Source organism: Rhizobium sp. A22-96 (genome assembly GCF_053521805.1).
Genome location: NZ_JBNWDQ010000005.1, coordinates 387,975 through 499,979, shown reverse-complemented (window position 1 = coordinate 499,979; position 112,005 = coordinate 387,975). Strand labels below are relative to the sequence as shown.

At 60.7% G+C, this 112,005-nt stretch carries 107 protein-coding genes, 2 tRNA genes, 1 pseudogene and 1 riboswitch (2 of these 111 running past the window's edge); of the genes and pseudogenes, 40 read left to right on the top strand and 70 right to left on the bottom strand.

The features are described 5' to 3' along the window. Both flhB and ACQZ6F_RS23965 read left to right on the top strand, forming a co-directional pair. Positions 1–81, top strand: partial view of a flagellar biosynthesis protein FlhB gene (flhB, locus tag ACQZ6F_RS23970; RefSeq protein ID WP_068397215.1) — the 3' end only. It extends 999 nt beyond the left edge of the window; only the last 81 of its 1,080 coding nucleotides appear in the window; the start codon falls outside the window, past its left edge; its stop codon occupies positions 79–81. A gap of 5 nt (positions 82–86) precedes the next feature. Continuing rightward, positions 87–527: a hypothetical protein gene (locus tag ACQZ6F_RS23965; protein ID WP_068397223.1), complete on the top strand. Its 441-nt coding sequence runs from the start codon at positions 87–89 to the stop codon at positions 525–527. A 155-nt stretch (positions 528–682) separates the two neighbouring features. Here ACQZ6F_RS23965 and visR read toward each other — a convergent pair whose 3' ends face one another. The 13 genes from visR to ACQZ6F_RS23900 form a co-directional block, all read right to left on the bottom strand. Further along, positions 683–1,429 (bottom strand): transcriptional regulator VisR, encoded by a 747-nt coding sequence (visR, locus tag ACQZ6F_RS23960; RefSeq protein ID WP_068397226.1) that lies wholly within the window; start codon positions 1,427–1,429, stop codon positions 683–685. 11 nt (positions 1,430–1,440) lie between these two features. After that, entirely contained in the window at positions 1,441–2,178 is a 738-nt protein-coding gene (visN, locus tag ACQZ6F_RS23955) for a transcriptional regulator VisN (RefSeq protein ID WP_077468681.1), read from the bottom strand. Between the two features lie 517 nt (positions 2,179–2,695). Beyond that, the gene (gene fliF, locus ACQZ6F_RS23950) at positions 2,696–4,375 is read right to left on the bottom strand and encodes a flagellar basal-body MS-ring/collar protein FliF (RefSeq protein ID WP_077468680.1); all 1,680 of its coding nucleotides are present in this window, start codon (positions 4,373–4,375) and stop codon (positions 2,696–2,698) included. A gap of 165 nt (positions 4,376–4,540) precedes the next feature. After that, the gene (cheT, locus tag ACQZ6F_RS23945) at positions 4,541–4,930 is read right to left on the bottom strand and encodes a chemotaxis protein CheT (RefSeq protein WP_077468679.1); all 390 of its coding nucleotides are present in this window, start codon (positions 4,928–4,930) and stop codon (positions 4,541–4,543) included. Positions 4,931–4,946: 16 nt separating this feature from the next. Then, positions 4,947–5,501 carry a chemoreceptor glutamine deamidase CheD gene (gene cheD, locus ACQZ6F_RS23940; protein WP_068397236.1) on the bottom strand — a complete coding sequence of 185 codons (555 nt, stop codon included), beginning with the start codon at positions 5,499–5,501 and terminating at the stop codon, positions 4,947–4,949. After that, entirely contained in the window at positions 5,498–5,887 is a 390-nt protein-coding gene (locus ACQZ6F_RS23935; RefSeq protein ID WP_034488643.1) for a response regulator, read from the bottom strand. The genes cheD and ACQZ6F_RS23935 overlap by 4 nt, the downstream gene beginning before the upstream one ends. Next, entirely contained in the window at positions 5,887–6,930 is a 1,044-nt protein-coding gene (gene cheB / locus ACQZ6F_RS23930) for a protein-glutamate O-methylesterase CheB (protein ID WP_077468678.1), read from the bottom strand. The genes ACQZ6F_RS23935 and cheB overlap by 1 nt, the downstream gene beginning before the upstream one ends. Continuing rightward, complete coding sequence (locus tag ACQZ6F_RS23925) at positions 6,927–7,835, bottom strand: protein-glutamate O-methyltransferase (protein ID WP_449094336.1); 909 nt, start codon at positions 7,833–7,835, stop codon at positions 6,927–6,929. The genes cheB and ACQZ6F_RS23925 overlap by 4 nt, the downstream gene beginning before the upstream one ends. Next, entirely contained in the window at positions 7,832–8,299 is a 468-nt protein-coding gene (locus ACQZ6F_RS23920; RefSeq protein ID WP_077468677.1) for a chemotaxis protein CheW, read from the bottom strand. Before ACQZ6F_RS23920 ends, ACQZ6F_RS23925 begins: the two co-directional genes overlap by 4 nt. 3 nt (positions 8,300–8,302) lie before the next feature. Next, on the bottom strand, positions 8,303–10,591 hold the full coding sequence (locus tag ACQZ6F_RS23915; protein ID WP_449094335.1) for a chemotaxis protein CheA: 2,289 nt from the start codon (positions 10,589–10,591) through the stop codon (positions 8,303–8,305). 16 nt (positions 10,592–10,607) lie between these two features. Next, positions 10,608–10,973 carry a chemotaxis response regulator CheY1 gene (gene cheY1, locus ACQZ6F_RS23910; protein ID WP_004128526.1) on the bottom strand — a complete coding sequence of 122 codons (366 nt, stop codon included), beginning with the start codon at positions 10,971–10,973 and terminating at the stop codon, positions 10,608–10,610. Next, complete coding sequence (locus tag ACQZ6F_RS23905) at positions 10,970–11,266, bottom strand: STAS domain-containing protein (protein ID WP_068397249.1); 297 nt, start codon at positions 11,264–11,266, stop codon at positions 10,970–10,972. The genes cheY1 and ACQZ6F_RS23905 overlap by 4 nt, the downstream gene beginning before the upstream one ends. A gap of 62 nt (positions 11,267–11,328) precedes the next feature. Then, complete coding sequence (locus tag ACQZ6F_RS23900) at positions 11,329–12,975, bottom strand: globin-coupled sensor protein (protein WP_449094334.1); 1,647 nt, start codon at positions 12,973–12,975, stop codon at positions 11,329–11,331. Positions 12,976–13,680: 705 nt separating this feature from the next. On the opposite strand from ACQZ6F_RS23900, the gene ACQZ6F_RS23895 reads away from it, so the two are divergent. The 3 genes from ACQZ6F_RS23895 to secD all read left to right on the top strand — a co-directional run bounded on the left by ACQZ6F_RS23895 (position 13,681) and on the right by secD (position 18,411). Then, positions 13,681–15,177 (top strand): ArnT family glycosyltransferase, encoded by a 1,497-nt coding sequence (locus tag ACQZ6F_RS23895; protein WP_449094333.1) that lies wholly within the window; start codon positions 13,681–13,683, stop codon positions 15,175–15,177. A gap of 161 nt (positions 15,178–15,338) precedes the next feature. Then, entirely contained in the window at positions 15,339–15,758 is a 420-nt protein-coding gene (locus ACQZ6F_RS23890) for a hypothetical protein (RefSeq protein WP_449094332.1), read from the top strand. A gap of 94 nt (positions 15,759–15,852) precedes the next feature. Continuing rightward, positions 15,853–18,411, top strand: a complete 2,559-nt coding sequence (secD, locus tag ACQZ6F_RS23885) for a protein translocase subunit SecD (RefSeq protein ID WP_449094331.1) — start codon at positions 15,853–15,855, stop codon at positions 18,409–18,411. A gap of 74 nt (positions 18,412–18,485) precedes the next feature. Here secD and ACQZ6F_RS23880 read toward each other — a convergent pair whose 3' ends face one another. After that, on the bottom strand, positions 18,486–19,361 hold the full coding sequence (locus ACQZ6F_RS23880) for an SMP-30/gluconolactonase/LRE family protein (protein ID WP_449094330.1): 876 nt from the start codon (positions 19,359–19,361) through the stop codon (positions 18,486–18,488). A gap of 275 nt (positions 19,362–19,636) precedes the next feature. On the opposite strand from ACQZ6F_RS23880, the gene ACQZ6F_RS23875 reads away from it, so the two are divergent. After that, positions 19,637–21,706, top strand: coding sequence for an ATP-dependent helicase (locus ACQZ6F_RS23875; RefSeq protein WP_449094329.1), 2,070 nt, complete (start codon positions 19,637–19,639; stop codon positions 21,704–21,706). On the opposite strand, the gene mmsB is transcribed toward ACQZ6F_RS23875, so the two are convergent. The 8 genes from mmsB to ACQZ6F_RS23835 all read right to left on the bottom strand — a co-directional run bounded on the left by mmsB (position 21,703) and on the right by ACQZ6F_RS23835 (position 30,069). Next, entirely contained in the window at positions 21,703–22,590 is an 888-nt protein-coding gene (mmsB, locus tag ACQZ6F_RS23870) for a 3-hydroxyisobutyrate dehydrogenase (RefSeq protein ID WP_449094328.1), read from the bottom strand. The two genes, ACQZ6F_RS23875 and mmsB, sit on opposite strands and share 4 nt — an antisense overlap. Positions 22,591–22,612: 22 nt before the next feature. Beyond that, positions 22,613–23,671 (bottom strand): enoyl-CoA hydratase/isomerase family protein, encoded by a 1,059-nt coding sequence (locus ACQZ6F_RS23865; protein ID WP_449094327.1) that lies wholly within the window; start codon positions 23,669–23,671, stop codon positions 22,613–22,615. Positions 23,672–23,710: 39 nt separating this feature from the next. After that, positions 23,711–25,306: a GMC family oxidoreductase gene (locus ACQZ6F_RS23860; protein ID WP_449094326.1), complete on the bottom strand. Its 1,596-nt coding sequence runs from the start codon at positions 25,304–25,306 to the stop codon at positions 23,711–23,713. A gap of 176 nt (positions 25,307–25,482) precedes the next feature. After that, positions 25,483–26,466 (bottom strand): branched-chain amino acid ABC transporter permease, encoded by a 984-nt coding sequence (locus tag ACQZ6F_RS23855; protein ID WP_068397275.1) that lies wholly within the window; start codon positions 26,464–26,466, stop codon positions 25,483–25,485. Position 26,467: 1 nt separating this feature from the next. Next, positions 26,468–27,355 (bottom strand): branched-chain amino acid ABC transporter permease, encoded by an 888-nt coding sequence (locus ACQZ6F_RS23850; protein WP_068397277.1) that lies wholly within the window; start codon positions 27,353–27,355, stop codon positions 26,468–26,470. Between the two features lie 3 nt (positions 27,356–27,358). Next, positions 27,359–28,060: an ABC transporter ATP-binding protein gene (locus ACQZ6F_RS23845; protein WP_449094325.1), complete on the bottom strand. Its 702-nt coding sequence runs from the start codon at positions 28,058–28,060 to the stop codon at positions 27,359–27,361. A 2-nt stretch (positions 28,061–28,062) separates the two neighbouring features. Further along, positions 28,063–28,845, bottom strand: a complete 783-nt coding sequence (locus ACQZ6F_RS23840; RefSeq protein WP_449094324.1) for an ABC transporter ATP-binding protein — start codon at positions 28,843–28,845, stop codon at positions 28,063–28,065. Positions 28,846–28,860: 15 nt separating this feature from the next. Further along, positions 28,861–30,069 (bottom strand): ABC transporter substrate-binding protein, encoded by a 1,209-nt coding sequence (locus ACQZ6F_RS23835; protein WP_077468662.1) that lies wholly within the window; start codon positions 30,067–30,069, stop codon positions 28,861–28,863. A gap of 171 nt (positions 30,070–30,240) precedes the next feature. On the opposite strand from ACQZ6F_RS23835, the gene ACQZ6F_RS23830 reads away from it, so the two are divergent. Continuing rightward, on the top strand, positions 30,241–31,167 hold the full coding sequence (locus ACQZ6F_RS23830; protein ID WP_077468661.1) for a LysR family transcriptional regulator: 927 nt from the start codon (positions 30,241–30,243) through the stop codon (positions 31,165–31,167). A gap of 18 nt (positions 31,168–31,185) precedes the next feature. Here ACQZ6F_RS23830 and galE read toward each other — a convergent pair whose 3' ends face one another. The 4 genes from galE to ACQZ6F_RS23810 all read right to left on the bottom strand — a co-directional run bounded on the left by galE (position 31,186) and on the right by ACQZ6F_RS23810 (position 35,214). Further along, positions 31,186–32,220 carry a UDP-glucose 4-epimerase GalE gene (gene galE, locus ACQZ6F_RS23825; protein WP_077468660.1) on the bottom strand — a complete coding sequence of 345 codons (1,035 nt, stop codon included), beginning with the start codon at positions 32,218–32,220 and terminating at the stop codon, positions 31,186–31,188. A gap of 439 nt (positions 32,221–32,659) precedes the next feature. Then, positions 32,660–33,826, bottom strand: a complete 1,167-nt coding sequence (locus tag ACQZ6F_RS23820) for a pyridoxal phosphate-dependent aminotransferase (RefSeq protein ID WP_449094323.1) — start codon at positions 33,824–33,826, stop codon at positions 32,660–32,662. 144 nt (positions 33,827–33,970) lie between these two features. Continuing rightward, positions 33,971–34,396 carry a large conductance mechanosensitive channel protein MscL gene (mscL, locus tag ACQZ6F_RS23815; protein WP_068397306.1) on the bottom strand — a complete coding sequence of 142 codons (426 nt, stop codon included), beginning with the start codon at positions 34,394–34,396 and terminating at the stop codon, positions 33,971–33,973. Positions 34,397–34,647: 251 nt separating this feature from the next. Continuing rightward, positions 34,648–35,214: a TetR/AcrR family transcriptional regulator C-terminal ligand-binding domain-containing protein gene (locus tag ACQZ6F_RS23810; protein ID WP_449094322.1), complete on the bottom strand. Its 567-nt coding sequence runs from the start codon at positions 35,212–35,214 to the stop codon at positions 34,648–34,650. A 137-nt stretch (positions 35,215–35,351) separates the two neighbouring features. Between ACQZ6F_RS23810 and ACQZ6F_RS23805 the strand changes: the two genes are divergently transcribed. Then, positions 35,352–36,563: an MFS transporter gene (locus ACQZ6F_RS23805; RefSeq protein WP_449094321.1), complete on the top strand. Its 1,212-nt coding sequence runs from the start codon at positions 35,352–35,354 to the stop codon at positions 36,561–36,563. An 8-nt stretch (positions 36,564–36,571) separates the two neighbouring features. Here the strand turns inward: ACQZ6F_RS23805 and ACQZ6F_RS23800 are convergent, their stop codons facing one another. The 4 genes from ACQZ6F_RS23800 to ACQZ6F_RS23785 form a co-directional block, all read right to left on the bottom strand. Next, positions 36,572–37,015 carry a YybH family protein gene (locus ACQZ6F_RS23800; RefSeq protein WP_449094320.1) on the bottom strand — a complete coding sequence of 148 codons (444 nt, stop codon included), beginning with the start codon at positions 37,013–37,015 and terminating at the stop codon, positions 36,572–36,574. Positions 37,016–37,115: 100 nt separating this feature from the next. Next, positions 37,116–39,326, bottom strand: a complete 2,211-nt coding sequence (locus ACQZ6F_RS23795) for a 3-hydroxyacyl-CoA dehydrogenase NAD-binding domain-containing protein (RefSeq protein WP_449094319.1) — start codon at positions 39,324–39,326, stop codon at positions 37,116–37,118. Positions 39,327–39,338: 12 nt separating this feature from the next. After that, positions 39,339–40,547, bottom strand: a complete 1,209-nt coding sequence (locus ACQZ6F_RS23790) for an acetyl-CoA C-acetyltransferase (RefSeq protein ID WP_077468654.1) — start codon at positions 40,545–40,547, stop codon at positions 39,339–39,341. 35 nt (positions 40,548–40,582) lie between these two features. Beyond that, positions 40,583–42,379: an acyl-CoA dehydrogenase C-terminal domain-containing protein gene (locus ACQZ6F_RS23785; RefSeq protein ID WP_449094318.1), complete on the bottom strand. Its 1,797-nt coding sequence runs from the start codon at positions 42,377–42,379 to the stop codon at positions 40,583–40,585. 477 nt (positions 42,380–42,856) lie between these two features. On the opposite strand from ACQZ6F_RS23785, the gene ACQZ6F_RS23780 reads away from it, so the two are divergent. The 3 genes from ACQZ6F_RS23780 to ACQZ6F_RS23770 all read left to right on the top strand — a co-directional run bounded on the left by ACQZ6F_RS23780 (position 42,857) and on the right by ACQZ6F_RS23770 (position 48,534). After that, the gene (locus tag ACQZ6F_RS23780; protein ID WP_449094317.1) at positions 42,857–46,534 is read left to right on the top strand and encodes a peptidoglycan-binding protein; all 3,678 of its coding nucleotides are present in this window, start codon (positions 42,857–42,859) and stop codon (positions 46,532–46,534) included. 270 nt (positions 46,535–46,804) lie between these two features. Continuing rightward, a complete protein-coding gene (locus ACQZ6F_RS23775) occupies positions 46,805–47,728 on the top strand; it encodes a sulfite exporter TauE/SafE family protein (protein ID WP_449094316.1) in 924 nt (307 codons plus the stop codon). Continuing rightward, positions 47,725–48,534: a TIGR02186 family protein gene (locus ACQZ6F_RS23770; protein ID WP_449094315.1), complete on the top strand. Its 810-nt coding sequence runs from the start codon at positions 47,725–47,727 to the stop codon at positions 48,532–48,534. The genes ACQZ6F_RS23775 and ACQZ6F_RS23770 overlap by 4 nt, the downstream gene beginning before the upstream one ends. Here the strand turns inward: ACQZ6F_RS23770 and ACQZ6F_RS23765 are convergent, their stop codons facing one another. Further along, entirely contained in the window at positions 48,535–49,038 is a 504-nt protein-coding gene (locus ACQZ6F_RS23765; RefSeq protein ID WP_077468650.1) for a winged helix-turn-helix transcriptional regulator, read from the bottom strand. 112 nt (positions 49,039–49,150) lie between these two features. Here ACQZ6F_RS23765 and ACQZ6F_RS23760 point away from each other — a divergent pair, with 112 nt between their 5' ends. Beyond that, positions 49,151–49,711 carry a dihydrofolate reductase family protein gene (locus tag ACQZ6F_RS23760; RefSeq protein ID WP_449094314.1) on the top strand — a complete coding sequence of 187 codons (561 nt, stop codon included), beginning with the start codon at positions 49,151–49,153 and terminating at the stop codon, positions 49,709–49,711. 53 nt (positions 49,712–49,764) lie between these two features. Here ACQZ6F_RS23760 and pdeM read toward each other — a convergent pair whose 3' ends face one another. Both pdeM and ACQZ6F_RS23750 read right to left on the bottom strand, forming a co-directional pair. Then, positions 49,765–50,502 carry a ligase-associated DNA damage response endonuclease PdeM gene (pdeM, locus tag ACQZ6F_RS23755; RefSeq protein WP_449094313.1) on the bottom strand — a complete coding sequence of 246 codons (738 nt, stop codon included), beginning with the start codon at positions 50,500–50,502 and terminating at the stop codon, positions 49,765–49,767. A gap of 41 nt (positions 50,503–50,543) precedes the next feature. Then, a complete protein-coding gene (locus ACQZ6F_RS23750; protein WP_449094312.1) occupies positions 50,544–53,054 on the bottom strand; it encodes a ligase-associated DNA damage response DEXH box helicase in 2,511 nt (836 codons plus the stop codon). 393 nt (positions 53,055–53,447) lie between these two features. On the opposite strand from ACQZ6F_RS23750, the gene ACQZ6F_RS23745 reads away from it, so the two are divergent. After that, complete coding sequence (locus ACQZ6F_RS23745) at positions 53,448–53,951, top strand: RrF2 family transcriptional regulator (protein ID WP_449094311.1); 504 nt, start codon at positions 53,448–53,450, stop codon at positions 53,949–53,951. Between the two features lie 32 nt (positions 53,952–53,983). Then, positions 53,984–54,445: a carboxymuconolactone decarboxylase family protein gene (locus tag ACQZ6F_RS23740; protein ID WP_077468644.1), complete on the top strand. Its 462-nt coding sequence runs from the start codon at positions 53,984–53,986 to the stop codon at positions 54,443–54,445. A gap of 87 nt (positions 54,446–54,532) precedes the next feature. On the opposite strand, the gene ACQZ6F_RS23735 is transcribed toward ACQZ6F_RS23740, so the two are convergent. Then, the gene (locus tag ACQZ6F_RS23735) at positions 54,533–55,573 is read right to left on the bottom strand and encodes a glutamine synthetase beta-grasp domain-containing protein (RefSeq protein WP_068397343.1); all 1,041 of its coding nucleotides are present in this window, start codon (positions 55,571–55,573) and stop codon (positions 54,533–54,535) included. A 442-nt stretch (positions 55,574–56,015) separates the two neighbouring features. Here ACQZ6F_RS23735 and ACQZ6F_RS23730 point away from each other — a divergent pair, with 442 nt between their 5' ends. Next, positions 56,016–56,207 carry a DUF2735 domain-containing protein gene (locus tag ACQZ6F_RS23730; protein WP_068397346.1) on the top strand — a complete coding sequence of 64 codons (192 nt, stop codon included), beginning with the start codon at positions 56,016–56,018 and terminating at the stop codon, positions 56,205–56,207. A gap of 12 nt (positions 56,208–56,219) precedes the next feature. Here the strand turns inward: ACQZ6F_RS23730 and ACQZ6F_RS23725 are convergent, their stop codons facing one another. Together ACQZ6F_RS23725 and ACQZ6F_RS23720 are read right to left on the bottom strand one after the other, a co-directional pair. Continuing rightward, complete coding sequence (locus ACQZ6F_RS23725) at positions 56,220–56,855, bottom strand: YitT family protein (RefSeq protein WP_449094310.1); 636 nt, start codon at positions 56,853–56,855, stop codon at positions 56,220–56,222. A gap of 106 nt (positions 56,856–56,961) precedes the next feature. Then, positions 56,962–57,906 (bottom strand): methyltransferase, encoded by a 945-nt coding sequence (locus tag ACQZ6F_RS23720; RefSeq protein WP_449094309.1) that lies wholly within the window; start codon positions 57,904–57,906, stop codon positions 56,962–56,964. A 162-nt stretch (positions 57,907–58,068) separates the two neighbouring features. On the opposite strand from ACQZ6F_RS23720, the gene ACQZ6F_RS23715 reads away from it, so the two are divergent. Genes ACQZ6F_RS23715 through ACQZ6F_RS23705 form a run of 3 tightly spaced genes read left to right on the top strand, consistent with a single transcriptional unit; the run spans position 58,069 to position 60,207 of the window. Continuing rightward, positions 58,069–58,335, top strand: coding sequence for a DUF6460 domain-containing protein (locus tag ACQZ6F_RS23715; RefSeq protein WP_068397352.1), 267 nt, complete (start codon positions 58,069–58,071; stop codon positions 58,333–58,335). A gap of 1 nt (position 58,336) precedes the next feature. After that, positions 58,337–58,840: a CAP domain-containing protein gene (locus tag ACQZ6F_RS23710; protein ID WP_449094308.1), complete on the top strand. Its 504-nt coding sequence runs from the start codon at positions 58,337–58,339 to the stop codon at positions 58,838–58,840. A gap of 17 nt (positions 58,841–58,857) precedes the next feature. Next, complete coding sequence (locus ACQZ6F_RS23705) at positions 58,858–60,207, top strand: MATE family efflux transporter (RefSeq protein ID WP_449094307.1); 1,350 nt, start codon at positions 58,858–58,860, stop codon at positions 60,205–60,207. Here ACQZ6F_RS23705 and ACQZ6F_RS23700 read toward each other — a convergent pair. Both ACQZ6F_RS23700 and ACQZ6F_RS23695 read right to left on the bottom strand, forming a co-directional pair. After that, on the bottom strand, positions 60,183–61,271 hold the full coding sequence (locus ACQZ6F_RS23700) for a quinone-dependent dihydroorotate dehydrogenase (protein WP_449094306.1): 1,089 nt from the start codon (positions 61,269–61,271) through the stop codon (positions 60,183–60,185). The two genes, ACQZ6F_RS23705 and ACQZ6F_RS23700, sit on opposite strands and share 25 nt — an antisense overlap. Continuing rightward, positions 61,268–61,624 carry a DUF952 domain-containing protein gene (locus ACQZ6F_RS23695; RefSeq protein WP_449094305.1) on the bottom strand — a complete coding sequence of 119 codons (357 nt, stop codon included), beginning with the start codon at positions 61,622–61,624 and terminating at the stop codon, positions 61,268–61,270. Before ACQZ6F_RS23695 ends, ACQZ6F_RS23700 begins: the two co-directional genes overlap by 4 nt. Positions 61,625–61,730: 106 nt before the next feature. Here ACQZ6F_RS23695 and ACQZ6F_RS23690 point away from each other — a divergent pair, with 106 nt between their 5' ends. The 4 genes from ACQZ6F_RS23690 to ACQZ6F_RS23675 all read left to right on the top strand — a co-directional run bounded on the left by ACQZ6F_RS23690 (position 61,731) and on the right by ACQZ6F_RS23675 (position 64,896). Next, positions 61,731–62,159, top strand: coding sequence for a hypothetical protein (locus ACQZ6F_RS23690; protein ID WP_449094304.1), 429 nt, complete (start codon positions 61,731–61,733; stop codon positions 62,157–62,159). Between the two features lie 137 nt (positions 62,160–62,296). Continuing rightward, the gene (locus ACQZ6F_RS23685; protein ID WP_077468636.1) at positions 62,297–62,962 is read left to right on the top strand and encodes a S24 family peptidase; all 666 of its coding nucleotides are present in this window, start codon (positions 62,297–62,299) and stop codon (positions 62,960–62,962) included. 15 nt (positions 62,963–62,977) lie between these two features. Next, positions 62,978–64,300, top strand: coding sequence for a hypothetical protein (locus ACQZ6F_RS23680; RefSeq protein ID WP_449094303.1), 1,323 nt, complete (start codon positions 62,978–62,980; stop codon positions 64,298–64,300). A 182-nt stretch (positions 64,301–64,482) separates the two neighbouring features. Continuing rightward, positions 64,483–64,896, top strand: a complete 414-nt coding sequence (locus ACQZ6F_RS23675) for a tellurite resistance TerB family protein (RefSeq protein ID WP_068397371.1) — start codon at positions 64,483–64,485, stop codon at positions 64,894–64,896. Between the two features lie 24 nt (positions 64,897–64,920). Here the strand turns inward: ACQZ6F_RS23675 and ACQZ6F_RS23670 are convergent, their stop codons facing one another. The 3 genes from ACQZ6F_RS23670 to ACQZ6F_RS23660 form a co-directional block, all read right to left on the bottom strand. Beyond that, positions 64,921–65,796, bottom strand: coding sequence for a transporter substrate-binding domain-containing protein (locus ACQZ6F_RS23670; RefSeq protein ID WP_449094302.1), 876 nt, complete (start codon positions 65,794–65,796; stop codon positions 64,921–64,923). A gap of 134 nt (positions 65,797–65,930) precedes the next feature. After that, positions 65,931–66,518, bottom strand: coding sequence for an acyltransferase (locus ACQZ6F_RS23665; RefSeq protein WP_449094301.1), 588 nt, complete (start codon positions 66,516–66,518; stop codon positions 65,931–65,933). A 119-nt stretch (positions 66,519–66,637) separates the two neighbouring features. Further along, positions 66,638–67,864, bottom strand: coding sequence for an MFS transporter (locus ACQZ6F_RS23660; protein WP_077468633.1), 1,227 nt, complete (start codon positions 67,862–67,864; stop codon positions 66,638–66,640). 101 nt (positions 67,865–67,965) lie between these two features. Between ACQZ6F_RS23660 and ACQZ6F_RS23655 the strand changes: the two genes are divergently transcribed. Then, positions 67,966–68,868 (top strand): LysR family transcriptional regulator, encoded by a 903-nt coding sequence (locus ACQZ6F_RS23655; protein ID WP_449094300.1) that lies wholly within the window; start codon positions 67,966–67,968, stop codon positions 68,866–68,868. Between the two features lie 13 nt (positions 68,869–68,881). Here the strand turns inward: ACQZ6F_RS23655 and ACQZ6F_RS23650 are convergent, their stop codons facing one another. The 3 genes from ACQZ6F_RS23650 to ACQZ6F_RS23640 form a co-directional block, all read right to left on the bottom strand. Further along, entirely contained in the window at positions 68,882–69,259 is a 378-nt protein-coding gene (locus ACQZ6F_RS23650; protein WP_449094299.1) for a VOC family protein, read from the bottom strand. Between the two features lie 40 nt (positions 69,260–69,299). Further along, positions 69,300–69,373, bottom strand: a tRNA-Gly gene (locus ACQZ6F_RS23645). Between the two features lie 58 nt (positions 69,374–69,431). Continuing rightward, a complete protein-coding gene (locus ACQZ6F_RS23640; RefSeq protein WP_077468630.1) occupies positions 69,432–70,526 on the bottom strand; it encodes a 2'-deoxycytidine 5'-triphosphate deaminase in 1,095 nt (364 codons plus the stop codon). A 171-nt stretch (positions 70,527–70,697) separates the two neighbouring features. After that, positions 70,698–70,776, top strand: a riboswitch (SAM riboswitch). A gap of 43 nt (positions 70,777–70,819) precedes the next feature. On the opposite strand from ACQZ6F_RS23640, the gene ACQZ6F_RS23635 reads away from it, so the two are divergent. After that, entirely contained in the window at positions 70,820–72,007 is a 1,188-nt protein-coding gene (locus tag ACQZ6F_RS23635) for an O-succinylhomoserine sulfhydrylase (protein ID WP_174070179.1), read from the top strand. 73 nt (positions 72,008–72,080) lie between these two features. Here the strand turns inward: ACQZ6F_RS23635 and ACQZ6F_RS23630 are convergent, their stop codons facing one another. Beyond that, positions 72,081–72,794 carry a DNA helicase gene (locus ACQZ6F_RS23630; RefSeq protein WP_449094298.1) on the bottom strand — a complete coding sequence of 238 codons (714 nt, stop codon included), beginning with the start codon at positions 72,792–72,794 and terminating at the stop codon, positions 72,081–72,083. A gap of 615 nt (positions 72,795–73,409) precedes the next feature. Here ACQZ6F_RS23630 and apaG point away from each other — a divergent pair. Beyond that, complete coding sequence (gene apaG, locus ACQZ6F_RS23625; RefSeq protein ID WP_077468627.1) at positions 73,410–73,802, top strand: Co2+/Mg2+ efflux protein ApaG; 393 nt, start codon at positions 73,410–73,412, stop codon at positions 73,800–73,802. Positions 73,803–73,808: 6 nt separating this feature from the next. Here the strand turns inward: apaG and ACQZ6F_RS23620 are convergent, their stop codons facing one another. From ACQZ6F_RS23620 to ACQZ6F_RS23610, 3 genes are all read right to left on the bottom strand, one after another. Beyond that, the gene (locus ACQZ6F_RS23620; protein ID WP_068397403.1) at positions 73,809–74,798 is read right to left on the bottom strand and encodes an Hsp33 family molecular chaperone; all 990 of its coding nucleotides are present in this window, start codon (positions 74,796–74,798) and stop codon (positions 73,809–73,811) included. Positions 74,799–74,845: 47 nt separating this feature from the next. After that, a complete protein-coding gene (gene argF / locus ACQZ6F_RS23615) occupies positions 74,846–75,763 on the bottom strand; it encodes an ornithine carbamoyltransferase (protein ID WP_068397404.1) in 918 nt (305 codons plus the stop codon). A 73-nt stretch (positions 75,764–75,836) separates the two neighbouring features. Continuing rightward, on the bottom strand, positions 75,837–77,036 hold the full coding sequence (locus tag ACQZ6F_RS23610; RefSeq protein ID WP_077468626.1) for an aspartate aminotransferase family protein: 1,200 nt from the start codon (positions 77,034–77,036) through the stop codon (positions 75,837–75,839). Positions 77,037–77,462: 426 nt separating this feature from the next. Here ACQZ6F_RS23610 and ACQZ6F_RS23605 point away from each other — a divergent pair, with 426 nt between their 5' ends. Further along, positions 77,463–77,996: a GcrA family cell cycle regulator gene (locus ACQZ6F_RS23605; protein WP_449094297.1), complete on the top strand. Its 534-nt coding sequence runs from the start codon at positions 77,463–77,465 to the stop codon at positions 77,994–77,996. A gap of 194 nt (positions 77,997–78,190) precedes the next feature. On the opposite strand, the gene phoB is transcribed toward ACQZ6F_RS23605, so the two are convergent. From phoB to phoR, 7 genes are all read right to left on the bottom strand, one after another. Then, positions 78,191–78,874, bottom strand: coding sequence for a phosphate regulon transcriptional regulator PhoB (gene phoB, locus ACQZ6F_RS23600; protein WP_004128368.1), 684 nt, complete (start codon positions 78,872–78,874; stop codon positions 78,191–78,193). 31 nt (positions 78,875–78,905) lie between these two features. Next, a complete protein-coding gene (gene phoU, locus ACQZ6F_RS23595) occupies positions 78,906–79,619 on the bottom strand; it encodes a phosphate signaling complex protein PhoU (RefSeq protein WP_077468624.1) in 714 nt (237 codons plus the stop codon). Positions 79,620–79,670: 51 nt separating this feature from the next. Beyond that, the gene (pstB, locus tag ACQZ6F_RS23590; RefSeq protein WP_077468623.1) at positions 79,671–80,486 is read right to left on the bottom strand and encodes a phosphate ABC transporter ATP-binding protein PstB; all 816 of its coding nucleotides are present in this window, start codon (positions 80,484–80,486) and stop codon (positions 79,671–79,673) included. Positions 80,487–80,500: 14 nt separating this feature from the next. Then, the gene (pstA, locus tag ACQZ6F_RS23585) at positions 80,501–81,835 is read right to left on the bottom strand and encodes a phosphate ABC transporter permease PstA (RefSeq protein ID WP_449094296.1); all 1,335 of its coding nucleotides are present in this window, start codon (positions 81,833–81,835) and stop codon (positions 80,501–80,503) included. Next, complete coding sequence (gene pstC, locus ACQZ6F_RS23580) at positions 81,832–83,313, bottom strand: phosphate ABC transporter permease subunit PstC (protein WP_449094295.1); 1,482 nt, start codon at positions 83,311–83,313, stop codon at positions 81,832–81,834. Before pstC ends, pstA begins: the two co-directional genes overlap by 4 nt. Before the next feature lie 60 nt (positions 83,314–83,373). Next, positions 83,374–84,408, bottom strand: coding sequence for a substrate-binding domain-containing protein (locus ACQZ6F_RS23575; protein ID WP_077468620.1), 1,035 nt, complete (start codon positions 84,406–84,408; stop codon positions 83,374–83,376). Between the two features lie 185 nt (positions 84,409–84,593). Next, positions 84,594–85,820: a phosphate regulon sensor histidine kinase PhoR gene (gene phoR, locus ACQZ6F_RS23570; RefSeq protein WP_246662508.1), complete on the bottom strand. Its 1,227-nt coding sequence runs from the start codon at positions 85,818–85,820 to the stop codon at positions 84,594–84,596. A gap of 279 nt (positions 85,821–86,099) precedes the next feature. On the opposite strand from phoR, the gene ppk2 reads away from it, so the two are divergent. Further along, complete coding sequence (gene ppk2, locus ACQZ6F_RS23565; RefSeq protein WP_449094294.1) at positions 86,100–86,981, top strand: polyphosphate kinase 2; 882 nt, start codon at positions 86,100–86,102, stop codon at positions 86,979–86,981. A 16-nt stretch (positions 86,982–86,997) separates the two neighbouring features. Here ppk2 and ACQZ6F_RS23560 read toward each other — a convergent pair whose 3' ends face one another. Continuing rightward, positions 86,998–88,245 (bottom strand): hypothetical protein, encoded by a 1,248-nt coding sequence (locus tag ACQZ6F_RS23560; protein ID WP_449094293.1) that lies wholly within the window; start codon positions 88,243–88,245, stop codon positions 86,998–87,000. Positions 88,246–88,559: 314 nt separating this feature from the next. On the opposite strand from ACQZ6F_RS23560, the gene ACQZ6F_RS23555 reads away from it, so the two are divergent. The 3 genes from ACQZ6F_RS23555 to ACQZ6F_RS23545 all read left to right on the top strand — a co-directional run bounded on the left by ACQZ6F_RS23555 (position 88,560) and on the right by ACQZ6F_RS23545 (position 90,339). Next, positions 88,560–89,519, top strand: a complete 960-nt coding sequence (locus tag ACQZ6F_RS23555) for an NAD(P)H-dependent flavin oxidoreductase (protein WP_449094292.1) — start codon at positions 88,560–88,562, stop codon at positions 89,517–89,519. A 136-nt stretch (positions 89,520–89,655) separates the two neighbouring features. After that, positions 89,656–89,731 (top strand) — tRNA-Thr (locus ACQZ6F_RS23550). Between the two features lie 146 nt (positions 89,732–89,877). Next, entirely contained in the window at positions 89,878–90,339 is a 462-nt protein-coding gene (locus ACQZ6F_RS23545; protein ID WP_136686786.1) for a hypothetical protein, read from the top strand. A 37-nt stretch (positions 90,340–90,376) separates the two neighbouring features. Here the strand turns inward: ACQZ6F_RS23545 and ACQZ6F_RS23540 are convergent, their stop codons facing one another. Further along, complete coding sequence (locus ACQZ6F_RS23540; RefSeq protein WP_449094291.1) at positions 90,377–90,982, bottom strand: class I SAM-dependent methyltransferase; 606 nt, start codon at positions 90,980–90,982, stop codon at positions 90,377–90,379. Between the two features lie 265 nt (positions 90,983–91,247). Between ACQZ6F_RS23540 and ACQZ6F_RS23535 the strand changes: the two genes are divergently transcribed. After that, positions 91,248–91,547 carry a putative quinol monooxygenase gene (locus ACQZ6F_RS23535; RefSeq protein WP_068397432.1) on the top strand — a complete coding sequence of 100 codons (300 nt, stop codon included), beginning with the start codon at positions 91,248–91,250 and terminating at the stop codon, positions 91,545–91,547. A 75-nt stretch (positions 91,548–91,622) separates the two neighbouring features. Here ACQZ6F_RS23535 and ACQZ6F_RS23530 read toward each other — a convergent pair whose 3' ends face one another. The 3 genes from ACQZ6F_RS23530 to ACQZ6F_RS23520 form a co-directional block, all read right to left on the bottom strand. Next, entirely contained in the window at positions 91,623–92,009 is a 387-nt protein-coding gene (locus ACQZ6F_RS23530) for a hypothetical protein (RefSeq protein WP_449094290.1), read from the bottom strand. 267 nt (positions 92,010–92,276) lie between these two features. Beyond that, complete coding sequence (locus ACQZ6F_RS23525; RefSeq protein ID WP_077468614.1) at positions 92,277–92,492, bottom strand: hypothetical protein; 216 nt, start codon at positions 92,490–92,492, stop codon at positions 92,277–92,279. A gap of 104 nt (positions 92,493–92,596) precedes the next feature. Further along, positions 92,597–93,823 (bottom strand): LysR family transcriptional regulator, encoded by a 1,227-nt coding sequence (locus tag ACQZ6F_RS23520; RefSeq protein ID WP_449094289.1) that lies wholly within the window; start codon positions 93,821–93,823, stop codon positions 92,597–92,599. 509 nt (positions 93,824–94,332) lie between these two features. Between ACQZ6F_RS23520 and osmF the strand changes: the two are divergent. The 4 genes and pseudogenes from osmF to ACQZ6F_RS23500 all read left to right on the top strand — a co-directional run. Then, positions 94,333–95,178: pseudogene (gene osmF / locus ACQZ6F_RS23515) on the top strand (glycine betaine ABC transporter substrate-binding protein OsmF); the annotation flags it as partial. A 118-nt stretch (positions 95,179–95,296) separates the two neighbouring features. After that, positions 95,297–96,463, top strand: coding sequence for an ABC transporter permease (locus tag ACQZ6F_RS23510; protein WP_449094288.1), 1,167 nt, complete (start codon positions 95,297–95,299; stop codon positions 96,461–96,463). Between the two features lie 5 nt (positions 96,464–96,468). Continuing rightward, entirely contained in the window at positions 96,469–97,407 is a 939-nt protein-coding gene (locus tag ACQZ6F_RS23505; protein ID WP_449094415.1) for an ABC transporter ATP-binding protein, read from the top strand. Beyond that, positions 97,404–98,153 carry an ABC transporter permease gene (locus ACQZ6F_RS23500; RefSeq protein ID WP_449094287.1) on the top strand — a complete coding sequence of 250 codons (750 nt, stop codon included), beginning with the start codon at positions 97,404–97,406 and terminating at the stop codon, positions 98,151–98,153. Before ACQZ6F_RS23505 ends, ACQZ6F_RS23500 begins: the two co-directional genes overlap by 4 nt. A gap of 51 nt (positions 98,154–98,204) precedes the next feature. Here the strand turns inward: ACQZ6F_RS23500 and ACQZ6F_RS23495 are convergent, their stop codons facing one another. Next, positions 98,205–98,588: a YciI family protein gene (locus ACQZ6F_RS23495; RefSeq protein WP_077468609.1), complete on the bottom strand. Its 384-nt coding sequence runs from the start codon at positions 98,586–98,588 to the stop codon at positions 98,205–98,207. Positions 98,589–98,773: 185 nt separating this feature from the next. Here ACQZ6F_RS23495 and ACQZ6F_RS23490 point away from each other — a divergent pair, with 185 nt between their 5' ends. After that, the gene (locus tag ACQZ6F_RS23490; protein WP_449094286.1) at positions 98,774–99,169 is read left to right on the top strand and encodes a VOC family protein; all 396 of its coding nucleotides are present in this window, start codon (positions 98,774–98,776) and stop codon (positions 99,167–99,169) included. Positions 99,170–99,228: 59 nt separating this feature from the next. On the opposite strand, the gene ACQZ6F_RS23485 is transcribed toward ACQZ6F_RS23490, so the two are convergent. Beyond that, positions 99,229–99,621, bottom strand: a complete 393-nt coding sequence (locus tag ACQZ6F_RS23485; protein WP_449094285.1) for a PRC-barrel domain-containing protein — start codon at positions 99,619–99,621, stop codon at positions 99,229–99,231. Between the two features lie 349 nt (positions 99,622–99,970). On the opposite strand from ACQZ6F_RS23485, the gene ACQZ6F_RS23480 reads away from it, so the two are divergent. Next, positions 99,971–101,668 (top strand): long-chain-fatty-acid--CoA ligase, encoded by a 1,698-nt coding sequence (locus ACQZ6F_RS23480; protein ID WP_449094284.1) that lies wholly within the window; start codon positions 99,971–99,973, stop codon positions 101,666–101,668. 174 nt (positions 101,669–101,842) lie between these two features. Beyond that, positions 101,843–103,468 carry a glucose-6-phosphate isomerase gene (gene pgi, locus ACQZ6F_RS23475; protein ID WP_449094283.1) on the top strand — a complete coding sequence of 542 codons (1,626 nt, stop codon included), beginning with the start codon at positions 101,843–101,845 and terminating at the stop codon, positions 103,466–103,468. Between the two features lie 396 nt (positions 103,469–103,864). Here the strand turns inward: pgi and ACQZ6F_RS23470 are convergent, their stop codons facing one another. The 3 genes from ACQZ6F_RS23470 to ACQZ6F_RS23460 form a co-directional block, all read right to left on the bottom strand. Beyond that, a complete protein-coding gene (locus ACQZ6F_RS23470; protein WP_449094282.1) occupies positions 103,865–104,791 on the bottom strand; it encodes a carbohydrate kinase family protein in 927 nt (308 codons plus the stop codon). Between the two features lie 77 nt (positions 104,792–104,868). Continuing rightward, on the bottom strand, positions 104,869–105,567 hold the full coding sequence (locus ACQZ6F_RS23465) for an orotate phosphoribosyltransferase (RefSeq protein WP_068397458.1): 699 nt from the start codon (positions 105,565–105,567) through the stop codon (positions 104,869–104,871). A 133-nt stretch (positions 105,568–105,700) separates the two neighbouring features. Then, positions 105,701–106,351, bottom strand: a complete 651-nt coding sequence (locus tag ACQZ6F_RS23460) for a TetR/AcrR family transcriptional regulator (RefSeq protein WP_449094281.1) — start codon at positions 106,349–106,351, stop codon at positions 105,701–105,703. Between the two features lie 99 nt (positions 106,352–106,450). Here ACQZ6F_RS23460 and ACQZ6F_RS23455 point away from each other — a divergent pair, with 99 nt between their 5' ends. Together ACQZ6F_RS23455 and ACQZ6F_RS23450 are read left to right on the top strand one after the other, a co-directional pair. Further along, positions 106,451–107,275, top strand: coding sequence for an NmrA family NAD(P)-binding protein (locus ACQZ6F_RS23455; protein ID WP_449094280.1), 825 nt, complete (start codon positions 106,451–106,453; stop codon positions 107,273–107,275). Between the two features lie 2 nt (positions 107,276–107,277). Next, positions 107,278–107,757 (top strand): anthrone oxygenase family protein, encoded by a 480-nt coding sequence (locus ACQZ6F_RS23450; RefSeq protein ID WP_077468601.1) that lies wholly within the window; start codon positions 107,278–107,280, stop codon positions 107,755–107,757. A gap of 40 nt (positions 107,758–107,797) precedes the next feature. Here ACQZ6F_RS23450 and ACQZ6F_RS23445 read toward each other — a convergent pair whose 3' ends face one another. The 5 genes from ACQZ6F_RS23445 to ACQZ6F_RS23425 all read right to left on the bottom strand — a co-directional run. Beyond that, on the bottom strand, positions 107,798–108,949 hold the full coding sequence (locus tag ACQZ6F_RS23445; protein ID WP_174070251.1) for a GGDEF domain-containing protein: 1,152 nt from the start codon (positions 108,947–108,949) through the stop codon (positions 107,798–107,800). A gap of 197 nt (positions 108,950–109,146) precedes the next feature. Next, a complete protein-coding gene (pyrC, locus tag ACQZ6F_RS23440; protein ID WP_449094414.1) occupies positions 109,147–110,187 on the bottom strand; it encodes a dihydroorotase in 1,041 nt (346 codons plus the stop codon). Positions 110,188–110,331: 144 nt separating this feature from the next. Continuing rightward, a complete protein-coding gene (locus ACQZ6F_RS23435) occupies positions 110,332–110,964 on the bottom strand; it encodes a nucleoside triphosphate hydrolase (RefSeq protein ID WP_449094279.1) in 633 nt (210 codons plus the stop codon). Continuing rightward, entirely contained in the window at positions 110,961–111,749 is a 789-nt protein-coding gene (locus ACQZ6F_RS23430) for an ATP-binding cassette domain-containing protein (RefSeq protein WP_174070125.1), read from the bottom strand. The genes ACQZ6F_RS23435 and ACQZ6F_RS23430 overlap by 4 nt, the downstream gene beginning before the upstream one ends. Continuing rightward, positions 111,746–112,005, bottom strand: partial view of an ABC transporter permease gene (locus tag ACQZ6F_RS23425; protein ID WP_449094278.1) — the 3' portion only. It continues 805 nt past the right edge of the window; 260 of the gene's 1,065 nt are visible here — the last part of the coding sequence; its start codon lies beyond the right edge, outside the window — the gene reads right to left on this strand; its stop codon occupies positions 111,746–111,748. The genes ACQZ6F_RS23430 and ACQZ6F_RS23425 overlap by 4 nt, the downstream gene beginning before the upstream one ends.

Below are 112,005 nucleotides of genomic sequence, written 5' to 3'. Positions count from 1 at the left end.
CCGTCAGTATTTTACAAGGCCGTCGCCGAGCTCATCCATCGGATCTATGCCGCGCAGTCGAATAGAAAACGGGTACGATAAACCAAATGAAAAAATGCCCCTACTCTGCCGAACGTGAAAAAATCCTCGCGGAAGCCATCAGCCCCGTCGCGAGCGAGCTGCGCCTCCTCGACGCCGCCGATCTGATCTCGTTGCTCCGCTTCGAACGATACGGCAATCTCGCCGACCTCGTAGCCTCGGCAGCCGAACTCTATTTCCTGCCCGGTACTGTCAATTTCGGCCTCGGTGGCGATTACAAGCTCGATTGGGGCGGCCCGGCGGAAGTGACGATCGACCTGGAAATCAAGCCGCCGGGCGTGACCGTTTATGCCAAACTGGCGCTGGCGGAGCATTATGCCGGCATCGAGATCAACCATATCGCCTTCGACAAGGCGTCCACCGATCCCGATGAGAACACGGCGCTTTTCGCGCGTAGCCTGAGGGACGCGCGTTATGTGACGCGCGGCGAAACAGCACGGGTGTTCTGAGCCGTTCAAGACGTCAGAGCATTTCCAGGAAAAGTGCGTAGCGGTTTTCCGTCCGGAATGCGTCAAGAAACAAAAAGATAGAGCGTTTTCGCGATTCGAAGAAAAGCGGAAATGCTCTAGAGATTGACGAAAGCTATCCGCCGAGGCGCTGAAAATCAGCTTATGTAGCCGAAACGGATCGCTTTCGCGATCGCCTGGATGCGATTGACGCTATCGAGCTTGATGGTCGCAGAGCCGAGATAGGCGTTCACAGTGTGGACCGACAATCCCAGCTTCTCGGCGATTTCTTCGCTGATGCGCCCGTCGCCGGCAAGCTGCAGGCAGGCGATTTCACGCTCGCTGAGGGCTTCGGCGTCCTGGGAGCGGCGCTCGTCCAGCGACAACAGCGCCATCATGATCTGGCAGCTGCGACCATGCAGCTCGACGATCATATCGCTCGCCAGATCCATGAATTTTGCGGTGAAGACCACATAGCCGTTGCCAACCGCCCCCAGACGTACGGGAAAGGCGACGCCGGCAAAGGGCAGAAGATGCGGTTTCAGGCGCTGGGTAAAGGCGGCAAAGTCCGGTGTCTCGGCGGTGCTGTCGCTATCCCTGCCATTCCACATAAGCGGAAGCAGCGATTTGTCGATGTGCTCGATCATGGCTTCGCTGTAAGCCTCGACGAAAGCCTTGCCCATAACGGAATTGGCCGACCCCCAATTGTCGAGTTCGCTGACGAGACGCTGCTTGTGCGGCAAGCCGGAGCCATGGAGGCGATAAACCGCGAAATGCTGCGCATCGATCAGCTTCTGCATCGACACCAGCTTCGGGAAGAGATCGGAGCGGCCAGAAATCCGGCCCGAACGGGTTAGCCGCGGTTCCGCCGGCATATCCGTCGTCCTGTCTGGCTGATAGCGCATTCAGTGAGCCTTCAAACGAGATTGTTTCGCACGGCGAAGGCGATTGCCTCCGACCGGGTTTTGGTGGCGGTCTTGCGCATGACGCTGGTGATGTAGTTGTTGATGGTATTGCGCGAGATGCCGAGGATCATGGCAATCTCGTCGCTGGTCTTGCCTTCGGCGATCCAGAACAGGCATTCCAGCTCACGCTCGGTAAGATCGAAATCACGCTCGGACTTGCTTTCGAAGCAGCGGATCGAGCTGGCGAGATAGCCTGACAGCAGGCCGACATCGCGCAGCCGCTCCGGCGAGAGCGTCTCGGATTCGCGGACCAGCAGCAATAGAGAGAAGCGTGTACGGCCGACATTGAAGGTCAAGGCGTAATATCGGCGGCTGATGCCATCAGGCAGCTCGACGTCATCCGGCAAGGAGGCAAGGCTCGGCTGGAACAGCGACATGCATTTTTCCAGCTCGCCGATACGGCCATAGCCGCCCGTCAATTCCGATGCCAGCCGCCTCACGAGATCGAAAGGCCAGTCGGAGGACACGACGAAGTCCAGCCCGCTTTCCTGGATGAGATCGCAGCGCGCCAAGAGGTAGCCGTAGGCACCCGCATAGCTCGTCAGCGAGCGAAGGCCGGCTTGCAGATAGGCCGGGCCGGAAACGGTACCCAGCTGCAGAATGAGCTGCTCGCGCGACATGGCGCCCGTGGACGCGACTGACCGCGCATCCCAATCGCCTTTGCTCGTCTGCGATATCTGCATGTCCATTCTTGCATTTCCTGCCACTGTTGGACGATCATTCGTCAACGAGAGCACTATTCCGTTGAAACCCGGTGCATCACCCTGGAAGGCGGATATCGACCTTCCGCAGGGCATCAGAACCGAATCATTGTCTACCGCGATACAAACACATCCCGGTGAAAGCGGGTGGATGAAATACACCCATCATTGAATTTCATGTGGGCAACCGGATCGGCACAGGCGTTGCGGACACAATCAGCGAACCATGAACTGATTTTTCCCGCGCTCCGGACTCTGCAACACTTCGAACCGGCGATACGCTGAAATCGAAGGCCTGTTCGCGCGAACTGAACAACTGATACGCAAAGGCACTTTACCAGTAAGTCGATTCTTTATGCCCAGCAACGGAATTGCAAGCGAAATTCCATCTTACGAACACGTCAAACTATCCGGCAGCGGCTAACGGGTCACAGTTTTCTCAGTATTGAAGGCAGAAACCACCGGGATAAAACAAAAAGACCGGGATTTCTCCCGGTCCTGTTGATCAGGCTGCCTTGTCGACGGCCCATTTTCTGAGGATCTTTGCGGCGCGTTCCTCGCTGATTTCCACCATCCGCGACAGGCGACGCTCCGGTCCTTCCTTGACCCGACGGTTGAAGGTGCCGCTATCGTCGCCCATCGTCAGCAGATCGTCGGTGCTGTCGAAGCCGAAGTCGGAGCCGAAGCCGTCCATCAGCGCGGCGCCGGGGCCGCCGACGGCGGGAGCGAAGTCGGGCAGCTCTAGGCCGGCCGCCTCAGGCAATGCCGTGCCACCGGCTGCGCCGCCGCCTAGCGAGCGGATCAGCGGACGGAAGCCCATCCAGACGATGAGGAAGGCGACGGCAACGAAGGCCAGCGAGTTGATGATACCGGCCATGTTGCGGCTCAGCATATCGGTGATGCTGAAGCTGGAGGCGGTATCTTCGAGCAGCTGGTTGTCGAGGAAGTCCATCGCATTGACGGTGACGATGTCGCCGCGACCCTGGTCGACACCTGCAGCAGTCGCCACGATCTTCTGCATTTCGGCGATATAGGCATCGATCTTCGCCTGATCGGCACCTTGGCCGAGCATCTGTGCGACGCGGCCCTTGTTGACCACCACGGCGACGGAGAGCTTTTCGATCTTGTAGCTGTTGCGCGTCGTGGCCGTCGTCTTGCTGTTGATTTCGTAGTTGGTCTGCTCTTCGCGCTTGTCGGACTGATCGTTCGACGTCGGCGTATTGCCACCGGATTGCGGAGCGGCCTGCGGAATATTCTGTTCCACGGTCGCTGCGGTATCGGGCTGATTCTGCTGCGACTTCTGCGCTTCCTTCACTGTGCGGACCGAGCGTTCGACCTTCGAATCCGGGTCGTAGGTGGTTTCCTGCACCTGCTGGCTGTCGGTGTTGAGCTGCGCCGTTACGCTCGAGCGGAAATTGTCCATGCCGAGGAAGGGGGCGAGAGCCTTGTTGATGTTCGATTCGACTTCGCTCTGTACATTCTGGACGATGCCGAGATTGCGGGTGAGCACGCCATTGCTGGGGTCGTCACCCGATGCCAGCAGCTGGCCGGTCGAGTCGAGAATGGTAACGTCGTCGACCTCGAGCCCCGGAACGGCCGAGGCAACGAGGTGCCGGATCGCCGATGCCGATTTGCGGGCTGCCTCGGAACTGGCACGGATCATCACGGAAGCCGTCGGCTTCTGATCCGCCTTACGGAAATTGCCGGTATCCTGCATGACGATATGGACGCGCGCGGCGCTGATGCCTGCAATGGAGGTGATGGTACGGCCGATTTCGCCCTCAAGGGCGCGAACGCGGGTGACTTCCTGCATGAAGGAGGTGAGGCCGAGCGAACCGACATTGTCGAACAGCTCGTAACCGGCATTGCCGCTATTGGGCAGGCCACGCTCGGCAAGCAGTGCGCGAGCCTTGCCGGTCATGCCTGCCGGAACAGTCAGGCTGGTGCCATCCGTGCCGACCTGGAAATTGATCTTGGCTTCTGCAAGCGCGATGCTGATCTGGTTGAGATCCGTCGCATCCAGGCCGACATAGAGCGTCTCCTGGGAAGGCTTATTGACGTAAAGGGCTGCAAACAGGATCAGGACCATGGACACAGCGCCCACGCCACCCAGGATCAGCAGCCGCGTTCTCCCGAGATTCTGGATGTTCCGGAACAATGGAACTAATTGATTTAACAGATTCATTCTGTTCTCGCACGATTCGTCAAAGACCTGATGGCTTTGTGTCCTGCAGCGAAAATAGAAATCGAAACTTGTGCGAGCGTTTCGTCCGGCCAGGAAAAGGGGAAAAAGCCGGGGAGAAGTGGTTAAAATTATATAAGAAAAACAATATACATGTTGAGCGTTCGACTAGAAGAAGTCGAAATCGCCAGCGGCTTTCGCCATGGGCTGCGAGTGGGCATGCAAGGTGCCTCCGCCGAGTGCCTTTTGCATCTCCGTCAGCTTGACGAGGCTCAATGCGGTCGCAAGATCGACCGTCCATCCGTCCGGCATGGCGCCGGCAATGGTATCGATGAATTCGGCAATGCCGCGCGTCTTCTGGACGGCAAGGTCGATGCCCTGAATGACTTTCACCGCATCGGGCGATTCCAGCACATGCGCACCGCCGACATCGAGCAGCTGCGGCTCGATGCGCTCGATCAGATAGGCCACGTCATGCAGTTCGGAGACGATACGCAAAAGGATGGCCGGGAGGGTTTCCTCGATGGCGGTCATTTCGGCGCGCTGGAAGGCAGTCATGCAGTAGCCTCGCTGATCAGAAAAATTCGATCGTGTTGTCGACCGGCTTTGGAGCGACGACCGGACGCTGTTCCAGCGCCACGGTCTTCTGTGTCTCCGCGCCGGTGAGCGGATATTGCCTGGCGCGTCCGGAGATCGGCCAATATTCAATCTTGCGCCCATGTTCGCCGCCCGTGCTCGAGCTGACGACCGGGATGCCTTCATCCCTGAGGAACTGCATGGCGAAAGCGGCATTCTGCTCGCCGACATTGGAGAAGGTCGCAATCGTCTTGGCGCCGCCGAAGACCTTTGCCTCCAGCCGATCGCGCCGCGCACCCTTCTTCAAAAGGCCGTTGATCAGAAGCTCCATCAGGTGCACGCCGTAGCGCGTCGCATCACCACCGCTCATCGGCGAGCTTGCCATTCCCGGGAGGAGGAAATGGTTCATGCCACCGACGCCGGCGATCGGATCGCGCAGGCAGGCCGCCACGCAGGAGCCGAGAATGGTTGCCAGCACCACGTCCGGGTCGCTGACAACCTTGTACTCGCCCTGAATGATGTGCATGCGACGGGCTGCACCCTCGACAATCATTTCAGTGCTCCGAACACGGCCTCGATGGCTGCCTTCATCTTTTCCATGGTGAATGGCTTGGCCAGGACGTTGTTGGCGCCGAGCTGGGCCGCTTTCTGGACCAGGGCACGGTCGCCCTGTGCCGTCAGGATGATGAAGGCCGCCTTCTTGGTTGCCGGATTGGTGCGGACGGCCTGCAGCAGCCCGAGCCCATCCATCTTCGGCATGTTGAAATCCGAGATGACCAGATGATGCGGCTGCTGCTGCATGATCTTCATGCCCTGCTCGCCGTCGCCGGCGGAGGTGATCTGCTTGAAGCCGAGCTGCGTCAGCGCATCACTCAACAAGAGACGGCTGGTGACCTGATCATCAACGATCAGAACTTTGATTTTCTCCGCTAGAGACATTATTCGCTCCCTTCCTTTCGGGCGGCTGTAATTTTCAAGATTTCCTCGCCAATGGCGTTCAGCGGAAACTGTTGTTCGACGGCACCAAGCTCATGGGCGACCCTCGGCATGCCGTAGACCACGCAGGTCTTTTCATTCTGGCCGATGGTGCGCGCACCGGCGTGGCGCATCTTGAGGAGACCGGCAGCGCCATCGCGGCCCATGCCGGTCAGGATCACGCCGACGGCGTTGCGGCCAGCCAGTTCGGCGACCGAATCGAAAAGCACGTCGACCGATGGCCGATGACCGTTCACCGGCCCTCCATCCGCCAGACGACACTGGGGCGCCGATGGGTTGACAACCCGCAGGTGCCTGTCGCCACCGGGCGCCAGATAGATCTTGCCGATTGCCAGCCGCGCCCCGTCTGTCGCCTCTTCTACGACAGGCGCACAAAGGCGGTTCAACCGCTCGGCAAAACTCCGGGTAAAGCTCGGAGGCATATGCTGGGTAATGACCGTGGGCGGGCAGTTGGCGGGAAACTTCTGCAATACGGTGATCAAGGCCTCGACGCCGCCGGTGGATGAGCCGATGGCGACGATCTTGCGGCCGACACGAAAATCGGCGACGGCGGGCGGCGGTGCGCGCTGGGCGGCAGGCTTGACGAATTGCCGTTGCGAACGAGCGGCCGCCTTGACCTTCTCGGCCAGGTCGCCGAATGGGTGCGGTTCGCCCGGAGAGGGTTTCCCCACACAATCGAAGGCGCCGATTTCCAGGGCTGCGAGCGTCGCATCGGCGCCGCGATGCGTCATGGTGGAGACCATGATGACCGGCATGGGCCTGAGCGTCATGATCTTTTCAAGAAACTCGAGGCCGTTCATGTTCGGCATCTCGATATCGAGGGTAACGACATCGGGATTGAGCGCCTTGATGGCGGCTCGCGCTTCAAGCGCGTCGCCGGCCTGGCCGATGACATCAACCTCGGGATCTGAACGCAATACGGCTGTGATCAGGCCACGCATGGTCGGGGAATCATCGACCACGAGAACACGGGCGGCAGCGCTCATGATTTCCTCCCCGCGTTCTTGCCGAGATAGCGATAGGTGGTGATGCCTATGTTGTCGAAGAGGTGCTTGGCGTCGCCGGCAACGCGCTCAGAGTGGCCGATATAGAGGTGGCCGTGGTCCTGGAGCTGGCCGGCAAAACGACCCCAAATCTTCGTCTGCGTCGGCTCGTCGAAATAGATGACGACGTTGCGGCAGAAGATGACGTCGAACGCGCCCTTGAAGGGCCATTGCGCCAGCAGGTTCAATTCGTTGAAGGTGATCAGCCGCTTGACGCGATCGTCGATCTGGAACTTGCGACGCCCCTGAACATCGACCTCCTGGAACCATTGCTTGCGCATGGCAGGCGAGATCGTCTCGAGTGCCGCCTCATCATAGGCGCCGGCGCGAGCAAGACCGAGGATCTTCGGGTCGATATCCGTCGCCAGGATCCTGAAATCGAACTCCGCCGCATTCGGCATCAGCGCCAGTACGGTGAGCGCGATCGAATAAGGCTCCTGCCCATCGGAACAGGCAGCCGACCAGATACGCACCCGGCCACCGGCCTTGGCGCGCGCCAGAAGACCCGGCAGCACCTCGTCGCGCAGATGATCGAAATGATGGTTCTCGCGAAAGAAGCGTGTGAAATTGGTCGTTAGATGCGACAGCATCTCGCGGCGCGCAGCACTTCCGGCCGGAGAGGACACCAGCGTGCAGTAATCGCGGAAGCCGCGCAGGCCCAGCGCGCGGATGTGCTTCGACAGCCGCGAATAGACCAGCGACGCCTTGCTTTCATTGAGGGAAATGCCCGCATCCGCATAGATCATGGCAGCGATCTCGGCGAGGTCGCGCCGGGTCAGCGGATATTCGCCGCTGGCCAGGACCTCGTCCGGCGATGCCTTGAGATCTATCGCTCCCATCACAGTCATGCAGCTTCGCTTTCGTTTTCAGGGAACAGAGCTTCCAGTTCGATCAGGCAGATCATGCGCCGGTCGATCGCGACGATGCCGCGCGCGAACTGCCGTTCATGGTCGGAAGAGATTTCCGGCGTCGGCTGGATGTGGTCGGTCGCGATCGTCAATATGTCCGATACTGCGTCGACCAGAAGACCGACGACCTTGCGCTTGACCTGCGCGACGATGATCACATGCCGCGCCGTCAGCTCCGCACGCTTCATGCCGAGCCGCGCCGAGAGATCGATGATCGGCAGCACGGCGCCACGCAGATTGATGACGCCGAGCATGTAGGACGGCGCATGCGGCATGGCGGTTGCCGGCGTCCAACCACGGATTTCGCGAACCGACATGACGTCGATGCAAAATTCCTGGTCGCCGATCCGGAAGGCGATCAGCTCGCGTGCTTCCTGGGTCAGGTTCTTGACGGCAACGGACATGGCTTACCCCACCGCCGCGTAGGACATTTCGGCCTTCAGCGACTGCCCACGGGAAGCACCGACCACCGCATCGACATCGAGGATGAGCGCGACACGGCCATCGCCGAGGATGGTGGCGGCCGCAATGCCGGGCACATGTGTGTAGTTCGCTTCGAGGCTCTTGATGACGACCTGGCGCTGGCCCTGAATGGCATCGACCATCAGCGCGCGCTGACCGCCCCCTTCCGATTCCACCAGCAATGCAACGCCCTCAACGGGGTTGGCCTGCGTGGCGCGGAAGTTCAGGATACGGCCGACATCGACCAGCGGGCAGAAGCTGTTGCGGATCGAGATCAGGCGATGGTTCGCGCCGAAAGAATGGATGGCGGAGGCCTCCGGCTGCAGCGTCTCGACGATCGCCGTCAGCGGCACGACCAGGGTCTGGCCGGCAACCGTCACCACCATGCCGTCGAGAACGGCTAGCGTCAGCGGCAGGCTCATGGTGAAGACCGAGCCCTGCCCCGGCTTGGAGCTGATATTGATGCGGCCGCCGAGCGCCTGGATCGAGCGCTTGACCACGTCCATGCCGACGCCGCGGCCGGAAATGTCGGAAATCTTGTCGGCGGTCGAGAAGCCCGGCAGGAAGATCAGGTTGTCGATTTCCTCATCCGAGAGATTGGCGTCCGCAGCGATCAGGTCGTTGTCGATGGCCTTCTGGCGCACTCGCTCGCGGTTGATGCCGGCGCCGTCGTCTGCGAGTTCGATCAGGATGCGGCCGGAACGGTGCTTGGCCGTCAGGCGAACGGTGCCCTCGGGGTTCTTGCCGAGCGTCGCGCGCTTTTCCGGGCTCTCGATGCCGTGGTCGACGGCATTGCGGATCATGTGGGTCAGCGGTTCGGCGAGCTTGTCGATGACGGTCTTGTCGACTTCGGTATTTTCGCCCTCGGTGATCAGGCGGATCGACTTGCCGGTCATATCGGCGATTTCGCGGACGATACGCGACATGCGCTGGAACACCGGCTTTACCGGCTGGGCGCGGATCGCCATGACGCTGTCCTGGATCTCGCGGGTGAGCTGTTGCAGCTCTTCGAGGCCCATGTTGATCGAAGACGCACCATTATTGTCGTTCTCGACGACGCTCTGCGACAGCATCGCCTGGTTGATGACGAGTTCGCCGACCAGATTGATCAGGCGGTCGACGCGGTCGAGATCAACGCGGATGGTCTGACCGACGCCGGCAGCGGCGGCGTTGTTCTGCGCGGCAGCGGCACTGGCGGCGGCGGAAGCGGCCAGGGCTGCTTCCTTCTTTTCAACACGGGCGGCAACGGCGGCAAGCTGGGTGACATTGCTCGCAGTTTCAGCAGCGGCGATGGCAGCAGCGGTGTCGCTCTTGGCTGGCGAGGCTTCCTCGATCGCTGCGGCCGCGGGCTCGCTGCTCTCTTCGTCTAGAATGGAGAGATCGAAGGGCACGGGAACCATCGGCAGTTCCTCGTCGTCGGAAGAGCTGCCACCGGCTGCGACCGGGCGCACATCGAGCTCGCAATCCCATTCGGCGAATTCGAAGATGGTGCGAATGGCGTCTTCGCCCTTGTCCGTCTTGATCGAGATCGTCCAGCTGAAATAAGCGCCTTCCGGATCGAGTTCGGTGAGACCCGGCAGCGCATCCACGTCGCAATGGACGCTCATCTCGCCCAGCCGCGCCAGATCGCGCAGCAGCAGCGTGGCGTCGTTGCCCTTGGCGTAGAGATCGGAGCGCGGCTTGAAGCTGACCTCGTATTCCGGCATTCCGGCGGCGGGCTCTTCATCGAGACCGAAATCATCGTCGAAGCTGAAGGGGATCGGCTGGAAACCGCTCTCATCGGTCGGCGCGGGTGCGGCTGCCTTCGGAGCGGCCTCGACTGCAACTGCTACGGCGGCTGACGGCGCCGGCAGCCCGTTTGCCAAGGCTTCCAGCTCCTTCACCAGCCCGCGGCTGCGAGCCTGATCGACACTGCCGCCGTCACGGGCGGCATTGGTCAGGTCGGCCAGAACGTCGGCGGCCTTGAGCATGACCTTCAGGACGTCCTGGGTCGGCTCCAGCTTGTTGGATCGAACGCAATCAAGCGTGGTCTCGAAGACGTGGGCAAACGAGACCAGGTCATCCAGACCGAAGGCCCCTGCCCCACCCTTGATGGAATGAACGGCGCGGAAGACGGCATTGACGGTTTCCGGATCGCGGTCGCCATCATTCATTTTCAGGAGACCGGATTCCAGTTCGGCGAGCTGCTCTTCGCACTCCTGGAAGAAAATCTCTTTGATTTCGTTCATATCCATGAGGGGCGGATCCTGGTTAGGCGGTTACACGCTCGATGGCATCGATCAGCTTGGCAGGGTCGAACGGCTTGACGATCCAGCCGGTCGCACCGGCCTGGCGGGCACGGTTCTTCTTTTCAGCGTCGCTCTCGGTCGTCAGCACGAGGATCGGGACGGCGCGATATCTGTCGTTGCGGCGCACGCCCTCGATGAAGCCGAAGCCATCGAGGCGCGGCATGTTGATATCGGTGACGATGACGTCCGGGTTGGCTTCTTCCAGAATTTCCAGGCCCTCGACGCCATCTTCTGCCTGAATGGTCTCGAAACCGGCATTGTTGAGCGTCACGAGAAGCATGTTTCGAATGGTCCGTGAATCATCCACGGTCAGCACTTTTTTCTTCATTGCCGGATCTCCTTGGCAAGCAGATGGGAGATATCGACCCCGATCACCTGCATCGTTTTTTGAAATGCATCCGACACCTTGGAAAAGGTGAAGGACAGCTTGTCCTCATCCCAAGTCTTGGCGGCCGCCATGATGACCTGCACGCACAAGGCCCCAATCCTTTCGACGCCGGATGCATCGATCGCGACATTGCTGCCGCGCAACCCCATCAACTTGCCCCGGAGCGTCGAGGCCTCGTTGAGGTCCAGCACCGCAGCCAGACTGATTGTCTTTTCGCCCTTCCTGCTCGGCATCGCTTCATTCCTTGTTGTCTGAAATCAGGCCCACCGGCCCGCATGCACATGAAACAGTAAACTCAGTAGGCATTCCGCTCGCCTCCCCTGGCGGCCCTGCGAAGCGGGAAGCCGAAATCGGCCATCTCATCCTCGTCCCGCCCGGCGGCGAACTCATCGCGAACGGGAAGCTGTCGCTGCTGAACGGCTTTCGCCGGAGCCGGAGCCGCCGCATGGCGCCGCTCGCGTTCGATGCGAAACTCGCGAATGGTCCGACCAAGCTCGACGACGACGGTCTGCAAATGATCCGCGCCTTCCTGCGAACGGTTCGCCAGGCTCTCTCCCGCCGCCGCACGTTCGCTGAAGCCGCCGATATCGGCCGTGAGGGAATTGAGACCGGCAACCTGCACGTCGCTGGCCGCTGCAATCCCAGTGATGGCTTCGTTGATGTCGGTCACCTGGCGGACGATGCTGCCGATCGCATCCTGCGTGCGGCCGACCATCTGGACGCCGGCATCGACCTGCGCCTTGGTGCCCGTCACCAGGACCTTGATCTCGCGCGCCGCATCGGCGGAACGCTGCGCAAGGGCACGAACCTCCTGTGCGACGACGGCAAACCCACGGCCGCTATCGCCGGCCCGAGCGGCCTCGATCCCGGCATTCAGGGCGAGAAGGTTGGTCTGGAAGGCGATTTCGTCGATGACGCCAATGATCTGACCAATCTTTTCGGCCGATGTCTCGATATCGGCCATGGCGGATATTGCCTGTCCGACGATCCGGCCGCTGTCTTCCGCAGCCGAGCGCGTGGAAGCGGCCGTGCGTTCTGCCGAGCGTGTATTGGCGGCGTTTCCGCGCACCTGATCGGCAAGTTCGGCGAGCTGCCGCGCGGAAGTTGCGAGCCCCCGGGACTGTTCAGCCGAATCCTCGGCGAAAGACCTCGAGGCGCGGGTGATGGCTTCCGTTGTCGTCTCCGCTGCCTGCACGCCGCTGGAAAGCGCTGCAAACTGCTGCTGGATATCAGCCAGCGCGGCGTTCAGCGCTTCGGCCACGTCCGCATAGGCTTCGGGACAATCGGCAGGCAGACGGGCCGTCAGGTCGCGGTCGGTAAGACTATTGGCCAGTTCGGTAAAAAGATCCGCGGCCTCGGCGCGATCCGCTGTCCGCTGCTCGGCGAGCGCGCGCTGATGGCCGATGCGCAATTCGTTGAAGCGCAGGGACACGGCGATTTCGACATCGACCATCACGAGGCGAACGACCGAGGTGACGAGTTCGCTCAGTTCGCGGGCACGGCGCCTGGCTCCGGGCAGAATGGCGCGGCCGCCCATCTCGTCGAGAAGGCCTGCAAGAATATGCTCCAGCATCACGCCGTGGCCGGCAACATGCCAGCGCGGATCGAGGCCCATCTTGCTTTCGCTGTCGGACAGAACCTTGACGCGCTCGGCATAGAGGCTATCGAAGCGCGCATCCGTCAGCACATCCCAATGCGAGGACTGCAGATCCTGGAGACGCTCGAGCTGGCTTTCGCTGGAAAAATTGCGCGCGGCGTCCGGGAATGCCTGGAAACGATGAAAGAGGTCACGAAGCCCGGCCTTGAGATGGGCCTCGAGCACCGGCCGGTTGCGGCGCAAGGTTTCGCATTGTCCGGCATCGAGACCAGCAAAACGCAAGCGGTCGCGAAGGCTGCCAGCCTGCGCCCTGCCTGCCTGATCTGACGGCGAATCCTGCGCCAAAATCGTCCCCGCCGAACTGCCCGCGCCTGCGCAGGCGAAACTGCCGATGATCCGCGCCAAGCGCTATGAGGAGGCGAGGAAAGGCACAGGCCGCTACGGATCACATGACCGTGGCGCTGAAGCTCGCTCGTTCATCAAAGTCTTTCGCGGACCTGTCTGATGAGATGGATACCGGATCTATACGGTACGGCGGGGCGGCTTCATGCCTGGTGAGAACGAGTCACAATTTTCCCATTCCGACGTTCAAGCTCAATGTTTATGGTTAATTCCTTGCCCGAAGGTTAATGACGGCAGGCCGACCGCGTTGTTTCGAACATCTCTAATTTAGAGCCGCCCTTAATACTTGTTTTATCGAAAGAAAAACTCACGCAGCGTAAGTCACAAGCAAGCTTCATACCTTACGGCTGAAGGCTATAGACACCTTCGATGTCGATACGGAGAGAGCAATGATTGTTCTTGGTTTGACCGCTTCGCTGATGGCCGGCATGACGCTCGCTGCCTTCATACTTCTATCCAGTATCGAAGGGGCACGCGGCAGGGCCGCCTCCCGCGTCCTTTAATCATCCCAAATCGGGACGGATGCTGAGGTTTTCCGAGGCCGGGGCAGGGCAGCATCCCGCCATGTTTCTCGTCCGGCGGTAGCTAGCATTGGGCTTAATAGTTCCGTATTAAGCCTCAAGACCCGGCACCGAGATCCATCCGTTAATGTCCGATACGACCCAATCCCCAACAAATACCCAGAAACTTTCGCTGGGAGTGGCGCTTGCAATCATCTTCGGCGTGACGCTCTGGCGTGTGCTCATGCTGCTCGCCAACAGGACCGACCTCTTCGTCGACGAGGCGCAATACTGGTTCTGGGGACAGAATCTCGACTTCGGCTATTATTCCAAGCCGCCGATGATCGCCTGGGTCATCCGCTTCTTCAATACGATCTCGGGATCGGACTCGACCTTCTGGATCCGCCTGTCCGCACCGCTTTTCCATCTCGCGACAGCGCTTATGCTGATCTGCACGACGCGGCGGCTGTTCGATGACGAGACAGGGCGCGAGATCGCTCCCTGGGCCGGCGTCATTTTCATCACCCTGCCGGCTGCCTCGCTCTCGGCCGTGCTGGTGTCGACGGACACGATCCAGATCCTGTTCATCACGATCGCCATCTGGGCCTTCATCGGCTTGACCAAGCGCTCGTCCATTTCCGAAGCGCTGATCCTCGGCATCAGCCTCGGCCTTGCCTTCATGACGAAATACTCCGTGCTCTTCCTGTTGCCGGGGGTGGGCATTGCCATGCTGACGCTGCGCTCGGCGCGGATCGCCTGGCGGGACGTCGTCATCGCAGCTATCGTTGGCGCCATCGTCGTTGCGCCCAATCTCTGGTGGAACCTGACGCATGGCGCGGCGACCGTAAAGCATACCGAAAGCATTGCCCAATGGAGCACGGGCACTGGCGGAACGAGCCTGCTGAAGCATGTGCTCAACGGGCTCGAGTTCGCCGGGGCACAGTTCGGCGTCGTCGGACCGGTGGTGTTCTATGCGCTTTTGTGGGCGACATGGCGGCTGATCCGTGGACAGGGCGATGACAGGGAAAAGCTGCTGTTCTGGCTGTCCATGCCGGTGGTGATCCTGATCACGCTGCAGGCCCTCTTCGCCAAGGCCTATGCCAACTGGGCGGTTTCCGCCTATGCCGCGGGCACCATCCTCGCCGTCTTGCTGCTCTACCGGCTGACGAAGAAAGGGCTGATGACCTCCCTGATCATCGGGGCAGTCGTCGCCTTCGTCATTCCGGTGCTGACGGTGTTCGCTCTCGATATCAAATTGCCGAACGGCGATCTTGTGATGAAGCGCTATGTCGGCCGCAGCATCATAAGCCGGGAAATCGCCGATATCGCCACGACGGCAAAGACAACGGACATCGTATCCCCGGACCGCGATATCATCGCCGATCTGTTCTATACGCTGAAGGGCGCGCCGTTCCGCATCTACGCCCGCAATTTCGGTGGCTTTCCCAAGAGCTATTACGAGCAGAATTTCTCTCTGCCTGCCGATGTGACCGGCCCGGTGCTGTTCGTCGATAACGATCCGATCGTCTGCCCCGAGGGTCAGGCCGAGCTCATCAAGAGCTGGTCGCCCCCCTTCGGCGACATGAAGGGCAAAACCCTCTATGCCTATCGCGTGCCGGCAAGCTGCCTGGCGCCGAAACCCTGATCCTTGAGCGGGGTAACGCGCGAAGAAATCGCACCGGGACGGTTGACCGGCTCGCACAAGTGCAGCATGACAGGCCGTACTATGAAGACGCTGGGCGTCCTGATATCATGACCGAACCGCCGGAATCCGAACCGGCAGAGGAATAAAGGCATCTTTTACCGTTGAGCCCGCTCGAATTCGGCGCCGCCGACAGCGAAGATAACGACGACAGGACGCACCGCGCCGGAGCGCGCGTGATTGCCTCGCTGTTCCTCGCCTTCTTCGCCTATCTCGGGCTGGCACTTGGCGGCGGCATCAATCTTGCCGCTCGCTCGGATGCGGATGCGCTTTCTTCCGGCAAGGATAATCAGCCGCTTTACCTTTCGCTGCGGGACCCGGTTCGCGGCATGGTGGTCGCCGATCGCACGGCTCTGCCGAAAGCCACCTGGCATGATATCGGACCTGCGACGCTTGCGGTCGCCCCATCGTTCCGAGTTCTCATCGATCTCTGGCAGCCGCGCGATCGCAGCGACGCCACACAGCCTGAAATCCTGGCATTTCGCGCCTATCTCGCTCGCGCCCCGCCGGTTAGCCTCATCTGACAGGTTAACGCGCCCTTTGGCGCATTCCCCGACATGACCTACGTCCGCCAGCGGTCCGACCGCCGGCATAAGTGTATTTCCAAGGATAATACCCATGCGCACTTCACCATGGCTGGTGGCACTCTACTCGGTGATCATCGTGCTTGGCTTTCTCATCGCCTTGCCGAACGTCCTTCCGCAGTCCGCTCTCAGCAAAGTCCCAAACTGGCTACCGCATAGCCAGGTACCCCTCGGCCTCGACCTTCGCGGCGGCTCCTATCTCGTCCTCGAAGTCGACGAGAAGGACCTGACCAACGGTCGGCTGCAATCGCTGCAGCAGGACTCGCGCCGCGTTCTGCGCGACAAGAACATCCAGACCCGCTCGATCGTGCGCAACGGCAACCAGGTCGTCGTTACGCTGACCGATCCCACACAGAGCGGCGATGCGGTGACGCAGCTGCAGACGCTTGCCAACACGGTCACCTCAGGCCTCTCCGCCGGGCAGTCCGACCTGACGATCGCCCCGAACGGCGGCACGATCACCATGTCCTTCTCGCAGGCCGGCATCGCCAGCAATGTCGATTCCGCCGTCCAGCAGAGCCTTGAAGTCATCCGCAAGCGCGTCGACCAGGTGGGCGTTGCCGAACCGACGATCCAGCGTGTTGGCCCGAACCGCGTTCTCGTGCAGCTTCCGGGCGCTCAGGATCCCTCGCGTCTACGCGAGCTTCTCGGCTCGACTGCGAAGATGTCCTTCCACCTGCTTGCCGACAATGCCGACCCGAACAATCCCGGTCCCGGCGTCACCATCCTCAAGGATGAGCAGGGCAACAGCTATCCGGTTCTCGACCGTATCGAACTGTCCGGCGACCGTCTGACCGACGCCCGCGTCAGCTTCGACCCGAACACGCATGAGCCGCTCGTCACCTTCCGCTTCGACAGCGCCGGCGCCAACCGCTTTGCGGAAATCACCCGCGAAAATGTCGGCAAGCCTTTCGCCATCGTGCTCGACAACAAGGTGCTGAGCGCGCCGAATATCCGCGAGCCGATCACCGGTGGTTCGGGCCAGATTTCCGGCAACTTCACCGCCGACAGTGCCACCACGCTTGCAGCCCTGCTGCGCGCGGGTGCGCTTCCGGCCAAGCTGACGGTCATCGAAGAACGCACCGTCGGCGCCGACCTCGGCGCCGATGCGATCCAGAAGGGCATCTATAGCGGCCTGGTCGGCTTCGTCCTGGTTGCCGCCTTCATCTTCGTGCTCTACGGCACCTGGGGGATCCTCGCGAATGTGGCACTGCTCATTCACACGGTCCTGACCTTCTCGGCCCTGACGCTGGTCGGCGCCACGCTGACGCTGCCCGGTATCGCCGGCATCGTGCTTGGTATCGGCCTTGCGGTTGATGCCAACGTTCTCATCAACGAGCGTATCCGCGAAGAAACCCGCAAGGGTCGCGGCGCCTTCGCCGCGATCGATAATGGCTTCAAGAAGGCGTATTCGACGATTATCGACGGCAACATGACGGCCCTGATCGCGGCCGCCATCCTGTTCTACTTCGGCTCCGGCCCGGTTCGCGGTTTTGCCGTGACCATGGGTCTCGGCCTCATTATCTCGATGTTCACCTCCGTCGCCTTCGTGCGTGTCGTGATGATCGCCATCACCCGTCGCCGCAAGTTCAAGGTGATCAACATCAGGCCGCTGATCCCCTTCAGCCCCTATGACAAGCACATCCAGTTCATGAAGGCCCGCTTCTTTGGCATCACCGTTTCGGCGATCCTGTCGCTCGCCTCGGTCGTGCTGTTTTTCCATCCAGGCCTCAACTACGGTGTCGATTTCCGCGGCGGCATCCAGATGTCGGTCAAGACCAAGGACGCGGCCGATTTGTCGACCTTCCGCGAGGGTCTGAACACGCTCGGCCTCGGCGAAATTGCGCTGCAGTCCTTCGGCGATAACAACAGCCTTCTCGTCCGTGCCCAGCGCCAGGACGGCGGCGAAGAGGCGCAGACTGCCGCGGTGACCAAGCTCAAGGCGGAAATCGTCAAGATCGACCCGACCGCGACCATCGAAGGCACCGACGTCATCGGACCGAAGGTCTCGGGCGAGCTTGCCTGGGCCGGCATCCTGTCGGTCGTGATCGCCAGCCTGGCGATGCTGGTCTACATCTGGGTCCGGTTCGAATGGCCGTTTGCGGTCGGCGCCATCGTCACGCTGGTACTCGACGTCACCAAGGCGATAGGCTTCTTCGCGATCACCGGCCTCGATTTCAACCTGACCGCCATCGCCGCGATCCTAACACTTGTGGGATATTCGGTAAACGACAAGGTCGTGGTCTATGACCGCATGCGTGAAAACATGCGGCTCTACAAATCGATGCCGCTGCGCGAGATCATCGATAGGTCGATCAACGAGACCCTGGCGCGAAGCCTTTATACCAACGCCACCGCCTTCCTGGCGCTGGTGCCGATGGCGATCTGGGGCGGTAGCGCCGTCTCCAGCTTCGCGATCCCGATGGTGTTCGGCATACTTGTCGCCGGCGCCTCGTCGATCTTCATCGCAGCACCGATCCTGCTCTTCCTCGGCGACTGGCGCCGTCGCCATGCCAAGCCCGCTGCCAACGATGCGGCACCGGCCGACGGCAAGTCGACCAAGGGCAACAAGCAGATCCCTGCTGCCGAATAAGCTCTGAATGGATTGAAAAAGGATATGCCCGGTCGCCGGGCATGTCCGCCAACTACCTGAGAAATGGGGCCGTTCTACGAAATGGACGGCATATGCAGCGGCAGCCCCGGACGCGGCGCCGTTATCTTTTCAACGACACCATTTTCCTGCTCGCTGGCGAGCAAATGCTTGCCATCGACGGTGAAGGCGATATTGCCCGGCCGCGTGCCGTTCGTGCGGATATGGCCCGCCATTTTACCGTCTGCATCGACAAGCGAAATCTCGCCCAGCCCATACATGGCGCAATAGAGTGTGCCGCTGCGATCGAAGGCAAGACCGGACGGTCCGCGCAGTACGTTTATGGCAGGCGATGTCATCGACTGGGCAAAAAGCTCCTGCCGGCCGCCGATGATCTGGCGGTGGATTTTTCCGGTTAGCGTCTCGCTGTAGTAAAGCAGTCCGTCGGCATCGAAAGCCAGGCCGCTTGCAAGCAGCAGCCCCGCGGCCAGGACCCTGATGACCCTGCCCTCGGCAGGATCGATCTGATAGACACAGCCATTATAGGCCGCCTTGAAGAAATCGGGATGAATATGGCCGCCTTCGAGCAAGTCGTCGAGACGGATGCCGGAATCGGTCATATAAAGCAGGCCGTCAGGCCCGAAGGCGAGAGCATTGGGATGAAGGAACGGACCATCGGCGCTGCCTTCGATCACCTGCAGCACACGTCCCTGCGGCGACACGCGCACAAGGGAATTCTCCGGACCGTCGGCGACCCAGAAGCATCCGTCTCCGTCGATCGCAATCCCGGTCGGGCTCCCACCGATCCGGCAAATTTCCTGATAAGCGCCGCTTGTGTCGAAAAGTTTCAGACAGCGACGGCTCGCATCCATCTCCACGAGCGCAAAGCGCCCGTCCGACAAAGCCACCAATCCGCTAGGCAGACGCAGCCCAGTGGCAATCGTTTCGTTCATGTTCTGAAGCCTTCATTCTACGCACTACGCGAATCCCCAAAAACTCAAATTGCCGCGCCAAAATGATACATAAGCACGAAGAAAGTCATTTTCGAGCCGGCCTCTGGCGAATCCGGATAAGATTATTGCGCGAAAGGTCACATCTGCGTGCAGATCGGCCAAGCTTGACACGCTTGAGCGATTCGGAACATCCATAGAACGTCCGGATCATTTCGCCCATGCGATTCGTCGCGGATTGCGCCTGGCGCCCTTCATCCGACGCATCGGGAGAGTTCATGACCGCCGCCTATCTGGAAAAGCTGAACCCGGAGCAGCGACTTGCAGTCGAGCACGGCACGACGACGGGCAACGGCCATGTCGCCGGACCGTTACTCGTCATTGCCGGGGCCGGTTCGGGCAAGACGAATACGCTTGCCCATCGCGTCGCGCATCTGATCGTCAAGGGCGCCGATCCACGCCGCATCCTGCTGATGACCTTCTCACGCCGCGCCGCTGCCGAAATGGGCCGCCGTGTCGAACGGATATGTCGCGAAGTGCTCGGCACCAATGCGGGCGTCACTGCCGATGCCCTTGCCTGGAGCGGCACGTTCCATGGCATCGGCGCGCGGCTTCTGCGGGATTATGCCGAGCAGATCGGTCTCGACCCGGCCTTCACCATCCATGACCGCGAAGACAGCGCCGACCTGCTGAACCTCGCGCGCCACGATCTCGGATTTTCCAAGCTGGAAAGCCGATTTCCGACCAAGGCGACATGCCTTTCCATCTATTCTCGGTCGGTCAATTCGGAAGCGCCGCTTGCCGAGATGCTGCGCGACTTCTTTCCGTGGTGCGCCACCTGGGAGCCACAGCTGCGCGATCTCTTCGCCGCCTATGTCGAAGCCAAGCAGGCACAGAATGTGCTCGATTACGACGACTTGCTGCTCTACTGGGCGCATATGCTGCAGGAGCCGCTGATCGCCGAGGACATTGGCAGCCGTTTCGACCATGTGCTCGTCGACGAATATCAGGACACCAACCGGCTGCAATCGTCGATCCTGCTGGCCCTGAAACCGGACGGCCATGGGCTGACCGTCGTCGGTGACGATGCGCAGTCGATCTATTCCTTCCGTGCGGCGACGGTACGCAACATTCTCGATTTCCCGCAAGCCTTCACGCCCGCCGCCGACATCGTGACGCTCGATCGGAACTACCGCTCGACGCAGCCGATCCTTGCCGCCGCCAATGCCGTGATCGACCTTGCATCGGAGCGCTTCACCAAGAACCTGCGCACCGAACGCCAAAGCGTCGAGCGTCCCCGGCTGGTAACGGTGCGCGACGAAAGTGATCAGGCTCGTTTTGTCGCCGATCAGGTGCTGGAAAATCGCGAGGGCGGCGCCAGGCTGAAGCAGCAGGCGGTATTGTTTCGTACCTCAAGTCACAGCGGACCGCTGGAAGTGGAGCTCACCCGTCGCAACATTCCATTCGTCAAATTCGGCGGGCTGAAATTTCTCGACAGCGCCCATGTCAAGGACATGCTGGCGGCTCTGCGCTTCGCCCAGAACCCGCGCGACCGGGTGGCGGGTTTCCGGCTGATGCAGCTCTTGCCTGGCGTCGGCCCCTCCACAGCGCAACGCGTGCTCGACCAGATCGGCGAAGCGGCAAGCCCGATCACGGCGCTCACCGAGCTTCCACCCCCACCCCGCACCGGAGACGACTGGAGTGCATTCGTGGAGACGATGCGCGAGGTCAAAAGCGGCAAGGCGGGATGGCCGGCGGAAATCGGGCTGGTGCGGCAATGGTACGAGCCGCATCTGGAGCGTGCACATGAGGATGCGGCGACACGCCAGGCGGACCTTGTCCAGCTCGAGCAGATTGCCGCAGGCTACGGCTCGCGCGAACGCTTCCTCACCGAACTGACGCTCGATCCACCTGACGCCACCAGCGACCAGGCCGGCGTGCCTTTGCTCGACGAGGACTATCTGATCCTGTCGACTATCCATTCGGCCAAGGGTCAGGAATGGACGAAGGTCTTCATCCTCAATGCCGTCGACGGCTGCATCCCCGCCGATCTCGCTGTCGGATCATCGGCTGAGATCGAGGAGGAGCGGCGGCTGCTTTATGTTGCCATGACGCGAGCAAAGGACAATCTCGATCTCGTCATCCCGCAGCGCTTCTTCGTCCACGGCCAGCATGCGCAAGGCGACAAGCATGTCTTCGCCTCGCGCACGCGCTTCATCCCAGCGACCTTGTTGCAATTCTTCGAAGTCTGCGGCTGGCCTCAGGCAAAGGCAGAGAGTCCCGCCGCCATTCGGGCGCGGCAGGTGCGTGTCGATGTGGGCGCACGCATGCGGGGCATGTGGCGCTAGCTTCGATTAGCTTCCCGAAACATCTCGATGATGGCGGAGAAATCGCGGCCGCCATTGCCGAGTTTCTCGAACAGCCCGAAAAGCTGCGCTGCCTCCGCACCCAAAGGTGTCGACGCGCCGCTGGACAAAGCCGCCTCCTGCGACAGGCGGAGATCCTTCAGCATCAATGCCGCCGAGAAACCGGGCTTATAGTCGTTGTTGGCCGGCGAGGTCGGCACGGGTCCCGGCACCGGGCAATAGGTGTTGATCGACCAGCACTGACCGGACGAGGTGGAAGCGACATCGAACAAGGCCTGATGCGAGAGTCCGAGCTTTTCGCCGAGCACGAAGGCCTCGCAGACACCGATCATCGAAATGCCGAGGATCATGTTGTTGCAGATCTTCGCCGCCTGCCCTGCGCCGGCATCGCCGCAATGGACGATCTTGCGGCCCATCACCTCGAGCAACGGCTTGGCCGCCGCAAAACTCTCTGGCGAACCGCCCGCCATGAAGGTCAGCGTGCCCGCCGCCGCGCCACCTGTGCCGCCCGAGACCGGCGCGTCGAGCGATAGGCAACCAACTTGCCCTGCCATGACGTGAGCCGTGCGGGCACTATCGACATCGATGGTGGAGCTGTCGATCAGCAGCGTCCCCTTCGGCACGGAGCGCAGGATATCCGTCCAGACGGTGAGGACATGCTGGCCCTTGGGCAGCATGGTGACGACCACTTCGGCCTCCGCCAAGGCTTCCGTCAGCACGTTCGCCGCTTTGATGCCCGCCGCCTCGGCGGCCTTGAGCATGTCATGCGAGAGATCGTAACCGATGACGGCGTGGCCGGCCTTGACCAGATTGGCGGCCATCGGCCCACCCATATTGCCGAGGCCGATGAATGCGATCCGTGTCATGATTTTCTCCTCCCATGATCCATTATGCTGCGAAAAGCGGCGGTTGCGCCGGCACGAAGAAGCGATCGATACTCTCCATAGTCACCTCCGTAAGGCTGGCCGGTGACCATTTCGGGTTGCGGTCCTTGTCGATGACAGCGGCGCGCACGCCTTCGTAGAAATCAGGATTATACAATATGCCCATGCAGGCGCCGAGTTCACGATCGAGGCATTCGGCAAGATTTGCGCTCGCACGGCCGGCGCGCAGCAGCCGCAGCGTCAGCTTGAGGCTGGTCGGCGAGCGGCTGGCGATCACGCCGGCGGTTTCGGCGGCGAATTCTCCTGGCTCCCGGCCCAGCGCCTGTAGAATGCCCTCAACCGTATCCCCGGCGAAGGCGCGATCGATCAGGTCGCGGTTGACTGCGAGACGGCTCTCACCGGCATGCGTTGCCACAGTTTTGATCAGGGCATGCACGTCCTGAACCGAGGCTGAGGCCGGCAGCGTCGCGATGGCGTCCACCAACGTGGGCAGTGCAGAGGATGCAACGCAATGATCGGCGAATCCCGCGTGTAGGGCATCAGCCGCATCGATAGCAAGGCCCGCCAGCCCCATCCAGGTACCGGCCTCGCCCGGTGCGCGTGGCAGGAGCCAGGTGGCGCCGACATCAGGGAAATAGCCAATACCGGTTTCCGGCATGGCGAGGCGCGTGCGCTCGGTCACGACGCGATGGCTGCCATGCGCCGAGAGGCCGACGCCGCCGCCCATGGTGATACCGTCCATAAGCACGACATAGGGTTTGGGATAGCGTGAAATGGCATGGTTGAGCCGGAACTCCTCGCGCCAGAAGGTTTCGGCCTCGTCCGAGCCATCCTTGCCGCTCTGGTGCAGCAGGCGGATATCGCCTCCCGCACAGAGGCCGCGCTCACCCTCGCCTTTGACGATGACACTGGCAATCGCGGGATCGGCGGCGAAATCCTCTAGGGCCAAGGCTACGGCCCGCACCATCCGCAGCGTCAGGCTGTTCAGCGCCTTCGGCCTGTTAAGGCTGATGATGCCCGCGGAACCTCGCCGCTCGATGATCACCTCGTCCGTGCCGCTCATGCAAATCTCCTCCTCTTGCTCTCCTCTATCAATAGGCGCTCAGCGGTTGTCGGCAAGGATCATCTCTGCGGCTTTTTCGGCAATCATGATCGTTGGCGAATTTGTGTTGCCTGATGTGATCGACGGCATGACCGAGGCGTCGGCAATCCGGAGCCCTGACAGGGCGCGCAGACGCAGGCGCGGATCAACAACGCTTTGCGGATCGCCGCCCATCCGGCATGTGCCGACGGGATGGAAAATCGTCGTGCCTATTTCGCCGGCCGCGCGCTCCAGATCTGCGTCCGTCTGATAGGACGGTCCAGGCTTGAACTCCTCCGGCCTGAACTTGACAAACGAAGGCTGCGCCACGATCCGCCGTGTGAGGCGGATGGACCGCATGGCAATCTCCTTATCGCGCGGAGCGGAGAGATAGTTCGGGCTGATCGCTGGCTGCATGGCAAAGTCCGGGCTGCCGATATGCACCGAGCCCCGGCTTTCCGGCCTCAGATTGCAGACGCTGGCGGTGATGGCCGGAAAAGGATGGACGGGATCGCCGAACTTGTCGAGCGACACCGGTTGTACGTGATATTGCAGATCCGGCGTTTCCTTGTCCGGTCCGGAGCGGGTGAAGATGCCGAGCTGGCTTGGCGCCATCGCCATCGGCCCCGAGCGGCGGAATAGATATTCGAGGCCGATCGCCGCCTTGCCCAGGAGCTTCGTCGCCTTTTCGTTCAGGGTGGGAACGCCCGTTACCTTGTAGGCCAGGCGAAGCTGCAGATGATCCTGCAGGTTCTCGCCGACCGCCGCGACCTCGCGCGTAACCTCTATACCCGCCTTGCGCAACACGTCGCCTCGGCCGATGCCCGAGAGTTCGAGGATCTGCGGGGAGCCGATGGCGCCGGCTGACAACACGGTCTCCTTGTTCGCATAGGCGCGCTTCGTCACGCCGTCATGCTGAAACTCGACGCCGGTCACGGCATCGCCCTCGATGATCAGGCGGCGGACCTGCGCCTTCGTCCAGACGGTCAGGTTGCCCTTCTTCAGTGCCGGTCGCAGGAAGGCCTTGGCGGTATTCCAGCGGATGCCGGAACGTTGGTTGACATCGAAATAGCTCGATCCCTCATTGTCACCACGATTGAAATCGACCGTTTCGGGAATCCCTGCTTCACGGGCCGCCGCCTGGAAGGCATCGAGCACTGCCCAGCGCACACGCGCCTTTTCGACCCGCCATTCGCCGCCGGCACCATGCATCTCGTCCTTGCCCCGATAGTGATCCTCGGACTTGGTGAAATAGGGCAGCACGTCTTCCCAGCCCCAGCCGGCGCAACCGAGCTGGCGCCAGAGATCATAGTCGCGCGCCTGGCCGCGCATGTAGATCATGCCGTTGATGGAGGAGGAGCCGCCGAGCACCTTGCCACGCGGGTAGCTGAGCGACCGGCCGTTCAGCCCCGCCTCGGGCGTCGTGGTGAAGCACCAGTCGGTGCGGGGATTGTTGATGCAATAGAGATAGCCGACCGGGATATGGATCCAATGGTAATTGTCATTGCCGCCCGCCTCCAACAGCAAGACCCTGTTGTTGCGATCGGCCGAGAGCCGGTTGGCAAGCACGCAACCGGCGCTGCCGGCACCTATGATAATGTAGTCGAAGCGATCCATAGTCAAAACTCGTCAGTTCCCGCTCCCGCTTGCGGGAGAGAGTTAGGGTGAGAGGGTATTAAGGTTCGGCAAGTCTAGGCTTTTCGATCAATGTCGAAACAGCCGTCATCCGCCCTTCGGCATCTTCTCCCCGCCCTCAGGCAAGCGCTGGATGGGGAGAAGCAAAGGCAAAGCAATCAACGGCGATATTCAAATCCCAGTTTTCGTCCCAACCGCGACGCGTAGAATTCGCCGACCACGCCGCGGCGGAAGAGAAGGACGCAAACCATGAAGACGATGCCGGTGATGATGGTGACCGGGAATTCCGACAGCGCGAGATAGTTTTCCAGCGTTGCTATGAAACCCGCGCCAAAAAGCGGGCCGATCAGCGTGCCGATGCCGCCGAGAAGCGTCATCAGGATCACCTCGCCCGACATCTGCCATGCGACGTCGGTCAGTGTCGCGAACTGGAAGACCAGCGCCTTCACCGCACCCGCAAGACCCGCTAGCGCCGCCGACATGACGAAAGCGCCGAGCTTGTAGTGCGCCACGGAATAGCCGAGCGAAATCGCCCGCTGCTCGTTTTCACGGATCGATTTCAGGATCATGCCGAAGGGCGAATTGATGAAACGCCAGGTGATCAGCACGCCGATCAGGAAAACGGCGAGGACGAAGTAGTACATGTTGAAGGAGTTGCTGAGATCGAGGATGCCGAAGAGATAGCCGCGCGGCACCGACTGGATGCCATCTTCACCCTGTGTGAATTCCGCCTGCAGGCAGAAGAAATAGAACATGTAGGACAGCGCCAGCGTGATCATGGCGAAATAGATGCCCTGCCGGCGGATCGCGACAAAGCCCATGACGAGGCCTAGCAATGCCGCACCGGCAACACCGATGAGGATGCCCAGTTCCGGCGGCACGCCCCATTGCTTCACTGTATAGGCTGTGAAATAGGCGGCTCCACCGAAGAAGGTGGCATGACCGAAGGACAGCAGCCCGGCATAACCGAGCAGCAGATTGAAGGCGCAGGCGAAGAGCGCGAAGCAAAGCACCTTCATCACGAAGATCGGGTAGATGAAGAACGGCGCCCAGATCAGCCCGATGACGCCGAGAACAAGCAATAGTTTCTGCGCCGAGAACCTCTGGCGGCGCCTGGATCCCAATGTGGTTAGATCGACCATCTCACGCATCCCGACCGAAGAGGCCCGCGGGCCTGATGAGCAGCACGATCGCCATGATCACGAAGATGACGATATTCGACGCTTCCGGATAGAAGACCTTGGTCAGGCCCTCGGCAATCCCGAGCATATAGCCAGTGACGATCGCGCCCATGATCGACCCCATGCCGCCAACGACGACCACGGCGAAGACGATAATGATCATATTCGATCCCATCAGCGGCGAGACCTGGTAGATCGGCGCAGCCAGCACGCCGGCAAAGGCCGCGAGTGCAACGCCGAAACCGTAGGTCAGCGTCAGCAGCACGGGGACGTTGACGCCGAAGACCTGGACAAGGGTGGAGTTTTCCGTCGCCGCGCGGAGATAGGCGCCGAGCTTGGTTTTTTCGATCAGAAGCCAGGTGCCGATGCAGACGATCAGCGAGGCGATGACCACCCAGCCACGATAAACAGGCAGGAACATGAAACCGATGTTCCGGGCGCCCGCCAGCTCGGCAGGAACGGCATAGGGCTGGCCGGAGGAGCCATAGAAATAACGGAACGTGCCTTCGATGGTCAGCGCCATGCCGAAGGTAAAGAGCAGGCCGTAGAGCGGATCGATCTTGTAGAGCTGGCGCAGGCATAGCCTCTCGACCACCGCTCCGAACAGCCCGACGATCAGCGGCGCCAGGATCAAGGCCGGCCAGTAGCCGATGCCGCCATAGGCAAGCAGCAGATAGGCGGTGAAGGCGCCGAGCATGTAGAGCGCGCCATGGGCAAAATTGATCACCCGCAGCATGCCGAAGATGATCGCCAGCCCCAGGCTTAACAGCGCATAGAAAGAGCCGTTGATGAGGCCGATCAGCAATTGTCCGAGAAGGGCCTGGGCGGGGATACCGAATATCGTCGTCATGGCTCAGACCCCCAGCACTTTGTGCAGCATGTCCATGCGCTCAGACAATTCGCCGACCGGAAATTCCGAAACCATCTGGCCATGATCCATCACATAGAAGCGGTCTGCAATGCGGCTGGCGAAGCGAAAATTCTGCTCGACCAGCAGGATGGTCATGCCGCGCGCCTTCAGCTTCTGCAGGACGTCACCGATGCGCTGGACGATGACGGGTGCGAGACCTTCCGTCGGCTCGTCGAGCAGCATCATGCGCACGCCGGTGCGCAAGATGCGGGCCATGGCGAGCATCTGTTGCTCGCCGCCGGAGAGCTTGGTGCCGGGACTGTTGCGGCGCTCATGCAGGTTGGGAAACAGTTCGAAAATCTCATCAATCGTCATACCGCCCGATGCCACCACCGGCGGCAGCATGAGGTTTTCATAGACGCTGAGCGTCGAGAAGATGCCGCGCTCTTCCGGCACGAAACCGATGCCCTTATGGGCCGTCTTGTGCAAGGGCACCTGCATCATGTCCGTACCGGCAAAGGCGATCCTGCCCTTGCGGGCACGGACGATGCCGACGATGGTGCGCAATGTCGTCGTCTTGCCGACACCATTGCGGCCGAGGATGGTAATGGTTTCGCCCTCGCCCACCCGCATGTCGACGCCATGCAGGATGTGGCTTTCGCCGTACCAGGCATTGAGACCCTGAACCTCAAGCAACGCCGCCATCGTCAAGCTTCCTCCGTGCCCATATAGGCTTCCCGGACGCGCGGGTCGCTGCTGACGGTGGCGTAGTCGCCCTGGGCCAGGATCTCACCGCGCTGGAGCACGGTGACATGATGGCAGATATCGGCGACAACGGAGAGATTGTGCTCCACCATGAGCACGGCCCTGTCACGCGCCACATCGCGGATGATGGCGGAGACTGTGTTGACATCTTCCAGCCCCATGCCGGCCATCGGCTCGTCCAGCAGCAGCACTTTGGGGTCGAGCGCCAGGGTCGTCGCGATCTCAAGCACGCGCTTGCGGCCATAGGAGAGATCGGCGGCGATGGCATCGCGCTCCTTGGAAAGACCGACCGAGGCGAGGAGTTGCTCAGCGCGGGCATTGAGGCTGTCGAGCGCCGAAATCGGACGCCAGAATTGATGCGCGAGATCGCTGGTGCGCTGCAGGGCGACACGCACATTGTCGAGGACGGTGAGGTGCGGAAAAACAGCCGATATCTGGAAGGAACGCACGAGGCCCATGCGGGCGACCTTGTCCGGTCTCGTGCGGGTAATATCCGTTCCGAGCAGCGTGATCGTGCCGTGCGTCGGCTGAAGAAACTTGGTGAGCAGGTTGAACACCGTCGTCTTGCCGGCGCCATTCGGGCCGATCAAGGCATGGACCTGGGCATGATGCACATCGAGATCAACATTCTTGACGGCGGTGAAGCCGCCGAAATCGCGGCGGAGGCCTCGGGCGGATAACACCACCCGAGGCTCTTCAGTTTGATGTGTCGCTGGAATCGCCATAAGCCGGCTGCAACCTTATTGCTTGACGAGATCGCAACCGCTCTTGGCCGGATCGATATAGGCTTCCTTGCCAGGAATGGTCGCCAGCACGTTGAAGTAATCCCACGGCTCCTTGCTCTCTTCCGGCTTCTTGACCTGGAGCAGATACATGTCGTGGATCATGCGGCCGTTGGCGCCGACCGTGCCGCCGCGACCGAAGAAATCGTCGACGGGCATTTCATGCAGTTCCTTGGCGACGGCCTCGGTATCGTCCGTGCCGGCCTTCTGCACGGCCTTCAGATATTGCATAACGGCGGAATAGGTGCCGGCATGGACCATGTTCGGCATCTTGCCGGTGCGGGCGAAGAAGCGTTTGCCAAATTCGCGGCTCTTGTCGTCGAGGTTCCAGTAATAGCCTTCCGTCAGCGTCAGACCCTGCGCCGCCTGCAGGCCAAGACCGTGGACTTCCGCCAGCGTGAAGAGAAGCGCTGCCAGATGCTGGCCACCTTGGGTGATGCCGAATTCGGAGGCCTGCTTGATGGCGTTTGATGTATCGAGGCCGGCATTGGCAAGGCCGATAACCTTGGCGCCTGAGGACTGCGCTTGCAGCAGGAAGGACGAGAAATCGTTCGTCGACAGCGGATGGCGAACGGAGCCAAGGATCTTGCCGCCGCTTGCCTTGACGTAATCCCCGGTCTGCTGCTCCAGCGAATAGCCGAAGGCGTAATCTGCCGTCAGGAAGAACCAGGTGTCGCCACCCTGCTTGACCAATGCACCACCGGTGCCGACGGCCAAGGCATGCGTGTCATAGGCCCAATGGAAGCCATAGGGCGAGCACTGCTTGCCGGTCAGATCCGATGTCGCCGCACCGGTGACGATATCGATCTTCTTCTTCTCCTTGGCAACGGCCTGCACGGCCAGCGCCACCGAAGACGTCGTCAGTTCCATGATCGCATCGACCTTGTCCTGGTCGTACCACTGGCGGGCGATGTTGGAGGCAATATCCGGCTTGTTCTGATGGTCGGCGTCGACGATCTCGATCGGCACGCCCAGAACCTTGCCGCCAAAATCCTCGGCGGCCATCTTGGCAGCCTCCACCGACGACTTGCCGCCAAAGTCGGCATAGACGCCGGACTGGTCGTTCAGGATGCCGATCTTCACGACACCATCGGACGCGCCGGCGGCTAAGGCCGCGGTGCTGGTTGCAAGCAGAAACGCCAGGGATGCAATAAGACTCTTTCGCATATCCTCTCCTCCCAGAGATTTGGCAAAACAGATCTGTTCAAAATTGGCCAGTCGACTTCCTCAAAACGACTTTCCCGTGCCCGTAGGATCAAGGAAATCACGCGTTGACGCAAGTCGCGATTGCAACTAATTGCAAACAAGGTCTGTTCATTTTTGAACAGAGGGGGAGATATGAAGGTCACGCCGCATTTTACCTGGGACGATCTGCAGTTCTTCCTCGCGGTGGCGCGCACGGGGCAGCTTTCTACGGCGGCCCGACAGTTGCGCACCAGCCATGCCACCGTTTCGCGCCGCATCGACCGGCTGGAATTCGCCTTGAAGGTCAAGCTCTTCGAGCGCAATCCCCGCGGCTACATGCTGACGGGCATGGGTCAGCGCTTCATCGAGACGGCCGAGCGCATGGAGCTTGAAACCGAACGTCTTAGGGCGGATCTTTCAACCGGATCAGCGGCACAGCGCGGTGTCGTGCGCATCAGCGCGCCGGAGGGCTTTTCCAACTTCTTCTTCACCGGCGTATTGCCGGAATTTACCGCCAGACATCCCAATATTTCGCTGGAACTGATCACCATCCAGCAGATCATGTCGCTTTCACGCAAGGAGGCCGACATCGTCGTCGTGCTGGACCCGCCGAAGGCCGGCCCCTATTTCACCGAGAAGCTGACCGACTATCATCTGCAGGTCTATGGTTCGCGAGATTACCTGGCTCGGCATCCAGCCATCGAAAGCCGTGACGAACTGCCCGATTTTGCCTTCATCAGCTATATCGAGGATATGATCTTCGCGCCGGGACTGGACTATCTCGGCGATGTCCATCCACGCATCAAGCCGCACTTCCAGAGCTCGAGCATCTTCGCGCAGTTGACGGCGACGAAGAACGGGCTGGGACTATGCGTGCTGCCATTTTTCATCGCCGGCAAGCATCCGGATCTGCAAGTCGTGCTGCCGCAGGAGGTGGATCTGAGACGCCATTACTGGATTACATGCCACCGCGACCTGCGCCAGTCGCCGCGGGTGCGCACCGTCATCGATTTCGTGGCGGAAGCTGTGCGCAAAAACGCGCCGGCCTTTCTCGGGCCCTGGAGGGCTACGGATAACTGACAGTGCCGCCCTTGCCGGTCAGATGCTCGGGGCGGCGAAGACCTTTTTCAGTCCTCCGGCATCAAAGCCCGAGCGCTGGGCAAGACGAAGTTCCCAATCCAGCGACGAGCGGACGATCGTTTCGAGATTATTGTGTTTTGGTGTCCAACCCAGCTCGCGATGGGCAAGCGTTGCATCGGCAATAACACTCGCTGTATCGCCGGGCCGGCGCGGGGCGATGTGGATGCGGAAGGCGCGACCATGCACGCGCATCACCATGTTCAGAACATCGAGCACGGAATAGCCCGAGCCATAGCCGCAATTGGCAACCAACGACCTGCCGCCGCTGCGCAGATGCCGCAAAGCCAGCAGATGCGCCTCGGCGAGATCGCTGACGTGAATATAGTCTCGCACACCCGTGCCATCATGCGTCGGGTAATCGGTGCCGTAGATATCCACCTGCCGACGGCGGCCAAGTGCTGCCTCGCAGGCAACCTTGACGAGATGGGTGGCGCCCTCGCTCGACTGGCCGGCACGCCCTTCCGGATCGGCGCCGGCAACATTGAAATAGCGCAGCGCCACATAACCGAAATCATAGGCCGCCGCCGCATCGCGTAGCATCAGCTCAGACATCAGCTTGGATTGGCCATAGGGAGATTCCGGGCACAGCGGCGCGTCCTCACCGACCGGCCTGTCCGCCGGTTGCCGGCCATAGACGGCAGCCGTCGAGGAAAAGACGAAATGACGGATACCTGCCCTGACGGCGGCGCTCATCAGAATGCGGGTCTTGCCGGTATTGTTTTCATAATAGGCGAGAGGATCCTCAAGCGAGGTCGGAACGACGGCGGAACCGGCGAAATGGATGATGGCGTCGATGTCATTTTCGGCAAAGATCGTCTGCAGCAGCGCTTCATCGGCGACATCGCCGAGATAGAAGCGGGCAGCCGGCGGAACCGCCCAGCGGAAGCCGGTGGACAGACGGTCGATGACCACCACCTCCTCGCCCGCATCCAGCAATTTCCAGACCATGTGACTGCCGATATAACCGGCTCCACCCGTCACCAACACCGTCATTCTTCGCGTCCCCGCCAAGTCCTATCGGCGATATATGAGGCCGCGCTACTTGCCAATTTGGTTAAAACGGAAAGGCGGGCGGGTGAAGATTGGTGGAATGGTTAGGATAGTCTTTCGCGGATCGATTGTATTTTATGGGTCGGGTGCGCGATGGCTTTTGCAACGAGTTTGGAGAGTGCGCCCCCCTCTGTCACTGTCGTGACATCTCCCCCACATGGGGGGAGATTGTTGGGAGTTTGCCGCCCTCCTACACGAACAACGAGCCTCGGCTTCAGCAGATGCGATATTGGTTTGTTGGAAGAGGCTGCCGCGAGTTTCCAATCTCCTCCTTGTGGGGGAGATGTCCCGAAAGGGACAGAGGAGGGTGACAGAGGTTCGGCAAACATAGGATGCCTTTTGACCCGAGCCTATGCGCTTACGTCGAGAAGAGCGACCGCTTCTACAAACTCAAGATATACCGGCTCAACCGCTCGGCCGCATCCGCCATCTTGGCCGGGTCGCGCAGGAAGCAGGCGCGCATGAACAGCTCGCCGCCTTCCCCAAATGCCGTTCCGGGCGCGAGGCCAACGCCCGTCTTGTCGACGATGTCGATCGCGGCCCTGCGGCTGTCGGTGACGCCGTCGATCTTCAGGAACGAATAGAGCGCCCCATCCGGCTTCAGCGTCTGCACGCGATTGGTGGCGATCAAAGCGTCGCAGAGAATGTCACGCGAGCGGGTGGCCTTGGCGATATTGGAACGGACGAAATCATCGCCCTCGTTCAACGCCGCGACCGCGCCCCGCTGCATGAATTGCGCCACGCCTGAGGTGGAATACTGCACGAGATTTTCGATCACCTGCCCAAGTTCGGCAGGGGCAACAATCCAGCCGACGCGCCAACCGGTCATCGACCAATTCTTCGAGAAGGAATTGACGAACAGGATCTTGTCGTCGGCTTCCTTGACATCGAGGAAGCTCGGCGCCCGGCCGCCGGCATAATAGTACAGAGCATAGATCTCGTCGGCCATGATCCAGAGATCATGCTTGCGTGCCAGCACCAGAATATCAGCCAGGTCCTGGCGGGTTGCCGTCCAGCCGGTCGGGTTCGATGGTGTGTTGATGAACAGACCCTTGGTCTTCGGCGTAATCGCCGCTTCCAGCCGCTCGAAATCGAGCGACCACTTGCCATGCTCGAATTGCAGCGGCACGGCGACCGAACGGGCGCCCGCTATCTCCAGTGCGGCGGCGATATTCGGCCACGCTGGAGAGAGGTAGACCATTTCATCGCCGGGAGAGGTGATCGCCTGCACGGACAGCTGGATCGCCTGCATGCCGGAGCCGACAACATAGAAATTCTCCATCGGCAGGGACGTGCCGAAATGCCGGCCATAGTAATCGGCAAGCGCCTGGCGCAATTCCGGAATGCCGCGCTGCCAGGTGTAGAAGGTTTCGCCGGCATTGAGCGAGGCCGTGGCGGCGCGATTGATGAAATCAGGCGTCGGCAGATCGCCCTCGCCGACCCAGAGCGGCAAAAGGCCTTCGCGGCCGCGGGCGTAATTCACCACTTCGACGATCCCGCTTTCGGGCGCTGCAAGCGCACGCGGGCTGAGGCTGTTCAGTATTGGCATGCAAAAAGTCTCCGGTTTCTGCTTTCATAAAGCAGAGCGGCGGACAAATCCCATGACTTTGCCTTAGCGAATGATCGATTTTCGTGATGCATAAAGCCCCGATCCTTGGGGGATCGAGGCTTCTAATAGATTGAATGAAGCGTGTCAGCGTTTCGCGAGAAGATCGCGGATTTCCGTCAGCAGCTGCACGTCGGCCGGCGGCGGTGCTGCTTCGGCGATCTTGTCGTCCTTGCGTTCGACTTGGGCGCGGAGCGCATTCACACCCTTGACCATCAGGAAGATGATCCAGGCGAGAATGAGGAAATTAATCAGGACTGTGATGAAGCTACCGTAGGCGAGAACCGCACCCTGGGCGCGGGCCGCAGCAAGCGTCGGCGCGTTGACCCCCGAGGCGAGACCGATGAAGTAGTTCGAGAAATCGAAGCCGCCGAAAATAGCACCGACGATCGGCATGATGATATCATCAACCAACGATTTCACGATGCCACCGAAAGCGCCGCCGATGATCACGCCGACCGCGAGATCCATGACGTTGCCTTTAGCGATAAATGCCTTGAATTCATTAAGCATGGAGCAGTCCCCTTCGCGTTGCCGTTGAATTCACTATTGGTGATTTGCACCATCTTTTTCCTTATTTTTCAATAGTAAATTGGCTCAATGCCCCGTTCCGGCACGCATATCCCACGGCAATTGCCTTTTTGGCACCTTAAAAGTGCAGAGACGGAGCTGCTCCTTCGTCAGTCGCGGGCAACGCTACCAAGGGCGCTCGGCACAGGCCTGGACGGTTCTCAGGTGAGTCGCCCGGTGTCAGCGACCATGTTTCAAGCCTCTGGCAGGCCCTTCGGCATCACCTTTGCGATCAGTCCCGGAACGTAGCCCGTGTCAGGCAGGCAGTCGAAAAGAATACGATAGATGATCGGCGAGATAACGTGATCCATCAGCTCCTCCAAGGTCGGAAAGGGCTCGCCGCATTTCTCCGCCCGCGCGATGAAAACGCCAAGCTGATAGCGCGTATAGGTGCCGCATTTCTCCGCATTTGCACTGTCGGCTGCCGCAAGAATGTCGCGCAGCATCTGCCGCCCGACGCCAGAGGCCATCTCATCGGCGTATTGCTCGACCCAGGCCTCCAGATCTTGGCGAGCGCTGCCGATCGTGGCGGGCTCGCCTTCCTGCTGCAGGCGCGCGGCGGCGACGTCGGCCAGGAGCTCCTGAAGATCGCCCCAGCGGCGATAGATCGTCGACGGCGTGACATTGGCGCGCTGCGCGATCAATGGGATCGTCACATCGGCGCGATCCATCGTTGCAAGCATGTTGCGGACGGATTGATGCACGGCGGCCTGCACTCTGGCACTGCGCCCGCCGGGGCGGGGATTTTCTCTGTAGCCCATACGTCTTTGCCAATCTTTCCCTTTTGCTGATAGCGAATGACCGTCGGTTATTCACTAACGCAAATTATTTGCTTTTATGCGTCAAGCGACCTATATCCACCTAACGCAATCTTTTAGCTTTAGGCAGGATATAATCGATGAGCGAGTTCGATTCCACCGCCGGCACGCCGATTTCATCGGCCAGACGCCTGGCGCCGTCCTACTATGCTGCGACCAGCGCACTGTTTCTGGCCGCCTCATCCGCGCCGACGCCACTCTATCCCCTCTATCAGCGGGCCTTTGACTTCTCGCCGGTGCTGCTCACGATCATCTTCGCCGTTTATGCCTTCTCCCTTCTCGCCGCGCTGCTTATCGTCGGTTCGCTGTCCGATCATCTCGGCCGTCGCCCGGTGATCTTCGCGTCAATCCTCCTCAATATGGTGGCGACGGCGCTGTTTTTAATGGCCAAGGGTCCGGATTGGCTGATTGCCGCCCGCATCGTACAGGGCTTTGCAACGGGTACGGCGGTAAGCTCTGTCGGCGCCGCCCTTGTCGATCTCGATCCGATCAGGGGATCGATCACCAACAGTCTTGTACCGCTTGCCGGCATGGCGATCGGCGCGCTCGGCACGAGCCTGCTGATCCAATTTGCGCCGGCGCCGACCGTGCTCGTCTACATCGTCACACTTGTTCTGCTCGCGTTGCAAGCCGTTCTGCTCTGGCTGATGCCGGAGACCACGGTCCGGCGGGCCGGTTTGCTAGGGTCGCTGAAGCCGCAAGTCGCGGTTCCCCAACAAGTGCGCCGGACACTGCTGGCGCTGACGCCGATCAATGTCGCCGTCTGGGCGTTGGCCGGCTTCTATCTGTCGCTGGTGCCCTCAGTGGTCCGTGCAACGACCGGCAGTACGGCGCCACTGGTCGGCGGCTCCGTTGTCGCGGCCTTGACGATCAGCGGTGCGGCAGCCGTGTTTCTGCTGCGCAAGAAATCCGCCGCTACGATCATGAGGTTCGGCATTCCGAGCATGACGTTCGGCATACTGACCGTCGTCGCCGGCATGCATGCGGCTCAGGTCTCGATTCTCGCCCTCGGAACCCTGATTGCCGGGGCGGGCTTCGGGGCGGCCTTCCTCGGCACGGTCAGAAGCATCATGCCGCTGGCGAAGCCCGACGAACGCGCCGGGCTGCTTTCGGCCTTCTACATCCAGAGCTATCTCGCCTTCAGCGTGCCCGCCATCCTCGCAGGCTTTCTGTCGAAGGCACTCGGATATGCCGAGGCTGCCGATATCTATGCGGCAGCAATCCTTCTGCTCGTCGGCTGGGGCGTGCTGGCATTACGCGCCAGCCGGGAGAAGCCTTTAAGTGTTGCGTAAAAATATGCTTACGGTTTCAATCCCAATTCGGCGAGGCCGCTGCCATCCATCGCAAACGGCACCGACGTATGCTCGTGAACGATCTTCCACGTACCGACCTCTTTTCTGAGGCCAAGCGTCTGGCGGAACCAGAGGTCGACTTGGAAACCGTCGGTTTTCCTGCCAGTCATATGCACAAGGCCGGTCCAGAAGGCGACGGTGCCACCGACCGTCAGCCTGACATCAACGGCATCGCCGCCGATCGGCCCGTCCCAGGTCGAAAACCAGCTTTCTAAACCACCGGCACCCTTGCCCTTGTGCGCTAGGGGTGCCGCCAGGGTGAAGCTGACGATATCGTCGCTCAGATGTTCGACAACGCCTGCCGCATCCTTGCTGCCGAGGGCGGCCGCCCAGCTTGCCAGCACCATGCCGATGGCCTCGGCCTCGTCGTGATTGCCGATGATCTCCGTCATGTCATTCTCCTTGGTTTGATGGACTGACCAGAGGACGAACGGAAAGGGCCGCCCCCGACAGGAGCGGCCCAATATTTGCTGTCAGCGATGGAGTACTGCCTCAAGCGGCCTTTTCGACGCGATAGGGATCGAAGCGGCCGTAGAAGGTTTCGCCCTTTGCGGCCATGTCCTTCAACAACGCCGTCGGCTTGAAATGCGGGCCATAGGCAGCCGCCAACTTGTCGCAGAGATCGACGAAGGTCTTGGCGCCCATGCCGTCGATGTAGGATAGCGCGCCGCCGGTGTAGGGGGCAAAGCCGAAGCCAAGGATGGAGCCGACATCGGCTTCGCGCGGATCGGTGACAATACCCTCTTCGATGGTGCGGGCCGCCTCGAGCGCGATGGTGGCGAGGAAGCGCTGCTTCAGCACGTTGACATCGATGTCATCGGCCTTCTTCTGCGGGTAGAGTTCCCTAAGGCCCGGCCAGAGCGATTTCTTGGCCGGCTTCGGCGGGTAGTCGTAAAAGCCCTTGGAATTCTTTCGGCCCAGACGGCCCTCGCCTTCCACGAGACCGCTGACAAGCTGCATATGACGCGGGTCGACAGCCTTCTCGCCGAGATCGGCGACAGTCGCCTTCAGGATCTTGTAGGAGAGGTCGATGGCAACTTCGTCGTTGAGCGCCAGCGGGCCGACAGGCATGCCGGCCATCTTGGCGGCATTCTCGATCATCGCTGCGGGCACGCCTTCGATCAGCATGTCATAGGCTTCGTGGATATAGCGGAAGACGCAACGATTGACGAAGAAGCCGCGCGTGTCGTTGACGACGATCGGCGTCTTCTTGATGGCGGCGACGTAGTCCAGCGCGACGGCAATGGCGCGGTCGCCCGTTTCCTTGCCGAGGATGACTTCGGTCAGCATCATCTTCTCGACCGGCGAGAAGAAATGGACGCCGATGAAATCCGCCGGGCGCTTGGAATTCTTCGCAAGACCGGTGATCGGCAGCGTCGAGGTGTTGGAAGCGAAGATGGCCGTTGGCGGCAATACGGCTTCGACAGCCTCGATCACAGCCTTCTTGACCTCGCGATCCTCGAACACGGCTTCAATGACGAGATCGACATCTTTCAGATCGGAATAATCGGCCGAAGGCGTGATGCGCGAAAGCAAAGCGGCACCCTCATCTTGCGTTAGCCTTCCCTTACCGATCGAATCCTTGACCAGACCTTCGCCGACGCCCTTACCCTTGGTCGCGGCTTCGATATCGCGATCGATCAGCGTGACCGGGATGCCGGCGGCTGCGGTGACATAAGCGATGGAAGCACCCATGAAACCGGCGCCGACGACACCGACCTTCTTCAGCTCGGTCTTCGGCTGGCCTGCCGGACGGCGAGCGCCCTTGCCGAGCTCCTGCATGGAGATGAACAGCGAGCGGATCATCGAATAGGCTTCGGTAGTCTGCAGCACATGGGTGAAATAGCGCTGCTCGATCTTCAACCCGGTGTCGAAGGGAACCTGCAGACCTTCATAGACGCATTTGAGGATGGCGAGTGCGGCGGGATAATTGCCCGATGTCTCGCGGCGCAGGATGGCGGGGGCCGCTGGCCAGAGCTGGGCTGCAGCAGGCGTCCAGATGCCGCCGCCCGGCGCCTTGAAACCCTTTTCATCCCAAGGTGCTACCGGCTTCAGACCGTCCTTGATCATCTGCTTGGCAGCCGGGACCAGCTGGTCCGGCTCGACCACCTGGTGCACGAGGTTCATCGCCTTGGCGCGTGCCGCCGTCAGCGACTGGCCCGTTGTCATCATCTGGAGGGCGGACTGAGCATCCGTCAGGCGCGAGACGCGCTGCGTGCCGCCGGCACCCGGGAAAAGGCCGACCTTGACCTCCGGCAGCGCGATCTTGACGCTCTTGGCGCTCGATGCGACACGGCCGTGGCAGGCGAGCGACAGCTCGAAAGCGCCACCCATACAGGTGCCGTTGATCGCAGAGACCCACGGCTTGCCGCAGGTTTCGAGCTTGCGGAAGAGGCCCGTCATACGCCCGACGAGATTGAAAAGCTTCTGCGCAGCAGCAGCCGGATCTTTCGCCTTCTCATCCTGATAGAGTGAGAACATCGACTTGATCATCGACAGATCGGCGCCGCCGGAGAAGGAGGACTTGCCCGAGGTGAAGACCACACCCTTGACGGCTGCATCGGCGACGGTCGCGTCGATGATCGCGTTCAGCTCGTCCATCACCTCGGCGGTGAAGACGTTCATGGACTTGCCAGGCATGTCCCAGGTGACGAGCGCGATGCCGTCTGCGTCGGTCTCAACGGTGAAATTCGTGTAAGCCATTGCTTTCCCTCCTCAGACGCGTTCGATGATCGTGGCCGTGCCCATGCCGGCGCCGATGCAAAGCGTGACCAGCGCGGTATTGAGGTCGCGGCGCTCCAGCTCGTCCAGCACGGTGCCGAGGATCATCGCGCCGGTGGCGCCAAGCGGATGGCCCATGGCAATGGCGCCACCATTGACGTTGATCTTGTCGTGCTCGATGTCGAAGGCCTGCATGTAGCGCAGCACGACGGCGGCGAAGGCTTCGTTGAGCTCGAACAGATCGATGTCGGCAAGCGTCAAGCCGCTGCGCTTCAACAGCTTCTCGGTGACGTCGACCGGACCGGTCAGCATCAGCGCCGGGTCGGAGCCGATATTGGCGAAGGCCTTGATGCGGCCACGCGGCTTCAGGCCCATGCTCTCGCCACCCGCCTTGGAGCCGAGCAGCACGGCGGCCGCGCCATCGACGATGCCGGAGGAATTGCCAGCGTGATGGACGTAGTTGATGCGTTCGACTTCCGGATGCGCCTGGATGCCGACCGCTTCGAAGCCGCCCATTTCGCCCGGCAGCTGGAAGGACGGATTGAGCGAAGCCAGCGCCTGCATGTCGGTGCCGGGGCGCATGTGCTCGTCGCGGTCGAGAATTGTCAGGCCGTTGATGTCCTTCACCGGAATGACGGAATTCTTGAAGTAACCCTTTTCCCAGGCATTGGCAGCGCGCTTCTGGCTTTCGACGGCATAGGCATCGACGTCATCGCGCGAGAAGCCGTATTTGGTGGCGATGAGATCGGCCGAGACACCCTGCGGCATGAAATAGGCCGGGAAGTTGACCGAGGGGTCCATGAACCAGGCACCGCCCGACATGCCCAAGCCTACGCGCGACATGCTTTCGACGCCGCCGGCGATGACGATATCGTCAGCACCCTGCGCGATCTTGGCCGCGCCGAAATTCACGGCATCGAGGCCGGAGGCGCAGAAACGGGAGATCTGCATGCCGGGCGCCTTGGTGGAATAGCCGGCTTCGAAGGCGGCACCCCTCGGGATGACGGCGCCGGCTTCCATGACCGGATCGACGCAGCCCATGATGATGTCGTCAACGGTTTCGGTGTCGAGGCCGTTGCGGTCGCGGAGCGCCTCCAGCGTCTTGGCGGCGAGGCGAACGGAGGGCACTTCGTGCAGCGACCCATCCTTCTTGCCTCGCCCGCGCGGCGTGCGCACATGGTCGTAAATGAAAACCTCGGTCATGTCTCATCTCCCTGCGGCGGCTAACGCCGCCTTGATCAAAAGGCTTCCGCAGCCAGTTCCATCATGGTGTCGGCGCCGGTTTCGATGCGGGCCTTGCGCAGTGCCGTTTCCGGCATGATGCGCTCCATGTAGAACCGCGCCGTGACAAGCTTGTTCTTCAGATAATCCTCGCGCGCAGTGTCGCCGCGTGCAAGGCCATCCTGCGCCGTCTTTGCCATCTTCGCCCACATATAGCCGAGGACGACGAGGCCGAAGAGGTGCATGTAGTCGGTCGAGCCGGCGCCGGCATTATCGGGCTTGGCCATGGCATTCTGCATGAACCACATGGTTGAGGCCTGCACGTCGTTCAAGCCCTTCTTCAGGTGTTTGGTGAAGAAACCCATCTGCTCGTCGTTGCGGTTCTCCTCGCAGAAATCGCCGATTTCCTTGAAGAGAGCCATGACGGCGCGGCCACCGTTCAGCGCCAGCTTGCGGCCGACGAGATCGAGCGCCTGAATGCCGTTGGCGCCCTCATAGATCATGGCGATGCGGGCATCGCGAACATACTGGCTCATGCCATGCTCTTCGATATAGCCGTGACCGCCGAAGACCTGCTGCGCCATGACGGCGTGCTCGAAGCCCTTGTCGGTCATGACGCCCTTGAGGATAGGCGTCGCGAGGCCGAGGATATCGTCGGCTGCCTGACGGTCCTTCTCGTCCGGGGAGCGATGCGCGATATCGGATTTCAGCGCCGTCCACAGCAGGAAGGCGCGGCCGGCTTCATTGAAGGCGCGGATGGTCATCAGCGAGCGGCGGATATCGGGATGGACGATGATCGGATCGGCCTTCTTGTCCGGTGCCTTGGGGCCGGAGAGCGACCGGCCCTGAATACGTTCGCGGGCATAGTTGGCGGCATTCTGATAGGCGATTTCGGCGATCGACAGACCCTGCAGGCCGACGCCGAGGCGAGCCTCGTTCATCATGACGAACATGGCGTTGAGGCCCTTGTTCTCCGCGCCGATCAGGAAGCCCGTTGCCTCGTCATAATTCATCACGCAGGTCGCATTGCCGTGGATGCCCATCTTGTGCTCGATTGCACCGCAGGAGACCGGGTTGCGCGCACCGAGCGAGCCATCTTCCTTGACGAGGAACTTCGGCACGATGAAGAGCGAGATGCCCTTGGTGCCCTCGGGCGCACCTTCGATGCGGGCAAGGACGAGATGGACGATATTGTCCGTCATGTCGTGCTCGCCGGCGGAAATGAAGATCTTCTGGCCGGAGATCTTGTAGCTGCCGTCGGCCTGGGGCACCGCCTTGGTGCGCAAGAGGCCGAGGTCGGTGCCGCAATGCGGCTCGGTGAGGTTCATAGTGCCGGACCAGCTGCCCTCGACCATCTTCGGCAGATAGGTCTGCTTCTGCGCGTCGGAGCCATGGACGAGGATGGCGGCGATCGCGCCCTGCGTCAGGCCCGGATACATCATCAGCGACATGTTGGCGGCGGAGGTATATTCGCCGACGGCACAGTGCAGGACATAGGGAAGCCCTTGCCCGCCGAATTCCTCCGGCACGGCCAGACCCAGCCAGCCGCCTTCGCGATAGGCGTCATAGGCCTCCTTGAAGCCCTTCGGCGTCGACACGGTGCCGTCGTCGTGACGCACGCAGCCTTCCTGATCACCGGAATAGTTGAGCGGGAAGAGCACCTCTTCCGAGATCTTGGCCGCCTCGCCGACGATCGCCTCGATCATGTCGGGCGTGGCGTCGGCATAGCCCGGAAGATTGTTGTAGCGCTCCAGCCCGAGCACATCGTTCAGGACGAACAGCGTATCGTTCACCGGGGCCTTGTAGACTGGCATTTCTCGAATTCCTCCAATTCGCCGCCGGACCTCAAATTCCGGCCATTGCATTACTCTTACAAAATATTGACGTTTGCGTAAACGTCAAATCTGTATCGAGCGCTGAATTTTTGGTGAAGCGATGAGCTGGCTCCCAAGATGGAGGCAAGGCAAAATACCGCTCCTGAGATCGTCGATGCAGCCGGAACATAAGAATAGCAGGCCATTCGAGAGCAGAACCAGAATAAAAGGTTAAGACTTCGACGAAACTTAACGAGTTGTTTACCACGTTTCGTAAATTGTATGTGTTGAGCAGCAATGCTTCGCGTTTCTTCATCTTATCCTTTGGGGGACGCCGTTTTGCGGCTCGGTTTGAGGAAAGCCAATACATTTATCCCTTTCCCGATGGCGGGATGCGGACAGCGCGGAGATGTCGCGATGTCCTCGCCCTGTCGGTCCGGTGGCCCGAGTGGTCCATAGTTCGAAGCGAGCAAAGACATGAGCGGATCGCGATCAAATCCTACCGGCACGGGCGACTGGGCGTCGCTGGATGCTTTGAGCCGCACCATCGAAGGGCTGGAGGCCCGCATCGAGGGTCTGATGGGCACCGCCGCCTCGCGGGAGACGCACCAGCGCGTCGCGGCCGGCTATGGCGCAGTTCCGGGGCGTGCCGCCCCGCCCGAACGCATGTCGCCACGCACCGAGCGCGAAATTCCCGTCAGCCGACCCTATGAGCGTCCGCTGCGCGCCGAGCGTCAGGAGAGCGATGTCCGCCCCGATCCGCTTGCGGAAATCCGCCAGCGCCAGCGCGCACTTGAAGCAAACCGCGAGCGGCTGCATGCCCGCCGTGAGGAAATCACGCAGGCCGAACCCCAACCAGCCCGCCGTCCCCTCGATCCCTATAACCCGCGCCAGCCCCAGCGGCCTGCCGCTGAAAGCTCCATCGACATCGCCCAGGCGCTTGTCAGTCTTCGCCAGGATCTCAAGCGTGATATTGCCGAGAGCGTGACCCGCGAAGTCGGCGCGCTGCGCGCCGAAATCCGCGATATCCGCGAACATGCCGGCGACAAGCATTTTGCAGCAGACGTGCGCGAAGACATGGCGCGGCTTGCCGACAGCATCAACCAGCTCACCGGGCAGCCGGAGACGGCGGGCCTGAAGGCCGAGTTTGACGAGCTGCGTTCGTTGATGGACGGCCTTGCCCGCGAGGAATCCCTCCACCATGTCGAGCGCCAGGTAAAGGCGATCGATACATCAGGCCTGCAGGATGAACTCGTCTCGCTCGCCTACCGCCTCGACGATATCAAGCAGCACCTCGGCGGCATGAACGACAGCCCCGCCGTGCATGCGCTCGAAAACAAGCTGCTGACGATCGCAACGGCGATGGAAAGCCTTGGCAGCATGATGCAGCCGCAGGACCAGGCGATGCAGCGGCTGGAAGGGCGCATCGGCGGCCTTGCCGACCAGATCGATCTCATGAGCCGTGATGCCGCGCAGCGCCAGCCGGCCGATGATCTTTCCGGCCGTCTCGAAGCGCTTGCCATGCGCATCGATGAGCTGGGCGGCGCCAAGGCCGTTGCCCGCCTCGAAGAACGCATCGATGAGCTCTCGCACCTGATGGAGCGCTCGCAGAAGGTCACACCGCAGCCAGAACTCGTCAGCTATCTCGCCGACATCTCCCACAAGATCGATGCGCTGGAACATGGATCCGTCGGCAATGTGCTGGCGGACCGGCTGGATTACCTTGCTCGCCGTATCGACGAGATTGACTATCATCCGCCGGTCGCGGCAGCAGGCTTGGACGACACAATGGCCCGCCGGCTGGAAGGCCGCCTCTCCGATATCGCGGCGCGGCTGGAAGCCAGCACTGCGGCACCGGCAACAGATACGCAGGCGTTGCGCAATCTCGAAGACCAGATTGCCCACCTGTCCGCCTTGCTCGTCAACGAGCCACGAGCCGCCGTCGATCATATCCCTGTCGATCTCGATCGCCGGATGGGCGCCATCGAAGACTATATGGCGACGAATGACGAATACATCATCGAGGCTGCACGCCATGCGGCCGAAGCTGTCGTCGAGGCCTATTCGCGCGAAGGCGGGATCGGCGGCAGCGCGCAGGCCGGCGACATGGCGGCGCTGACCGCACTTGCCGAAGACCTCCGCCATCTCGAAGATCTCAGCCGCACCAGCGACGAGCGCACGCACCGCACCTTCGAGGCGCTGCACGGCACGCTGCTGCAGATCGCCGATCGGCTCGACCACATGGAACACCGCAGGCCGGCGCCCGCCATGCCCGCAGCAGCCTTCGAAAGCGATGTCTTCGCCGAAGAAGACGCGCCCGCCATCAAGCCGCCGATGGCTGCGCCGCAGAAGGCCGGCCCGATCATCCGCACGGTTGCACCTGCCGAAACTGCCGCCTCCTCCGAAGCCGCCGTTGCCGAAGCGATCGATGCCAACACGAAGGCCGAGATCAAGGCCGCCGCCAAGAAGAGCGGTTCGAAGGCCGGGCTGCTTGCCGGTCTCGGCAAGCGTTTCTTCACGCCGGAAAAAGCCGAGCCGATCTTCACGCCGGACCGTCCAGTCATCGAGCAGGCCCCTTCGATCGACCCCGCCGACGTCATGCCGGGAGAAGAAGCCAACGAACTGCTGGAGCCAGGCTCCGGCGCACCGGACATCAAGAAGATCCTTGAGCGCGTGCGCGCCAGCCAGAACTCCACGCGTGGCGGACGCCAACCAACCGAAAACGAGCGCGCCGACTATATCGCGGCCGCCCGCCGCGCCGCCCAGGCGGCGGCGGTCGAGGTCGACCAGACACAGCGTTCGGCACCTTCCTCCAAGAAGGACGCGAAGAAGGGTGGTGCGTTCTCGCGCTTCCGCCGTCCGATCCTGCTTGCCATTGGCGCGGCCTTGCTGGCGATCATGGCTTTCCCGCTTGTCAACACGCTGACACGCGGCCAGAAGGCGCCTGCGCCCGCTGAAGTCTCGACGATGGTTGCACCCTCAGACAGCGCAGCAACCAACAGCGTCGCCATCAATCCGGCTCCGACCAGCAACAATCCGGCGTCGGCCGTGAACCAGGCCGCGACGCCGGTTGTCTCCGCGACGGAAACGCCCGAAGCCCAGCCCGCGGCAGCTCCGGCCAATCCGGCAGTTGCCCCGACAAGCGGCCATCTGACGGCGGCAGCTCCTCTCGATGGCAGCCAGGCAGCAGGCGAAACCCTGGCGCCGGCCGGCAGCGCGCCCTCTGCACAGCAAACGGCAGCCTTCGTCCCCACCGACAAGACGGCGCCGGCCGCCGCCGCTCCGGCAGCCGCGGATATCCAGGTGCCCGACGGCATTCAGCCGCCATCGCTCGTGGCCGCCGCCAAATCCAGCGACCCAGTGGCCCTCTTCGAAATCGGCGCGCGCTACACGGATGGCCGCGGTGTCGCAGCAGACCTCAAGCAGGCGGCAAACTGGTATCAGCTTTCGGCCGACAAGGGTTATGCACCGGCGCAGTACCGGCTTGCCAGCATGTACGAGAAGGGCAACGGCATCGACCGCGATCTTGCCAAGGCCAAGGAATATTACGATCAGGCCGCCAATCAGGGCAATGCCAGCGCCATGCACAACCTTGCCGTCCTCTATGCCTCGGGCACAGTTGGCCAGCAGGACTATGATTCGGCGGCAAACTGGTTCATCCGCGCCGCCAACCTCGGCGTCTCCGACAGCCAGTTCAATCTGGCGATCCTCTATGCACGCGGCAATGGCGTGAAGACGGATCTGCAGGAATCCTACAAGTGGTTCGCGATTGCCGCAAAGAGCGGCGACAAGGACGCGGCGCAGAAGCGTGACGAAGTCGCCAACGCCATGAAGCCGGCCGATCTTGAGAGCGCGCGTGCCAAGGTCGATCTCTGGAAGGTACAGCCGGCCGATCCCAAGGCCAACGGCACCGACATTCCCGACGAATGGACCACCGGCAAGGGTGTGAACACCGCTTCCATCGACATGAAAAAGGCCATCCGCAATATCCAGGCGATCCTCAACAAGAATGGCTTCGATGCCGGCGCGCCCGATGGCTCCATGGGCGACAAGACAGTTGCGGCACTGAAGAGCTTCCAGAAATCCGTCGGCCTGCCACCGGATGGCCGCGTGACCGATCAGGTCGTCAAGGAGCTTCTCGCTCGCAACAAATAGCCCTGCCGAAATTGGGAATATGAAGATGCCGGCGCAATGACGCCGGCATTTTTCGTTTCCGGGGACACCACTGTCGTCACCGATCGTCCAATCACCGTCACAGAAATGCGGAAAAGGTCGCGCTAGAGTAAATTCGGCAATTCGAAAACTGAGGCGACACAGCTTTTCCTAAGGCTCTGGCAATGATTTCAGATTAGAATCCGCCGTTTAAGGGGAAAATGGTCCAGGCTGCGGTTACCACGCCGGAATGCCTGTAAGCGGGAACAACGTGTGACGATCTATCTGCCGATCGCAGAACTGTCGGTGAATATTCTCATTATTCTCGGCATGGGCGCAGCCGTAGGGTTTCTCTCCGGCATGTTTGGCGTCGGCGGTGGCTTTCTCATCACGCCCCTCCTCATCTTCTACAACATCCCGCCTGTCGTTGCGGTCGCAACTGGTTCCAATCAGGTCGTTGCCTCGTCGGTCTCAGGCGCGCTCACCCATTTTCGCCGCGGCTCGCTTGATCTGAAGCTGGGCACAATCCTACTTGCCGGCGGTCTGGCGGGCGCGACATTCGGCCTTTGGCTGTTCGTGCTGCTGCGACGCCTGGGCCAGATCGACCTGATCATCTCATTGATCTACGTGCTCCTGCTTGGCACCGTGGGAACCCTGATGCTGTGGGAGAGCGTGCGGGCCATGCGCCGTGCCGCCGGAAAACTGCCGCCGGCAACGGGCAAGCCGCGCCATCACAGCTGGGTGCAGCGCCTGCCGCTGAAGCTCCGCTTCAAGAAATCCAAGCTCTATCTCAGCGCCATTCCCGTCATCGGCCTCGGCTTCTTCGTCGGCATGCTGACCCCCATGGGTATCGGCGGCGGCTTCATCCTCGTGCCAGCGATGATCTATCTGCTGCGCGTGCCGACGAACGTGGTCGTTGGAACCTCGCTGTTCCAGGTTATCTTCGTGACGGCCTTCACCACCATCGTTCAGGCTGCAACCAACTATTCCGTCGATATCGTGCTGGCCTTCCTGCTGATGGTTGCGGGCGTCATCGGTGCCCAATACGGCGTGCGCGTCGGCCAAAGGCTGCGCGGCGAGCAGCTTCGCGCCCTGCTCGGTCTCCTCGTTCTCGCCGTCGGGCTGCGTCTTGCGATCGCGCTGGTGGTGACGCCGGCAGACGTCTATTCGGTCGTGCTGGAAGGCGTGAGCCGATGAGAGGTTTCGCGCTGCTCCTCGCCACGACCTTGCTGCTTGCGCCACTTACCGTCCAGGCACAGGTGCTGCTCGACCAGCCGACGACCTCGAACACATCGCGCGAAACGATGGAGATCGGCACCTCCACAAGCGAAATCGCCATCACCTCGGACTTTGCCGGCGCCGATCTGACGATCTTCGGCGCGCTCTCCAATACCGATCAGCTGCTTCTGGCAATCGGCCAATATGACATCGTCGTCGTGCTGGAGGGGCCACGCGAGAATGCCACGGTGCGCAGGAAAGAGCGCGTCTTCGGCATCTGGGTCAACACGCGCTCAATGACCTTCGAGCATGTACCGCAGGCCTATTCGCTGTCGAGTACGCGTGCAGTGGATAATATTACAGCCCCGCTGGAACTCAGCGACCGCGGCATCGGCGTCGACCATATTCCCCTCACCCCTGTAGGCTTTGTCGGCAATGTCGCCGATGTGCCGGAATTCCGGCAGGCCTTTCGGCGGCTGCAAACGGCCGGCGGCCTCTATGAGAGCGATCCGGCCGGCGTTCGCTTCGTCAGCTCCACATTGTTCAAGGCGACCCTGAGGCTTCCGGCCGACGTGCCGAACGGCGTGCACACCGTGCGCGCCTATCTCTTCAAGAGCGGCAAGTTCCTGAACGAAAAATCCCTGCCGTTGCGGGTCATCAAGACGGGCATCGAGCAGATGATAACCGACGCGGCGCATCAGCGGCCGATCGCCTATGGCGTCTTCTCGGTGCTGCTGGCTCTGGTGACGGGATGGGGCGCCAGCTTCATGTTCCGGAAAAACTGATCAACCGCTTTTCTTCCGATTGGCCACTTCAAGATAGGCCTCCGTCAATCGGCCGAGCACCGAAGGCGTGTCCGCCGGCAGCACCTTGCCGAGATGTTTGGCGCGAAGCTCGTCCATGAATTCTTCCCATAGCTTCGGGCCACCGTTTTCGAGTAGCTCGGCGCGGATCGACAGTTCTTCCGACACCGGAAGATGCTTGCGGCCCCAGGCGCCCATATGGGCAAAGAGCGGCACCAGGTCGATCGCCATCTCCGTGAGGCTATAGATCGCCTTCTGCTTGTGGGTGGGATCGTCCTCGCGAGTGAGAAGACCGCGCTCGACCAGCCGCTTCAATCGGTCAGCGAGAATATTCGACGCAATGCCCTCCTGCGATGCCTGCAACAGCTCGCGAAAATGCCGGCGATTGCCGAACATGATGTCCCTGATGACGATCAGGCTCCAGCGGTCGCCGAGGATTTCCAGGGTCAGATTGATCGGGCAGCCGGAGCGATGCAATGCGTCCATAAGGGTCTCCAAAAAACTGCTTGCATTTTGCCATCAGTCTATCTAATTTTCAACTGATTGCTTTTAGCAACCGGTTTTGATTATGATACAGTTATCGCGATGGAGGAATGTAATGAGGAAGCTTGTGGTCTGGAATCTCATGACGCTTGACGGCTATTTCGAGGGAGCCAATCCCTGGGACATCGATTTTCACATGCTCGCCTGGGGCGATGAGCTGGAGTGCCTGGCGACCGAACTCGGCAATGAAGGCGATCTGCTGATTTTCGGCCGCAAGACCTATGAAGGCATGGCATCCTATTGGCCGACCGACACGGAAACACCTGAGATCGGCGCCTATATGAACAGCATCGCCAAAATTGCGGCCTCGCGGACGCTGGACAAGGCGGACTGGAACAATACCCGCGTCGTCAGCAACATCGCCGCTGAAGTGAAAAAACTGAAGAATGAGCCCGGCAAGACCATCTTCGTCTTCGGCAGTGCCGAGGTTGCAGATGTGTTGCTCAAGGCCGGACTGGTGGACGAAATCCGCCTTTGCCTCGTTCCGGTCATTCTGGGTGGCGGCAACCCGCATTTCAAGCCGGCAACGGAACAGGTGCCGCTGAAGTTGCTCGAATCCAAAGCGCTCAAGACCGGCGGGCTGATCCTGCGCTACGAGCCGGTGAAAGCCGCCTGAGATAGCTGCGCAATTCCGGACGAAAAACCGCTACGCGCTTTTCTGGAATTGCTTCAGGCCGACAGATTGCCAAACCGAACCGAATAGATGCGGTCACGGCCGAGCAGATGGGCTATCAGGCTCTCCCGCTCGAACAGACCGGCCATGGCCTTGTGGCGAAGATCAAGGCCGCCGGTCATCACGCCGAAAGCGGGCATGAGCAGGCGGGCGCCATCCGTTGCAAAGCACGGGCGGCGCACCGACTTTTCACGACGACGGACGGTGGCGGAAGGATGCAGGTGGCCGGCAATCTCGCCAGCCTGCAGACCAGACTTCGGCTCATGACGGAATGTCAGCCCGCCATAATGCATCTCGTCGACCGAATGGCCAGGCAGATCGACCGTACCATCGGGATCATGATTGCCATTGATCCAGATCCATTCGCGGCCGCGCGCCATGGTGACGATCAGGTCGCGAAACTCTTCCGGCAGATGCTGCGAGCCGACGCGATCGTGGAAATTGTCGCCGAGCGAGACGACGAGTTTCGGATCGTATCGAGAAATGACGGCGGAGAGAACGGTCAGTGTCGCGAGTGTATCGTAAGGCGGCAACAGCATACCGCGGCGGGCGAAGGCAGCACCCTTTTCCAGATGCAGATCAGAAACGACGAGGATGCCGGCCTCAGGCAGATAGAGCGCGCCGAGCGGATCACAGACGGCAGCAACACCATGAACGACGGTATCGACGCCCGACGCAAGCGTCGCGCCGTTGCCTTGTCCGTTCATATCTCGCGCTAGCGCCAGGCGGTTCATCACCTTACCAATCTACCTTCTTCGTCCGTTTCGCAGCCCGCCTATTCCATCGCCTCGCGGATCAGATCGTCCGCCGCTTCGGCCAGCAGGGAATCATGCGCCTCGCCGGGCACCGGCACCTTGCCGATTTCCAGCATCACCGGCACGGCGAGCGGCGAAATATGATCCAGCGCGCGATGGGTGATGTGGCCCTTGATTCGCTTCAGCATATCCGCAAGCCGGCCAATATCCAAAAGTCCGGTCGCCGCATCCTGCCGCGTTGCCTGTAGCAGCATATGATCCGGCTCGTGGCTGCGCAGCACGTCATAGATGAGATCGGCGGAGACCGTCACCTGACGGCCGGTCTTTTCCTTGCCGGGATGCCGACGCTCGATCAAGCCGGCAATCACGGCGCAATTGCGGAAGGTGCGCTTCAACAGGAAGGATTCGTCAAGCCAGGCCTCAAGATCGTCGCCAAGCATGTCCTCGTCGAACAGATCGGAGAGGCTGAGATGGCCGTTGGCGATCATCAGCCCCATATCCTCCAGACCCCAGATGCCGAGAGAATAATCGGTGGCGACGAAGCCCATCGGCTTGGCCCCTGCCCGCTCCAGCCTTCGGGTGAGCAACATGCCAAGGGTCTGATGCGCCAGCCTCCCCTCGAAGGGATAGGCGACCAGATAGGCGCGGCTGCCGCGCGGAAAGGTCTCGATCAGGAACTCGTCGCGCTTCGGCAGCAGCGACTTCTCTTTTTGAATTTCCAGCCAGTCACGCACCTGATCCGGCAGTCGACGCCACCGATCTGGGTCGGCAATCATCGCCCGCACCTGATCGGCGAGATAGGTCGAAAGCGGAAACTTGCCGCCGGCATAGGAAGGAATTTTCGGGTCCAGCGAGAAGGCCTGCGAGGCCAAACACTCGCTCTCGCGGATGCCCTCGAAGCGCAGCACCTTGCCGGAGAAGAGGAAGGTGTCGCCGGGCGCCAGCTGCTCGACGAAATATTCCTCGACCTTGCCGAGCGGCGCCCCGCCTCGTCCGAGCGAGCCCAGCGCGTTGCGCTTGACCATGCGGATATTCAGCATCGCCTCTTCGACGATCGTGCCGAGGTTCAGGCGATACTGCTGGGCGACCTGCGGATTGGAGACGCGCCAGCGTCCATCCACCGTCTTGCGGATGCGGGCATAGCGTTCATAGGTTCTGAGCGCATAGCCGCCGGTCGCGACAAAATCGACGATGCGCTCGAAGGTCTCCCACGAGAGATCGGCATAGGGGGCGGCGCTCTGCACCTCATCGTAGAGTTCGAGCATGTCGAACGGCTCGGCGCAGGCCATGCCGAGCACATGCTGGGCGAGAACATCTAGCGCGCCCGCCCCGATCGGCGGCGTATCCTGCGCACCGATATAGTTGGCATCGAGAGCGGCCTGACATTCCATCACCTCGAAGCGATTGGCCGGCACCAGGATCGCCTTCGACGGCTCGTCCATGCGGTGATTGGCGCGGCCGATGCGCTGGGCGAGACGGCTCGCCCCCTTTGGCGCCCCGACATGGATGACGAGATCGACGTCACCCCAGTCTATGCCGAGATCGAGCGTCGAGGTGGCGACGACGGCGCGGAGACGGTTATCGGCCATGGCCGCCTCCACCTTTCGGCGCTGGCCGACATCGAGCGAACCATGATGCAGCGCAATCGGCAGATTGTCGTCATTGGCGGACCACAGCTCCTGAAACAGCATTTCGGCCTGGGAGCGCGTGTTGACGAAAAGCAGCGTCGTGCGATGCGCCTTCAGCTCGCGATAGATATCCGGGATCGCGTATTTCGCGGAATGGCCGGACCAGGGGATGCGCTGCTCGGTCGACAGGATCGATATGTCCGGCTTGGCACCGCCCTCGACGATGACGAGGCCGGCATGATGCTCCTCTCCCGGCTCTTGCGCCACCAGCCATTTCTGCAGGTCCATCGGGTCGGCAACGGTCGCTGAAAGGCCGATGGTCTGCACGCGCGGCGCAAGCCTGCGGATACGGGCAAGACCGAGCGACAGCATATGTCCGCGCTTGGAGGTGACCAGCGAATGCAATTCGTCGAAGACGATGTATTTCAGATCCTTGAAGAAGCGCTCGGCCTCGCGATTGGCCAGCAGCAGTGCCACCTGTTCCGGTGTCGTCAGCAGGATATCGGGCGGATTGAGCTTTTGCCGCTGCCGCTTGCCAGACGGCGTATCGCCGGTGCGGTTCTCGACCGATACAGACAGCCCCATCTCCGAAACCGGCTTCATGAGATTGCGCTCGATATCGACGGCAAGCGCCTTTAGCGGCGAGATGTAGAGCGTATGGATGCCGGTGAAGGCCGAGCCTGGCGGGATCTTGCCGCGCCGGGTGAGATCGGTGAGCGACGGCAGGAAGCCGGCAAGCGTCTTGCCCGCGCCCGTCGGCGCAATCAGCAGCGTGCTTTCACCGGCCTCGGCGCGGGCAAGCAGTTCGAGCTGATGCGCGCGCGGCTGCCAGCCCTTTTCCGCAAACCAGCGGAGGAAGGGTGCAGGCAAGGCGAGACGGTGCTCGGGGTCGATCTGGTCCATGGGGCTAAATGTAATGGATATGCTACGGATGAGAAGCTGCGGATATTTGAGTTCGCATCTTTGGCTTCAAGGTTTGCGGAGAGTCTGTACCCCCCTCTGTCCCTTTCGGGACATCTCCCCCACATGGGGGGAGATCGATAACCTGTGGCACCTGCTTGCCTCAAACAAACATTGTGTCTGCAGGGATTAAAACAAGATGCCTGTGGAAGCGTTGCTGCATGCTCCAAACGATCTCCCCCCATGTGGGGGAGATGTCACGACAGTGACAGAGGGGGGTATCGGGCGCACGGCATATGCCGAACTTAGTTACCTCCAGCCTCGCTTCAAAAAAGGAATTGACTCCCAAAATAATCATAGATAAAAAATATCCATGATTAGAGAGGCGGCCAAGACATGAAGCTCGGAGACGGTGTCGAACAATCCATCCACTGCGTCAGCATGCTGGCGGGTCTGTCGGATGGCAGCGTGCTTTCGGCGGCGGCCCTTGCCGAATTTCACGGCGTCTCGGTCAGTTATCTCTTGAAGCATCTGCAGGCGCTTTCGGGTGCCGGCATTCTCGATACCGTGCCGGGACCGAAGGGCGGCTATCGGCTCGCGCGAAAGCCGGAGGCCATCACCCTGCTTGACATCGTGCTGGCTGCCGAAGGTCCGGCGCCGGCCTTTCGCTGTTCGGAAATCCGGCAACGCGGCCCGAACCCGCTGGAGGGGCGCTATTTCGTCAAGCCATGCGGCATCAACATCGCGATGCTGGCAGCCGAACGCGTCTATCGGGCCGAACTGGCCAAGACGAGCATCGCCGATGTGCTGACCGATCTCCGCGAGACGGATACGGACGGCGGCATCAATGCCAGGGGCTGCGCCTTTCTCGAGATCCATGAACGTAAGACCAAAAACTGAACCCGCAAGAACCAAAGCCCAAGGAGAAGACCATGCATCCCCGTTTCAATTTTGCCAAAGCCTCGCCCGACTCCTACAAGGCCGTCGCCGCGCTGGAAAACTTCGTCCAGAACTCGGGCCTTGAGCGCCGCTTCATCCACCTGATCAAGCTTCGTGCCTCGCAGATCAATGGCTGCGCCTACTGCGTCGACATGCATGTGAAGGAAGCCCGGCACGACGGCCTCAGCGAGCAGTGGATCAACCTGATGTGCGTCTGGTGGGAATCGCCCGTTTATGACGATCGCGAGCGTGCCCTGCTCCGCTGGGTCGATTCCGTCACCAAGATTGCCCAGACGGGCATACCGGATTCGGACTACGAGCCGCTGAAGCAGCATTTCAGCGAAGAGGACATCGTCAAGATCACCGTCGCGATCGCCACGATCAACGTCTGGAACCGCCTTGCCGTCGGTTTCCGCTCGCAGCATCCGATCGATGCGCCGCACAAGGCAGCTTGAAGCCAGCCTCCAGAACGCAAAAAGCGCGGGACCGAAATCCCGCGCTTTTCGTTTGTCTTCACCTCAGCGAACCGAGATCGACTATAATCAGGCAGCAGCCGAAGCGAAGCCTTCAGTCGAGACTTCCGAGATGGTCTTCAGAACCTGCGAAGCGATCTGGTAGGGGTCGCCTTGCGAGTTCGGGCGACGATCTTCGAGGTAGCCCTTGTAGTCGTTCTTGACGAAGGAGTGCGGAACGCGGATCGAAGCGCCGCGGTCGGCAACGCCATAGCTGAACTTGTTCCACGGAGCCGTTTCGTGCTTGCCGGTCAGACGCTTGTCATTGTCCGGACCGTAGACGGCGATGTGAGCTTCGAGGTTCTTGTCGAACTGAGCCATCAACGCTTCGAAATAGGCCTTGCCGCCGACTTCGCGCATGAACTTGGTCGAGAAGTTGCAGTGCATGCCCGAGCCGTTCCAGTCGGTGTCGCCGAGCGGCTTGCAATGGAACTCGATGTCGATGCCGTACTTTTCCGTCAGGCGCTGCAGCAGGTAGCGAGCCATCCAGATCTGGTCGGCAGCGCGCTTGGAGCCCTTGCCGAAAATCTGGAATTCCCACTGGCCCTTGGCCACTTCGGCATTGATGCCTTCGTGGTTGATGCCGGCTTCCAGGCAAAGATCGAGATGCTCTTCGACGATTTCGCGAGCGATGTCACCGACATTGCTGTAGCCGACGCCGGTGTAATACGGACCCTGCGGAGCCGGGTAGCCGGATTCCGGGAAGCCGAGCGGACGGCCGTCCTTATAGAAGAAGTATTCCTGCTCGAAGCCGAACCATGCATCTTCGTCATCGAGGATGGTTGCGCGGCTGTTGGATGCATGCGGCGTAACGCCATCCGGCATCATGACTTCGCACATGACGAGTACGCCGTTGGTGCGAGCCGGGTCCGGATAGATGGCGACGGGCTTCAGCACGCAATCCGAGCTACGGCCTTCGGCCTGCAGCGTCGACGAACCATCGAAGCCCCAAAGCGGAAGCTGTTCGAGCGTCGGGAAATCGGCAAATTCCTTGACCTGCGTTTTACCGCGCAGATTCGGCACCGGGGTGTACCCGTCGAGCCAGATGTACTCGAGCTTATATTTCGTCATTAACGCACCTCATAACAGTTAATCAGGCGAAGTAGAAAAATTTGCCGGCGCGCCCGCCGAAAAAACCTTCACTACAAGCGGCTGCCATATGACATGCATTTGACATGCCAGATCGCGCAGACATCCCATTCGATCCGCGAAGTTTTTACAATTCTGGAGCTTTTGCGGGAATTTCCGGGCGCTAAATGCCGGATTCTTTTCGAATCGCGAGCTGCCCGACACCAGAGGGCTGCCAACTTGTCGCACCCCTATCGGTGGGGTTCAGCCTGGAAAATTGGCAGGTGGAAACAGCGGCGGCGGGTCTCGCCAAAAGGGAATTGCCTATAATTTCAACGTTTAGCATTTTTTTTGAGCAAAATGCTGATATTTGCCTTGGGGTTTGCTATATATGAGTTGTCTCTTCAAGCGCGCCCGCTTGAAAACCAAAAGGGAGAGACAGCGAATGGCATTCATTGCTCGCCATGAAACGGCAAAGATCTATCAGTTTCCCGTTGCGGCCCGCCCGACGGCGGTGAACCAGCGCCCGAAGGTCAACCTCACGCCCGATATCGGCGCAAGCATCGCGACGGCTGCATTTGACAGCTGGTATCACGAAGCCGCGATCGTTGAATCCGACGAGACCCGCAAACAGTAAATCGCTGGCCCCTTACAAGGCGATGTAACGATCCGAGCGGTGATTGATCGCGAGGAAGAGATTGAGGGCGATTGCGCCCAATACCGAGCAGATGACCACGAAAGGCGTGGTCACCGCGAAGGCGACTGCGAGTACGCACAGGTCGACCGCAAGCTGCACCAGCCCTGCCCTGATGCCGAAACGCTCCTGCAGATAAATCCCCAATATGCCGACACCGCCGAGGCTCGCTCGGTGGCGATAAAGCGCGAGCAGGCCGAAGCCCAGCAGGATGCCGCCGAGAAGCGCCGACCATAGCGGATTGATATGGGCAACGTTGAACAGGAGCGGCTGCAGATTGGAAAGCAGCGAGGTCAAAGCAATAGCGATGAAGGTCTTGAAGGTGAAGGCGGGACCGAGCTGCTTCAGCGACAGATAGAAGAACGGCAGGTTGACCACGAAGAAGGCCAGGCCGAAATTCACGCCGATGGCATAATGCAGCAAGAAGGCGACGCCGGCAGTACTGCCGGTCAAAAGACCCGCGCTCGAAAGGCAGAAAAGCCCAAGCGCCGAAACCAGACTTCCGGAAAATATGCCCTGGATGTCCTCGACCAGCGAATGCCGGGTCGCGGATGTGTTCCAGACGCCAAAAGCGCTCCTTGCGTTCGCCATGTGCTTTCCCCTTTGTTCCCGGGCTTTCTGCTGAAAGCCTCGGTTACAATCAAGAGAAAATATGTAAGCAATGCTGACCTATTTGATATTCGCAAGATTCGAATAATCAGGCGGATTTGCGCGTAATGAACAGAATGCCATGGATCGGTTTTCCGCCATCCATGCGAATGACGCTGCGTGACAAATCTTGCACCGCAAAGCCATGCGTGGCCAATACCTCCCTGACATAGGCCTCCGAATGGGCAAAACGCAGGGAATCGCGCAGCACATAGCCCGCCGGCTGCTCTGCATCCTCGACCGAAAAGGCGAAGACGGCCCCGTCAGCCGCCAGCTCACGCACGATCGCCATCACCCCTTGCAGATTGCCCAGATACATCAGGACATCGGCGGCGGTGATCAGGTCCGCACGCGCCGGCGCGAGCCCGGCGTCAAAAATGCCCGACAACGAAGGCTCCAGCGACAGATCCGCCTGACCGAGATGATCATAGACGTGCTTCTCGGCAGCCTTTGCGAGCATGCCCTTCGACAGATCGTAGCCCTCGAGCCGATCCACACGGCCGCGTATCTCCGGCCCGAAAAGCCCCGTGCCGCAACCGAGATCGACGGCGAGGCGAAAATGCTCGGGAATATCCGCCGCCCCGGCAATCAGAGCCGCAAGCTTGCCGGGCACGCTATAGCCAAGCTTCCCGACCAATGAAGTCTCGAAGCGATCGGCGTAGTCATCGAACAGCCGCTCGACATAGAGGCTCGGCGGCCGGTCGGGCATATCGGCGCCACCGAGAACTGCAAGCTTCAGGCGGGCGCCGAAGACATCGCCCGCATCGAGCGCGAGCACCTCATTCAGCGCCGTGATCGCGCCCGGCGCATCGCCAGCCTTTTCGCGATAGGTGGCAAGGGTGAACCAGCCGGCAGCCCAGCCCGGCGCCAGCTCCAGCGCCTGCTCCATCAATTCGGCGGCGCTGGCGGGCTCACCGCTTTCCGCAAGCATCCTGGCGTAATCGGCACGGCGGTCGGCAATGACATCGCCGGAGGAAAGCTGGCTCGGCAGCATGGTTTTCATCCTGTTTGACGACCGGCTTTGGACGCGGCCACAAAAAAACTCAAGTCCTATTTCAGGCAGACGCGTGTTTGAGGTGAGTGCCGGGCAAAAGCGCTTGCGCGTTGCGGGCCGCAGCCCTATCTCAAAACCGACTGCCATTATGGAGACGTCAGCATGTCCGATCAGGTGAACAGATTTCTCGGCGATTCGCCGGGACGCACGGTGGTGAAGCTCATCGTCGTGTCACTCGTCGTCGGCTTCCTCATGAAGTTCTTCGGCTGGCGGCCGCTCGATTTCCTGTATGGCTTCCGCCGCTTCGTCGTCGATCTCTGGCACAGCGGCTTTGCGGCGCTGGGCGAATTCGGCGATTATCTGATGCTCGGGGCAACCATCGTCATCCCGCTCTTCATCATCCTCCGATTGTTCAATCATCGCCGCTGACATGAATTCCCAGACACTAAATTACTCGCGCCGCTATGCGCTGCGCCTCGCCGCGCTTGCGCTCGCCGCCTCCATCGCCAGTTGCGCCACGCCGCCTACCCGCGTTTCCAATACGCCGGCCAGCGACCAGACCGCGTCGGCTCTGCCGCTCGTCAATGCGCTGCGCGCCAAGAACGGGCTGCCGCCGCTGAAGATCGATGCCGCCGCCAGCAACGCCGCCGCCTACCAGGCGCGGCGCATGGCGGATGCCGGCAAGATGGAGCATCTGATCGGCATCGGCGACGATTTCGGCAAGCGCGTCAAGGCAAGCGGCGTCAAGCTGCCGGCCGCCGAGAACATCGCCGAGGGCCAGCGCGACGTGAACGCCGCGGTCACGGCCTGGATCAATTCGCCGAAGCATTTGCACAACATGCTCGGCAAATATGACGGGCTTGGTGTCGCTCTCTCCTCTTCCCCCTCTTCCGGTGGCAAGCCTTATTGGTCCATGGTGCTGTCCTCGGATTGAGGAGGCACAAAGCAGACATGGATATTCAAGAGGGAGAAAGAAGGGGCCTGCCCTTCGACGTGACGCATCGGCTCGTGCTGTCGATCGCGCTCCCGATGACCCTCGGCTTCATGACGACGCCGCTGCTCGGCCTGGTCGACACCGCCGTGGTCGGCCATCTCGGCCAGCCGGATGCGCTGGCGGGGCTCGCGATCGGCGCGGTGCTGTTCGATCTCATCTTCGCAAGCTTCAACTTCCTGCGCGCCTCGACCACGGGCCTTACCGCCCAGGCCTATGGCCGCCGAGACCGGCACGAGCAGCAAGCCGTCTTCTGGCGTGCCATGATCTCGGCGCTCGGCTCCGGCACCCTGATCGTGCTGCTCTCACCCGTGCTTCTCTGGCTCGGCATCGCCTTGATGGGGCCGCAAGGCGCCATCGCCGAGGCGACGCGCACCTATTTTTCCATCCGCATGCTCTCCGGCCCGGCGGCGCTTGCCAATTATGCGCTGCTCGGCTTCGTGCTCGGCCGCGGCCAGGGCGGTATCGGGCTGCTGTTGCAAACCGTCATCAACGGCGTGAACATCGTGCTGGCGATCTGGCTTGGCCTGTGGCTCGGCTGGGGCGTCGCCGGCGTCGCCTGGGGCACGCTGATCGGCGAGGCCAGCGGCACGCTGCTGGGGCTTGCCATCGTGCTGCGGAGCTTTGCCGGAGAGAAGCGGCCGGCACGCGCCGAACTTCTGTCGCGCGCCAAGCTCACGCAGCTCTTCGCGCTCAATCGCGATATTCTCATCCGGACCTTCGTGCTGATCGGCGCCTTCACGCTGATGACGCGCATCGGCAACAGTTTTGGCGCAGTCATCCTGGCGGCCAATGCGGTGCTGATGAACTTCTTCCTGCTGTCAGGCTATTATCTCGATGGACTGGCAAACGCGGCCGAGCAGATCACCGGCCGCTCGATCGGCGCCAATTATCGGCCGGCCTTCGAGCGCGGATTAAAGCTGACCGGATTCTGGTCCTTCGGGCTGGCGCTTGCCGCCGCCATCTTCTTCTTCACCCTCGGCCCGGCATTGATCCACCTGCTGACGACCTCGGAGGAGGTGCGCCTCGCTGCCGAAACCTATCTGCCATGGGCGGCCGTCACCGGCCTCACCGGCGCGCTCGCCTTCCTGATGGATGGGGTCTTCATCGGCGCCACATGGTCACGCGAGATGCGCAACAAGATGCTGATGTCCTTCGGCGGCTACCTCGTGGCGCTCGCGGTCCTGGTGCCGACACTCGGCAATCACGGCCTGTGGATGGCCATGAATGCCTTTCTGCTGTTCCGCGGCATTTTTCTCGCCATGGGGCTGAAGACGCGGGCCGATCAGACGTTCCGGTTCGCCCAGTAGTCCAGCCTGGTGTCGCGGAGATCGCGGATCGAGCCAACGCGCTCGCGGTCGATGAGCTTCGACAGGCCAGAGACGATCTGACCTGCCAGGCCCGGGCCTTCATAGACCATGCAGGAATAAAGCTGCACCAGATCGGCGCCCGCCTTGATCTTCTCGAGTGCCGTTTCGGCCGAGGAAACACCGCCGACCCCGATGATCGGCAGCGCACTGCCGACGCGGCGGCGCATCTTCGCCAAGACGGCGGTCGACTTCTCGAAGACCGGCTTGCCGGAAAGGCCGCCTGCCTCCTTCGCCTGCCGCTGATCCTTCAACCCGTCGCGCGAAAGCGTGGTGTTGGAGACGATCAGGCCATCAAGCGCATGCGACAGGGCTTCCGCCGCGATATCGTCCATGCCCTCTTCGGTCAGATCAGGCGCGATCTTCAAGAAGACCGGGATGCGTTTGCCGGCCTTCGCTGCCTCTTCGTCTCGCGCGGCGAGCACGGCCGACAGCAGCACCGCGAGGCTCTCGCGTCCCTGCAGATCGCGCAGGCCCGGCGTATTGGGCGAAGATATATTTGCGGTGAAATAGCGTGCGACGGAATAGAAGCGGCGGATACCGGCGACATAGTCGGCGATGCGGTCAGCGCTGTCCTTGTTCGCACCGATATTGACGCCGATGATGCCGCCACTGCGAACAGCCTGCAGCCGGCGAAGAGCCGCCTCATGGCCTTCATTGTTGAAGCCGAGACGATTGATGACGCCCTCATCCTCGATAAGGCGGAAAATGCGCGGGCGTGGATTGCCGGCTTGAGCCTTCGGCGTCACCGTGCCGATTTCTGTAAAGCCGAAGCCGAGCCTCAAAAGCGCTTCCGGCACCTCGGCATTCTTGTCAAAGCCGGCCGCCATGCCGATGGGATTGGCGAAGTCGAGCCCGGCCACGGTCTGGCGCAGACGCGGATCGGCTTTGAGGCGGCAGGTCGGCACGAGGCCGGACTTCAACGCTGCAATCGACATGCCGTGCGCCGTTTCCGGATCAAAAAGAAAGAGGCCGCGTCGGCCGAGGTCGCGAAAGGCGTCGATCATTCAGCCATCTCCGGAAAGACATGCGCGCCATCGGCGCCGATCGGCAGCGGCTTCTCCCAGAGCACGGCGGAAAGCGGCAGAGGCGCATAGAGATGCGGGAAGAGGTCACCGCCGCGCGAGGGTTCGAAGACCAGTTTGTCGCCAAGCGCATCGCCAGCGACCGCCACCAGCAGCAGGCCCGTCTGGCCGGCGAAATAAAGCTCAGCGGTTTTCACCGCCTGTTTGGCCGTGGAGAGATGAATGAAACCGTCGGTCAGGTCGATTGCCGCGCCATGAAAAACGCCGGTTTGTCTGGCTTGTTGCCAGAGGGCATCCGGCACGATCTTGTAAACCACTGGCATGGCGGTCATCATCCCTATGTAAACCTGTCGTGATAGGGCTTTGCACGAAAACATCGGCCAATGTCCACGGTTTCCGTGGTGGATTTGAGATTTTAACGCAGAAAATCCGGGGGATGACATGACGAAGGAACTGAAAATCGGCCTTGCAGCCATGCTTTTGCCAGCCGCTCTTCTTCTCTCAACGCCGGCTCTGTCAGCCGAACAGGATACGGCACGCTTCCAGCTGGAGCGCAGCGGCGATCATTTCGTCCGCCTCGACCGGCAGACCGGCGCGATGTCCATCTGCCAGGATCAGACAGGCAACCTCGTCTGCCGCATGGCGGCCGACGAGCGCGCCGCCTATGACGACGAGCTGGACCGCCTTTCCGACCGCGTGACGAAGCTGGAAAAGACCGTTGCCTCGAACAAGGGATCAAGCCTGCCAAGCGACGCCGATGTCGACCGCACACTCGGCATCATGCAGAAATTCATGCGCGGCTTCATGGGCATGGCAAAGGAATTCCAGAGCGAGCAGCCGGATACCAAGCCGCTGCCGCAGAAGACGTGAAGCCAGGAAATCCGGCTGGCAAAGCACGGGGATAAAGGATCCTATTCCTATGCCGGTCTTTACTCGCCCATACGCCTCGGTTAACATTTTTTAAACGAGTTGAGCCGGATAAGCCGGCGTACAGATGCTGAGCGGCGATGCTGTCACATGAGCAGATATGGGGTGCGATCGACAGGCTTGCCGAGCGGCACGCCCTGACGCCCTCCGGTCTGGCACGCCGCGCCGGGCTCGATGCCACCTCCTTCAACAAGTCGAAGCGATTGAGCCAGGATGGGCGCCTGCGCTGGCCCTCGACAGAATCGATCGCCAAGGTGCTGGAGGCTACGGGAGCGAGTCTCGAGCAGTTTCTGAGCTTCATCCGGCCGGGCGCGGTAACGGATACTGCGCCAGCAAACGGAATTTCCTCGCCCGGCAGCTCCATTCCGCTCATCGGCTTTGCCCAGGCGGGTGCCGGCGGCTTCTTCGACGATGGCGGTTTTCCGGCCGGTCAGGGCTGGGACATGGTGGAATTTCCCGCGGCCGCCGGGCACAGGACCGGCGCCTATGCGCTGGAGGTGCAGGGCGAAAGCATGCTGCCGCTCTATCGCGATGGCGATATTCTGATCGTCGAGCCTGGGGCTCAAATCAGGAAAAACGATCGGGTCGTGGTCAAGACCCGTGAAGGCGAAGTGATGGCCAAGGTCTTGCTGAGGCAGAGCGCGCGGTCTATCGAGCTACTGTCGCTCAACCCCGAACATCCCAATCGCAGCTTCGAGCTGGCGGATGTGGAATGGATTGCCCGGATCATATGGGCCAGCCAATAGGAAAGTTTTCTCGGTATGCGTCGTGATATTTTGCTTGCAGGTGTGGCAGGCGCGGTGATCGGTTCATGGTTGACCCTGATTGTGCTCCAGCTTGGCGAGCATGGGTTTTCCTTGCCTGGCCGCAGCAGCAACACGATGGCGGACAACCGTCCGGCTCCAGCACCCGCTCCCGCGGAAACAGCCAAGGCCGACCTCACGCCGCCCAAGAATGCCGAGACGCCGAAGCCGGCCGAAACAGCCAAGCAGGACGATGCTGCCGCCAGCAAGCCACAACCGGAAGACCAGGCAAAGACGCAACCTGCCAAGCCCGCAACGGAGACGGTGCCGGACAAGGTGGCGCCGACAGTTGCCGCGCCGGCTTCACTCGCCACGCCGGATGGGAGCTCCCAGCTCTCCGAGGCGGCCGTAGCGGCAGCTGCCGCTGCGACTCCGGCACCTACAAACGACGATGCTGTGAAAACGCAAGACGGCGATACGGCCAAGACCGAAGACAACAAGGCAGCAACCGCGCAGCCAGCGGCACCGCCCGAGACCAAAGCCGCCACAGACCCAGCGCAGTCGAACGACGCGTCGGCAAAGCCGGGCGAGGCTCAGCCGGTACCCGCAACCTCGGACGCCGCAAAAAGCACTGAAACCGCTGCCGCCGAAATTCCGAAGCCCGCCGACGTCGCTCCCGAAGCCTCCAGCGCAACGCCGGCATCCCCGCAAGCTGCCGGCACAGATCAAGCCAAGGCAGATCCCGCACCAGACAACCGTATCCCAGCCGATCAGATCGACAGGGAGCTCGCGGCATCGGCTCATCGAACCCTTCCGCCCCAAGCCCAGCCCCAGCCAGAATCCCAACTTCAATCGGAACAGGCCTCGCTGGGTCCGGCGCAAAAGCCGCAAGAGCAGACGACTTCCATCGAACTCAACCGCCCCTTTTCCGATCAGGCCGGCATAGTTACGATCGCGGGCAAGAGCGTGCGGCTCGTCGGCATCATCCCGACCGATGTCGACCGCATGTGCACCAGCTCGAGCGGCAAGGACTGGCCTTGCGGTCAGGCCGCCCGCACGGCATTCCGCATGTATCTGCGCGGGCGATCCATCGACTGCGATCTGCCGAGCGCGACCTGGACCGGCACGGTGACCGGTGCGTGCCGCTACGTCCGCATCGATCTCAGCTCCTGGCTGGTCCGCTTCGGCTGGGCCGATCCGGAACCCGGCTCGCCGCTGGTCGCGCTTGTCGATGAGGCCAAGCAGAAAAAGCGCGGCATGTACGGCGACGATCCGCGCAAGAATGGAAAGTCGACGCTTGGGCCGGCCCTGCCCAAGGAAGATCCGCTCAATCCAATCTGATGCCTTGCTTCCGCCACTACAGCGCCGGGCGTCATATATGACGCGCAAAGGTCGCTGCAGCACTTTAAATCTGCTGCATAACTTTACCCTTAAATCGATTCCGATTTAAGGAATTATGCAGTAACTTTTGCCATGAGACGCGCGACTTTTCAGTCTGCCAAATTCAAAGGACTTCGCCTGTCATGAACAAGCCGCTTTCTGCTCACGAGGCCCTGATCTACGTCATGGTGCTGGCTTCGGCCGTCGACCGAACGATGAACGACCGCGAGCTCAGCCGCATCGGGGAACTCATCCACGCACTGCCGGTTTTCAAGGGTTTTGACGACGAGAAACTGATCGCCGTCTCCCGCGACTGTGCCAAGCTGCTGTCGGGCAGCGAAGGCCTCGATATCGTGCTCGAAACCGTGCGCGATACGCTGCCGGCCCGGCTCTACGACACCGCCTATGCGCTTGCCGTGGAAGTCGCCTCGGCCGACCTGTCGGTCAAGGCCGAGGAACTGCGTCTCCTCAGCCTGCTCCGCGACCGTCTCGGCCTCGACAAGCTGACCTGTGCCGCCATCGAGCGCAGCGCGATTGCCCGCTACCGCAAGGCCTAGAGCGTTTTCCTGAAACTGCTCTCGTCAGTAGAGCCCATATGGGAAGTAGCGCAGATAGATTTCCTGCAGCCTGCCATCGCGCGAAAGCGTCGCCAGCGCATGGTTGATGGCGGCCGTCAGATCGGCATCCTGCTGGCGCAACATGATCGTCATGCCTTCGCCGAGGAACTGCTGAGACATGTACGGCCCGTCGAAAAGGGCACAGCATTTTTCGGCCGCCGGTGACGACACCCAGAAAGATAGCTGCAGGCCATCGGCAAGCGCAGCGTCGACCTTGCCATCCCTGACGGCAGCGAGAAGCGCATCCTTGTCGTCAAACGGCACCGGCTTGATCGCGGGGAAAAAGGCGGTCATCATCGCCTCATGCACGGTGCCCTTGACCACGCCGACCGGGTGCCCGGCAAGCGAGGCCGCCGTCGTTCCATTGATCGGCGCCTTGAGATTGCGCACGAAACGCGCCGGCAGCATCAGGAAGGGACGGGAAAAAGCGAAGCTCTTGCGCAGCTCGGGCGTCACTGCGACGCCTGATATCACTGCATCGCCCTGCGAGGCGGAAAGCGCACCCTGCAATTCATTGAAGGGCAGAGCCTGGATCTGGCACTTGTCCGCGATGGCGAGCTCGTCGCAGATCTTGCGGGCGAGCTCGACGTGAAAGCCCGTGAGCTTACCGTTCTGATCGAGGAAGTTGAAGGGCGGGAAATCGACCGATGTCAGGAACCGCAGCCTCACCAGCGTAGACAGGTCGGGTTTCGGCAGTCGCTCCCGGGCATCGAACAGGATCGGCAAACTGGGCGGCTTTGCCTCCTGGGCGGAGAGCGGCAGAGCGCAAGAGATCGCAATCAATGTTGCGTGCGTCAAAAGCCGGGCGGTGGAGATCATCGACGAAAGGCAAACACGCATGGTCTTGATCCGGCCTCCGGTCGTGGCTGCACATCCTTGATTCACGAATCCGGTTTAGCAGAGTCACGTCGCAGGGGGAATATCGCGCCATGGCCGAAGGGATAGAACGAGCCATAGCTGACCAAGCGGGCGGCCTATCGGTTCGCCGATATTTTCGCAGCGGGCAGCAGCTCGATATTTTCGGTTGTCGGGTTAGTTTTTTCTCCGCGCCGCTTCAGCAATCTTGCCGGCGCGCCGACATAGATCCCATAGGGCTCCGTCTTTCCCTTGACGACGGCATTCGCGCCGATGACGCACCCTCGTGCGATGTGTGCGCCGCCCAGGATCTTCGCTCCCGCCCCGATCCACACGTCATCTTCAATGACGATCGGTTTCTTCGTCACGCCCTGCAGGCGAATGGGCTGCGTGAGATCATCGAAATTATGATCGAAGGACACCACCATGGCATGGGCGGCAATCCGCACGTCATTGCCTATGGAAATGCCGCCACGGCCTAGCAGGATGCTGTATTCGTTGAAGGAGACGTGGTTGCCGACTTCGATGCTGCCTTCTTGTGCATCGATGACGACGCCCCTGCGGAAATGGACTCTTTCGCCAATGCGAACGTCACCACGCTTCCAGATAATCCTGGTGTCGAGCGGAACTTTCGTACTTCGGCCGATCTCAAGCACACCGCTCTTGAAAAGAGCCCTCAGCCTGTAAAGCCATGCTATGCCACGCATTCAAACGCTCCTGACAAGGGGCGCTCGTTTTCTCATGCTTTTCCGGCCCCCACCTGAATGGGCTAGAAGATGGCGATGCCGGAGGGGTAGCGCAAGTGTTGGCTACCCGCATTGCACTGTCAGTTGCGCGCGACAAAGCCCGTAATCAAGGCGATAACGCCAAAGCCGGCCGCTGCTGCGCAGACTGCGACCCAGCCGCCAAAGTCCCACACCGTGCCGGCAAGCGCCGAACCAAGTGCGCCACCAAGAAAGAAGATGCCGACGAAGAGACCGTTGATCCGCCCTCGCGCCTCCGGATTGAGGAGGTTGACGGCGCGGCGTCCCAAGGTCTGGTCGCCGGTGACGCCGACGTCGAGCATGACGGCACTGACACCAAGCAGGATCAGCAGGGTCAGCGGATCACCGGACCGTATTCCGCCCACCCAGGCGGCCAATGCCAGGGCGGCAAGCATAATCAGGCGTGATACAAATGTTGCTATCCGCGTCCAGCCCCTGTCGCCCATGCGACCGAAGGGAGAGGTGGCGGCAGCGCCGCCGGCTCCAACCAGCGCAAACAGCGCGATGCCGGACTGGCCGAGCGAGAATGGCGGCTGCACCAGCCGCAGGGCGACAGAGGTCCAAAACAGGCTGAAGCTCGCCATCATCAAGGCGGCGGTAAAGGCGCGCAGCCGCAGTATCGGCTCATCGCGCAGCAGCTGGAACAACGAGCCGATCAGGGCGCCGTAGCTGGAACTCACCAGGGGGCGCCGTTCGGGCAGGCGCAGGGCGAGCACGGCGGCAAGAAGCGCAAGGGCTGCAGCACTGATGGCATAGAAACTCCTCCAGCCCCAGAAATCGGCAACCAGGCTCGCCAGTGGCCGCGACACCAATATGCCGACCATGACGCCGCTCATGACATTGCCGATGACCCGGCCACGATGCTCCGGCGGCGTCATGGCGGCGGCGATCGGCACGAGAATCTGGATGGCGGAACAGGCCGCGCCCAGGAGGAACAGGAAGATGAGGAGGCTCCATCCTGTCGGCGCAAAGGCAGCAGCGATAGCCATTACCATGGCCGAGACGAGCATGCGCAGCACCAGCTGGCGGTTTTCCATCAGGTCGGCGAGAGGCACCAGGAAAAACAGGCCGGCGGCATAGCCAAGCAGGGAGGCCATCGCCACGAGGCCCGCGCCGCTTTCAGAAAAACCAAGCGACGGGCCGATGATGCCGACAAGCGTCTGCGGCGCGAAAAGATTGGTGATGATGACGCCGGTGGCGATGGCGAACAACAATGTCGGAGGGGCCAAAACCGTCTCGGACGCCTCGTCCTCCGGCTCGCTGGCAATGCATTCGGGGACCTGAGCCATGGATTCTCCAATGAGCTTAAATAATATTGTTAGCCATCTTTATCGCTTTGTTGCATAATGCGGCAATTGAAATGAGCTAATAATGATTATGCGAGTTCCTCATGAACATTCATGATCTCGAAGCCTTTGTCGCCGTGGTGGAAACCGGATCGATCGTTGCCGCTTCCGCACGCATCAACCTGACCCAGCCGGGCATCACCCGGCGGATACAGAGCCTCGAGGATAGCCTCGGCATCGCCCTGCTCGACCGCCAGTCCAAGCCGCTCAAGCCGACCGCGGCAGGGCGAGAGGCTTACGAGCATGGACGTCGTGTCCTGCGCTCGCTCGATGATCTCAAGGCCGGCGTTTCCCCGGGTGGCGCGATCAGCGGCGAATTCCGCCTCGGCGTCATGCCCTATCTCTCGGAGGCGGCGCTCTCGGCCCCGCTCGATCAACTCCGCAGCCAGTTTCCGCAACTGACATTGCGCATCGTCTCCGGCTGGTCGCCGCAGCTCATCGAGCAGGTCGCGCATAGCCAGCTGGATGCCGCAACCGTCTGTCTGGCGGAGGGCACGGAGCCGCCGGATAATGTCGTCGGCGACATGCTGGGGATCCATAACGTCATTCTCGTCGCATCGCCTTCGCTCGGAGTTCCCAAGGCGCCGAAACTCGATGAGCTCTCCCGCTTTCCCTGGATCATGAACCAGAGCGGTTGCGGCTTCCGCGCCTTCATTCATCATCGCTTCGAGGCAGAGCGGCTGCCGTTCGACGTCGCCGTCGAGGCCATGAGTGCCGATTTACGCATGTCGCTGGTATCGCGCGGCCTCGGCATCGGCGTCTTGACGCCAGCGGCGCTATCAGGCAGCCGCTGGCGCAATTCCATCGAGGTCATCGAGGCGCCGGATTTCAGCCCGAGGGTCGTCAACTGGTTGGTGCATCGCCCACCGGCTGGACGCCTCGCCCGGCCGATCGCCATCTTCGGCGAAGCGCTGACGGAGGCTTTGAAAGACAGAGCCAGTTTCTGAACTGGTTTCGATCTCAAGCACCCGGCTTGTTGATCATCGCTTCAATGTTGTAGCCATCCGGGTCCAGAATGAAGCAGGCATAATAATCCGCCATATATTCCGGCCAGGGTCCGGGAGCGCCATTGTCCTCGGCTCCCGCTTCCAGAGCGGCGCGATAAAATGCATCGACCTCGGCCCTGCTGCCGACGCGAAAGGCAACATGCAAATGCGTCAGAGGCGGCTTGCTGCCCGTATGCTGGATCTCGAACAGGCTGCCGTCGCCAACGTCGAACGCCCAGAAAACACCTTCCTTGCCAAAGGACAAGCCGTAACCCAGCGGCTCGAAAGCGCGCTCATAGAACGCCTTGGTCTTCTCCAGATCGCTCACTTCGATGGTTATGAGATCAAACATGTCGAGCGCATCCCTGAGATCATTGACGATGGAAGGAAGCTGGAGCGGGTGAAGGGAATCGAACCCTCGTATTCAGCTTGGGAAGCTGCTGCTCTACCATTGAGCTACACCCGCCTGACATCCCGAGATGTCCAACAGTTGGCGGCCACTGTCAAGGCCGGACGATAGATGCCTAGAGCCGGAAGTGCTTGGACAGCTTCAGGCCCTGTGCCTGATAGTTCGAGCCGAGGCCGGAGCCGTAGAGGCTGCTTGGCTGCTCCAGCATGTGTTCGTAGATCAGGCGGCCGACGATCTGGCCATCCTCGAGGATGAAAGGCACTTCATGGCTGCGCACTTCGAGCACAGCGCGGCTGCCACGGCCGCCGGCCGGGGCATGACCGAAGCCGGGATCGAAGAAGCCGGCATAATGGACGCGGAATTCGCCGACCAGCGGATCGAACGGCGTCATCTCGGCGGCATAATGCGGCGGCACATGAACGGCCTCGCGCGAAACGAGGATGTAGAATTCGTCGGGATCGAGGATCAGCTCGGTGCGGCCGCGGCTATAAAGCGGCTCCCAGAAATCGAAGATATCGTGCTGGGCCTTCTTGTCGACATCGACGACGGCCGTGTGGTGTTTGCCGCGATAGCCGATCAGGCCTTCCTTATCGCCGGCAAGATCGATCGACAGCGCGATGCCGCCACCGGTGATGTTCGGCTTTTTGCTGGCGACGAGCGTCTCGGTCTCGTGCAGTGCCAGCAGTTCCGGCTCGTCAAGCAGAGCCTGGCCGACGCGGAAACGGATCTGCGACAGGCGCGAACCACGGCGAACGACGATCGGAAAGGTGCGCGGGCTGATTTCGAGATAGAGCGGGCCGGAATAGCCGGCCGGGATCTTGTCGAACTCCTGCGCCCGGTCGGTGATGACGCGGGTGAAGATATCGAGGCGGCCTGTCGAACTCTTCGGATTGGCCGAGGCCGACATATCGGCCGGCAAGTCCAGCCGCTCCATCAGCGGCACGATATAGACGCAGCCGGTTTCCAGCACCGCACCTTCGGAGAGATCGACGACATGCAACTTCAGCCAGTCGAGCTTGTCGGCAACCAGATGCGACGGACCGGGCATGAAGCTGGCGCGAACGCGGAAGGCATGGGAACCGAGGCGCAGGTCAAGGCTTGCCGGCTGGATCTGATCGACGTCCAGCTCTCTTTCGCTCGTCAGCCGTCCGGCGTCAAAGAGCGCCGCAATGGCGCGATCCGCTAGAATTCCTGTATTGCGAGCCATCATGCCTCTTTCCCCAGCCCATACGCCTGCAAATCCATATTCGACTTGTATGCCTGCGGGCTGATTCAAAACGTTACTGCGACCTTAGCGCATCCAGAGAGACGCGCGGGCAGTATTTGTCGCAGACAAAACCAAACTCAGGGAATTGACGCAAGCGATCAACGGCAGTATTGCAACTTATCCCGTGGTGATTTGGCCGGTCGGCTTGCAGCCACGTTAAACAAGTGGCTAAAAAGACCGGGTTGAAACCGGTCTGCAATTGCGGCCGGTTTTTTTGTTTTGAAAGTGGTGATGGCATGAGCAAGACTTGGCGCCCCGCAACCCAACTCGTTCACGGCGGAACGCTCCGTTCGCAATTTGGCGAAACATCCGAAGCAATCTATCTGACCCAGGGCTTCGTCTATGACACCTCGGAAGCGGCAGAAGCCCGCTTCAAGGGCGAGACGGATGGTTTCATCTACGCCCGCTATGGCAGCCCGACCAACGACATGTTCGAAAAGCGCATGTGCGCGCTGGAAGGCGCTGAAGATGCCCGCGCCACGGCTTCGGGCATGGCCGCTGTCACCGCCGCGATCCTCTGCCAGCTGAAGGCCGGCGACCATATCGTTGCCGCCCGCGCCCTCTTCGGCTCCTGCCGCTGGGTCGTCGAGACGCTGGCACCGAAATACGGCATCGAATGCACGCTGGTCGACGGTCGTTTCGTCGAGAACTGGGAAAAGGCGATCCGCCCCACCACCAAGGTGTTCTTCCTGGAAAGCCCGACCAATCCGACGCTCGAAGTCGTTGACATCGCTGCGGTGGCCAAGCTTGCCAACCAGATTGGTGCCAAGGTCGTGGTCGACAACGTCTTCGCGACCCCGCTCTTCCAGAAACCTCTGGAACTCGGCGCCCATATCGTCGTCTACTCCGCTACCAAACATATTGACGGCCAGGGCCGCTCGCTCGGCGGTGTCATCCTCTCCGACAAGCAGTGGATCGACGAGAACCTGCAGGACTATTTCCGCCATACCGGTCCGGCCATGTCGCCATTCACCGCCTGGACGCTGCTGAAGGGCATCGAAACGCTGCCGCTGCGCGTTGCGCAGCAGACGGCGAATGCCGCCAAGGTGGCTGACTTCCTCGCCGAGCAGGGCAACAAGGTCGCTCGCGTGATCTATCCCGGCCGCAAGGACCATCCGCAGGCCGACATCATCGCCAAACAGATGACCGGCGGCTCGACGCTGGTGGCTTTCGAGCTGAAGGGCGGCAAGGAAGCAGCCTTCAAGCTGCAGAACGCATTGGAGATCGTGAAGATTTCCAACAATCTCGGCGACTCGAAGAGCCTGATCACCCATCCGGCCACCACGACGCACAAGAACCTCACCGACGAGGCCCGCGCAGAGCTTGGCATTTCGCCGGGTACCGTACGCTTCTCCGCCGGTATCGAGGACAGCCAGGATCTGGTCGAGGATTTCGCCCGCGCCCTGGAACAGGTTTCCGCCTGATACTATTCCTTCAAGCCGCCCGGAGATTCTCCGGGCGGCTCGACATGCTCCTATTGGAGCCATGCAGTCGTCGTCAGCCCGCCGCCTTGTATTGAACCTTGCCGGCGTGCAGGAAGAACATCTTGTCGAAAAGCGACAGATCCAGCGGGTTTGGCAGACGAACGTCATCAAGATCGGGCAAGGGTTTCAGCGCCGGATCGTATGAACGGTCGATTTGCGAGATGAACACGATGATTACGCCCGTCTCACGCGCGAACGTCTTCAGCGCGCGGACCTGCGTCTCCAGTTCCGGCTTCTCCCGCTTCTGATCGAGTATTTGCAGATAGTCGACGACTGCCAGCGTGCCGCGTGGCGCCGAGGCCAGCTTATTTGCAATGTAGTCGGCACTTATGGCGTCGGAACTGTCGAGTTCGAACAACTCCCTGAACTCGGCCTGATCCACGCCAATGATCCGGAAACGATCCAGAACGACCTTTTCGGTATCCTCGAGCGTGAAGAAGGCGCTGCGATTGCCCGATTTCATGGCTCCTACCGCGAGCTTGAGGCTCATCAGCGTCTTGCCCTGGCCGGGACGTGCGCCGACCAGCACCAGATCACCCGGTCTCAAGAGCGAGAAGAAATCATCGGGGGAAACGGCAGCCTGCGTCTTGGACGCAAGCAAGCTCCAACCTCCAAACCCCTCGCCAGCCGCGATGTGATCCAGTGCGGCGTGCAGGGGGATATTCTGCTGGCGCGACAAAAGCCGTGCCTTGCGCTTCAAATGATAAACAGGGGCGGAAAGCCTCATTGTAAACCTCCTATTGCGAGCAGTGACCGCAACCCCTCCTTATGCCAGGCGCTCAAACAGTCGGTTTGATGATCGACAGCCCCGCATCAAGTATACTTTCCCGGACGGAGGGGGGAGGCACGGGCCATGCCAGAATCGGATGATAGTCGAAATCCCACCGTCGGGAAATCGCGCGGACGTTCTTTTCGCAGACCTGAAGGCCGAGCCGAGCTCCACATGGCCGAGAGTTTTCGAAGAGAGACTGACAGATATGGCAGTCAAACCTCAAGTGCACCCTAAATGATGCCAAGCCTTTCCACCTCACCAAGACATAGCGAGTGGAGCTATGGTAGAAAACACTAAAGGACAAGTAAGGCGAGATACTTTTGACGGCAACCTGATAGTCTTCGTTTTCTGTCGTAATATCTCCAATTCTCCAAGGAACAATCGCCGATGAGAATTTTCATCATTCCATTCCTTGACGGAACGGGCTGGTTATAGGATACCGCTAGATATCCTGCACTTTGCGGGAAGCATGGAAAGCGGGTAATATGCCGCGGACTTTAAAAATGCTGGAGCGTAAGTGGCGCTTGTAAGAACGCTCGTCGCTTCAGAGCAGTGGCAAGGTAATCAGGCATGTATCGCGCCTTAACACGCGACATAGAAGTTGTCGTAGAGCCATTCTATCTGGAGGAGCAATCCGATCCGGACGACGATCGCTATGTTTGGGGATACCGCATCGTCATCTCCAATCATTCGAAGATGTCCGTCAAATTGGTGACGCGCTACTGGCACATCACCGATATGAACGGTATCGTGGATGAGGTGACGGGGCCAGGCGTTGTCGGCGAGCAGCCACATCTCAACCCCGGCGACACCTATGAATACTCATCGGGCTGCCCGCTGGACACGCCTTCAGGCATGATGTTCGGCCATTACCAGATGGAGACGGACGACGGGGAACAGTTCCATGTCAAGATCCCCGCCTTCTCTCTCGATACGCCCAATCTGCTGCGCACGCTGAACTGAGCTCCGTCAGGCCGCGTTTACCTCAGCCACTTCGAAGCGGTAGGTGGTCGAGCAGAACTCGCAGGTGACGGCTATTTCACCGTTCTCCTGGCTGGCCTCGATCTCCTCGGCCGAAAAACCCTGCAACACACCCTTCAGCTTGTCGCGCGAGCAGGAACAGCGGTCAAAAACCGCCTTCGGCTCATAGACCCGCACACCGCGCTCATGGAAGAGGCGGAACAGCAGGCGTTCGGTGCCGACAAGTGGATCCGTCAATTCATCGGCGTCGATGGTCTCCACGAGGCTGCGTGCTTCGGCCCAGGCGTCGTCCTCGACGTGATTGCCGATGAGCTCATCGCCGTCACCGCCATGCAGATCCGGCAGGCGCATGCGCTCCGGTGCCTCGGGCAGGAACTGCGCGATCAGACCGCCCGCCCGCCAGCGATGACGCGGCTTGCCGTTCTCATCACGGTCGAAGAGCTCTGCAGCACCAAGGCGTACACGCGTCGGGATTTGCTCCGACTGGCGGAAATAGGTGCCGGCAATGTCCTCGAGCGAAGCCCCATCGAGAGCAACGATGCCTTGATAGGGCTGGCTGTAGCGGCCCTGATCGATCGTAAAGGCAAGAACGCCCTTGCCGAGCAGCTGCTCCGGCTCGGTGCGGCCTTCGGCAACGGCCTTTGCCAGTGCCTCTTCGTTGAAGCGCGCATAGGCGCGGACATTTTCAGGCGTCGAAAAATCGGCGACCAGCAGGTCGACCGGGCCGTCGCCCTTCGTCTGTACGGTGAACTTGCCTTCGAACTTCAGCGACGTGCCGAGCAAGACCGTGAGAACGATAGCCTCGGCCAAAAGGCGGGCCACCGGCGTCGGATAATCATGCCGGGCAAGGATTGCATCCAACAACGGACCAAGCTGCACGGCACGGCCGCGCACATCGAGCCCTTCGACCTGGAAGGGCACAACGTGATCGTCACCGGCAAAATCGAACTGACCCAGCGAGGCTGCATTTTCGGCCATTGCTTTACTCCTACTGCGCCCGCGCTCTCAAACGCGGCTTCCTATCCTCAGATTGCGCCCAGGCACCAAGCAAGAATCGACTTTTGCGCATGAAGGCGGTTTTCCGCCTCATCGAAAACAACGGATTGCGGGCCATCGATCACCTCGTCCGTCACTTCCTCCCCACGGTGAGCGGGCAGGCAATGCATGAACAACGCGTCTTTGCCGGCCTGTGCCATCAAAGCCTTGTTGACCTGATAGGGCTGGAAGACGTTGTGACCGCGAGCCCGGTGTTCCTGATTCATGGAAACCCAGGTATCGGTTACCACGCAATCGACGCCGGCGACCGCACGGTCTGCATCATGCGAGAGCATGATTTCGGCGCCCTCGTTGCGGGCCCAGTTCAGATAGTGATCCTTCGGCTCGGAACCAAGGGGTACCGCCATGTTCATGCGATAGCCGAAACGCGCGGCGCCTTCGATCAGCGAATGCAGCACATTGTTGCCGTCGCCGGTCCAGGCAACGGTCTTGCCCTTGATCGGACCGCGATGTTCCTCGAAGGTCATGATATCGGCCATGATCTGGCAGGGATGCGTATCGTCGGTCAGCGCATTGATGACGGGAACCGTCGCATGCTCCGCCAGCTCCAGCAGGCGCGAATGATCGGTCGTGCGGATCATGATCGCATCGACATAGCGCGACAATACTTTCGCGGTGTCACCGATCGTCTCGGCGCGGCCGAGCTGCATCTCGGTTCCCGACAGGAACAGCGTCTCGCCGCCGAGCTGGCGCATGCCGACGTCGAAGGATACGCGTGTGCGGGTGGAAGGCTTCTCGAAGATCATCGCAAGCATCTTGCCGGCGAGCGGCTTGTCGGCCGTGCCGGCCTTCAGTGCCTGCTTTCGCACGATCGCATCATCGATGATGTTGCGCAGATCGGCGGCTGCTACGGCCGAGAGGTCGAGAAAGTGTTTCGGAGAAGCCATGTCCTTACCTGTACTCCAGAAAAAACAATAACGCCCGCGTGGGGCACGAACGCCCCGACTGCGGGCGCTGAATTCAAGCCGATTTCTTGACGCGAACGGCGCGCGCGCGCTCTGCGGCGCGCTCGATACGGGCAAGGCCTTCGCGCGCTTCCTCGGCGGTGACGATCAGCGGCGGCAACAGACGGATGACATTATCGCCAGCCGGGACACCAAGCAGATGTTCGGCGCGGATCGCCTGCAAGAGGTCCGCCTGCGGGATAGCCGCCTTGATGCCAAGCATGAGGCCTTCGCCACGAATATCCTCGATGATATCCGGGAAGCGATCCTTGAGCGAGGCGAGGCCCTGGCGGAAGACCAGTGCGATATCGCGCACATGTTCCAGGAAACCATCGGCCAGCACGATATCAAGCACCGCATTGCCGACTGCCATGGCCAGCGGATTGCCGCCATAGGTCGATCCGTGCGTGCCGGCCTTCATGCCGGAAGCCGCTTCGGCCGTTGCCAGGCATGCGCCGAGCGGAAAGCCGCCGCCGATACCCTTTGCGACCGCCATGATATCGGGCTTGATACCAGCCCATTCGTGGGCAAAGAGCTTGCCGGTACGACCAACGCCGGACTGCACCTCGTCGAGAACCAGCAGCAGGCCGTGCTCGTCGCAGATCTGGCGGAGACCACGCAGGAATTCATTGGTCGCCGGGCGGATACCACCCTCGCCCTGCACCGGCTCTATCAGGATAGCGCCCGTCGCCTCGGTAATGGCTGCGCGCACGGCATCGAGATCACCGAACGGTACCTGATCGAAGCCGGGAGCCTTCGGACCGAAGCCTTCGATATACTTTTCCTGGCCGCCGGCCGCGATCGTCGCGATGGTACGGCCATGGAAGGCACCTTCGAAGGTGATGATATGAAACTTCTCAGGATGCCCCTTGGCGAACTGATAGCGCCGCGCCGTCTTGATGGCGCATTCCAACGCTTCGGCACCCGAATTCGTAAAGAACACCTTGTCGGCGAAAGTGGCTTCCGTCAGCCGCTTCGACAGCTTTTCCTGACCAGGCACCTCGTAGAGGTTGGACAGATGCCAAACCTTGTCAGCCTGCGCCTTCAGCTCGGCGACAAGATGGGGATGAGCATGACCGAGCGAATTGACCGCCACGCCGGCTGCAAAATCGAGATAGCGTTCACCGCTTTCAGTGATCAACCATACGCCTTCGCCTCGCTCGAACCGCAGCGGAGCTCGCATGTAGGTATCATAAAGCGGCGCGGTCTCGGCCATGGCCATATCTCCTCGATCACAACTTTAAGGACCAATCGCTTCGTTTTTACGAAAGGGGTCCGAAAAAATCAAAAATGCCGCCTTGCGGCGGCCCGGTCACTATTGTTGTTTTGCACCGCGATGTCAACAAAACTGGCGCTTTAGCAGGTGCGAGAAAGTGCTTGCGCGCAAAAGGGATACGTTCGGTGCCGCATATTGCAGAAATGCCACGCCCGGACAGCAAGTTGGGGAAAACCTCGAAATCGATTCCTCAAGATTCCCGCGACTCTTGTCACGGAGTCTGCCTCACACTAGGTTAAAAACCAATTGCTAGACTGCATGCGGCGGAACTAGTCACCACAATTTTAGAGCGTTTCGTGCCTCGATCCCCATGCGAGGCAATGGTGAGGGATTCTGCCATCGGAAACGCGACAGCGGAGACAGGGCATGAATTGGACAGACGAACGCGTCGAGAAGCTGAAAAAGCTATGGTCCGAAGGGTTGAGCGCCAGCCAGATCGCGGCACAGCTCGGTGGCGTCAGCCGTAACGCCGTTATCGGCAAGGTGCATCGCTTGAACCTTCCCGGTCGAGCGAAGGCCGGCGGCACGACGGCGGCAGCTCGCACGCCGAAGCGCAACGCCACGGCACCGCGGGCTTCGAACTATCAGGCGCGCGTCGCAACCCGCACGGTTACCCGCCAGCAGGGCGCAACCATGTTGAAGGAAGAGATCGAGATCGATACGGTCAACGAGATCCAGTATCGTCCGGCCGCCAATGTGGTCGTTCCGATCTCCCGGCGTCTCGGCCTGACGGAACTGACGGAGCGCACCTGCAAGTGGCCGGTCGGCGATCCCCTGAAGGACGATTTCCACTTCTGCGGCAACGAGAGCCCGGATTCATCGCCCTACTGCACCTACCATCAGCGCCTGGCCTACCAGCCGGTGCATGAACGGCGCAGGCCAGCTCAGCCGCGCGGCTGAGACACTTCATCACTGAGATAAAGAAACGGGCCCTTTGGGGCCCGTTTTCTGTTTCCGCCGCGACTGCATAATTTCTTAAATCGGAACCGATTTAAGGGAAAATTATGCAGAATTCTAAGATGTTACAGCGACCTTAACGCGTCTTGAAAGACGCGTGGCGCTGTAATGTTGAGTGCCTGATCGGGTATTCCCGCTCAGGCCTCCATGGAGTAGCCCGCGCCGCGAACGGTGCGGATGACATCCTGCATATTGGAGAAGTTGAGCGCCTTGCGCAGGCGACCGACATGCACGTCGACCGTGCGTTCGTCGACATAGATATCATGCCCCCACACGCCGTCGAGCAGTTGCGAACGCGAGAAGACGCGGCCCGGCGAGGACATCAGGAATTCCAGAAGACGGAATTCGGTCGGTCCCAGCCGCACTTCGCGGCTCTTGCGGTGAACGCGGTGCGTCTCGCGGTCCAGCTCGATATCGCCACAACGCAACACCGTGGAGAGAACCTCCGGACGGGCGCGCCGCAGCATCGCCTTGACGCGAGCCATCAGCTCGGGTGTCGAGAACGGCTTGACGACGTAATCGTCCGCGCCAGTGGAAAGACCGCGCACGCGCTCGCTTTCCTCGCCGCGGGCCGTCAGCATGATGATCGGCAGGCGCTCCGTCTCCGGCCGCATGCGCAGCCGGCGGCAGAGCTCGATGCCGGATACACCGGGGAGCATCCAGTCGAGGATCAGAAGATCGGGAATGCGCTCCTGGAGACGCAACTCGGCTTCATCGCCTCTGAGGATCGTGTCGACCTCGAAGCCTTCGGCCTCGAGATTGTAGCGCAGCAGAACGCTGAGCGCTTCCTCGTCTTCTACAACAGCAACTCTCGGAACCATGCGCCTATGGTCTCCTTTCTTCGCTTTCGGATTATTCCGTCACTGCGCCGACGGTATTGGCGGTATCGTCCTTCGGGCGCTCGCCTTCGGGCTGAGCACCCGTCGCCATGTAATAGATCGTCTCGGCGATGTTGGTGGCATGGTCGCCGATGCGCTCGATGTTCTTGGCGCAGAAGAGAAGATGCGTGCAGGTGGTGATGTTGCGCGGATCTTCCATCATGTAGGTCAGCATCTCGCGGAAGAGCGAGGTGTACATCGCGTCGATTTCCTCGTCGCGTTCGCGGATCGACACGGCCTTGTCCGGCGAGCGGGTGGCGTAGACGTCGAGGACTTCCTTGAGCTGGCTCAGCGCCAATTCGGAAAGGTGCTCGATGCCACGAGCCAGGCGACGCGGAACGCCCGTACCCTGCACGGCGATGACGCGCTTGGCGGTGTTCTTGCCGAGGTCGCCGACGCGCTCCAGATCGGAAGCGATACGGATCGAACCCATGATCTCGCGCAGGTCGGCAGCCATCGGCTGACGACGGGCGATGGTGACGATGGCCTTGTCGCCGACTTCGCGCTCGGCATGATCGAGGATTACGTCGTCGGAGATGACCTTCTGCGCAAGACCAGTGTCGCTCTGGACCAGCGCCCGAACGCTGTCGCTGACCATTTGCTCGGCCAGGCCGCCCATTTCCGCAATACGGCGCGTCAGGAACTTCAGGTCTTCGTCATAGGCAGAGAGAATGTGAGTGGAGACCATTTTTCTATCCTCAAGGTGAACTGTGTGAAAGGAGCCGCGCGCACGGCATCATCAACCAAAACGGCCCATGATGTAATCCTGCGTGCGGAAATCGTCGGGATTGGTGAACATCTTATCGGTATCGTTCTCCTCGACCAGATGGCCGAGATGAAACATTGCGGTACGTTGCGACACGCGGGCTGCCTGCTGCATGGAATGCGTGACGATGACGATGGTGAAGTTTTCGCGCAGCTCGTGGATCAGATCCTCGACCTTGGCGGTGGCAATGGGATCGAGCGCCGAACAGGGCTCGTCCATCAGAATGACCTCCGGGCTGACCGCGACGGCACGGGCGATGCACAGGCGCTGCTGCTGACCGCCCGAGAGGCTCGTGCCGGCATCATGCAGCCGATCCTTCACCTCACCCCACAGACCGGCCTTCTGCAGGCTGGTTTCGACGATATGCTCGAGATCGGCTTTCGAGCGATGCAGACCATGGATGCGGGGGCCATAGGCTACGTTCTCATAGATCGACTTCGGGAACGGATTGGGCTTCTGGAAGACCATGCCGACCCGCGCGCGCAGCTCCACAACATCAATGTTGTTGTCGTAGACATCCTGATCGTCGAGCGTGATCTTGCCGGTGACGCGGCAGGTCTCGATCGTATCGTTCATGCGATTGAGGCAACGCAGGAAGGTGGATTTGCCGCAGCCCGAAGGACCGATCAACGCCGTAACCGTATTGGCGCGGATGTTCAGGTTGACGTCGAAGAGCGCACGCTTGTCGCCGTAGAAGACGGACACGTCCTGGCCGATCATCTTGTAGGGGATCGTCGTCATCTTCCTGGCCAATGCTCTTTCACTTGCGGCTTCCGTCATCATGTTCATTGGATCGCCCTCCCCTACCAGCGCCGTTCGAAGCGGCGGCGCAGCAGGATCACGCCGATATTCATCGCAACGAGGAAGAAGAGCAGGACGATGATCGCCCCGGAGGTTCGTTCGACGAACGCCCGTTCGGCTTCACTCGCCCACATGTAGATCTGCACCGGCAGCGCCGTCGAAGGATCGAGCGGCGATGCCGGGTAGTTGGCAACGAAGGCGACCATGCCGATCAGGAGCAGCGGCGCCGTCTCGCCGAGTGCATGCGCCAGTCCGAGGATGGTGCCCGTCAATATGCCGGGCATGGCGAGCGGCAGGACGTGATGGAAGACCATCTGCATGCGCGAGGCACCGAGGCCAAGCGCAGCGCTGCGGATCGAGGGCGGCACCGCTCGCAATGCCGAACGTGTGGCGATGATGATCATCGGCAACGTCATCAGGCTCAGCACTAGGCCGCCAACCAGCGAGGCCGAGCGCGGCAGGCCCATCATGTTGATGAAGACCGAAAGCCCGAGCAATCCGTAAACGATCGAGGGCACGGCCGCCAGATTGTTGATGTTGACCTCAATGAGGTCCGTCAGCCGGTTCTTCGGCGCGAATTCCTCCAGATAGATCGACGCAGCGACGCCAACGGGAAGCGCCAGAACCAGCACGGTCAGCATCAGATAGAGCGAGCCGATCAGTGCGACGCCGAGACCGGCAGCCTCAGGGCGGCTTGAGTTGCCCGACACAAACAGGCCGCTGTTGAAGGCTTCGTGCAGAGCGCCGCTCGCCGTCAGCTGCTTCATCCAGCCGAGCTGCCGGTCCGACACCTTGCGATCCTTCTCATCAACCGTCAGATCGATCTGTCCCTTGTTGGCGGAATCGATGTTGGCGCTCGCGAGGACGGTGAGGTTTTGCGTCGTTCCTACGATCGACGGATTGGCGGTAACCTTGTCGCGCAGCACGATCCTGGCGCCATCCGACACCATGGCGGTTGCCTCGCGCACGAGCGCCCGGTTGGATGGGTCGATATCAAGCGCTTTTACCAGGGCATCGCGGATCAGGACCGGATAGTTGGCGACCATCAGCACCTTCGGGTCGCTGGCGCGCTTGCCCGTGGGGTCGATGACCTTCTCGGTGAACTCGATCGGCAAGGTGATCGACGTCTGCACGAAGGCCGTATAGCCGTTTCGAACCACGGTCGACACAAGCGCCAAAAGGAAGACGAGGCCGAAGACGACAGCAGCGAGGCCATAGGCACGAAAGCGGCGTTCGGCGGCATAACGGCGCTTGATGCCGATATCGCGTCGCACAGGCGCGCCGGGCGCCAGTCCACGCGGGATATTTTGTGACGAGGAGGATACGACGCCGCTCATTCGTACTGCTCCCTGTAGCGGCGGACGATGTAGAGCGCGTAGACGTTCAGGCAGAGGGTCAGGCAGAACAGCGTTATGCCGAGCGCGAAGGCGACCAGGGTCTGCGGCGAGGTGAACTCCAGGTCGCCGGTCAGCTGATTGACGATCTTCACTGTCACCGTCGTCATGGGCTCGAAGGGATCGAGCTGCATGCGGGCGGCAACGCCTGCCGCCAGCACGACGATCATCGTTTCGCCAACCGCCCGTGATGCCGTCATCAGCAGCGCACCGACGATGCCCGGAAGTGCCGCAGGCAACAGGACGCGTTTCACCGTCTCGGATCGCGTGGCGCCCAGACCGAGCGAACCGTCACGCAGCGAGCGCGGCACGGCCATGATGATATCGTCCGACAGCGAGGAGACGTAAGGGATCAGCATGACCCCCATGACGAAGCCGGCGGTCAACACGCTCTGCGCCTCGATGAAGCTTCGATAGCTTCCCGTCATCAGACCATTGATCTCGGCCGAGATGTCCCTGAGGAAAGGTCCGACCGTGACGAGGGCAAAAAAGCCGTAGACGATGGTGGGAATGCCGGCCAGCACTTCCAGCATGGGTTTGGCAATGGAGCGCACACGGGTCGATGCATATTCCGCCATGTAGATTGCGGCGAACAATCCGATGGGCACGGCAAACAGCATGGCGACCAAGCCGATATAGATCGTGCCGGCCAGCAACGGGATCAGGCCGAAGGTGCCCGATGTCTGTGAGCCGGCACCGGTAAAGCGCGGATCCCAGACCGTGCCGAAAAAGAATTCGCTGGCGGGCACCATGCTGAAGAAACGGGCCGCTTCCGACAACATCGAAACGACAATGCCAACCGTCGTCAGCACCGCGATGGAGGATGCGACGATCAGGGCGCCGAGAATGACCTGCTCGACGCGGTTGCGGGCGCGAAAGCGCAAGGCGATGGCGCGCAGACCATGGATTGCACAAAGCAATGACAGCAGGATCGCCGATGCGGACATCACTGTCCGGCTGACCTCGCGCATGCCGTTATACTTGTTGGCGGCGTCGATCATATAGCCCGTCGGGCGAACCGCGAGCGGCACGCCCTTCTGCGCCAGAAGCAATTGCAGGTCGGCCGAGCCACCGTCGACGGCGGCGAGCTCCTGATCATCGAGAAGGCGCATGCCGTGGGCGATGCTGCGCACCATGCCGTAGCTGAGATTGAGCTCTGCCGCCGGGAGGCTCTTCACCTCCTCCGGAAACGACTTGATCACCAGCCGATCAATCACGATCGGGCTGACGATCAGCCAGACGCAGATGAGCGCCAGAGCCGGCAGGACCGCCCAGATCGCGGCATAGGCGCCATGATAGCCAAGCCGGGAATGCATCGACGAGGATCTGCCGTCCGACAGCGCAGCCGCTCTCACCCGCCCAAGCACGAAGGCAAGGGCGCCGATGACCGACAGGCTTAACAACAGCAGCGATACGCTCATTCCCATTCCCCGGCGAACGCCGGTGCGGATGCAACCCGCACCGACGCAGTCTCAATGCACTTACATGATCTTCCCGTTGGCGAAGTCCTTGCGGATCTGATCGCGCTCGCTATCCGGAGCAGGCACAAGGCCATATTCCGCCAGCGGGCTGTCCGGTCCGATCATCTGATCGCTCGTGAAGAAGTCGACATATTCCTTCAGGCCCGGGATGACGCCCAGATGTGCCTTCTTGACGTAGAAGAACAGCGGACGCGACACCGGATACGTGCCGTCCGCGATCGTCTGGCCCGACGGCACGATGCCGCTGACGGTGGCGACTTTCAGCTTGTCGGCATTGTTCTGGAAGAAGTAGAGGCCGAAAACGCCGATGCCGTGCTTGTTGGCATCGATGCGAGCCAGCGTCTCGGGGTAGTCGCCGTCGATATCGACGGCAACGCCATCCTTGCGCACGGCAACGCATTTCTTGGCCTGTTGGCCAGCATCTGAGACCGTCGCCTTGATGACGTCTGCCGCGCCGGAAGCCTTGCAGCCGGCGGCCAAAACCTTCTCTTCGAAGACTTCACGCGTGCCATGCTTCTCGCCCGGAATATAGGCCGCTATTTCGAAATCAGGCAGCGCCGGATTGATCTGCGACCACTTCTTGTAAGGGTTTGCAACCAGCTTGCCGTCAACCACCACCTCGGCGGCGAGCGCCTTGTAGAGATCGACAGGTTCGAACTTGATATCCGGATTGCTCTTGTCGAAGGCGAAGACGATGCCGTCATAGCCGATCTTGACCTGCTGGATATCTGCAACACCGGCAGCCTTGCAGGCCTCGACTTCGCTATCCTTGATCGGGCGCGATGAATTGGCGACATCGATGGAGTCCGTGCCCACGCCCTTGCAGAATTCCTTCAGTCCGGCGCCAGAACCACCCGACTCGACGACCGGCGTCTTGAAATTGGTAAAGGTCTCACCGAAGCTTTCAGCAACGATCTTCGCATACGGGAAAACAGTAGACGAGCCAGCGATTTGAATCTGATCGCGAGCCGCGGCGACACCAGCAAAAGCGGTCGACGCAACCATTGCAAGAATGAATAGTTTCAAAGCATTCATAATGAATCCCCCTGGCAAGCTTTGAAGAGCGCTGCGACGAATGCCACATCCGCCAGTTTCAGCATCTCTTTTCTACTGACCAAGCACCGCCCTTTTATGTCAGGCGAGTGAAACAATTATGACAAGCTATCCATTTGAAATACATGAGATAAAACACGCCAAAAACGGGCGATTCACAGAGCCTTTCAGAAACGGACCGTGAAGTCCGTTCCCTTGCCGACTTCCGACTTGACAATCAGCCTGGCGCGATGGCGCGTCAGAATGTGCTTGACGATGGCAAGCCCCAGGCCCGTACCCTTCTTGGAACGGCTGTCCTCAACGTTAACGCGATAGAAGCGCTCGGTCAGGCGAGGCACATGCTCCGCAGGTATCCCCGGACCCTTGTCCGAGATGATGACCTCGACTGCCTGGCCCGGCTCGTTCAGCAGCGAGACTTCGACTGACTTGCCCTCCTGGCCATATTTGCAGGCATTCTCGATGAGATTCTCAAAGACCTGCACCAGTTCATCCCGGTCACCCAGCACCTCGACCTTGCCAGAGGGGACATTCAGATTGATCGTCACATCGAGATCGCCGGCAAGCGGCAGCAACGAGTCCCGTACATGGCCGAGCAACGGCACGAGATCGACCTTCTGATCCGGTGCGAGATGCGATTTCAGCTCCAATCGGGATAGAGACAGAAGGTCGTCGACAAGCCGGCTCATGCGCGTGGTCTGATCGAACATGATGCCAAGGAAGCGCTGCTGCGCCTTGATATCCGATTTCGCCGGACCCTGGATGGTTTCGATGAAGCCGCGCAACGAGGCAAGCGGCGTGCGCAGCTCATGGCTGGCATTGGCAACGAAATCGGAGCGCATGCGATCGATATGCCGAAGCTCCGAAATATCGCGGAACGACAGCAGGAAAAAGGAGCCCAGCTCGGCGTCGGATGGCGGCAGGTCGACTGGCGCGATGCGCACGATATAGACGCGCTCGGAAGGCAGGCGCTCGGAATGCTCGATCTGGTTTGGCGTGTTGGTCGCGATCGTCTCGCGCACCATGTCGAGCAGGCCGGGGGAGCGCAGCTTCGACGAAATATGGGCTCCGATCGGAAAGGCGCCGAAGGCCTTTTCAACGGCGGTGTTCTGCACCAGCACCGATGCCTCGCGGTCGATGATCAGTACCGGAATGTCGAGCGCGGCCAAGCCTGCGAAGACGGTATTGAGCAGGACGCCCGAATCGGCCGGTTCACGCTCGGCCTGCGACGGCACGACTATCCGCTCCACCAGCGGCGGGCGGATCAGCGCGACGATGACCACGATAGCCCAGATCCAGAACACGGCGCCGGTATTGATGTTTTCCATGAGCGCGAGTGCGGCGATCAGCGTCGCCAAAATCAGGATGGCACTCTCCTGCCGCAGCCGTACTGCCAATTTCCTGACAAATGACCATTCGTCTTCCAACTGCGCCCGTCCCTTCGCCTGCCATCATGGAATGCTGGATTCCGCCTATTAGCCGGGATTCATGACAGAAGTATTCGGCTCCATCCACAGAAGCCGCCAACTCACAGCAATAAATATAGCCGGCAAATGAGGCGAACAGCAAAGGGGTTGAAACTATTGAATAAAAGCCCCAGTTTGCCTGAGGAGCTTTTTTGCCGCGTCAAAGCGGTGAGATTAACGGAACGTAAACAACCGAGGAGCCGGGGATATATGGGAGAGGAAGCCAAGAGCCGCGCGGTGAAGCTGGACATCCATGGCACCAAGCGCATGTTCGATGTCGATGACCCCGTGCTTCCAAGCTGGATCGACGACGAGGCGCTGACCTCGGGCGACTATCCCTACAAGAAGAAGCTCAAAGAAGAGGACTATCTGGAAGAGCTGAAAAAGCTGCAGATCGAACTCATCAAGGTGCAATTCTGGCTGCAGGCGACCGGAAAGCGGGTGATGGCCGTGTTTGAAGGGCGAGACGCGGCCGGCAAGGGCGGCTCGATTGCCGCAACGTCGGCGCATATGAACCCTCGCCTGGCGCGCGTCGTGGCATTGACCAAGCCGACGGACCGCGAAGCGGGACAATGGTACTTCCAACGTTATGTCGCGCAATTTCCAACGGCTGGCGAATTCGTTCTGTTCGATCGCTCATGGTACAACCGCGCCGGCGTCGAGCCGGTCATGGGCTTCTGCACGCCGAAACAATACGAGCAGTTCCTGAAGCAGGCGCCGCAGATGGAAAAGCTCATCGTCCAGGACGGCATCTACTTCTTCAAATTCTATCTCGATATCGGCAGAGAGATGCAATTGAAGCGTTTCCACGACCGGTGCCACGATCCCCGTGCCGTCTGGAAACTATCCTCCATGGATATCGCCGCCCTGCCGAAGTGGAAGGATTACGGCGAAAAGCGCGACCGGATGCTGAAGGATACGCACACCGATTATGCGCCATGGACCGTCGTGCGCGCCAATGACAAGCGTCGTGCCCGCCTGAACCTTATCCGCCACATCCTGCTGGCGCTCGATTATGACGGCAAGGACAAGAAGGCCATTGGCGAAATCGACGACAAGATCCTCGGCACGGGATCGGACTTTCTGAAATAGAAGCAGCAGCCCGGGCCTATTGCCCGGGCAGGACGCGGATGGCGTAGACGTTGACGCCGCGGGCCTTGCCGTCCAGATCGCTATTGATGATCAGACGGCCGGGGCGAGTCGGCGCTAGCGACCGATCGAAACGAACCTGGAACAACGCATCCGTCTTCTGACGGCTGACCGTGAAGCGGTGACGCCCACAGCTGCCAAGCGAACCGAAATCGCACTCCACGGTAATCTGCGTCGGCGCGTCGGAGGTCGATTGCAATGTGAGCGCGACCGTCGAAGGCTTGCCGGCCATCTGCTGCAGCACGGTGACCGGCACTTCGACGGAGGCATTGCCGTCAGAGCCGCTGCTAAGCGAGGTCAGCCGCACGGCCGGCCCTTCGTTCTCCGAGACATTCTCAGCCTTCGCCTGCGTGCCGGTCGTAACCTTCGAGGCTTCGGTCGGCTTCAGCACTTCGATCCACTCCTCGGAAAACCTGTTCTGCGGATCGATGGTCGCCAGCCCCGGATTGACCGGACCGCTATTGTCGTCATCCGCCGTGTCGTCGTCGGCATTATCACCGCTGAAGTCCTGCGAATCGACATGGGCCGGTGGATTGCGGACGCTCGTATCCCTTTGCGCCGCCGACATCAGCACGCCCGAGGTCTTGATCCACCAGGCGCCAACGCCAAGGAAGGCGAGCAGGATGCAAAAGACCAGCAGACGTGAGAAGAATTTGCGCGGCTTGCGGCGAACGGCAGCACGCTCCGGTTTGAAATTCATCGATCGGGCGTTTGCCGGCGCGGCTGCCGCTACCGGTCGCATGTCGCTATCGGCACCGAGATGATCGGCCGGACCTGCACGCATATCGCCGAAATCACCCGCCGATGCGGGAGGTTCGGAGGCCTCTGATTCCACGGGAGCGGCGGTGGGAGCGGAAAGGGGTGGATCGCGGGTTTCGCCGCTCACGCTCATGACCGGCTCTTGCCGCTGCACCGGCTGCTGGGGCACGGGTCGCGCTGCGCTCGGAGAGACATGCGGCGCGCCAAGCTCGGGCGAAACGGATAGGTTCTCCGCCGGGCGAGTGCGCTCCTGCGCCTCGATCTCACGGATCGTTTCCTCCAGCCGCTGACGCTGCGCGGAGACGACATTGATATCGGTAATATCCTGCTTGCGGAGGCCGGCTTCCAGAGCCTGCCGTGCCGATTGATAGATACGAGCCCGGATTTCCGGATTGGCGCGATCGGACCGGTCCAACGCGCTTCTGATAGCCGTTTCTAATCCGCTCACATCAGGTCCTTTACTCTCACTCGCAACATACCTGCAGACTCTACCGACAAGACGGCCAAGGTCTTTATCATTCGTTAACCGGATTCGGTAACGCCCTGTCCGTCAATACGCAAGCCTTCGACCAAAGCCACAGGCACTCGGGCGGGGATAAATGTCAAAGACGACACAATTGCGATGGCTGAATGGTGGTCCGGTAGGGATGGCTTTCGCGAAGGTTGTGCAGGGGCGCAGTTCGCTATTGTCTCTTTCCAGCCATGTGGACATCTGCTAATTCTTTGACGTTTTCGTAAACGTCAAAGAAAGGGATGATGTTCATGGCCCTCCCCTCAATCCTGACCGAGCGCCTGCGGTTGCCGGTCGTGGCCTCGCCGCTGTTCATCATCTCGCATCCGGCGCTGACGCTGGCACAGTGCAAGGCGGGTGTCGTCGGATCGTTTCCCGCCCTGAACGCGCGCCCTGAAAGCCAGCTCGACGAGTGGCTCGCCATGATCACCGAGGATCTTGCAGCCTATAATGCCGCAAATCCCGAGCGTCCGGCAGCTCCATTTGCGGTCAATCAGATCGTCCATACGTCAAACAAGCGGCTGGAACACGATCTGATGCTTTGCGTGAAATACAAGGTGCCGATCGTCATTTCCTCGCTCGGCGCCGTGCCCGAGGTCAATGCGGCCGTGCATTCCTATGGCGGCATCGTGCTGCACGACATCATCAACAACCGTCACGCCAATTCGGCGATCCGCAAAGGCGCCGACGGGCTGATTGCAGTGGCTGTCGGAGCCGGCGGCCATGCCGGCCAGCTCTCGCCCTTCGCGCTGGTCCAGGAAATCCGCGAATGGTTCGACGGCCCGCTGCTGCTCGCTGGCGCCATCGCCACCGGTGGCGCCGTTCTGGCAGCCCAGGCAGCCGGCGCCGACATGGCCTATATCGGCTCGCCCTTCATCGCAACGCAAGAAGCCCGCGCCGTCGACGCCTACAAGCAGGCGATCGTCGATGGCACTGCTGCCGATATCGTCTATTCCAACTATTTTACCGGCATCCACGGCAACTATCTGAAGCCCTCCATCGTTGCCGCCGGGCTCGATCCCGACAAGCTCCCGGAAGCCGATCCTTCCAAGATGGACTTCGAAGCCGCCACGACCGGCGTCAAGGCATGGAAGGATATCTGGGGCTCCGGCCAGGGTATCGGTGCAGTCAAAGCCATCCAGCCCGTCGCCGCGCTTGTCGATCGGCTGGAGGCGGAATATCGCCAGGCGCGGGCGCGGCTGGCGCTTTGAACAGGCTGAAAACGGGCTGTTCTCCCACAGACTTTTCGCTTTTTTACCAAATGGCGATTTGGACGCTTGAAATCTGGCCGCATAGACTGTATCAGCGCCATGCAAATCGCGGGGCCAAATTGAACGCCCCTTGAATGCCGCTTTAGCTCAGGTGGTAGAGCACATCATTCGTAATGATGGGGTCGCAGGTTCGAGTCCTGCAAGCGGCACCATTCTTCAAAAAAGCCAACACAGAATGCAGCACGCTGCGGTTGTTAATCACCGGTAACTCGGTGTTCATGGTTGCTTCATTGGCCAGGTGAAGTTTTGCTACGGTGCCAACCAATGATGACTGCTGTCGGAGGCTTTTATGAATTTCATGACGACAATCACTGCCATCGTTTATCTGGCAGCCACCGGGATGGCGTTGGCAGCTCCAACACATCTGCTCTGCAAGGGTGATGGCAGTGACACCGTTTATGTGCACTTGAATTCCAAGAAGCAGTTCGGCCATATCCTCAATTGTGTCGGCGGCCCGTTCATCACTGACATGACCGCTTGCGCGCCCGATGGCGGCTATGGCCTGTCGGCTCCCAGCGGAACAGCGGCCCTGGTCGGCGTCGTCATGCGCCCGAAGGACTATCAGCGCCACCTTGGCGGCGTCACCGGGTTCACCCGACAGGGAGACGACGTGACCTTCACTGGAGGCGTCATGGGCTCGAACGGCCTGCAAACATCCTGGACCTTGAAGCTCGATGCGGAGGGCAATGCCGTCGTTCGCGACAAGGCTGGCTCGACACCCTATAAATGCGAGCCATACGCGCCTGCTGGCTCCAACTAAGCCTCTTCGGAATCAGCACGTGCGGCTGCTGATGCGCTCAGAGCCGCTTCAGGGAAAACGAGAAATGTCCCTGGGATTCCACGGTCAGGTATTCGAACTGCCAGTGGAAATCCTTGCAGAACTTGGTGCAGGCCTCGACCACGCCATAGGGCACGGCATCGACGACGTTGCCGGTGCAGAAGTCGTGACCGGCAATGCGTCCGGTCTGCTTGACCTTGGCGTGACCGATCACCAGCTCTTCCCAGGTGGTCTCGAAACTATGATTGGTATCGATGTAGACCCAGTCGAAGAAGCCGTTGGGAAATTCGGCCAGCCTTACCGTTGAATAGCCTTGCATGATATGCAGCCGACCATTGTCCAGCTCATCCCTGAATTTCGTCTTGATCTGCGTCAGGCCATCCTGGTAGCGGGGCGTGTCCCATGCATCGATCAGATAGAGCTCCCGCGGCACATTCTTTTCAAGAATCTCGCCGGTGAAATCGCCAAAGGCTGCGCCGATTTCCGCACCGATGCCGCCATGCGGCAAGCGATAAAGAAGTTCGCCGCGGTCGGGCAGCAATCGGGCGTTTTCCGTGTGATGCAGGCTGAGCTGCGTCTGCGGCAGAGCGCCCTTGTAATAGAATCTCGAGTCGCGGGTGTTCATGTGCGGCGGATACCTTCGACGTTGCTGCAGCCCAAGCCGCATAAGCGATCTGCTTTGGAAAGCTTGTATGGCTGAATTCTTGCCATCCATGGCTTGCGTCAGGCATTCGAGACGAAAGACGCGGATCGAGAGCAAAGTACTGGCTTCTTCATGGGCAATCGCCGTTCGAATCTCGTCTTTCTGTGATAGTGGTTGAGACCGGTCGCGGAATCGGCGGCATCCTGTATTTTTCACCCGTGCTATCTATAGTTTCAAGGACATCATCATGATCCACGTTCTCGCGATCCTCACCGCTCTGCCCGGCAAGAGGGCCGAAGTGCTCGAAGCCTTCCAGGCCAATGTTCCGGCCGTGCATGCCGAAGATGGCTGCATCGAATATACGGCTGTCGTGGATGTGGAAGGCGCCGATCCGGCATTCGGGCCAGATACATTCGTCGTTGTCGAGAAGTGGGCAAGCATGGACGCCTTGAAGGCCCATGCCGCGGCGGCGCATATGGCCGCCTATGGCGAAAAAGTGAAACACCTTATGGCAGCCCGCGCCGTGCATGTGCTGAACCCGGCATGAGCCGGTGACTTCGAACAGCTGCTAATCGCCAAGTAAGCGGCGCCGAAAGGCGCCGTTTTGCATATCGGTGCATGCTCAGTTATGAGAGAAATGCGGCTGGCTATGCCATCTGTGCCAGCCCCCGCCGCCATGCCAGCCGCCACCGCCGTGCCAGCCGCCCCCGCGCCAGCCGTGACGATACCCGCCGCCATACCATCTGTGGCCGCCATACCAGCCGCGATTATAGTGGTTACCCCAGCCGTAAAATGCGAAAGGCACGAAGGGCTGGTAGTAGTCATCGTAATAGTAAGGGCGGTAATAGCCATAAGGCCGATAGTAGTAAGGCCGGTAGTAGTGATGGTAATGTCGATGGACGATCACCGTATGATGGTGATGCACGCGGTGATGTGGGCGCGCTTCGACATGGGTTGCGGGTAGAATGATTACGCCAAGCGCGATGAGCGCTGTTGCCAGAATTTTCATTTCCAGCCTCCTTCGATGCCGGACACCAAGGCGGCTCATTCATCCGCACTTGTCCGGACCGATAAGGTAAACGCGGTTGCGGTCCGATAGTTCCAAAACATCCGGAGATGGCGACGTATTTTCCGGAGGCTCGGGCTTCATCGCCAAGCCTGAAAATAAGCCGTGGGTATCGAAGGGGCAGATGCTACACCCAGAGATCGATACCGCCACTAGCTCAATAGGAAACGGCGCCAGAAGGCGCCGTTTTGCAGGTCGGATAGTTAGTTGTCAGTTATGCGAGAAATGCGGCTTGCTGTGATACCGCCTGTCCCAGCGATGATGATGGTCCCAACCATGATGGCGGTCCCAGCCATGATCGTGGCGGTGATGCTCAACCATCACCGGGCCATGATGGTGCCAGCGATGATAATCACGAGCTTCGGCATAGGTTGCGGGCAAAGCAAGAATGCCCAGCGCGACGAGCGCCGTTGCCAAAATTTTCATTTCAATCTCCTTGGGTGCCGGACGAGATCTTGGGGGGCTTAAAATTTTCGTACGTCCGGACTAACGTAACGTATCTAAACGCGGAGATGGCGTGATGGTTCCGCCTATCCACGCGTGGGGAGATATTTTCGGGAGGCTCCCGCCTCCACCATCAGCTCGCGGACCGCCTGCTGGATCAACCGGCAGGCCTCGATCGACGCTTTGCGGCTATTGTGGGCGATATGATAGGACAATGGCAGGATCTGATCGGGGTCGACGATTCTCACCTTGTCCGAAATCGGCATGGCGCTGACGCGGCCGAGAAACGAGACGTAGCCGTGATTGGCGACAAGGTCGACGATGACGGGCAGCGAATCGGCCGAGGTGATGTCGCGACCGCGAAACCGCCGCCGATCATGACTGTCATAGCCGAAGGCCGTCGCCGCGTTGCCGATGCCGGTGCGCGGGCTCGGCACGCAGAGCGGATGATTTTCCACCAGCGCGGCAAAGGTTTCCTCCTTGCTGTCGGGCGGGGCGATCGCCACCATGTCCGTCGCGACCAGCTCCATATGCTCGAAGGCATCGAGGCCGAAGACGGAATCGACGATGGCGACATCGATGCGGCCGGATCGGAGCGCCTCGCGCAGATCGTCGGCGGTCATCAGCATCAGCGACAGCATGTTGCGGTTGCCGCCGATGTTCCAGCGCGACACCAGGCTCGCCAGCGAGCGTGCGACCCAGCTTTCCGAGCCGGTGGGAATGATCGAGCCGATGCGCACGGCACGGGCGGTCCGCTGGAAGCGTTCGTCCGCCGCCGCCTTCATCTCGTCCCATGCCTGGGCGATGCCGGCAAGAATGGCGTGAACCTCCTGGCCTGCCTCAGTCAACACCGATCCCTGTGCCTGGCGCTCGAACAGGCGACAGCCGAACAATTCCTCCAGGTTGGCGATCTGCAATGAAAGCTGCGGCTGACCCAGGCGCAGGCGGCGGGCGGCGCGATTGATGCTGCCCTGATCGGCCACCTCAAGGAAACGCTCGATGGTGGCAATCTTCAGCGACAGACGCGCGGCCCATTGGTCATATCCATCCGGTGGGGGCGGCTCCTTCACCAGGAGCGACAGCTGGCGAATGCCGGCAAGAACGGGCTGCAGCGCCTTCTGCACCTTCGAACTGGCCAGCAGCGTGGCGAGCTCGCCGGAAGCGCGTTCGACAAGCTTCAGCGCCAACTCCGTTTCGAGACGGCGAAGCGCGCTGGAGACGGTGGAGGCCGAAAAGGAAAGCCGGCGAGCGGTCTCCCTTACCGAGCCGATGGAAAATACCATGTCGGCTATGAACAATGCGCCGAGATACAAGCCGTTCTTCCTTCCAAGCCGAGTGCGCGCCCTTAGTGCGGACGCGGCGCCGCCGATGATATCCGGACGATATGACGTGTTCTCGAAAAAAGATATCCCTAAGAACTAAGGCGACCGCTATCGTTTTTTCGTCGCCTAACTGATCCAGACACCAAAATGAGATCGGAACAGCGTCAAACGGGTAAGGGGAACAAAAACAAACGCACTTGCCCCCGAAAAAAGAAATCCAATTTCGCGCGAATGTCGAGTACGCTCGTCATAATCGCGCGACTGCAGCGGGAAACCGAAGCGCCATCGATTTTTCCGATGCATGCGCTTAGCCCGCAGCAGCCACAAATTCGCCTGTGGGTCGCCGACCCGCACGAAAACCTGCGTGTCCGGACAGTGGCCCTGAGGCGGCTTGGGCATGCAGGGCAAAGATTTAACGGGGTACAAAGGGAAACATCATGTTCAAGAAGCTTGCACTTGCCGCCACGCTGACGGCGCTTCTCGCCAGCGGTGCCAGCGCCGCCGACGTCGTCGTCTCCTCCAAGATCGACACCGAAGGCACCCTGCTCGGCAACATCATCCTGGCCGCGCTCAATGCAAACGGCATCAAGGCACAGGATCGCATCGCGCTCGGCACGACGCCGGTTGTGCGCAAGGCAATTACCGTCGGTGAAATCGACATCTATGCCGAATATACCGGCAATGCCGGCTTCTTCTTCAACAAGGCCGACGATGCGGCCTGGAAGAACCTGCAGCAGGGCTACGACCTCGCCAAGAAGCTGGACTATGACGCCAACAAGATCGTCTGGCTGACGCCTTCGCCCGCCAACAACACCTGGGCGATCGCCGTGCGCAGCGATGTTGCCGGCCCGGCCAACCTCAAGACCATGTCCGATTTCGGCAAATGGGTTGCCGGCGGTGGCGCGGCCAAGCTTGTGGCCTCCTCCGAATTCGTCAACTCCCCGGCAGCACTTCCCGCCTTCGAGACGACCTATAGCTTCAAGCTGAAGCCGGATCAGGAAATCGTGCTTTCCGGCGGCGACACCGCGGCCACGATCAAGGCTGCGGCCGACCAGACCAACGGCGCCAACACGGCTATGGTCTATGGCACCGACGGCGCCATCGAGGCGGCTGAACTGACGGTTCTCGAAGACGACAAGAGCGTGCAGCCGGTCTATGCACCGACGCCGATCGTCCGCGAAGCCGTGCTGAAGGCCAATCCGAAGATCGAAGAAGTTCTGGCTCCGATCTTCAAGGGCCTGACCGCCGATGTGCTGCGCAAGCTGAACGGTCGCATCCAGGTGGACGGCGAGCCGGCCAAGGCTGTCGCTGAATCCTACCTCAAGGACAATGGCTTCCTGAAGTAAGGCTTGATCACTGCTCCCGCGGCTCCATTTCGATCCATGGAGCCGCGGGACCTCGAATGGGCATGATCTTGTCCGAACCCGCCTCATTTTGGGCTCATGCGCTGACGGAGCTTGCCTTATGGAAGATGCGCTAACAGTCCGCAGAGTGGACCGTCTCGGAGTGGTGCTGGTGGTAGGTGGTGCGCTGGCTCTCACCTGGATGCCGTTCATCATCGTCAAGGCAAACCGCATCGCCGCCGGCAAGCCGCAATTGCTGACGCAGCTTCTCGCCCAGCCCTCCGCAATATGCCTGCTCGTTCTCCTGATCGCAGCCACGCTCGCAGCGCTTTTCCTGCATAACCAACTCATCCGCCTCGGCATCGCCACGCTTGCGATCGCCGTGCTGATCGTCACGCTCGGACTGGTTTCGACGGCTGCGACACCAGCGGGAAGCACCGTGGCACGCATTACGCCCGGCGGCTGCTTCTGGGTGCTGCTCGCCGTTGTCGGCCTGATGATCTCGGATGCGCTGGTGAAGCTGCGGCTGACGCCTTGGCTCAGGGTCGCCGCACTGGCTCTCTATGCCGCGCTGCTCTTCGCCATCCTGCGCTCCGGCCTGCTCGACAACCTGTCGATCATGAAGGAATACGCCAACAACGCCGATAAATTCTGGCGCGAGGCGCTCGGCCATGTGTTCCTGTCTCTCGGCTCCGTTGCCATCGCCATCGTGCTTGCCCTGCCGCTCGGCATCTTCTGTTTTTGGCAGCCGCGGCTGCGCGCCGTGGTCCTGCGGGCATTGAGCCTGGTGCAGACCATCCCAAGCTTGGCCCTCTTCGGCATTCTGATGCTGCCGCTCGGCTATATCGCCGCCCATGTACCCTTCGCCGCCGATATCGGCGTCAAGGGCATCGGCGTCGCGCCGGCGCTGGTGGCCCTCGTCATTTATTCGTTACTGCCAATCGTCGCCAATACAGTCGTCGGTCTCGTGGGTGTCGATCCGTCCGTGCGCGATTCCGCCGCCGGCATGGGCCTGACACGCCGGCAGATCCTGACCGGCATCGACCTGCCGCTCGCTTTTCCGGTCATCCTAACCGGCATCCGCATCGTGCTGGTGCAAGCGATCGGCCTCGTAACAGTTGCAGCGCTCATCGGCGGCGGCGGCTTCGGCCTCTTCATCTTCCAGGGCATCGGCCAGACGGCCAATGATCTGGTGCTGCTCGGCGCGGTGCCGACGGTCATTCTCGCCTTTTCATCGGCCGTCATCCTCGATGCGGTCATCGACAGCATTCGAGGACAACGCACATGACCAACATGATCGAGTTGAATGGCGTTACCAAGCGCTATGGCGCCGCCACCGTGGTCGACGACGTCAGCATGAGCATGGAGAAGGGCACGATCACAGTCATCGTCGGCACCTCCGGCTCCGGCAAGTCGACGCTGATGCGGATGATCAACCGGCTGGTACCGATATCCAAGGGCCAGATCTTCGTTGGCGGCGAGGATATCATGAGCGTGCAGGCGACGGAGCTTCGCCGCCGCATCGGCTACGCCATCCAGGGCCATGGGCTGTTCCCGCACCGCACCGTCGCGCAGAACATCGCCACCGTGCCCGAGCTTCTCGGCTGGGACAAGGCACGGATCGACGGCCGCGTCGAAGAACTCCTCAATCTCTTCCGCCTCGACCCCGGCACCTTTGCCGCCAAATATCCGAGCCAGCTTTCCGGTGGCCAGCAGCAGCGTGTCGGTGTTGCCCGTGCCCTTGCCGCCGAGCCGGAAGTGCTGCTGATGGACGAGCCCTTCGGCGCGCTCGACCCTGTCATCCGCGGCAAGGCGCAGGACGATCTGCTCGCCATCCAGAAGCAGTTCGGCACGACGGTCATTCTCGTCACCCACGACATGGACGAAGCCTTCCATCTCGGTGACAAGATCGCCGTCATGAGCGGCGGCAAATTGCTGCAATGTTCCGAGCCCGAAAAAATCCTGACCGAGCCGGCCGATCCCTTCGTTCAGCAATTGACCGGTACGTCCGACCGCGCGCTGAAGCTGATGTCGCTGCTGCCGCTGAAGGACAGCATGCAGCCTCCGAGGGCCGGCCTCGGCCATAGCCTGCCGCAAACCCTCAATCTGCGCGATGCCCTGGCCGAACTCATCTGGCAGGGCGCGGATGAGGCTTCCGTCGAGGATGAGCGCAAGGTGTCCGTCGGCTCGATCTCGATCCAGCATCTGATCGAACTGGGCCGCAAAGCATGAGATTTTTTGCCGCCAATCTCTTCCGCCTCCTGGCACTGGCGCTGCTGCTGGTGATGCTCTTCCGCCCGGAATGGCTGACACCTGTTCTGGCGCCGCTGACCAAATTCGGCGCGTCGCCGATCTATACGCAGAATAGTCTGCCGAGCCTGGCGCTCTCCCATCTCGAGCTCATCATCGTCTCGATAGCAGCGAGCGGGATACTGGCCGTTCTCGGCGGCATCTTCGTAACCCGCCCTGTGGGGGCCGACTTCCTGCCGCTGTCACGGGCGATCGCCAATGCCGGCCAGACCTTTCCTCCGGTCGCGGTGCTGGCGCTTGCTATCTCCACGACCGGCTTCGGCGCGGTGCCGACATTCATCGCGCTCTTTCTCTATGCCCTGTTGCCGATCTTCGAAAATACCGTCGCCGGCTTGCAACAGGTGCCGGCCTCCGTGCTCGATGCCGCCGACGGCATGGGCATGAACGGCTGGCAGCGGCTGTTTCGGGTCGAGCTGCCGCTCGCCCTGCCGCTGATCATCGAAGGGTTGAAGATCGCCACCGTCATCAATATCGGCACGGCAACGATCGGCTCCACCGTCGCAGCCAAGGGCCTCGGCGAAGTCATTATCGCCGGGCTGATCAACGATAACACCGCCTTCATCTTGCAAGGTGGCCTGATCGTCGGCCTTATGGCGGTGCTGATCTATGACGGCATGGAAATGATCGAACATTCCATAACCCGCAAGATCGGCCTGCAGCCTCATTGACGCTCAGACGTGTCGTCTTACCGGATCGCAAGCAGCGGCATCTGAAACTTGCTAGTCTTCCTCGAGGGCGTCCAGCGATGCTCCCGGGAGATAAAGCGAGATCGGCCTGATTTCGTAGACGGCGGTCGGGTTGACGCGGCGCAGATCGCGCGCCATTTCCACGGCCGCTTCCAGAGTCGGGAAATCCACCACATAAAAGCCGAGCAGTTGCTCCTTGGTTTCCGCAAACGGGCCGTCGACAACCATGCCCGCGCCCTTGCCGCGCAAGGTCACGGCGCCCTGTGTCGCACCAAGGCGGGCAGCCGGCCCGAGCGACTTTTGCTTGACGAGACGATCATTGATCTGAAGCAGATCGGCCATCAGTGCCGCGTCCTCTTCCTCGCTCCAGGATTTGACGATTCCCTCTTCGTGATAGGCCAGAATGGCAAAATACATAGGCTCTCCCTCTTCGAACACGCATCAGCTTCGGCCGGTCCAGCCGTTTCCTCACCGCGCGGGATTGTAAGCAGACTGACCGAAATTCAGAAGCCCTCAGATTAAGCTATCATCTCTCCCATGCTTGCCATCAACCCGTGGCCGATGGCATGGACTGCATATTCAGATGACCCAAGGAGGCGCCGATGGCCAAGATGATTCACTCGATGATCCGCGTGCTCGACGAGGCACGTTCGGTCGACTTCTACGAAAAGGCGTTCGGCTTGAAGGTTGCCGACCGCATCGCCTTCGAAACCTTCACGCTTGTCTATCTCAGCAATGCCGAAACCGGCTTCGAGCTGGAATTGACTGTTAATCAGGGCCGCAGCGAGGCTTACGCGCTCGGTGAGGCCTATGGCCATCTTGCGGTTTCGGTCTCAGAACTGAAGGATGAGCACGCGCGCATGACCACGCTCGGGCTCAATCCCGGCAAGATCGTCGAACTCAATCGCGATGGGAAGCTGTTCGCTCTACTGTTCTTCGTCGCCGATCCCGATGGCTACAAGATCGAGGTTGTGCAAAGACATGGGCGGTTTCAGTAAAACCACTCAAACCGAAGCCCCGCTCAGGCGGGGCTTTGAGGCCGGCTCTACCGGCGCGCTTACATCCAATAGGGCGGCACGCCAAAATAATCATGGCTCTTGTGGCCATGATCCTTGTGGTCGTGATCGTCCTTGCTGGCAAAGCGGCGCGCTTTTTCAATGTCGTTCTTGGTCATGCCGACGCGATAGGCGTCGATGCGGGCGTCGTAGCACAGCTTTTCCCACGGCAAACGGTAGTGATCCTGACCGATACCGAAAAAGCCACCGAAACTCAGAATGACGAAAGCGATGCGTCCATCGCTTTTTTCAAGCATCAGGCGCTCGATATGACCAATCTGCCTGCCATCAGAACCGAATACCTTGGATCCCTCGACGCGGTCGCAGGCAACCAGCATCGACATGTCCTTGACGTAAAGGTCACGGCCAGAGGTATCGGCAATCTCCCTATGCATATGCGCACCTCCTTTTGGATACGCGTCACATATAATATTGGAGCGTCCGATCTGCTCTTCAAGGCAAGATGATGCTCCGGTGGGTTTCCGCCCACGGACCCATTAACGCTCCGTTGTCGAAAAAGTTCCAGCATTTTTTTCAAAACTGTAAAAAAACGTGAGTATGCAGTCGTTATTGACGTTTACGTCAAGGTTATTGTAGCTTTCGCGAAGCTTCAATGATTTAGTTGAGAGCGAAAGCTGCGACGACGTGAAAAGCGGGAGACTTTTCGGCCGCGCAGTGACAGTTTACATAACCGCCGCTACAAACGGCGGGGCGTGGTGATGATGCGTAGAGGAGGAAGTGCGCATGAATTCAGTCTCCGCTCCTTCGGATAGACCGCAGGTCAAGAAGATTTGGCTTGGCTCCTATCCGGATATCGTACCGGCAGAATTGCCGCCGCTGGAGCATGCATCACTCGTCGAGCTGTTGGAGGAAAGCTGCGCGCGTTACGCCGACCGGCCCGCCTTCACCAGCATGGGCAAATCGATCACTTATCGTGACCTCGGCACGCAGACGCGCAAGATCGCCGCCTGGCTGCAAAGCCTCGGCCTGCAGAAGGGCGACCGCGTCGCCGTGATGATGCCGAACGTGCTGCAGAATCCGATCGCCACCTACGGCATACTTCGCGCCGGCCTCGTCGTCGTGAACGTCAATCCGCTCTATACACCGCGCGAACTTGAGCACCAGCTTCGCGATTGCGGCGCCAAGGCGATCTTCGTCCTTGAAAACTTCGCCCATACCGTGGAGCAGGTGCTTGCGCATACGGATGTGCGCCATGTCGTCGTCACGTCTCTTGGCGACATGCTGGGCGTGAAGGGCCATATCGTCAATTTCATCGTCCGCAAGGTGAAGAAACTGGTGCCGGCCTGGTCGATTCCCGGCCATCGCAATTTCAAGGCTGTGGTCGCCGAAGGTGCGCGGCTGCCATTGAAGCCCGCCGAACTTTCCGGGAACGACATCGCTTTCCTGCAGTATACCGGCGGCACGACCGGCGTCGCCAAGGGCGCAATACTGACGCATTCAAACCTGCTCGCCAATCAGCTGCAGTTGCTGCTGTGGCTGCAATCCGCCTACATCAACAAGCCGCGACCCGAGCAGCTGACCTTCGTCTGCGCCCTGCCGCTCTATCACATTTTCGCGCTGACGGTGAATTCGCTGATGGGCATGTCGCTCGGCGGCCACAACGTGCTGATTGCCAATCCGCGAGATATACCCGGCTTCATCAAGGAACTCGGCAAATACAAGTTCGACATGTTCCCGGGCCTCAACACGCTATTCAATGCCCTGATGAACAATCCGGAATTCACCAAGCTCGACCTTTCCAACACTGCAACGCTTGCGGGCGGCATGGCCGTACAGCGGCCGGTGGCCGAGCGCTGGCAGAAGATGACGGGTGCCTGGATCACCGAGGGTTACGGTCTTTCCGAGACCTCGCCGGTCGCAAGCGCCAACCGCTTCGACAGTTCCGAATTCTCCGGCACGATCGGCCTACCGATAACAGGCACGGATTTCGACATTCGCGACGAGAACGGCAATTCGCTGTCGCTTGGCGAGGTCGGCGAAATCTGCATTCGCGGGCCGCAGGTGATGGCCGGCTACTGGAAACAGCCGGCCGAAACCGCACGGGTGATGACATCGGACGGCTTCTTCCGCAGCGGCGACATGGGCTTCATGGACGAGCGCGGCTATACCAAGATCGTCGACCGCAAGAAGGACATGATCCTGGTCTCCGGCTTCAACGTCTATCCGAACGAGATCGAAGAGGTCGCCATGATGCATCCTGGCGTTCTCGAGGCGGCGGCAATCGGTGTTGCGGACCCGCATTCCGGCGAAGCGGTGAAGCTCTTCATCGTCAAGAAGGACCAAGCTTTGACCGAGGCCGACATCAAGGCGCATTGCGCCGCCAACCTCACCAACTATAAGCGTCCGCGCTTCATCGAATTCCGCACCGAGCTGCCGAAATCGAACGTTGGCAAGATCCTGCGCAAGGAGTTGCGCGGCTGACATAATTCCGTGTCATTCAGGGGGCCGCTCGTCTTGATCCGCGAGCGGCCTTTTTTCGTTTTGGACGATACGTGAACTTGATTTACGCCCTACATAGGGAATAGTTTCCGCGACCGAACTCAAAGCGCCCTGCCCTGTCTGACGGCTTGTGGCGCGAACCGCAAGGAGCCTCCCATGAACGCCCTCGTCGATCAACTGAAGAGCACCGCATCGGCAACGAAGGCCACGGACATTCGCGCCGCCTTTGCTGCCGATCCCAAGCGCTTTTCCCACTTCAGCGCCTCGTTCGACGACCTGCTGATGGATTATTCCAAGACGGCGGTGAACGACCAGATCCTCGGCCTGCTCGAGAAGCTCGCAACCGAGGGCGGCGTCGCTGCCAAGCGCGAGGAAATGTTCTCCGGCGTTGCCATCAATTTCACCGAAAATCGCGCCGTGCTGCACACAGCACTTCGCAACCGCTCCAACACGCCCGTGCTGGTCGACGGCAAGGATGTGATGCCTGACGTCAACGCCGTGCTGGCGGCCATGGGCAAGTTTGCCGACGGCATCCGCTCCGGCGCGCTCAAGGGCTCCACGGGCAAGGCGATCACCGATGTCATCAATATCGGCATCGGCGGCTCCGATCTCGGCCCGGTCATGGCGACGCTGGCGCTGGCACCCTTCCATGACGGTCCGCGCTCGCATTTCGTTTCCAACATCGACAGCGCCCACATCGCCGACATCCTGAAGCTCGTTAAGCCGGAAACGACGCTGTTCATCGTCGCGTCGAAGACCTTCACGACGATCGAAACGATGACCAATGCCCAGACGGCGCGCAAGTTCATCGCCGATGCGCTCGGTGAAGCCGCCGTGCAGCATCATTTCGCCGCCGTCTCGACGGCGCTCGACAAGGTTGCCGCCTTCGGCATCGACGGCCAGCGCGTCTTCGGTTTCTGGGATTGGGTTGGCGGCCGCTACTCGATCTGGTCGGCTATCGGCCTGCCGCTGATGATCGCCGTCGGCCCGGAGAACTTCGGCAAGTTCCTCGACGGCGCGCATGCAATGGACAACCACTTCCGTCAGGCGCCGTTCAAGGAAAACCTGCCGATGCTGCTCGGCCTCATCGGATTTTACCATCGCAACGTACTCGGCTACACGACGCGCGCCATCCTGCCCTATGACCAGCGCCTGTCGCGCTTCCCGGCCTATCTCCAGCAGCTCGACATGGAATCGAACGGCAAGGGCGTCACCATCGACGGCACGCCGGTCGAAGGCAATTCCGGCCCGGTAGTCTGGGGCGAACCCGGCACCAATGGCCAGCACGCCTTCTACCAGCTCATTCACCAGGGCACGAGCGTCATCCCGGCCGAGTTCATGATTGCTGCCAACGGTTTCGAGCCCGAGCTGCGCCACCAGCATCAGCTGCTGATGGCCAATTGCCTTGCACAGTCGGAAGCGCTGATGAAGGGCCGTACCTTCGAGGAAGCCAAGGAACAGCTCACCTCCAAGGGCATGGACGACAAGAAGGCCGATTTCATCGCGCCGCACCGCGTCTTCACCGGCAACCGCCCATCGATCACCTTCGTCTACGACAAGCTGACGCCGTTTGCTCTGGGACGCCTGATCGCGCTCTACGAACATCGCGTCTTCGTCGAAGGCGTGCTGTTCCGCATCAACTCCTTCGACCAGTGGGGCGTCGAGCTCGGCAAGGAACTGGCAACGGGTCTGCTGCCGGTTGTTGAAGGCAAGGAAAGCGCTGCAGGCCACGATTCCTCGACACAAGGTCTGGTGGCTGCGCTGGCAAGCCGCGCGAAGTAAAGTGCTTATTTACCTCCCCCTTGAGGGGGGAGGTCGCCGCAAAGCGGCGGGTGGGGGTGACGAGCTCTCCCGGCTAAAGGATCACCCCGCCCCGGCACTGCGTGCCGACCCTCCCCCTCAAGGGGAGGGTTAGACTAGAGCCCGATCTCATCGCTTCAGTACATGGAGAGTGCGCACCCCCCTCTGTCCCTTTCGGGACATCTCCCCCACAAGGGGGGAGATCGTGGGAGTCTGCCGTACCTTCCTCAGATACAATAGATTCAGTCTCAGCAGATGCGATATTGGCGTGGGGTAATGAAGTGCCGCGAGCTACCAATCTCCCCCATGTGGGGGAGATGTCACGACAGTGACAGAGGGGGGTACCGGCCCCTCCAAACTTTCAAAACAGATGAGAGATTAAAGCCCGATCTCATGCGCCCAGGGCGGATTAGCACCGGCACGGGATACCGTCACGGCCGCAGCCTTGGCGCCCAAAGCCAGTGCATCCTGCAGCGCCCTCTCATCGAGCGAAGCCACCTGCGCCTTGGTCAGCAGTCCATTCATCTTCAGCGACGCCAGAATGCCGGCATCGAAGGTGTCGCCAGCGCCGACCGTATCGACGACGGTGACGCGTTCGCTCGGCACCGAGACTTTCAGCGACTTGGTGTAGCCCGTCGCTCCCTCGGCCCCCTTGGTAACGACGACCAGCTTGGCGCCCTGGTTCAGCCAGTGAGCGGCGAGCTCATCATGGTTTCCGGCGATGCCAAACCACTCCAGATCCTCGTCCGAGAATTTCAGAATGTCGGACATGGCAGCCATGCGGCCGATGCGGCCCATATGCGCCTGTTTGTCCTTGATGAAGCCTGGGCGAATGTTCGGATCGAGCGAGATGACGCGGCTTTGATATTCGCGCTTCATCAGCGCCTCATAGGTCGCGCCGCAGGGATCGGGGATCAGGCTGATCGCGCCGAAATGCAGGGCTTCGCAATCATCGCCGAGTGCCGGGAGGTCAGCCTCGGTGATCATGCGGCCAGCGGAGCCTTCATCGTAGAAGGCGTAGGTCGCCTGGCCATTGACGAGCTTGACGAACGCGATCGTGCTCGGACGCGGCGCGATGGCGCAGTAGCTATAATCCACCTTGGACGCAGACAACGTGTCGCGCAGGATCTCACCCATCATGTCGTCGGCGATGCCGGTGAAGAAACCTGTGGGCACGCCGAGGCGACCAAGCGCTATGGCGGTGTTGAAGATCGCGCCGCCGGCATAAGGCGCAAAACCCTTTTCGCCCAGCGTCGTCTCCCGCGGCAGCATGTCGATCAAAGCTTCGCCACAGCACAATATCATTCCGGCCTCCCAAAGAGCGCGTCTGTCGTATCCAGGTTCATAAATCGATTAGATAAATTCACGGCAAAAGCAAAGCGTCAGTTTGTGGGCAGCTCCGAAATGCCGCCGTTCCAGCCCGACCAAGTGAGCGGTGCGTTGAGAAAGGCCTCGACTTCCTCGAGCGTCTTGTCGTCGAACAGCTTCTGCTCCTTGGCGACCGCAAGCACATCACGCCAGGTGGCGATGTGATGCAGGCGGACCTTCTTGTTGGCAAAGCGTTCGACCGCCTCCGGGAAAATGCCGTAGTAGAACAGCGCCATGCCATGATCGACGATGCCGCCAGCGGCGCGGATGGCGTCGATGAAGGTGAACATGCTGCCGCCGGCCGTCGTCAGATCCTCGATGACGAGCACGCGGGCGCCGTCCTTCATGTCGCCTTCGATCTGGGCGTTGCGGCCATGTCCCTTCGGCTGCTTGCGCACATAGATCATCGGCAGGTTCAGCCGCTCCGCCAGGAAAGCGGCGAAGGGAATACCCGCCGTTTCGCCGCCGGCAACGCAGTCGAACTGCTCGAAGCCGACATTGCGGACGATGATGCTTGCGGCGAAATCCATGACCGTCGAGCGGATGCGCGGATAGGAGATCAGCTTGCGGCAATCGATATAGACCGGGCTCGCCATGCCGGAGGCAAATTTATAGGGCTTGTCGGCGCTGAAATGGACCGCCTTGATCTCCCAAAGCATCCTGGCCACCAGCTCCGCCATGACGGCGCGATCGGTAAATGTCATCTGGGTCATTCGGGTCTCCTTCGCAGCGCTAATGTTCCAGCGGCAATAGCAGTTGGCGGCCCTGGTTTCCAGACGAATAGAAGGTTTTGCATGCATCTGTCGCCACGATAGACGCAAGGTCTGCAGGCTGTGGCGGATGCGCCTACCGGATTGTACCGAGATCGGCGGGAAGCATGGCCTTGAACAGGGCGATCGCTCTATCCCCCTCATCTCTTTCGATCGAAATCGCATAGCGGACGGCGGCGGCGACCAGCTGCATGGTCAGTCTAGCAATCCTCGCAAGCTCCACGCGGTCACGCTCCGGCCAGAGGCGCACGAGAACAGTGAGGAAGGCCTGCGAATGCCATTCCGTGTCCTCGGCGTCGACCTGCTGAAGCAGCTTGTCCGCCTGGGTGGCATGCCAGATATCGCGCATCACGGGCTCGCCAAGAAACATGGCGTAATAGCCGTCGATAATGCGGCCGAGTCCGGCCTGGAGATCGCTGGTACTTTTTATCGCCACCAGCTCGTCCTCGACGCATTGCCGCCCCTGCTCGTTGAAGCGTTCCGCCAAAACGCGGATGATCGCGGTCTTGTCGGGGAAATATTGATAGAGCGAACCGAAGGACACGTCTGCCTTCTCGACGATCTCGCCCATACGCAGCGCATCGCTGCCATTGCTGGCGATCAGCTCCGTTGCGACAGCCAATATGCGCTCGACCCGTTCGCGGCCGCGCTGCTGACTGGGGATGCGCCGGGGGGTGCCCGCCTCATCCTTGCTGCGCCTGCGTCTCGCCACCGGTTCCTGCGCCATTTCATTCCTCGCTCGTCACTGTTGACAAGCAATATAAGAGAGTTTATCACATTTCGCAAATGAGAGAATTTATCACATTTTGAACCTGGGGAGTTTGATATGCAGATCTCGACAGTCGCCATCATCGGCGGATTAGGAAAAACCGGAGGCCGGGTTGCCGAGCGACTGAAGGAACGCGGCATGAATGTTCGCGCCGCATCGCGCTCGACGACACCGCGCTTCGACTGGCAGGACCGCGGCACCTGGTATCAGGCGCTGGAAGGCGCTTCCGCCGCCTATGTCACGTTCCAGCCGGATCTCGCCGTCGCCTGGGCTGCCGAAGCGATTTCGGCCTTTGCAAAGACGGCAATCGAGGCTGGTATCGGGCATATCGTCCTGCTGTCCGGCCGCGGCGAGGACGGTGCTATCCTCAGCGAAAAGGAACTCAAGGCTGTCGGCGTCGACTACACCATTTTGCGTACGAGCTGGTTCAACCAGAATTTCAGCGAAGGTGCCTTTCTGGACGGGCTTCTCCAGGGAAAGCTGGCCTTGCCGGCCGGAGATGTAGTCGAACCTTTCGTTGATGCAGGCGATCTTGCCGACGCCGCTGTCGAGGCTCTCACCAATTCGCGCCATCGCAACCAGACCTACGAGCTGACGGGACCTCGTGCTCTGACGTTCCGCGACGCCGTTTCCGAAATCGCGGCCGCTTCCGGCAGGGCTGTCACCTACGAAACAGTCCCTGTTGGTGCCTTTATCGCCGAGATGACCGCTTTCGGCTTGCCGCAGGAGGCGACCGATCTCCTGCATGAACTGTTCACGCAAGTTCTGGACGGGCGCAATTCGCGTGTCGAAGACGGCGTGAGACAGATCCTTGGAAGGCAACCAAGGGATTTTTCCGACTATGCCCGCGAAACCGCATCAACCGGCATCTGGAGCATCTAGCCATGACCTTTCCGATCACCAATATCGCCCTTATCGTCGCGGCGCTCAGCAGCGGCCTTCTGGCCGGCGTCTACTTCGCCTTCTCGACATTCATCATGCAGGCCTTTGCCCGCCTCCCTGCCGACCAGGGGATCGCCGCCATGCAGTCGATCAACTCGACGATCGTGCGCTCGCCCTTTATCGTGCTGTTCCTGCTGACGGCGGCGCTGTCGATATTCATTGCCGTGATGGCAATTCTCTATTGGCGCGGCGGCATCAGCGTGCTGATGCTGGCCGGGGCTGCGCTCTATATCGTCGCCAGCCTTCTTTCGACCATGGTGTTCAACGTGCCGTTGAACGACGCGCTGGATAAGGTCGACGGGCACACGGCCGAAGGAGCCCAGCTCTGGTCTACCTATCTCAGCGACTGGACACGCTGGAACCATGTGCGCACCGTGGCATCGCTTCTTGCGGCATGTGCCTTCGTGCGAGCCTTGTTCTAACTGGTTCGCAAAGCATCGACGCGTCTAACGAAATGATTGCCTAGACTGCGTGAAGATAGGCCGCGACCTCGACACGGTTGCGGCCGTTGCGCTTTGCCACATAAAGCGCCTTGTCGGCGGCACGAAGGACCTCATCGAAGCCGATCCCCTTGACCGTGCCGGTTGCAACGCCGGCACTCACCGTGCAGACCAGAGCCTTGTCGTCAATGCTGACCACCTGCGCGGCAAAGGCGTCTCGCACCCGTTCGGCTACCTGCTCGGCGCGACCGGGCAACGTATTGTCGAGCACCAGCGCGAATTCTTCACCGCCAAGCCGCGCCACCGTATCGGACGAGCGCAGGCCTACGGACAGCTCCTTGCCGAAAAGCCTGAGCACGAGATCGCCCGCAGCATGTCCATGCTGATCGTTGATCGCCTTGAACCGATCGATATCGAAGACGATGACCGCCATCGACGGGCCGAAGGTACGATGACCGTAGAGATCGAAAAGGGCACGGCGATTGAGCAGCCCCGTCAGGGAATCGGTGATCGCTTCCTGCCGGTGCAACGCCGCCTGCCGCCATTGGTGCAGGGCAAGCGACAGAGCGCCAATCCCGGTCATGCCCGCGATACAGACGGCAAGGCTAAAATCCTCGGCCCAGTTATCTGGCGCGCGGCCCAGCACAAGCTTGCCGTCCGCGATCAGCACTGCCGCGCAGAGCACGAAAGAAATGGCCGTCAATGTGTAGAGCGCGGTAATGCCATAGAGCGGCGTGGGGGCTTCATGACGGCTCAGCCAATACTCGCGCGCCGTCAGCAGCAGGAGCAGGCTGATGACGAGATTGTCGCCAATGAAGGCCAGCCCATCATAGCCCGCCAGCATCGGCCCGACCGAGGCGGCAATGCCGACTAGGCATCCGAGCAGAAAGCGCGCCTTTGAAAGACGGCGCGTGCGGAATTGATGACCGGCGACCCAGATCGTCGCGAAGCCGATGAAAAACAATACAAAAGTCAGATTGGCAAAAATCGGCAGGGGTCTGTCGACATAGGCGCCATATATGAAGATGCCGGCAACAAGCGGCACCAGACCGGCGGAGCACGTCAACAGAAAGGTATCAGGCCGGCGCGAAAACCAGCTCCCCACCAGTGTGACCGCAAGACAGGACGCCGAAACGCCGAGCGCGAGAAGGAGGGAATTGTAATCGACCAGCATCATGCTCTTTCAACGGTCTCATCATTACCGTAGGGGATCAATGACACGCTAACCCTCAAGGGTATCAAATTAGTTACGGCAAATAATAAAGAAAATATATTTCAACAAAATATACGTTCCATATCGCGACAAAGAACGAATACTTATCTTTAATACTGCTTATAAATTCAGGAATACTTATATACACAAAAACTAAATTATGCTTCAACGTCCCAATGTAGCGGGAACATCGGGTCAAATACGGTGACCGGGCCGGCCCCGGTCTCGATCTTCGCCGGGAATGTAACGGCATCCGAACGGCGCACCAAGGTGATGCTGTCCTCGTTAACCGGCAGCCCGTACCATGCCGGACCATTCAGCGATGCGAAGGCTTCCAGCCTGTCCAATGCGCCCTCTTGCTCGAAAACATGCGCGAGGCAGCTCATGGTATTGATCGAGGTGTAGATACCGGCGCAGCCGCAGGCGCATTCCTTCAGCGGATCGACGTGCGGCGCCGAATCCGTACCGAGGAAGAACCGGCTGTCGCCGCTCGCCGCCGCCGCACGCAGCGCCAGGCGGTGGCTTTCGCGCTTGGCAACCGGCAGGCAGTAATAATGTGGCCGGATGCCGCCGACGAGAATGGCGTTACGGTTGATGATCAGATGATGCGTCGTAATCGAGCCGGCGAGATTGGCCTTGGCCGACTTGATGTAGTTGACGCCATCCGACGTCGTCACATGCTCCATCGTCACCTTCAGCTCCGGCAGGCGCTGGCGCAAGGGATCAAGGACGGTCTCGATGAATACGGCCTCGCGGTCGAAGATATCCACCTCGGGCGTCGTCACCTCGCCATGCACGCAAAGCGGCAGGCCGATCTTCGCCATACGCTCCAGCACCGGCATGGCATTATCGACATTGCGCACGCCGCCATGAGAGTTGGTCGTCGCACCGGCGGGATAAAGCTTGACCGCGGTAATGAGGCCGCTCTTCTTTCCCTCTTCGACATCGTCCGGGCTGGTATGCTCGGTGAGATAGAGCGTCATCAGCGGCTGGAAGCGGTCGCCAGCCGGCAGCGCCTTCAAGATGCGCTCGCGATAGGCAGTCGCATCCGCGGTGGTCACGACCGGCGGCACCAGATTGGGCATGATGATGGCGCGGGCAAAATGCCTCGAGGTATCGCCGATCACGCCTTCCATCATGGCCCCATCCCGCAAATGCAGATGCCAGTCATCGGGACGGCGGATGGTGAGCTTTTGCATGGGCGCGACCTCTGGAGATGTGAACATGATCTCTTCCGAAAACCGCTTCACACTTTTCGGGACCATGCTTCGTGCTGTCGCGCTTCGATAGCACCAACCGCCACCGCAAAACAATCCGCGACGGCAGTTAAATGATCGTGAGGTTCAGTCCTGAACGATGTCGATGGTGATATCGGCCGGGCGGCGATTTTCGAGGATACGCCGGCCGTTCGGCAGATCGTTGCCATAGACCTTGGCGCTGGCCTCCTCGTCGTCGAGATTATAGCCCCTCCAACGCGCCCAGAGCCGCTCCTCAAGCACCTCGATCGGCGGCGCAAGCATGATCGAATAGTCGAACATGCCCTCCAGCTCCGCCCATTTTCCTTCGCTGAACAGCAGGTAGTTTCCTTCGACCACGATGAAGCGATGATCGGGCGAAACGACGCGGGCGGATGCAATGGCTAGTTCTCGCGAGCGGTCGAAGACCGGCACGAGCACTTCCTGATCGGCAGCGCGCACAGCCCTGACGATATCGAGAAAGGCGCGTACGTCGAAACTCTCAGGCACACCCTTTCGCTTCAGGAGGCCTTTTTCGATCAGGACGGCATTGTCCATGTGGAAGCCGTCCATCGGCAGGACTTCGGCGCTTTCGCCCCTGGCCTTGAGCGCCTTGACGACGTTGTCGGCCAGTGTCGATTTGCCGGCGCCAGGCGGGCCGGCAATCGCCACCAGGATCCTCTTTGCGTTGCCGGCGCGCGCAACGATTTCGCCGGCAACGTCCTCAAGCGCAACAGTCATGCAGCGACAGTCTCCACAGGGGGAGCCTTGGCGCCGGTCATGAAGGCGACGGCATCGGACATGGTATATTCCTTGGGATCGATGACAGTCAGGCGGCGCCCAAGACGGTGGATATGGATGCGGTCCGCCACCTCGAAGACGTGAGGCATGTTGTGCGAAATCAGCACGATCGGCAAGCCACGGGCGCGGACATCGAGGATGAGTTCCAGGACCTTGCGGCTTTCCTTGACGCCGAGTGCGGCCGTCGGCTCGTCCATGATGACCACCTTCGAGCCGAAGGCTGCAGCACGTGCCACGGCAACACCCTGGCGCTGGCCGCCTGAGAGCGTTTCCACTGCCTGATTGATGTTCTGGATCGTCATCAGGCCAAGCTCGGTGAGCTTGTCGCGGGCACGTTTTTCCATCGCCGGCCGGTCGAGCATGCGGAACACGGAGCCAAGAACACCGGGTTTGCGGATCTCGCGGCCGAGGAACATGTTGTCGGCGATCGACAGTGCCGGCGACAGGGCCAGGTTCTGATAGACGGTCTCGATGCCGGCCTCGCGCGCTTCCATCGGCGAGCGGAACTGAACGGTTTTCCCGTCCAGCTTGATCTCGCCTTCATCGGGGATGACTGCGCCGGAGATCGCCTTGATCAGCGAGGATTTGCCGGCGCCGTTGTCGCCGATCACGGCAAGGATTTCGCCGGGATAGAGATCGAAATCGGCGTGATCGAGCGCGGTGACACGTCCATAACGCTTGACGAGGCCGCGGGCGGTGAGAATGGGTTCGCCTGTCGGGGTCATGCCGATACCTTTCTGATCCACTGATCGATCGCGACGGCGCCGATGATGAGAACGCCGGTCAGAAGCACCTTCCACTGCGGATCGGCTCCGAGCATGTTGAGGCCCATGGAGACCACGCCGACGATCATCGCGCCGAACAGCGTCCCGAGGATCGAGCCGCGGCCGCCGAAGAGCGAGATGCCGCCGATCACGGTTGCGGTGATTGCCTGAAGATTGAAATCGGTCACGGCCGACGATGGGGAGACCGAGCCGTTGC

Coding starts and splice junctions, on each gene's coding strand:
- ACQZ6F_RS23965 (WP_068397223.1), top strand. CDS start 87: ATGAAAAAATGCCCCTACTCTGCCGAACGTGAAAAAATCCTCGCGGAA.
- visR (WP_068397226.1), bottom strand. CDS start 1,429: ATGCGCTATCAGCCAGACAGGACGACGGATATGCCGGCGGAACCGCGG.
- visN (WP_077468681.1), bottom strand. CDS start 2,178: ATGGACATGCAGATATCGCAGACGAGCAAAGGCGATTGGGATGCGCGG.
- fliF (WP_077468680.1), bottom strand. CDS start 4,375: ATGAATCTGTTAAATCAATTAGTTCCATTGTTCCGGAACATCCAGAAT.
- cheT (WP_077468679.1), bottom strand. CDS start 4,930: ATGACTGCCTTCCAGCGCGCCGAAATGACCGCCATCGAGGAAACCCTC.
- cheD (WP_068397236.1), bottom strand. CDS start 5,501: ATGATTGTCGAGGGTGCAGCCCGTCGCATGCACATCATTCAGGGCGAG.
- ACQZ6F_RS23935 (WP_034488643.1), bottom strand. CDS start 5,887: ATGTCTCTAGCGGAGAAAATCAAAGTTCTGATCGTTGATGATCAGGTC.
- cheB (WP_077468678.1), bottom strand. CDS start 6,930: ATGAGCGCTGCCGCCCGTGTTCTCGTGGTCGATGATTCCCCGACCATG.
- ACQZ6F_RS23925 (WP_449094336.1), bottom strand. CDS start 7,835: ATGACTGTGATGGGAGCGATAGATCTCAAGGCATCGCCGGACGAGGTC.
- ACQZ6F_RS23920 (WP_077468677.1), bottom strand. CDS start 8,299: ATGTCCGTTGCCGTCAAGAACCTGACCCAGGAAGCACGCGAGCTGATC.
- ACQZ6F_RS23915 (WP_449094335.1), bottom strand. CDS start 10,591: ATGGATATGAACGAAATCAAAGAGATTTTCTTCCAGGAGTGCGAAGAG.
- cheY1 (WP_004128526.1), bottom strand. CDS start 10,973: ATGAAGAAAAAAGTGCTGACCGTGGATGATTCACGGACCATTCGAAAC.
- ACQZ6F_RS23905 (WP_068397249.1), bottom strand. CDS start 11,266: ATGCCGAGCAGGAAGGGCGAAAAGACAATCAGTCTGGCTGCGGTGCTG.
- ACQZ6F_RS23895 (WP_449094333.1), top strand. CDS start 13,681: ATGTCCGATACGACCCAATCCCCAACAAATACCCAGAAACTTTCGCTG.
- secD (WP_449094331.1), top strand. CDS start 15,853: ATGCGCACTTCACCATGGCTGGTGGCACTCTACTCGGTGATCATCGTG.
- ACQZ6F_RS23880 (WP_449094330.1), bottom strand. CDS start 19,361: ATGAACGAAACGATTGCCACTGGGCTGCGTCTGCCTAGCGGATTGGTG.
- ACQZ6F_RS23875 (WP_449094329.1), top strand. CDS start 19,637: ATGACCGCCGCCTATCTGGAAAAGCTGAACCCGGAGCAGCGACTTGCA.
- mmsB (WP_449094328.1), bottom strand. CDS start 22,590: ATGACACGGATCGCATTCATCGGCCTCGGCAATATGGGTGGGCCGATG.
- ACQZ6F_RS23865 (WP_449094327.1), bottom strand. CDS start 23,671: ATGAGCGGCACGGACGAGGTGATCATCGAGCGGCGAGGTTCCGCGGGC.
- ACQZ6F_RS23860 (WP_449094326.1), bottom strand. CDS start 25,306: ATGGATCGCTTCGACTACATTATCATAGGTGCCGGCAGCGCCGGTTGC.
- ACQZ6F_RS23855 (WP_068397275.1), bottom strand. CDS start 26,466: ATGGTCGATCTAACCACATTGGGATCCAGGCGCCGCCAGAGGTTCTCG.
- ACQZ6F_RS23850 (WP_068397277.1), bottom strand. CDS start 27,355: ATGACGACGATATTCGGTATCCCCGCCCAGGCCCTTCTCGGACAATTG.
- ACQZ6F_RS23845 (WP_449094325.1), bottom strand. CDS start 28,060: ATGGCGGCGTTGCTTGAGGTTCAGGGTCTCAATGCCTGGTACGGCGAA.
- ACQZ6F_RS23840 (WP_449094324.1), bottom strand. CDS start 28,845: ATGGCGATTCCAGCGACACATCAAACTGAAGAGCCTCGGGTGGTGTTA.
- ACQZ6F_RS23835 (WP_077468662.1), bottom strand. CDS start 30,069: ATGCGAAAGAGTCTTATTGCATCCCTGGCGTTTCTGCTTGCAACCAGC.
- ACQZ6F_RS23830 (WP_077468661.1), top strand. CDS start 30,241: ATGAAGGTCACGCCGCATTTTACCTGGGACGATCTGCAGTTCTTCCTC.
- galE (WP_077468660.1), bottom strand. CDS start 32,220: ATGACGGTGTTGGTGACGGGTGGAGCCGGTTATATCGGCAGTCACATG.
- ACQZ6F_RS23820 (WP_449094323.1), bottom strand. CDS start 33,826: ATGCCAATACTGAACAGCCTCAGCCCGCGTGCGCTTGCAGCGCCCGAA.
- mscL (WP_068397306.1), bottom strand. CDS start 34,396: ATGCTTAATGAATTCAAGGCATTTATCGCTAAAGGCAACGTCATGGAT.
- ACQZ6F_RS23810 (WP_449094322.1), bottom strand. CDS start 35,214: ATGGGCTACAGAGAAAATCCCCGCCCCGGCGGGCGCAGTGCCAGAGTG.
- ACQZ6F_RS23805 (WP_449094321.1), top strand. CDS start 35,352: ATGAGCGAGTTCGATTCCACCGCCGGCACGCCGATTTCATCGGCCAGA.
- ACQZ6F_RS23800 (WP_449094320.1), bottom strand. CDS start 37,015: ATGACGGAGATCATCGGCAATCACGACGAGGCCGAGGCCATCGGCATG.
- ACQZ6F_RS23795 (WP_449094319.1), bottom strand. CDS start 39,326: ATGGCTTACACGAATTTCACCGTTGAGACCGACGCAGACGGCATCGCG.
- ACQZ6F_RS23790 (WP_077468654.1), bottom strand. CDS start 40,547: ATGACCGAGGTTTTCATTTACGACCATGTGCGCACGCCGCGCGGGCGA.
- ACQZ6F_RS23785 (WP_449094318.1), bottom strand. CDS start 42,379: ATGCCAGTCTACAAGGCCCCGGTGAACGATACGCTGTTCGTCCTGAAC.
- ACQZ6F_RS23780 (WP_449094317.1), top strand. CDS start 42,857: ATGAGCGGATCGCGATCAAATCCTACCGGCACGGGCGACTGGGCGTCG.
- ACQZ6F_RS23770 (WP_449094315.1), top strand. CDS start 47,725: ATGAGAGGTTTCGCGCTGCTCCTCGCCACGACCTTGCTGCTTGCGCCA.
- ACQZ6F_RS23765 (WP_077468650.1), bottom strand. CDS start 49,038: ATGGACGCATTGCATCGCTCCGGCTGCCCGATCAATCTGACCCTGGAA.
- ACQZ6F_RS23760 (WP_449094314.1), top strand. CDS start 49,151: ATGAGGAAGCTTGTGGTCTGGAATCTCATGACGCTTGACGGCTATTTC.
- pdeM (WP_449094313.1), bottom strand. CDS start 50,502: ATGAACCGCCTGGCGCTAGCGCGAGATATGAACGGACAAGGCAACGGC.
- ACQZ6F_RS23750 (WP_449094312.1), bottom strand. CDS start 53,054: ATGGACCAGATCGACCCCGAGCACCGTCTCGCCTTGCCTGCACCCTTC.
- ACQZ6F_RS23745 (WP_449094311.1), top strand. CDS start 53,448: ATGAAGCTCGGAGACGGTGTCGAACAATCCATCCACTGCGTCAGCATG.
- ACQZ6F_RS23740 (WP_077468644.1), top strand. CDS start 53,984: ATGCATCCCCGTTTCAATTTTGCCAAAGCCTCGCCCGACTCCTACAAG.
- ACQZ6F_RS23735 (WP_068397343.1), bottom strand. CDS start 55,573: ATGACGAAATATAAGCTCGAGTACATCTGGCTCGACGGGTACACCCCG.
- ACQZ6F_RS23730 (WP_068397346.1), top strand. CDS start 56,016: ATGGCATTCATTGCTCGCCATGAAACGGCAAAGATCTATCAGTTTCCC.
- ACQZ6F_RS23725 (WP_449094310.1), bottom strand. CDS start 56,855: ATGGCGAACGCAAGGAGCGCTTTTGGCGTCTGGAACACATCCGCGACC.
- ACQZ6F_RS23720 (WP_449094309.1), bottom strand. CDS start 57,906: ATGCTGCCGAGCCAGCTTTCCTCCGGCGATGTCATTGCCGACCGCCGT.
- ACQZ6F_RS23715 (WP_068397352.1), top strand. CDS start 58,069: ATGTCCGATCAGGTGAACAGATTTCTCGGCGATTCGCCGGGACGCACG.
- ACQZ6F_RS23710 (WP_449094308.1), top strand. CDS start 58,337: ATGAATTCCCAGACACTAAATTACTCGCGCCGCTATGCGCTGCGCCTC.
- ACQZ6F_RS23705 (WP_449094307.1), top strand. CDS start 58,858: ATGGATATTCAAGAGGGAGAAAGAAGGGGCCTGCCCTTCGACGTGACG.
- ACQZ6F_RS23700 (WP_449094306.1), bottom strand. CDS start 61,271: ATGATCGACGCCTTTCGCGACCTCGGCCGACGCGGCCTCTTTCTTTTT.
- ACQZ6F_RS23695 (WP_449094305.1), bottom strand. CDS start 61,624: ATGATGACCGCCATGCCAGTGGTTTACAAGATCGTGCCGGATGCCCTC.
- ACQZ6F_RS23690 (WP_449094304.1), top strand. CDS start 61,731: ATGACGAAGGAACTGAAAATCGGCCTTGCAGCCATGCTTTTGCCAGCC.
- ACQZ6F_RS23685 (WP_077468636.1), top strand. CDS start 62,297: ATGCTGTCACATGAGCAGATATGGGGTGCGATCGACAGGCTTGCCGAG.
- ACQZ6F_RS23680 (WP_449094303.1), top strand. CDS start 62,978: ATGCGTCGTGATATTTTGCTTGCAGGTGTGGCAGGCGCGGTGATCGGT.
- ACQZ6F_RS23675 (WP_068397371.1), top strand. CDS start 64,483: ATGAACAAGCCGCTTTCTGCTCACGAGGCCCTGATCTACGTCATGGTG.
- ACQZ6F_RS23670 (WP_449094302.1), bottom strand. CDS start 65,796: ATGCGTGTTTGCCTTTCGTCGATGATCTCCACCGCCCGGCTTTTGACG.
- ACQZ6F_RS23665 (WP_449094301.1), bottom strand. CDS start 66,518: ATGCGTGGCATAGCATGGCTTTACAGGCTGAGGGCTCTTTTCAAGAGC.
- ACQZ6F_RS23660 (WP_077468633.1), bottom strand. CDS start 67,864: ATGGCTCAGGTCCCCGAATGCATTGCCAGCGAGCCGGAGGACGAGGCG.
- ACQZ6F_RS23655 (WP_449094300.1), top strand. CDS start 67,966: ATGAACATTCATGATCTCGAAGCCTTTGTCGCCGTGGTGGAAACCGGA.
- ACQZ6F_RS23650 (WP_449094299.1), bottom strand. CDS start 69,259: ATGTTTGATCTCATAACCATCGAAGTGAGCGATCTGGAGAAGACCAAG.
- ACQZ6F_RS23640 (WP_077468630.1), bottom strand. CDS start 70,526: ATGATGGCTCGCAATACAGGAATTCTAGCGGATCGCGCCATTGCGGCG.
- ACQZ6F_RS23635 (WP_174070179.1), top strand. CDS start 70,820: ATGAGCAAGACTTGGCGCCCCGCAACCCAACTCGTTCACGGCGGAACG.
- ACQZ6F_RS23630 (WP_449094298.1), bottom strand. CDS start 72,794: ATGAGGCTTTCCGCCCCTGTTTATCATTTGAAGCGCAAGGCACGGCTT.
- apaG (WP_077468627.1), top strand. CDS start 73,410: ATGTATCGCGCCTTAACACGCGACATAGAAGTTGTCGTAGAGCCATTC.
- ACQZ6F_RS23620 (WP_068397403.1), bottom strand. CDS start 74,798: ATGGCCGAAAATGCAGCCTCGCTGGGTCAGTTCGATTTTGCCGGTGAC.
- argF (WP_068397404.1), bottom strand. CDS start 75,763: ATGGCTTCTCCGAAACACTTTCTCGACCTCTCGGCCGTAGCAGCCGCC.
- ACQZ6F_RS23610 (WP_077468626.1), bottom strand. CDS start 77,036: ATGGCCGAGACCGCGCCGCTTTATGATACCTACATGCGAGCTCCGCTG.
- ACQZ6F_RS23605 (WP_449094297.1), top strand. CDS start 77,463: ATGAATTGGACAGACGAACGCGTCGAGAAGCTGAAAAAGCTATGGTCC.
- phoB (WP_004128368.1), bottom strand. CDS start 78,874: ATGGTTCCGAGAGTTGCTGTTGTAGAAGACGAGGAAGCGCTCAGCGTT.
- phoU (WP_077468624.1), bottom strand. CDS start 79,619: ATGGTCTCCACTCACATTCTCTCTGCCTATGACGAAGACCTGAAGTTC.
- pstB (WP_077468623.1), bottom strand. CDS start 80,486: ATGAACATGATGACGGAAGCCGCAAGTGAAAGAGCATTGGCCAGGAAG.
- pstA (WP_449094296.1), bottom strand. CDS start 81,835: ATGAGCGGCGTCGTATCCTCCTCGTCACAAAATATCCCGCGTGGACTG.
- pstC (WP_449094295.1), bottom strand. CDS start 83,313: ATGAGCGTATCGCTGCTGTTGTTAAGCCTGTCGGTCATCGGCGCCCTT.
- ACQZ6F_RS23575 (WP_077468620.1), bottom strand. CDS start 84,408: ATGAATGCTTTGAAACTATTCATTCTTGCAATGGTTGCGTCGACCGCT.
- ppk2 (WP_449094294.1), top strand. CDS start 86,100: ATGGGAGAGGAAGCCAAGAGCCGCGCGGTGAAGCTGGACATCCATGGC.
- ACQZ6F_RS23555 (WP_449094292.1), top strand. CDS start 88,560: ATGGCCCTCCCCTCAATCCTGACCGAGCGCCTGCGGTTGCCGGTCGTG.
- ACQZ6F_RS23545 (WP_136686786.1), top strand. CDS start 89,878: ATGACGACAATCACTGCCATCGTTTATCTGGCAGCCACCGGGATGGCG.
- ACQZ6F_RS23540 (WP_449094291.1), bottom strand. CDS start 90,982: ATGAACACCCGCGACTCGAGATTCTATTACAAGGGCGCTCTGCCGCAG.
- ACQZ6F_RS23535 (WP_068397432.1), top strand. CDS start 91,248: ATGATCCACGTTCTCGCGATCCTCACCGCTCTGCCCGGCAAGAGGGCC.
- ACQZ6F_RS23530 (WP_449094290.1), bottom strand. CDS start 92,009: ATGAAAATTCTGGCAACAGCGCTCATCGCGCTTGGCGTAATCATTCTA.
- ACQZ6F_RS23525 (WP_077468614.1), bottom strand. CDS start 92,492: ATGAAAATTTTGGCAACGGCGCTCGTCGCGCTGGGCATTCTTGCTTTG.
- ACQZ6F_RS23510 (WP_449094288.1), top strand. CDS start 95,297: ATGGAAGATGCGCTAACAGTCCGCAGAGTGGACCGTCTCGGAGTGGTG.
- ACQZ6F_RS23505 (WP_449094415.1), top strand. CDS start 96,469: ATGATCGAGTTGAATGGCGTTACCAAGCGCTATGGCGCCGCCACCGTG.
- ACQZ6F_RS23500 (WP_449094287.1), top strand. CDS start 97,404: ATGAGATTTTTTGCCGCCAATCTCTTCCGCCTCCTGGCACTGGCGCTG.
- ACQZ6F_RS23495 (WP_077468609.1), bottom strand. CDS start 98,588: ATGTATTTTGCCATTCTGGCCTATCACGAAGAGGGAATCGTCAAATCC.
- ACQZ6F_RS23490 (WP_449094286.1), top strand. CDS start 98,774: ATGGCCAAGATGATTCACTCGATGATCCGCGTGCTCGACGAGGCACGT.
- ACQZ6F_RS23485 (WP_449094285.1), bottom strand. CDS start 99,621: ATGCATAGGGAGATTGCCGATACCTCTGGCCGTGACCTTTACGTCAAG.
- ACQZ6F_RS23480 (WP_449094284.1), top strand. CDS start 99,971: ATGAATTCAGTCTCCGCTCCTTCGGATAGACCGCAGGTCAAGAAGATT.
- pgi (WP_449094283.1), top strand. CDS start 101,843: ATGAACGCCCTCGTCGATCAACTGAAGAGCACCGCATCGGCAACGAAG.
- ACQZ6F_RS23470 (WP_449094282.1), bottom strand. CDS start 104,791: ATGATATTGTGCTGTGGCGAAGCTTTGATCGACATGCTGCCGCGGGAG.
- ACQZ6F_RS23465 (WP_068397458.1), bottom strand. CDS start 105,567: ATGACCCAGATGACATTTACCGATCGCGCCGTCATGGCGGAGCTGGTG.
- ACQZ6F_RS23460 (WP_449094281.1), bottom strand. CDS start 106,351: ATGGCGCAGGAACCGGTGGCGAGACGCAGGCGCAGCAAGGATGAGGCG.
- ACQZ6F_RS23455 (WP_449094280.1), top strand. CDS start 106,451: ATGCAGATCTCGACAGTCGCCATCATCGGCGGATTAGGAAAAACCGGA.
- ACQZ6F_RS23450 (WP_077468601.1), top strand. CDS start 107,278: ATGACCTTTCCGATCACCAATATCGCCCTTATCGTCGCGGCGCTCAGC.
- ACQZ6F_RS23445 (WP_174070251.1), bottom strand. CDS start 108,949: ATGCTGGTCGATTACAATTCCCTCCTTCTCGCGCTCGGCGTTTCGGCG.
- pyrC (WP_449094414.1), bottom strand. CDS start 110,187: ATGCAAAAGCTCACCATCCGCCGTCCCGATGACTGGCATCTGCATTTG.
- ACQZ6F_RS23435 (WP_449094279.1), bottom strand. CDS start 110,964: ATGACTGTTGCGCTTGAGGACGTTGCCGGCGAAATCGTTGCGCGCGCC.
- ACQZ6F_RS23430 (WP_174070125.1), bottom strand. CDS start 111,749: ATGACCCCGACAGGCGAACCCATTCTCACCGCCCGCGGCCTCGTCAAG.